Annotated in this window: 102 protein-coding genes, 2 pseudogenes and 1 other annotated feature (2 of these 105 running past the window's edge); of the genes and pseudogenes, 45 read left to right on the top strand and 59 right to left on the bottom strand. The window is 48.5% G+C overall.

All coding sequences use genetic code 11. The features are described 5' to 3' along the window. Positions 1-481, bottom strand: the 5' portion of a protein-coding gene (locus A9B99_RS00995) for a LysR family transcriptional regulator (RefSeq protein WP_064593790.1). Its footprint begins 467 nt before the window's first position; 481 of the gene's 948 nt are visible here — the first part of the coding sequence; its start codon is at positions 479-481; the stop codon falls past the left edge of the window. Positions 482-576: 95 nt separating this feature from the next. Here A9B99_RS00995 and A9B99_RS01000 point away from each other — a divergent pair, with 95 nt between their 5' ends. Continuing rightward, positions 577-1,437 carry an oxidoreductase gene (locus tag A9B99_RS01000; protein WP_064593793.1) on the top strand — a complete coding sequence of 287 codons (861 nt, stop codon included), beginning with the start codon at positions 577-579 and terminating at the stop codon, positions 1,435-1,437. Here the strand turns inward: A9B99_RS01000 and hglS are convergent. Then, positions 1,434-2,804 carry a 2-oxoadipate dioxygenase/decarboxylase HglS gene (hglS, locus tag A9B99_RS01005; RefSeq protein ID WP_064593795.1) on the bottom strand — a complete coding sequence of 457 codons (1,371 nt, stop codon included), beginning with the start codon at positions 2,802-2,804 and terminating at the stop codon, positions 1,434-1,436. The genes A9B99_RS01000 and hglS overlap by 4 nt on opposite strands. Before the next feature lie 333 nt (positions 2,805-3,137). On the opposite strand from hglS, the gene A9B99_RS01010 reads away from it, so the two are divergent. Further along, positions 3,138-4,058, top strand: a complete 921-nt coding sequence (locus A9B99_RS01010) for a LysR substrate-binding domain-containing protein (protein WP_064593796.1) — start codon at positions 3,138-3,140, stop codon at positions 4,056-4,058. Between the two features lie 159 nt (positions 4,059-4,217). After that, entirely contained in the window at positions 4,218-6,512 is a 2,295-nt protein-coding gene (locus A9B99_RS01015; RefSeq protein ID WP_064593798.1) for an FdhF/YdeP family oxidoreductase, read from the top strand. A gap of 56 nt (positions 6,513-6,568) precedes the next feature. Here the strand turns inward: A9B99_RS01015 and A9B99_RS01020 are convergent, their stop codons facing one another. The 3 genes from A9B99_RS01020 to cybB all read right to left on the bottom strand — a co-directional run bounded on the left by A9B99_RS01020 (position 6,569) and on the right by cybB (position 10,889). After that, a complete protein-coding gene (locus tag A9B99_RS01020; protein ID WP_064593800.1) occupies positions 6,569-8,272 on the bottom strand; it encodes a methyl-accepting chemotaxis protein in 1,704 nt (567 codons plus the stop codon). A gap of 169 nt (positions 8,273-8,441) precedes the next feature. Beyond that, entirely contained in the window at positions 8,442-10,085 is a 1,644-nt protein-coding gene (locus tag A9B99_RS01025; protein ID WP_064593802.1) for a putative bifunctional diguanylate cyclase/phosphodiesterase, read from the bottom strand. A gap of 270 nt (positions 10,086-10,355) precedes the next feature. Continuing rightward, the gene (gene cybB / locus A9B99_RS01030) at positions 10,356-10,889 is read right to left on the bottom strand and encodes a cytochrome b561 (RefSeq protein WP_156518962.1); all 534 of its coding nucleotides are present in this window, start codon (positions 10,887-10,889) and stop codon (positions 10,356-10,358) included. Positions 10,890-11,074: 185 nt separating this feature from the next. Here cybB and A9B99_RS01035 point away from each other — a divergent pair, with 185 nt between their 5' ends. Continuing rightward, positions 11,075-11,986, top strand: coding sequence for an alpha/beta hydrolase (locus A9B99_RS01035; protein WP_064593806.1), 912 nt, complete (start codon positions 11,075-11,077; stop codon positions 11,984-11,986). Between the two features lie 2 nt (positions 11,987-11,988). Here the strand turns inward: A9B99_RS01035 and A9B99_RS01040 are convergent, their stop codons facing one another. After that, on the bottom strand, positions 11,989-12,801 hold the full coding sequence (locus A9B99_RS01040) for a YdcF family protein (RefSeq protein WP_197499243.1): 813 nt from the start codon (positions 12,799-12,801) through the stop codon (positions 11,989-11,991). Positions 12,802-13,119: 318 nt separating this feature from the next. Here A9B99_RS01040 and A9B99_RS01045 point away from each other — a divergent pair, with 318 nt between their 5' ends. Beyond that, on the top strand, positions 13,120-13,779 hold the full coding sequence (locus tag A9B99_RS01045) for an O-methyltransferase (protein WP_064593808.1): 660 nt from the start codon (positions 13,120-13,122) through the stop codon (positions 13,777-13,779). A 113-nt stretch (positions 13,780-13,892) separates the two neighbouring features. On the opposite strand, the gene hrpA is transcribed toward A9B99_RS01045, so the two are convergent. Further along, positions 13,893-17,786, bottom strand: a complete 3,894-nt coding sequence (hrpA, locus tag A9B99_RS01050) for an ATP-dependent RNA helicase HrpA (RefSeq protein ID WP_064593810.1) — start codon at positions 17,784-17,786, stop codon at positions 13,893-13,895. Between the two features lie 216 nt (positions 17,787-18,002). Between hrpA and A9B99_RS01055 the strand changes: the two genes are divergently transcribed. Then, positions 18,003-18,488 (top strand): Hcp family type VI secretion system effector, encoded by a 486-nt coding sequence (locus A9B99_RS01055; RefSeq protein ID WP_064593812.1) that lies wholly within the window; start codon positions 18,003-18,005, stop codon positions 18,486-18,488. Positions 18,489-18,523: 35 nt separating this feature from the next. On the opposite strand, the gene A9B99_RS01060 is transcribed toward A9B99_RS01055, so the two are convergent. Continuing rightward, complete coding sequence (locus tag A9B99_RS01060) at positions 18,524-18,781, bottom strand: hypothetical protein (RefSeq protein ID WP_064593814.1); 258 nt, start codon at positions 18,779-18,781, stop codon at positions 18,524-18,526. Then, positions 18,750-19,277, bottom strand: a complete 528-nt coding sequence (locus A9B99_RS01065) for a DUF2778 domain-containing protein (protein WP_064593816.1) — start codon at positions 19,275-19,277, stop codon at positions 18,750-18,752. The genes A9B99_RS01060 and A9B99_RS01065 overlap by 32 nt, the downstream gene beginning before the upstream one ends. Before the next feature lie 287 nt (positions 19,278-19,564). Between A9B99_RS01065 and A9B99_RS01070 the strand changes: the two are divergent. Both A9B99_RS01070 and A9B99_RS01075 read left to right on the top strand, forming a co-directional pair. Then, positions 19,565-19,842 (top strand): annotated as a pseudogene (locus A9B99_RS01070) (Tn3 family transposase); the annotation flags it as partial. A gap of 199 nt (positions 19,843-20,041) precedes the next feature. Then, entirely contained in the window at positions 20,042-20,641 is a 600-nt protein-coding gene (locus A9B99_RS01075; protein ID WP_064593818.1) for an FMN-dependent NADH-azoreductase, read from the top strand. 99 nt (positions 20,642-20,740) lie between these two features. Here A9B99_RS01075 and A9B99_RS01080 read toward each other — a convergent pair whose 3' ends face one another. From A9B99_RS01080 to A9B99_RS01090, 3 genes are read right to left on the bottom strand one after another with little or no spacing between them, the layout of a single operon-like run. Continuing rightward, complete coding sequence (locus tag A9B99_RS01080; RefSeq protein WP_064593820.1) at positions 20,741-21,037, bottom strand: YdbL family probable chaperone protein; 297 nt, start codon at positions 21,035-21,037, stop codon at positions 20,741-20,743. Between the two features lie 19 nt (positions 21,038-21,056). Beyond that, complete coding sequence (locus tag A9B99_RS01085; protein ID WP_064593822.1) at positions 21,057-21,245, bottom strand: YnbE family lipoprotein; 189 nt, start codon at positions 21,243-21,245, stop codon at positions 21,057-21,059. Beyond that, positions 21,242-23,875, bottom strand: coding sequence for a YdbH family protein (locus A9B99_RS01090; RefSeq protein WP_064593824.1), 2,634 nt, complete (start codon positions 23,873-23,875; stop codon positions 21,242-21,244). The genes A9B99_RS01085 and A9B99_RS01090 overlap by 4 nt, the downstream gene beginning before the upstream one ends. Positions 23,876-24,089: 214 nt before the next feature. Between A9B99_RS01090 and A9B99_RS01095 the strand changes: the two genes are divergently transcribed. Both A9B99_RS01095 and A9B99_RS01100 read left to right on the top strand, forming a co-directional pair. Next, a complete protein-coding gene (locus A9B99_RS01095) occupies positions 24,090-25,079 on the top strand; it encodes a 2-hydroxyacid dehydrogenase (RefSeq protein WP_064593826.1) in 990 nt (329 codons plus the stop codon). A gap of 132 nt (positions 25,080-25,211) precedes the next feature. Beyond that, complete coding sequence (locus A9B99_RS01100) at positions 25,212-25,634, top strand: META domain-containing protein (RefSeq protein ID WP_064593829.1); 423 nt, start codon at positions 25,212-25,214, stop codon at positions 25,632-25,634. On the opposite strand, the gene A9B99_RS01105 is transcribed toward A9B99_RS01100, so the two are convergent. Continuing rightward, entirely contained in the window at positions 25,635-25,910 is a 276-nt protein-coding gene (locus A9B99_RS01105; RefSeq protein ID WP_064593831.1) for a putative hemolysin, read from the bottom strand. It abuts the gene before it with no gap. A gap of 312 nt (positions 25,911-26,222) precedes the next feature. Between A9B99_RS01105 and nifJ the strand changes: the two genes are divergently transcribed. Both nifJ and ttcA read left to right on the top strand, forming a co-directional pair. Next, positions 26,223-29,756, top strand: a complete 3,534-nt coding sequence (gene nifJ, locus A9B99_RS01110) for a pyruvate:ferredoxin (flavodoxin) oxidoreductase (protein ID WP_064593833.1) — start codon at positions 26,223-26,225, stop codon at positions 29,754-29,756. Between the two features lie 353 nt (positions 29,757-30,109). Beyond that, entirely contained in the window at positions 30,110-31,036 is a 927-nt protein-coding gene (ttcA, locus tag A9B99_RS01115; protein ID WP_064593836.1) for a tRNA 2-thiocytidine(32) synthetase TtcA, read from the top strand. 495 nt (positions 31,037-31,531) lie between these two features. Here the strand turns inward: ttcA and zntB are convergent, their stop codons facing one another. After that, complete coding sequence (gene zntB, locus A9B99_RS01120; protein WP_064593838.1) at positions 31,532-32,515, bottom strand: zinc transporter ZntB; 984 nt, start codon at positions 32,513-32,515, stop codon at positions 31,532-31,534. Positions 32,516-32,678: 163 nt separating this feature from the next. On the opposite strand from zntB, the gene A9B99_RS01125 reads away from it, so the two are divergent. Together A9B99_RS01125 and A9B99_RS01130 are read left to right on the top strand one after the other, a co-directional pair. Beyond that, positions 32,679-33,860, top strand: coding sequence for a GGDEF domain-containing protein (locus A9B99_RS01125; protein ID WP_064593840.1), 1,182 nt, complete (start codon positions 32,679-32,681; stop codon positions 33,858-33,860). Positions 33,861-33,981: 121 nt separating this feature from the next. Continuing rightward, positions 33,982-34,326 carry a hypothetical protein gene (locus A9B99_RS01130; protein WP_064593842.1) on the top strand — a complete coding sequence of 115 codons (345 nt, stop codon included), beginning with the start codon at positions 33,982-33,984 and terminating at the stop codon, positions 34,324-34,326. Between the two features lie 5 nt (positions 34,327-34,331). On the opposite strand, the gene A9B99_RS01135 is transcribed toward A9B99_RS01130, so the two are convergent. Next, the gene (locus tag A9B99_RS01135) at positions 34,332-35,585 is read right to left on the bottom strand and encodes a mechanosensitive ion channel family protein (protein ID WP_064593844.1); all 1,254 of its coding nucleotides are present in this window, start codon (positions 35,583-35,585) and stop codon (positions 34,332-34,334) included. Positions 35,586-35,884: 299 nt separating this feature from the next. Continuing rightward, on the bottom strand, positions 35,885-37,486 hold the full coding sequence (locus A9B99_RS01140; RefSeq protein ID WP_231889155.1) for a peptide ABC transporter substrate-binding protein: 1,602 nt from the start codon (positions 37,484-37,486) through the stop codon (positions 35,885-35,887). Positions 37,487-37,696: 210 nt separating this feature from the next. Between A9B99_RS01140 and mpaA the strand changes: the two genes are divergently transcribed. After that, complete coding sequence (gene mpaA / locus A9B99_RS01145) at positions 37,697-38,404, top strand: murein tripeptide amidase MpaA (protein WP_064593848.1); 708 nt, start codon at positions 37,697-37,699, stop codon at positions 38,402-38,404. Here mpaA and ycjG read toward each other — a convergent pair. Next, the gene (gene ycjG / locus A9B99_RS01150) at positions 38,401-39,369 is read right to left on the bottom strand and encodes an L-Ala-D/L-Glu epimerase (protein ID WP_064593850.1); all 969 of its coding nucleotides are present in this window, start codon (positions 39,367-39,369) and stop codon (positions 38,401-38,403) included. The genes mpaA and ycjG overlap by 4 nt on opposite strands. Before the next feature lie 220 nt (positions 39,370-39,589). On the opposite strand from ycjG, the gene tpx reads away from it, so the two are divergent. Beyond that, complete coding sequence (tpx, locus tag A9B99_RS01155) at positions 39,590-40,096, top strand: thiol peroxidase (protein WP_064593852.1); 507 nt, start codon at positions 39,590-39,592, stop codon at positions 40,094-40,096. Positions 40,097-40,149: 53 nt separating this feature from the next. On the opposite strand, the gene tyrR is transcribed toward tpx, so the two are convergent. From tyrR to pspA, 7 genes are all read right to left on the bottom strand, one after another. Beyond that, on the bottom strand, positions 40,150-41,715 hold the full coding sequence (gene tyrR, locus A9B99_RS01160; RefSeq protein ID WP_064593853.1) for a transcriptional regulator TyrR: 1,566 nt from the start codon (positions 41,713-41,715) through the stop codon (positions 40,150-40,152). A gap of 194 nt (positions 41,716-41,909) precedes the next feature. Beyond that, the gene (locus tag A9B99_RS01165) at positions 41,910-42,974 is read right to left on the bottom strand and encodes a YcjF family protein (RefSeq protein WP_064593855.1); all 1,065 of its coding nucleotides are present in this window, start codon (positions 42,972-42,974) and stop codon (positions 41,910-41,912) included. Beyond that, positions 42,971-44,368: a YcjX family GTP-binding protein gene (locus tag A9B99_RS01170; RefSeq protein WP_064595438.1), complete on the bottom strand. Its 1,398-nt coding sequence runs from the start codon at positions 44,366-44,368 to the stop codon at positions 42,971-42,973. Before A9B99_RS01170 ends, A9B99_RS01165 begins: the two co-directional genes overlap by 4 nt. Positions 44,369-44,568: 200 nt before the next feature. After that, positions 44,569-44,799, bottom strand: a complete 231-nt coding sequence (locus tag A9B99_RS01175; protein ID WP_064593857.1) for a phage shock protein PspD — start codon at positions 44,797-44,799, stop codon at positions 44,569-44,571. After that, a complete protein-coding gene (gene pspC / locus A9B99_RS01180; RefSeq protein ID WP_064593859.1) occupies positions 44,796-45,155 on the bottom strand; it encodes an envelope stress response membrane protein PspC in 360 nt (119 codons plus the stop codon). Before pspC ends, A9B99_RS01175 begins: the two co-directional genes overlap by 4 nt. Continuing rightward, a complete protein-coding gene (gene pspB / locus A9B99_RS01185) occupies positions 45,155-45,382 on the bottom strand; it encodes an envelope stress response membrane protein PspB (RefSeq protein ID WP_064593861.1) in 228 nt (75 codons plus the stop codon). Before pspB ends, pspC begins: the two co-directional genes overlap by 1 nt. A 50-nt stretch (positions 45,383-45,432) precedes the next feature. After that, positions 45,433-46,104 (bottom strand): phage shock protein PspA, encoded by a 672-nt coding sequence (gene pspA / locus A9B99_RS01190; protein WP_064593863.1) that lies wholly within the window; start codon positions 46,102-46,104, stop codon positions 45,433-45,435. A 250-nt stretch (positions 46,105-46,354) separates the two neighbouring features. Here pspA and pspF point away from each other — a divergent pair, with 250 nt between their 5' ends. From pspF to pdeR, 9 genes are all read left to right on the top strand, one after another. Continuing rightward, positions 46,355-47,344: a phage shock protein operon transcriptional activator gene (gene pspF / locus A9B99_RS01195; RefSeq protein ID WP_064593866.1), complete on the top strand. Its 990-nt coding sequence runs from the start codon at positions 46,355-46,357 to the stop codon at positions 47,342-47,344. Positions 47,345-47,442: 98 nt separating this feature from the next. Then, the gene (sapA, locus tag A9B99_RS01200; protein WP_064595440.1) at positions 47,443-49,080 is read left to right on the top strand and encodes an ABC transporter substrate-binding protein SapA; all 1,638 of its coding nucleotides are present in this window, start codon (positions 47,443-47,445) and stop codon (positions 49,078-49,080) included. Continuing rightward, positions 49,077-50,042 (top strand): putrescine export ABC transporter permease SapB, encoded by a 966-nt coding sequence (gene sapB, locus A9B99_RS01205; RefSeq protein ID WP_064593868.1) that lies wholly within the window; start codon positions 49,077-49,079, stop codon positions 50,040-50,042. Before sapA ends, sapB begins: the two co-directional genes overlap by 4 nt. Beyond that, positions 50,029-50,919 carry a putrescine export ABC transporter permease SapC gene (sapC, locus tag A9B99_RS01210; RefSeq protein ID WP_064593870.1) on the top strand — a complete coding sequence of 297 codons (891 nt, stop codon included), beginning with the start codon at positions 50,029-50,031 and terminating at the stop codon, positions 50,917-50,919. The genes sapB and sapC overlap by 14 nt, the downstream gene beginning before the upstream one ends. Further along, positions 50,919-51,911: a putrescine export ABC transporter ATP-binding protein SapD gene (sapD, locus tag A9B99_RS01215; protein ID WP_064593872.1), complete on the top strand. Its 993-nt coding sequence runs from the start codon at positions 50,919-50,921 to the stop codon at positions 51,909-51,911. The genes sapC and sapD overlap by 1 nt, the downstream gene beginning before the upstream one ends. 2 nt (positions 51,912-51,913) lie before the next feature. Next, positions 51,914-52,723: a putrescine export ABC transporter ATP-binding protein SapF gene (sapF, locus tag A9B99_RS01220; RefSeq protein ID WP_064593875.1), complete on the top strand. Its 810-nt coding sequence runs from the start codon at positions 51,914-51,916 to the stop codon at positions 52,721-52,723. 222 nt (positions 52,724-52,945) lie between these two features. After that, positions 52,946-53,734, top strand: a complete 789-nt coding sequence (gene fabI / locus A9B99_RS01225; protein WP_064593877.1) for an enoyl-ACP reductase FabI — start codon at positions 52,946-52,948, stop codon at positions 53,732-53,734. 316 nt (positions 53,735-54,050) lie between these two features. Then, a complete protein-coding gene (locus A9B99_RS01230) occupies positions 54,051-55,982 on the top strand; it encodes an exoribonuclease II (protein WP_064593880.1) in 1,932 nt (643 codons plus the stop codon). Positions 55,983-56,364: 382 nt separating this feature from the next. Continuing rightward, positions 56,365-58,356 carry a cyclic di-GMP phosphodiesterase gene (gene pdeR, locus A9B99_RS01235; protein WP_064593882.1) on the top strand — a complete coding sequence of 664 codons (1,992 nt, stop codon included), beginning with the start codon at positions 56,365-56,367 and terminating at the stop codon, positions 58,354-58,356. Here the strand turns inward: pdeR and A9B99_RS01240 are convergent. Then, a complete protein-coding gene (locus A9B99_RS01240) occupies positions 58,353-59,222 on the bottom strand; it encodes a crotonase/enoyl-CoA hydratase family protein (protein ID WP_064593884.1) in 870 nt (289 codons plus the stop codon). The genes pdeR and A9B99_RS01240 overlap by 4 nt on opposite strands. 525 nt (positions 59,223-59,747) lie before the next feature. On the opposite strand from A9B99_RS01240, the gene yciZ reads away from it, so the two are divergent. Both yciZ and osmB read left to right on the top strand, forming a co-directional pair. Next, positions 59,748-59,927, top strand: a complete 180-nt coding sequence (yciZ, locus tag A9B99_RS01245) for a protein YciZ/DeoL (RefSeq protein WP_064593885.1) — start codon at positions 59,748-59,750, stop codon at positions 59,925-59,927. Between the two features lie 297 nt (positions 59,928-60,224). Then, positions 60,225-60,443 carry an osmotically-inducible lipoprotein OsmB gene (osmB, locus tag A9B99_RS01250; protein WP_064593887.1) on the top strand — a complete coding sequence of 73 codons (219 nt, stop codon included), beginning with the start codon at positions 60,225-60,227 and terminating at the stop codon, positions 60,441-60,443. A 68-nt stretch (positions 60,444-60,511) separates the two neighbouring features. Here osmB and yciH read toward each other — a convergent pair whose 3' ends face one another. The 5 genes from yciH to pgpB all read right to left on the bottom strand — a co-directional run bounded on the left by yciH (position 60,512) and on the right by pgpB (position 64,086). Then, complete coding sequence (gene yciH / locus A9B99_RS01255) at positions 60,512-60,838, bottom strand: stress response translation initiation inhibitor YciH (RefSeq protein ID WP_064593888.1); 327 nt, start codon at positions 60,836-60,838, stop codon at positions 60,512-60,514. Then, a complete protein-coding gene (gene pyrF / locus A9B99_RS01260; protein ID WP_156518964.1) occupies positions 60,839-61,573 on the bottom strand; it encodes an orotidine-5'-phosphate decarboxylase in 735 nt (244 codons plus the stop codon). 163 nt (positions 61,574-61,736) lie between these two features. After that, positions 61,737-62,906: a lipopolysaccharide assembly protein LapB gene (lapB, locus tag A9B99_RS01265; protein ID WP_064593892.1), complete on the bottom strand. Its 1,170-nt coding sequence runs from the start codon at positions 62,904-62,906 to the stop codon at positions 61,737-61,739. Between the two features lie 3 nt (positions 62,907-62,909). After that, positions 62,910-63,209, bottom strand: coding sequence for a LapA family protein (locus A9B99_RS01270; protein WP_064593894.1), 300 nt, complete (start codon positions 63,207-63,209; stop codon positions 62,910-62,912). A gap of 139 nt (positions 63,210-63,348) precedes the next feature. Next, on the bottom strand, positions 63,349-64,086 hold the full coding sequence (gene pgpB, locus A9B99_RS01275) for a phosphatidylglycerophosphatase B (RefSeq protein ID WP_064593896.1): 738 nt from the start codon (positions 64,084-64,086) through the stop codon (positions 63,349-63,351). Between the two features lie 202 nt (positions 64,087-64,288). Between pgpB and ribA the strand changes: the two genes are divergently transcribed. Further along, entirely contained in the window at positions 64,289-64,879 is a 591-nt protein-coding gene (gene ribA, locus A9B99_RS01280) for a GTP cyclohydrolase II (RefSeq protein ID WP_064593897.1), read from the top strand. Between the two features lie 45 nt (positions 64,880-64,924). On the opposite strand, the gene acnA is transcribed toward ribA, so the two are convergent. The 6 genes from acnA to A9B99_RS23700 all read right to left on the bottom strand — a co-directional run bounded on the left by acnA (position 64,925) and on the right by A9B99_RS23700 (position 72,688). Then, positions 64,925-67,609, bottom strand: a complete 2,685-nt coding sequence (acnA, locus tag A9B99_RS01285) for an aconitate hydratase AcnA (RefSeq protein WP_064593898.1) — start codon at positions 67,607-67,609, stop codon at positions 64,925-64,927. 429 nt (positions 67,610-68,038) lie between these two features. Further along, positions 68,039-68,209: a hypothetical protein gene (locus A9B99_RS22995; protein WP_156518965.1), complete on the bottom strand. Its 171-nt coding sequence runs from the start codon at positions 68,207-68,209 to the stop codon at positions 68,039-68,041. A gap of 8 nt (positions 68,210-68,217) precedes the next feature. Then, positions 68,218-68,382, bottom strand: a complete 165-nt coding sequence (locus A9B99_RS23000; protein ID WP_331710024.1) for a YmiA family putative membrane protein — start codon at positions 68,380-68,382, stop codon at positions 68,218-68,220. Positions 68,383-68,690: 308 nt separating this feature from the next. Then, the gene (gene cysB, locus A9B99_RS01290) at positions 68,691-69,665 is read right to left on the bottom strand and encodes an HTH-type transcriptional regulator CysB (protein ID WP_064593900.1); all 975 of its coding nucleotides are present in this window, start codon (positions 69,663-69,665) and stop codon (positions 68,691-68,693) included. A gap of 241 nt (positions 69,666-69,906) precedes the next feature. Beyond that, entirely contained in the window at positions 69,907-72,504 is a 2,598-nt protein-coding gene (gene topA / locus A9B99_RS01295; protein ID WP_064593902.1) for a type I DNA topoisomerase, read from the bottom strand. Further along, complete coding sequence (locus A9B99_RS23700; protein ID WP_156518966.1) at positions 72,479-72,688, bottom strand: hypothetical protein; 210 nt, start codon at positions 72,686-72,688, stop codon at positions 72,479-72,481. Before A9B99_RS23700 ends, topA begins: the two co-directional genes overlap by 26 nt. A 214-nt stretch (positions 72,689-72,902) precedes the next feature. Here A9B99_RS23700 and A9B99_RS01300 point away from each other — a divergent pair, with 214 nt between their 5' ends. Continuing rightward, on the top strand, positions 72,903-73,154 hold the full coding sequence (locus tag A9B99_RS01300) for a YciN family protein (protein WP_064593904.1): 252 nt from the start codon (positions 72,903-72,905) through the stop codon (positions 73,152-73,154). 35 nt (positions 73,155-73,189) lie between these two features. Here A9B99_RS01300 and sohB read toward each other — a convergent pair whose 3' ends face one another. Continuing rightward, complete coding sequence (gene sohB, locus A9B99_RS01305; protein ID WP_064595442.1) at positions 73,190-74,239, bottom strand: protease SohB; 1,050 nt, start codon at positions 74,237-74,239, stop codon at positions 73,190-73,192. Between the two features lie 232 nt (positions 74,240-74,471). Between sohB and A9B99_RS01310 the strand changes: the two genes are divergently transcribed. Together A9B99_RS01310 and cobO are read left to right on the top strand one after the other, a co-directional pair. Then, a complete protein-coding gene (locus A9B99_RS01310; protein WP_064593906.1) occupies positions 74,472-75,233 on the top strand; it encodes a YciK family oxidoreductase in 762 nt (253 codons plus the stop codon). After that, entirely contained in the window at positions 75,230-75,820 is a 591-nt protein-coding gene (cobO, locus tag A9B99_RS01315; RefSeq protein ID WP_064593909.1) for a cob(I)yrinic acid a,c-diamide adenosyltransferase, read from the top strand. Before A9B99_RS01310 ends, cobO begins: the two co-directional genes overlap by 4 nt. A gap of 394 nt (positions 75,821-76,214) precedes the next feature. On the opposite strand, the gene rluB is transcribed toward cobO, so the two are convergent. From rluB to rnm, 3 genes are all read right to left on the bottom strand, one after another. Further along, positions 76,215-77,078, bottom strand: coding sequence for a 23S rRNA pseudouridine(2605) synthase RluB (gene rluB / locus A9B99_RS01320; RefSeq protein ID WP_064593911.1), 864 nt, complete (start codon positions 77,076-77,078; stop codon positions 76,215-76,217). A 237-nt stretch (positions 77,079-77,315) separates the two neighbouring features. Continuing rightward, a complete protein-coding gene (locus tag A9B99_RS01325) occupies positions 77,316-77,936 on the bottom strand; it encodes an L-threonylcarbamoyladenylate synthase (RefSeq protein ID WP_064593913.1) in 621 nt (206 codons plus the stop codon). Then, positions 77,933-78,811 carry an RNase RNM gene (rnm, locus tag A9B99_RS01330; RefSeq protein WP_064593915.1) on the bottom strand — a complete coding sequence of 293 codons (879 nt, stop codon included), beginning with the start codon at positions 78,809-78,811 and terminating at the stop codon, positions 77,933-77,935. Before rnm ends, A9B99_RS01325 begins: the two co-directional genes overlap by 4 nt. A gap of 159 nt (positions 78,812-78,970) precedes the next feature. After that, positions 78,971-79,066: a sequence feature (Trp leader region), on the top strand. Positions 79,067-79,089: 23 nt separating this feature from the next. Here rnm and A9B99_RS01340 point away from each other — a divergent pair. From A9B99_RS01340 to trpA, 5 genes and pseudogenes are all read left to right on the top strand, one after another. Beyond that, entirely contained in the window at positions 79,090-80,652 is a 1,563-nt protein-coding gene (locus A9B99_RS01340) for an anthranilate synthase component 1 (protein ID WP_064593920.1), read from the top strand. Next, positions 80,652-82,243: pseudogene (gene trpD, locus A9B99_RS24100) on the top strand (bifunctional anthranilate synthase glutamate amidotransferase component TrpG/anthranilate phosphoribosyltransferase TrpD). Before A9B99_RS01340 ends, trpD begins: the two are co-directional and overlap by 1 nt. A gap of 3 nt (positions 82,244-82,246) precedes the next feature. Then, positions 82,247-83,605, top strand: coding sequence for a bifunctional indole-3-glycerol-phosphate synthase TrpC/phosphoribosylanthranilate isomerase TrpF (trpCF, locus tag A9B99_RS01355; protein WP_064593926.1), 1,359 nt, complete (start codon positions 82,247-82,249; stop codon positions 83,603-83,605). A gap of 61 nt (positions 83,606-83,666) precedes the next feature. Further along, positions 83,667-84,860, top strand: a complete 1,194-nt coding sequence (trpB, locus tag A9B99_RS01360; protein WP_064593928.1) for a tryptophan synthase subunit beta — start codon at positions 83,667-83,669, stop codon at positions 84,858-84,860. Beyond that, a complete protein-coding gene (trpA, locus tag A9B99_RS01365; protein ID WP_064593930.1) occupies positions 84,860-85,666 on the top strand; it encodes a tryptophan synthase subunit alpha in 807 nt (268 codons plus the stop codon). Before trpB ends, trpA begins: the two co-directional genes overlap by 1 nt. Before the next feature lie 198 nt (positions 85,667-85,864). Here the strand turns inward: trpA and ompW are convergent, their stop codons facing one another. Then, positions 85,865-86,497 carry an outer membrane protein OmpW gene (gene ompW / locus A9B99_RS01370; protein ID WP_064593932.1) on the bottom strand — a complete coding sequence of 211 codons (633 nt, stop codon included), beginning with the start codon at positions 86,495-86,497 and terminating at the stop codon, positions 85,865-85,867. A gap of 372 nt (positions 86,498-86,869) precedes the next feature. Between ompW and A9B99_RS01375 the strand changes: the two genes are divergently transcribed. Both A9B99_RS01375 and A9B99_RS01380 read left to right on the top strand, forming a co-directional pair. After that, complete coding sequence (locus A9B99_RS01375; RefSeq protein WP_064593933.1) at positions 86,870-87,613, top strand: YciC family protein; 744 nt, start codon at positions 86,870-86,872, stop codon at positions 87,611-87,613. Positions 87,614-87,665: 52 nt separating this feature from the next. After that, entirely contained in the window at positions 87,666-88,202 is a 537-nt protein-coding gene (locus A9B99_RS01380; RefSeq protein ID WP_064593934.1) for a septation protein A, read from the top strand. 266 nt (positions 88,203-88,468) lie between these two features. Here the strand turns inward: A9B99_RS01380 and A9B99_RS01385 are convergent, their stop codons facing one another. Continuing rightward, entirely contained in the window at positions 88,469-88,657 is a 189-nt protein-coding gene (locus A9B99_RS01385; RefSeq protein ID WP_036105367.1) for a YdiH family protein, read from the bottom strand. Between the two features lie 262 nt (positions 88,658-88,919). On the opposite strand from A9B99_RS01385, the gene A9B99_RS01390 reads away from it, so the two are divergent. Then, positions 88,920-89,300, top strand: a complete 381-nt coding sequence (locus tag A9B99_RS01390; protein ID WP_064593936.1) for a hypothetical protein — start codon at positions 88,920-88,922, stop codon at positions 89,298-89,300. 143 nt (positions 89,301-89,443) lie between these two features. Next, entirely contained in the window at positions 89,444-89,836 is a 393-nt protein-coding gene (gene yciA, locus A9B99_RS01395) for an acyl-CoA thioester hydrolase YciA (RefSeq protein WP_036105361.1), read from the top strand. A gap of 19 nt (positions 89,837-89,855) precedes the next feature. On the opposite strand, the gene A9B99_RS01400 is transcribed toward yciA, so the two are convergent. After that, positions 89,856-90,581 carry an energy transducer TonB gene (locus tag A9B99_RS01400; RefSeq protein WP_064593938.1) on the bottom strand — a complete coding sequence of 242 codons (726 nt, stop codon included), beginning with the start codon at positions 90,579-90,581 and terminating at the stop codon, positions 89,856-89,858. After that, positions 90,571-90,726, bottom strand: a complete 156-nt coding sequence (locus tag A9B99_RS23710) for a hypothetical protein (RefSeq protein WP_156518967.1) — start codon at positions 90,724-90,726, stop codon at positions 90,571-90,573. Before A9B99_RS23710 ends, A9B99_RS01400 begins: the two co-directional genes overlap by 11 nt. A gap of 68 nt (positions 90,727-90,794) precedes the next feature. On the opposite strand from A9B99_RS23710, the gene A9B99_RS01405 reads away from it, so the two are divergent. Further along, complete coding sequence (locus tag A9B99_RS01405; protein WP_064593940.1) at positions 90,795-91,091, top strand: YciI family protein; 297 nt, start codon at positions 90,795-90,797, stop codon at positions 91,089-91,091. 86 nt (positions 91,092-91,177) lie between these two features. Here the strand turns inward: A9B99_RS01405 and A9B99_RS01410 are convergent, their stop codons facing one another. The 3 genes from A9B99_RS01410 to A9B99_RS01420 form a co-directional block, all read right to left on the bottom strand. After that, on the bottom strand, positions 91,178-92,755 hold the full coding sequence (locus A9B99_RS01410; protein WP_064593942.1) for a methyl-accepting chemotaxis protein: 1,578 nt from the start codon (positions 92,753-92,755) through the stop codon (positions 91,178-91,180). Between the two features lie 260 nt (positions 92,756-93,015). Then, the gene (locus A9B99_RS01415; protein ID WP_064593944.1) at positions 93,016-94,611 is read right to left on the bottom strand and encodes an EAL domain-containing protein; all 1,596 of its coding nucleotides are present in this window, start codon (positions 94,609-94,611) and stop codon (positions 93,016-93,018) included. Between the two features lie 231 nt (positions 94,612-94,842). Then, positions 94,843-95,016, bottom strand: a complete 174-nt coding sequence (locus A9B99_RS01420; RefSeq protein ID WP_156518968.1) for a YciY family protein — start codon at positions 95,014-95,016, stop codon at positions 94,843-94,845. 146 nt (positions 95,017-95,162) lie between these two features. Between A9B99_RS01420 and cls the strand changes: the two genes are divergently transcribed. Further along, the gene (cls, locus tag A9B99_RS01425) at positions 95,163-96,623 is read left to right on the top strand and encodes a cardiolipin synthase (RefSeq protein ID WP_064593946.1); all 1,461 of its coding nucleotides are present in this window, start codon (positions 95,163-95,165) and stop codon (positions 96,621-96,623) included. 37 nt (positions 96,624-96,660) lie between these two features. Beyond that, a complete protein-coding gene (locus A9B99_RS01430) occupies positions 96,661-96,990 on the top strand; it encodes an HI1450 family dsDNA-mimic protein (RefSeq protein WP_064593948.1) in 330 nt (109 codons plus the stop codon). A 98-nt stretch (positions 96,991-97,088) separates the two neighbouring features. On the opposite strand, the gene oppF is transcribed toward A9B99_RS01430, so the two are convergent. From oppF to A9B99_RS01460, 6 genes are all read right to left on the bottom strand, one after another. Continuing rightward, on the bottom strand, positions 97,089-98,093 hold the full coding sequence (oppF, locus tag A9B99_RS01435; protein ID WP_064593950.1) for a murein tripeptide/oligopeptide ABC transporter ATP binding protein OppF: 1,005 nt from the start codon (positions 98,091-98,093) through the stop codon (positions 97,089-97,091). Next, positions 98,090-99,103 (bottom strand): ABC transporter ATP-binding protein, encoded by a 1,014-nt coding sequence (gene oppD, locus A9B99_RS01440; RefSeq protein ID WP_064593952.1) that lies wholly within the window; start codon positions 99,101-99,103, stop codon positions 98,090-98,092. Before oppD ends, oppF begins: the two co-directional genes overlap by 4 nt. A gap of 9 nt (positions 99,104-99,112) precedes the next feature. After that, positions 99,113-100,018 (bottom strand): oligopeptide ABC transporter permease OppC, encoded by a 906-nt coding sequence (gene oppC / locus A9B99_RS01445; RefSeq protein ID WP_064593954.1) that lies wholly within the window; start codon positions 100,016-100,018, stop codon positions 99,113-99,115. 16 nt (positions 100,019-100,034) lie between these two features. Next, a complete protein-coding gene (gene oppB / locus A9B99_RS01450) occupies positions 100,035-100,955 on the bottom strand; it encodes an oligopeptide ABC transporter permease OppB (protein WP_064593956.1) in 921 nt (306 codons plus the stop codon). Positions 100,956-101,042: 87 nt separating this feature from the next. Further along, the gene (oppA, locus tag A9B99_RS01455) at positions 101,043-102,674 is read right to left on the bottom strand and encodes an oligopeptide ABC transporter substrate-binding protein OppA (RefSeq protein WP_064593958.1); all 1,632 of its coding nucleotides are present in this window, start codon (positions 102,672-102,674) and stop codon (positions 101,043-101,045) included. Between the two features lie 765 nt (positions 102,675-103,439). Further along, positions 103,440-104,087 (bottom strand): YchE family NAAT transporter, encoded by a 648-nt coding sequence (locus tag A9B99_RS01460; RefSeq protein WP_064593960.1) that lies wholly within the window; start codon positions 104,085-104,087, stop codon positions 103,440-103,442. A 477-nt stretch (positions 104,088-104,564) separates the two neighbouring features. On the opposite strand from A9B99_RS01460, the gene adhE reads away from it, so the two are divergent. Further along, positions 104,565-107,243: a bifunctional acetaldehyde-CoA/alcohol dehydrogenase gene (adhE, locus tag A9B99_RS01465; RefSeq protein ID WP_064593962.1), complete on the top strand. Its 2,679-nt coding sequence runs from the start codon at positions 104,565-104,567 to the stop codon at positions 107,241-107,243. 985 nt (positions 107,244-108,228) lie between these two features. On the opposite strand, the gene tdk is transcribed toward adhE, so the two are convergent. Beyond that, complete coding sequence (gene tdk / locus A9B99_RS01470) at positions 108,229-108,846, bottom strand: thymidine kinase (RefSeq protein WP_064593963.1); 618 nt, start codon at positions 108,844-108,846, stop codon at positions 108,229-108,231. 614 nt (positions 108,847-109,460) lie between these two features. On the opposite strand from tdk, the gene hns reads away from it, so the two are divergent. Next, positions 109,461-109,874, top strand: coding sequence for a histone-like nucleoid-structuring protein H-NS (hns, locus tag A9B99_RS01475; protein WP_036105313.1), 414 nt, complete (start codon positions 109,461-109,463; stop codon positions 109,872-109,874). A gap of 170 nt (positions 109,875-110,044) precedes the next feature. On the opposite strand, the gene A9B99_RS01480 is transcribed toward hns, so the two are convergent. The 5 genes from A9B99_RS01480 to rssA all read right to left on the bottom strand — a co-directional run. Beyond that, positions 110,045-111,052 carry an NAD-dependent epimerase gene (locus A9B99_RS01480; RefSeq protein ID WP_064593965.1) on the bottom strand — a complete coding sequence of 336 codons (1,008 nt, stop codon included), beginning with the start codon at positions 111,050-111,052 and terminating at the stop codon, positions 110,045-110,047. 10 nt (positions 111,053-111,062) lie between these two features. After that, positions 111,063-112,406 carry a UDP-glucose dehydrogenase family protein gene (locus A9B99_RS01485; protein WP_064593967.1) on the bottom strand — a complete coding sequence of 448 codons (1,344 nt, stop codon included), beginning with the start codon at positions 112,404-112,406 and terminating at the stop codon, positions 111,063-111,065. Between the two features lie 24 nt (positions 112,407-112,430). Continuing rightward, on the bottom strand, positions 112,431-113,339 hold the full coding sequence (gene galU / locus A9B99_RS01490) for a UTP--glucose-1-phosphate uridylyltransferase GalU (protein WP_064593969.1): 909 nt from the start codon (positions 113,337-113,339) through the stop codon (positions 112,431-112,433). A gap of 199 nt (positions 113,340-113,538) precedes the next feature. Beyond that, the gene (rssB, locus tag A9B99_RS01495; RefSeq protein WP_064593971.1) at positions 113,539-114,552 is read right to left on the bottom strand and encodes a two-component system response regulator RssB; all 1,014 of its coding nucleotides are present in this window, start codon (positions 114,550-114,552) and stop codon (positions 113,539-113,541) included. Positions 114,553-114,642: 90 nt separating this feature from the next. Further along, positions 114,643-115,343: the 3' portion of a patatin-like phospholipase RssA gene (gene rssA / locus A9B99_RS01500; protein ID WP_064593973.1), read on the bottom strand. The gene runs 193 nt beyond the window's last position; only the last 701 of its 894 coding nucleotides appear in the window; its start codon lies beyond the right edge, outside the window; the stop codon is at positions 114,643-114,645.

Genomic DNA, 115,343 nt, shown 5'->3' on the forward strand with positions numbered 1-115,343 from the left:
GCCCAAAGGGAACGGCAATCATATCCTGTGCCAGGCTCTCTTCGTAACGGATCCCGGCATCGCAACCCGCGCTGAAAATATCAACCAGGTTACTTTCAGCAATGATGTCGACATCAATCTCCGGGTAACGGGCGAGAAATGCCGGAATAATATCAGGCAGAATCAGCCGGGCGGCACTCACCGGTACGTTCAGGCGCAATGTACCACGCGGGGTATGACGAAAACCGTTGATTTTATCCAGCGCAGTTTCGACTTCATCCAGCGCCGGGCGTAAGTTTTCCACCAAAGCCCGCCCCGCTTCTGTCAGGGCGACGGTGCGAGTGGTTCGGTTGAACAAGCGCACACCCAGTTGTTGTTCTGCTCGCCGTACTGCATCACTGAGCCGCGACGGATTACTGTTGAGATTACGGGCAGCTTCACGAAAACCGCCCGCCCGTGCAACAGCAACCACCGCCTGCAGGTCGTTCAAATCATATGGCATTGTGCGGATTCCCGTACATCGTGTCGTGATTGACTGGAATAGTCGCACAAGACTGGCTTGTCTACAATTCAGAGTACACTAACAGGAGGTATCCAATGACAACCGTTCAACTGGCAGGCACCCGGCAATTAGGCGACAAGCAAGTATTCAGAATGGGTTACGGCGCAATGCAACTCGCCGGTCCTGGTGTTTTTGGCCCCCCGGATAACCCGGAACAGGCAATTGAAGTCCTGCGTCTGGCTATCGAACAAGGTATTAATCACATTGATACCTCAGATTTTTATGGCCCGCATATTACGAACCAACTCATCAGACAGGCATTGCACCCCTATAAAAAAGAGTTATGTCTGGTGACAAAAGTCAGCGCAAGGCGTGATGATAAAGGTAACTGGATACCGGCGATGTCGGAAAGTGAACTGACCCGGGCAGTGGAAGAAAATCTGGAAAACCTGGGCCTGGATCAACTGGATGTGGTCAACCTGAGAAGCATGTATGATGTGCATAAACCTGCAGAAGGTAGCCTCGAAGGCCCGTTAACGACATTGCTTAACCTGCAGTCACGGGGGTTAATTCGCCATATTGGGCTCAGCAATGTTACACCAACGCAAATCAAAGAGGCGCTGGCATTAACCCCTGTCGCCTGCGTACAAAACTACTATAACCTGGCCGAGCGCAGTGATGATGCGTTGATTGACTGGCTCGAACAACGCAACATCCCATACGTACCCTATTTCCCGCTCGGTGGGTTTACGCCGCTACAATCAGACGAACTCAGCGCTGTTGCCAGTGAACTCTCGGCCTCCCCCATGCAAGTTGCGCTGGCCTGGTTATTACAGCGGTCGCCCAATATTTTGTTGATTCCTGGCACCAGTAAGCCAGCGCATTTGCTGGCAAATATTGATGCAGCTAAGTTACAACTGCCTCAAGCGTACATCGAACGTCTGAATGCGCTTTAGTCGGTATCCGTTAGTCTGTTAACCGTAGCCAGACCGCACTGGCGACGGCTGCGGTTTTCAGTTTCCTGATACAGGACAAACGGATCTTTAACTGCACAGCCCAGAGCTGCTTCAAAGGCCTGCTGACTGGCATGCCCCTGTTCCCTGACCTGTGTTTCAGCCCCAAGGTTTGACTGAAAAATCCCGGCGGCACTTACTGGCAGGAAATCTTCATAAGTGACCGGGGACGCGGCGATCCAGCCTCGTTCAATGAGTGCTTGTGGGCTGTCGTCCGGTTTAATCGCCTGACGGTTTGCGTCTCCGGCAGGTAATAACCGGTATCGGTACCAGGCGAGCCCGGACTGACGCAGTGTTGTTTCGTCATCGGGGAAACGAGCAAAGGCATTACGTAACCGGTTTTGGTGCGCAAAATTATCCGCGGCGACACCGGCTTCTGCTAACAAGGTATCGTATAAACGCCGCCCTTTTGGTGTCAGTGCCACTCCTCGCTGTTCTATTTCGCCAAATCGTGCGGTATGCGCTCCCTGTGCCCCTTCGGCAAATACCACCTTTTCTTCCAGTGCCCGGAAGCTGGTCTGGCGCAGAAGAATGGGGTGCAGACGACGGGGTGGGCCTTCAATCACGTTTTTGGGCGTAACGCCATATTCAGGCATCAGTGCCTGTACCCGGTCAATGTCCAGTGTACGTGGTGTCAGATGGTTAATATGGCATCCAGGGAAACTGACGATATCGGCCACCAGACGGTGTGCGTTATGGAGGGCCTGGTATGTTTGCGCGTCCACGCAAGCCTGCTGGCGCCAGCGAAAGGTTTCCAGTGCTTCACGCACAAAACTCTGGGCCTGGGGGGCGGTTAGACCACCTTGTTGCGCGTGGATATCGACCAGCTCACGGCAGACTGGCGTAAAAATAGAACGCTTCGCCAGTATCTGCAGTGCCTGTTTACGCAAGGGGATATCTTCAATCAGTTCCGGGCGCAGTAAGGACGTAAAAACACGAAACGGGTTGCGGGCCAGTGCGGCATCTTCTGTAGGGCGAAACGCGGTTGAATGCACTGGTATACCGGCAACAGACAAATCATAGTACCCCACGGGATACATGCCCATGATGGCAAAAATCTTGCGCAATCCCGCCAGTTCTTCTGGCGTACCAACGCGAATGGCTCCATGCCGCTCAATATTCAGCCGGCCAATTTCTCCATCGTTTGTCAGTTGTTCAAGCAACATGGGGTGTTTTTCCAGCACGCCAATATTAACGTCGGCGACCAGATCCAACAATGTGCCGTATTGTGGAACTTCCTGCTGATACATCAGAGACATCGCCTGTGCGAACATTTCCCGAATTTCATCTGCGCTGACATACTCTGCCATATTGTTTTCCTCAGGCCTTTTCCCAAAGGGTAGATAACACCTCTGCGCCACACTGAAATTATTCAGCTTTTGTGATCATGGCAACGGGTAATATTTGGCGGTGATACCCCCTGCGTTCTCCATTTCTATAACCGGAGCATATGGCTGGCTGACGCGCAAAAATAGCTGGTACTGATTTGCCTCGATTCAGCCGGGGTACCCAATACAGTAGCGTAACTGGAATATTTAGTTTGTTTAAAATTTGCGATGTTTGTTAATGTAATTTTGCAATGAGGTTAGCAAAATACAGCTAAGTCACTTGAAAATAGCCAAAAACTGGTTTTAACATTCGTTATGGAAAATTATGGTCACTTCATGCAGCGCATTCGTTTGCGCCATTTACACACTTTCGTTGCCGTCGCTCAACAGGGAACTCTTGGGCGCGCGGCGCAAACGCTTAACCTCAGCCAACCGGCATTGTCCAAAACATTAAATGAGCTGGAAAACTTAATAGGAGCCCGGCTGCTTGAACGTGGGCGAATGGGGGCACATCTTACTCCAACGGGTGAGCAATTTTTGACCCATGCCCTGCGCATTCTTGACGCGCTTCAGGCCGCCGGACACTCGCTGCATTCAGCGACTCAGGGAGATCCTCAGGTGGTACGCCTTGGCGCGTTGCCAACGGCATTACTGGGGTTATTGCCTTCTGTAATCGGTCAGTTCCATCGACATCAGATTGGTGTCAGCCTGCAAGTGGCAGCCATGAATAACACCATGATTTTATCCGGGTTAAAAAGTGGTGAACTGGACTTTGGAATCGGCCGCATGTCTGACCCGGAATTAATGGGTGGATTAAGCTACGAATTGCTGTTTCTGGAATCACTGCGCCTGGTGGTTCACCCGGGGCACCCGCTACTTAATGAAACGCTGACATTTCGCCGTATTCTTGACTGGCCAGCCGTTGTGCTGCCTGAAGGCACGCCGCCTCGCGACAGAACTGAAGCATTACTCAAAGAGCAAGGGTGCAAGCTGTCACCCTGCCATGTTGAGACCTTGTCGGCTTCACTTTCCCGGCAACTCGCCATTGATTACGACTACGTTTGGTTCGTGCCTTCAGGCGCGGTAAAAGAAGATCTTAAAACAGGGGTGCTGGTCTCACTACCTGTAGCCATACCGGGAAATGGTGAACCAGTGGGTATTCTGACCCGCGTCGATACCCCACTTTCTGTTCATGCAGTGACATTAATTAATACCATTCGCCAAACAATTGCCTGATTATATTGTGTTGCGCAAATCGCATAATAAGTAACACTGCCAGAACGTTCAGGAAACAATAATCGCACATTGTTGCGCGAATGTTGGAAATTTGCGGCGTATACTGCATGTATTGATTACGCGAACTATTGCGTAAATTTCCAGTATGGACGTCACATTATGAAATTTAAAACAGCGATTAAACCTTATCACGCGGCTGCAGGCGGCTGGGGATCACTGGAAGCGACCACACGGTTTGTATTTGACAGCAAACGCGCAATTAAGAATTTGCGCAACCTGATGCGTATGAACAAAGCTAAAGGCTTTGACTGCCCCGGTTGTGCCTGGGGCGATGATAATAAAAGCACATTCAGTTTTTGCGAGAATGGCGCTAAAGCCGTCACATGGGAGGCCACCCGCCGCCATATCACCGCAGAATTTTTTGCCCGGCACACTGTCAGCGCGTTACGCAAACAAAGTGACTATTTTCTGGAGTACCAGGGCCGTCTGACTGAACCTTTATGTTACAACCCTGAAACCGATCATTACGAAGCCATCACCTGGCAGGATGCTTTTGCCCTGGTCGCCAGCCATATTCGGGCAATGGACAACCCAAACCAACTGGAACTTTACACTTCCGGGCGGGCAAGTAATGAAGCGTCTTATCTGTACCAGGTATTCGGGCGTATGCTCGGTACGAATAATTTTCCTGACTGTTCGAATATGTGCCATGAAGCCAGCGGTAGTGGGCTGAAACGCAGTATTGGCGTTGGCAAAGGTACTATTCGCCTCGATGATTTTGACAAAGCTAACGCTATTTTTGTGTTTGGCCAAAACCCAGGCACTAATCACCCTCGTATGCTTCACAGCCTGCGTCATGCGGCTGAAAACGGCGCCCGTATTGTGACTTTCAATACTCTGCGTGAACGTGGACTTGAGCGGTTTGCTGATCCACAAAAACCGCTTGAGGTAGTCACTCCTTTAGCGGGTAACATCAGCTCTATGTATTATCAGCCGAATTTGGGTGGGGATATGGCGGCAGTGCGCGGTATGGCAAAAGCCCTGTTAGAAACCCACCGGCAGCACCTGAAAGACGGTTTACCTGGCATTTTTGATGACGCTTTTATTCGTAAACATACCCTGGGAATTGAACAGTGGTTTGCTGAAATCGATAACACCAGTTGGGACTTCATCACTAGCCAGTCTGGCCTGAGTGAGCAGCAACTACGTGAAGCAGCCAGCATCTGGCAAGATTCGGAGCGGGTTATCTGCACCTGGGCTATGGGTATTACCCAGCATAAACATTCGCTGGATAGCGTGCGAGAGATAGTCAACCTGCAATTACTGGGCGGACACCTGGGCAAACCGGGGGCAGGATTATGCCCGGTACGTGGGCACAGCAATGTTCAGGGTAACCGTACTATGGGGATTGATGAAAAACCCCCTGCCGCCTTACTCGACAGTCTGGCAAAGCATTTCGACTTCACTCCACCTCGTGAACCTGGCCATAACACAGTTGAAGCTATTGAAGCCATGCTGCGTGATGAGGTTCGGGTTCTGATAACCCTTGGTGGCAACCTTGCCGCCGCAGCGCCTGATAGCGAGCGTACTGCCGAAGCATTATCCCGGTGTGGACTGACCGTACATATCAGCACCAAAATGAACCGTAGCCACCTTTATCCTGGCATTAATGCACTGATCCTGCCTACTCTTGGGCGCACTGAAGAAGACATTCAGGAAAGTGGCCGCCAGTTTATTACTGTCGAGGATTCTTTCAGTATGGTGCATGCATCAGAAGGCATCGGCAAACCACTGGCCGCCACGCAACGGTCTGAAACAGCCATTGTCGCCGGAATCGCCGCTGCAACACTTGGTTGTGAAAAGCTTGACTGGCTTGCCCTGAGTGCTGATTACAACCTGATTCGTGACCATATTGCTGCCACTATACCAGGATTTACTGATTTCAATGAAAAATGCGAAGAACCTGGTGGGTTCTGGTTGGGCAATGCGGCGGCAAGCTATCGTTTTGCCACCCCGAGTGGTAAAGCGGAGTTCAGCGCGGCGCCATTGCCGCAATCTGTCACCCCAGTTGACGCCCCATTTATATTGCAAACACTACGTTCTCATGACCAGTACAACACTACAATTTATGGTCTGGATGACCGTTATCGGGGTGTTTACGGCCAGCGCGAAGTGTTATTTATGAATCCGGATGATATTGCAGCGCTTGGGCTGAAACCTGGTGATGACGTGGATATCGAAACCCACTGGAATGACGGTATTGAACGAAAAGTCACAGGCTTCAAACTGGTCAGTTATGCTATTCCGCGCGGCAACCTGGCAGCTTACTATCCGGAAACGAACCCGTTGATCCCACTGTCCAGCTTTGGTGATGGTACAGGTACGCCCACCTCCAAATCTGTACCTGTGAGTATTACCGCTTCACAGCCGCATCCGGGTTTACGCCTGGTATAAATGAAGCAACCCACAAGCATTGCTTGTGGGTTGAATTTGACCAATGTCCTGTCGCGTTAAAAAGTTTCCCAGTTTTCATGGCTGGCAGATGCTGTCTGAGGCAACGCAGCCTGCGGTTTTCTCGCGGTACTGGACGGTGTACTAACAACCTTCGTATCACCATATAACCGGAAGATCCCTACAGCCTGAGACAGTATTGCCGCCTGCTCCTCAAGAGAACGTGCAGCAGCTGAAGCCTCCTGAACCAGTGCCGAGTTTTGCTGTGTGGCATTATCCATTTCAGTTATGGCCTGGCCTACCTGTTCTATGCCACGGCTTTGCTCATCGGATGCAGAAGCAATTTCCTGCATAATACCGGTTACGCTTTTCACCGATTCCACAATATCGGTCATTGTACTGCCAGCTTCCCGGGCTTCTCCTGACCCCTGCTCAATAAGTGAAACTGATTCATTAATCAAACTCTCAATTTCTTTGGCTGCCTGGGCACTGCGTTGTGCCAGTGTGCGAACCTCACTGGCAACCACAGAGAATCCCCGCCCCTGCTCACCTGCCCGTGCGGCTTCAACTGCGGCATTGAGCGCCAGAATGTTAGTCTGAAACGCAATACTGTTAATAACAGACGTAATTTCCGATATTTTCCGCGAGCTGGCAGAAATGTTGTTCATGGTAGAAACCACGCCGGTGACAATACGCCCACCATGAGTGGCTTTATTTGATGCTTCACTTGCCAGTTTGCTCGCGTGGTGTGCGTTTTCAGCGTTTTGCTTCACTGTCGCAGTCAGTTGCTCCATGCTGGCGGCCGTTTGTTCAATCGCTGCAGCCTGTTGCTCGGTTCGTGAAGCTAAATCGACGTTGCCAGCCGAGATATCACTGGTTCCCTGATAAATACCACTGGCACCATCACGCACTGTGGTGACAGTACGAGCCAGAGATTGCTGCATGTGTTGCAAGTGCTTGTTGAGCATGCCAATCTCACTGCGGCTGGTTAATTCTTCTGGTTGTGTGAGGTCGCCAGCGTCAATAGCCTCAATTCGCTTAACAGCACGTTGCAAGGGTTGTATCACTATTTTTCGCAACATGACGAAGGTCATAGCTGTCATAAATAAAGCCAGCACAAAAGCGCCCCCCATCACCATCAGACCAATACTTGTATCATGATGCGCCATAGCGTTAAGGTGATTAGAGCGCGCTGTCCGAATGGCAATTGCTTTCAGCAAAACTTCATTATAGGCATCGTCCAGTTTGCGTAATTGCTCATTTTCCTGATTAATAATGGCCTCAAACATGCCGTTTTTCGCATATTTGAGCATCGGTTTCATGCCTTTTTCGATATAGTCATTAAAACGGGTTGTCAGCTCACCATCCAGTGCGATGTCTTCTGGTGTTTTTGAACGGCGAGCCATGTAAACCGCAAATCCTTCCTTAGCCTTTTTTATGCGGGCTTCTGCATCAGCGATGTCTTTGCTCATGACGTCCATATCCGCGACACGCCCTGCCGCACCAGCATGAATTAATAAAATGCGAGCGGTACGCAGGTGGTTGGAACTGTTGGAGATCCCCATGCGAACCTGTATTTCATCGGTGACATCACTGAGCGCGTTATTGCCCTGAACCAGAAAATAGCCAGCAAGCCCGATACATAACGCAAAAAGCAGTAACACACCGCCCAGGATGGCGGAAAAGAGGGGAACCAAACGGACGTGATGCCAAAAATGAACCGGCCCGGTAGTGATTGGTGCAGATGTCGTTGCCCTTTCCATAATAACTCTCTTTAAATTTATAAGGTGTACAAAGAAAGCAATACCAATGACATCGGCATTTGTAGCCGTTTTATTACGCCTTAAAGGCAATTTTGTGCAGTGTTAACAAGATTATGCCGGGAAGATCACACTTTCCCGGCTGGAGGGAAACAGAAAAACGCAAAACGCGTTATAAGTGGTCTATATCCGTCGGTTTACCAAACAGGAAGCCCTGAATCTCACTACATCCTTCTTCTTCCAGAATGCGTAATTGCTCCACAGTTTCCACCCCTTCAGCTATCAATGGTGTGTGAATGGAATTACCCAGTGAAATAATAGCCCGCACAAAAGAGCGTGCTTCATAGCTTTTCTCGACATTATTGAGAAAGCTTTTATCCAGTTTAATCACGTCAAACTGAAATTCTCTGAGGGTACTCAAAGAAGAGTAGCCGGTTCCGAAGTCATCCAGAGCAATACTTATTCCCATTTTTTGAAACTGATGTAATACATTGAATGTCAGCTGTTTATTAATAATAAACGCAGTTTCTGTCACTTCAAATTCCAGCAAACTCATTGGATAAGTTGAACGTTGCAACAACGTGCGTACTCGCTCAATAAAATTAGGGTGGCGTAATTGTACCGGGGAGATGTTAATCGATATTTTTTTATTTATTCCTTTCTCCATTGCCTCCTGACATACGGTACTAATTACCCAGTAACCTAAGGGTACAATGGCCCCGCTTTCTTCGGCAATAGGGATAAAAATATCGGGTGAAATTGACCCCAGCCGGGGATGATTCCAGCGTAGTAACGCTTCATAACCCGAAATTTCTTTATCCTTAATAGCGCGTTTTTCCTGGTAATGCAGAAAAAATTGACCCTCTTTGATGCCCTTGCGGATATCCCCGGCCAGCATATTGCGATAGCGGGTTTCCTCATCCATGTCTTTTTCGTACCAGCAAATCTTAACGTCCGTAGCCTGCTTGGCCCGGTACATAGCTAAATCTGAGTTACTGAGTAGTTTCTTAATATCTGTAGCATCATCAGGGTAAACAGCCACTCCCATGCTGGCCGACACGGTAAATTCGGTTGTAGCGAATTTTTGCAGCCCGGAGAAACAGGCATATAGCCGGGAAGTGAACGCACGGGCTTCCAGGCGGCTGTTGTAGCCTTTCACAGCAACGAATTCATCGCCCCCAAAGCGGGCAACCATTTCATCTTTACCCAGTATTTTGAGCGTTTGTGCTGCAACGCGCTGTAATAGTTGGTCGCCGACATGGTGACCCTCAATATCATTAATATCTTTGAATTTATCAAGGTCGATAGTGCAAACGGCAATACGCTGATACTCGCTGTTATTAAGCAACTGTTCAACAAACGAGAAAAACTCAACCCGGTTTGGCAGGCCAGTTAATGCATCATAACGCGCCATCCAGGATATTTTGTCATTGATTTCTTTTTGCTCACTGATGTCGCGGGTGATTTTAGCAAAACCCAGATGAATTCCCTCATCATCGTAAATTGGATCGACAACCACATGAGCCCAGAAACGGGAACCATCTTTGCGATAGCGCCAGCCTTCCCCTTCATACTGTCCATGGTCTAAAGCCAGTTGAAGGTTGCGTAAGGGCAAACCAGCGTTTCGGTCCTGCTCACTGTAGAAAATACCGTAATGCTGACCGACGATTTCATCGCTACTGTAACCTTTTGCCCGGTGTGCGCCTTCGTTCCAACTGGCCACCGTTCCGTCAGGATTCAACATGTAAATAGCGTAATCCTTTACTTGTTCAATAAAATGGCGATAAACAAAATCACTCAGTCGCTTGTGGCTCATGTAAGATGGACCCTGTTCCAGGTATTGTAATTAGTAAAATAGAAACTTTTTCTCACAAGCATTATCGCCTGTCATCTATTTTTCTTTATGTGTTGCGTATGGATAGATTAAATAGCATATGAGTTATCTGTAGTGCAGTTCATCCTTGATGGGTATTGTTTGCAAGCCGCGCATTGGGCACAAGAAGGTTCCCTGCCCGGGTTGCAGAACCTGAACAAGTGTGTTGCAGGAAAATCTGCCACCGGCCAGGCAGTGGCAGATTTCAGGTGATTAACTGGATTTTTTACGCGGCATCATGCGTAACAATGTATTGTCTTTCCAAAAATAATGGTGTGCCAGCGCAGCCGCGGCATGAAGACCGATAACATAGTACCCAACGGTTGCCACCAGCTCATGGATTTCTTTAACCTGCCAGGCGAAATCTTCACGAGGCGTAGCTGCGACAGGCATAGGCAAACCAAAGATAGCCCAATCAGTCCCGCTGTAATAACGATAGACTATCCCCAATATTGGCAGGGCAATAAACATCAGGTACAGCACCAGATGCGCCAGGTGAGATAACCCTGTCACCATAGGTGATGGTTTAGGTTCAATTGGCGGTGTTGGCCAGATGGCCCGCCCGGCCAGGCGCGCGAACATCAGCACCATAATAAGAATCCCGGAACCATAGTGCAGGCTGCTAAGTACGGGGCGGAAACTCCGTGGGAAAAACCCCCGCAACTCCATGGAGCAGTAAACGATAATCACCAGTAAGAAAACCAGCCAGTGCAGCGTTATCTGAACCGAACTGTACTTTCCACGCATAACGACATCCTCAATATTCAGTGAAGTGTTCAACATACTGATTGCGCATTAAGAATTCATTAATTTTCCTTTGTGTTCAGTGCAAAAAACAGCTTTTGCATAAGTGACACCTGTTTCAGGGTTAGTGGTAAGCTGTTTGTTGTTTACCTGTTGAGTGAACCCGTTCTGTTTTAAGAAGGATACTTATGAACCCTGATTACCACACCATACCACGCAAGGAGCCTGATGAAACATTTACCATTTGGTCTGCGGGTGAAGCACCTGGCGCACATACCAGTCCGGCTCACTATGTTCTTACGGAACGTAGTGAACTGGCCTGGTTGCCTGACCGTGCAGCCAGTGGAATAAAAGCTCCGTTTATCAGTATCTGGCGGCCAGAAGTATCTAATGGGATTGCCCTTTTGGTGATCCCTGGCGGCGGTTATAACCGCGTCGTTATTGATAAAGAAGGTAGCGACCTTGCCACACGTTTCACTGCACAAGGGTATTCGCTGTTTGTCATGACCTACCGCATGCCCGATGGCGGCCACAGTGAAGCCAGCCTGGCCCCCCTTGCAGATGTTCAACGCGCCATCCGGGTTATGCGCGCCCGTGCCCAAGAATGGGGATTGAATACACAGCGTATTGGTGTTCTGGGTTTTTCTGCCGGGGGGCACCTTGCCGGTAGCCTTGCAACACACTTTGACTACCCGGCTTACGCGGCAACGGAAGAAGCCGACCACCTCAGTGCCCGCCCGGATTTCGCCGCGCTGATGTACCCGGTTATCACGATGGATGCAGCGTTAACTCACCCCGGTTCAGCCCGTGCGTTACTGGGCGCAACCCCTGAGCCACACTGGCGACAACACCATTCACTGGAATTACAGGTCCGTGATGATATGCCCCCGGTATTTCTTGCGCATGCTGCCGATGATCCGTCGGTGCCTGTCGCAAACAGTTTGTTAATGTTTCAGGCATTACTTGCTCACAAGGTTCCTGCTGAAATGCATATTTTTCAACAAGGGCAGCATGGTTTTGGTCTTCGCGGCTGTCTTGATTTACCTGCCCGAAGCTGGCCTGAATTGCTGATGAACTGGATTGAGGCGCAATGTCAGTAGCGTTATGCAAGTTTGCGCGCAGCAAGCATACCACGCAGAGGCTCACAGGCAGATAAACGTCGCCATGCCAGCCTGATCTCTTCCGGTAGTGGCACATGGGCAATAAAGCCTTTCCCTGCGGGGCCATAGCCATTGTTGTCATCGTACAAACGAGGCAGTTCCCCCATCACCAGTTCGATAAAACGGTTAACCGGCCATAAGCCTGTTTCTTCATTTTCAAATACTATATCTTCGCCATGGCTGGTTAACCTGGGTACAAACCCCGGAGATGACACGCAGTCTGGCAGGATGGAAACCTGGTTTTGCAGGCGGGCAAACGTTGCCATTGTGCGCCGCTGCATGGTGGGGTCCTGAACGACAACCAGTTGCTCTGGCTCCAGCCCGCGCAATTGCATTAAACGCCATGAAAAATCAACATTTTCACCGCAGTTCGTCGCCTCGCATTCGAGTAATATTTGCTCGGGCGCCAGACCAGCAACGGTGGCGGCCATTTCACCAATCACTGATGCTTCTGTACGCCCACCAGTATGAATGTGCTGGTAACGAACGCTTTGCTGTACCGCCTGATATAACCACCCCGTAGAATGGCCGATACCACCGGTTATTAGCAAGAGTGCCTGTAATTCACGGGCCTGATGAAAAGCATGTTCAATAACTGGCAATACAGCATTGCCAGCCAGTACAACTATTGAAGAGCGTGCTGTATCAATATCAGTATCACGTTGGGCAAGCCAGTCACTAACCAGATTAAGGTCTTCAAGCATATTGTCGTTTTTGCCATGTACTGGCATAGCACTGTCTGAGGATGTTTCCAATGGTTCTCTCCTGCGCTGTTTGTTCCGGTAATGAGGCAAGTGAATTATTCGGTTGAACCGATCACGCCACCTCACGGCCATGCTTTTGCCATCTTATTCTTTTAACGAGTAAAAAGGCCAGAAACATTCCAGGGTCGCCTGGTATTGTTGATGCCGGAGCATTGTCGCTGGTTGCAGAATCAGTATGCATGGTGATGGGCAGTTGCCTGGCAGTTCTGGGGTGAAGTGTGAACAGTAATCACGGTGTCACCGCTATTCATTATTTTTATGTATAGTAGTTGTTGAATTTTTGTTGGGTCAACGCCTGCGAGGTGAACAATGCAAGAACAGTGGTCGGCTGTAGATAACTGGTTAATGTCAGCGTTGCTGCCGCAAGATGAGATACTGGAACGAGTGTTGAAAAATAACCAACAGGCAGGCTTGCCTGCCATTGACGTTTCCCCTACTCAGGGACAGTTTCTGGCGATGCTGATTACCATTTCTGGTGCACAACGCATCCTGGAAATCGGCACACTGGGTGGCTACAGTGCTATCTGGATGGCAAGAGCATTACCTGAAGGTGGTAAAATTGTCAGCCTCGAATTTGACCCGCACCATGGGCGCATTGCGCAACAGAATATTGATTTAGCAGGTGTTACTGGCAAAGCAGAAATAATCATTGGCCCTGCGCTGAAATCACTACCGGGGCTTGTGCAGCAACCGCCATTTGATTTTATTTTTATAGATGCAGACAAACGCAACAACCCGGCCTACTTAGACTGGGCACTGCGCCTGTCGCGCCCTGGCACACTGATTTTTGGCGACAATGTGGTGCGCAACGGCGCAATTACCGATGCGCAACACCCCGATCCCCATGTACAGGGTATACAGGCATTTTTACAGGATGCAGGGCAATCGGGAAGATTAACCGCCACTGCGCTGCAAACCACAGGAATCAAGGGATGGGATGGTTTTATGCTGGCGCGGGTTAACGAGTAAGCAGGCTGAGTATTGCAGGGCTACTGAAACGTTCAGTAGCCCTGTAGTGAGGCATCTGTGTATTAGATACCAAAGTAGTTAGATATCAGAGTAGCCAGACGCCAGGAGCCTGGTTATTCCGTTATGGCATCCATCGCCTGAATAATACGTTTATCGGAGACTGGAAAAGGTGTACCGAGTTGCTGGGCAAAATAACTCACCCGTAACTCTTCAATCATCCAGCGAATTGCCAGCACATCTTCGTCTTCCCGGCGGTTGGCGGGCAATTTGTTGAGCCATTTCACCCACGCTTGCTGAACCTGGTCCACTTTCAGCATTTGCGCCCGGTCGCGATGCGGATCCACAGCCAGCTTTTCAAGGCGCTTGTCGATGGCCTGTAAATAGCGCAGTGTATCGCCCAGTCGGTTATAGCCGTTTTGTGTAACAAAACCCCGGTAAACCAGCCCGGACAGCTGTGATTTCACGTCGGACAGAGCCAATGCCATGGTCATGTCCACTCGCCCTTTCAGGCGCTTGTTAATAGCGAAAACGGCCGACAGAATCTGCTCTACCTGGCTTGCGATATCCACGACCTGGTCATTCAACTCCGCACGCACTTTTTCATGCAGCGCCTGGAACCCCGCTTCATCCCAAACGGGCCCTCCGGCATCGGCAACCAGCTTGTCAACACCACAGGCAATACAGTCATCGATTAAATCCAGCACCTTACCATAGGGGTTAAAATAGAGACCAAGTTTGGCTTTATTGGGCAATTTTTCATGCAGGTATTTAATGGGCGATGGAATGTTGAGCAGCAGCAAACGCCTGAGCCCAGTGCGCATAGCCTGTTGTTGTTCATGAGGGTTATCAAACAAACGGATAGCGACGCTGTCTTTGTCATCCACCAGTGCCGGCCATGCTTTTACCCGGTAGTTACCGCGTTTTTGCTCATAACTTTCAGGTAAAGCGCCAAAGCTCCAGACATGCAGACCACTTTGTTCAATACCATCATCGGCAACCGCGGACAGCGTTTCCTGCACTTTTGCTTTCAGGCTTTCTTTAAGTGCTTCTAAATCCCGGCCTTCACGCAGTTTCTGGTTTTTTTCATCAACCACGCGAAAAGTCATTTTCAGGTGATCGGGCACCTGTTCCCAGTGCCAGGATTCGCGGTCAACAGTGACACCAGTCATTTTGCGTAATTCACGCTCCAGGCTGTCGAGTAACGGTTGTTGGCCATCTGTCCGGCCCAGAAATGCCTCGGCATAGTTTGGTGCAGGAACAAAATGACGGCGCACTGGCTTAGGCAAGGATTTAATCAATGCAATGACCAGTTCACGCCGCAACCCGGGAATTTGCCACTCGAACCCGGCTGGCGAAACCTGGTTAAGCAGTGGTAACGGGATATGCACTGTCACACCATCGGCATCATTACCTGGTTCAAACTGGTAACTCAGGCGCAGTTTAAGTGCCCCCTGATGCCAGAAGTTCGGGTAATCAAGCTTGCTGACCTGGCCGGCCCCCTCTTTTATCAGCATCCCTTTTTCGAAGCTGAGCAAATCCGGTGATGCTTTGCTGGCTTGTTTCCACCAGGTGTCAAAGTGGCGTGCAGAGATAGCTTCGTGGCTGATACGCTGGTCGTAGAAATCAAACAGTGTGTCGTCGTCTACCAGGATGTCACGGCGGCGGGATTTATGCTCCAGTTCTTCCACCTCGGCCCGCAGTTTCTGGTTTTCACGGAAGAAACTGTGCCTGGTTTGCCAGTCGCCTTCCACTAACGCGTGGCGGATAAACAACTCGCGGCATAAGACCGGGTCAATCTGGCTGTAATTAACCTGCCGGGCAGCAACAATAGGTAAGCCAAACAGAGTGACTTTTTCTGTTGCCATAACGGCACCTTGCGCCCGTGACCAGTGTGGTTCACTCCAGCTGCGTTTAATCAGATGCTGCGCCAGTGGTTCTACCCACTCTGGCTCAATTTTTGCCGCAATTCTGCCCCATAAGCGGCTGGTTTCAACCAGTTCGGCCACCATGACCCAGCGCGGCGGTTTTTTAAATAACCCTGAGCCAGGGAAAATAGCAAAGCGGGCGTTACGTGCGCCAGTAAACTCCTGCTTTTCGGCATCCTTCATGCCAAGGTGGGACAACAGTCCTGTGAGTAAAGCGGTATGTATGGCGCGGTAATCGCCAGGTTCGCTGTTGACCGGTAAGCGGAAAGTTTTAACGACCTGGCGTAACTGGGTATAGATATCCTGCCACTCTCTTACCCGCAGGTAATTGAGGTATTCAGCGCGGCACAGGCGGCGGAACTGGCTGGATGAAAGTGCCCGTTGCTGCTCGCCCAGGTAATTCCACAGATTTACCCAGGCCATAAAATCCGACTCTTTATCCTGAAAACGGCGATGTTTTTCATCTGCCGCCTGCTGTTTCTCCACCGGGCGTTCGCGGGGATCCTGAATAGACAGGGCCGAAGTGATTATCATCATTTCGCGCACACAGCCTTGCTTCGCCCCTTCCAGAACCATACGCGCCAGACGCGGATCGACAGGCAACTGTGCAAGTTGGCGGCCTTCAGCCGTCAGCTGCCAGCCATCGCCTTGCTTATTGTGAGTAATAGCGCTGAGTTCTTCCAGTAAACGCACGCCGTCCTGAATGTTACGTTTGTCCGGTGCCTCAACAAAGGGAAAGGCTGCAATGTCTCCAAGCCCCAGAGAAGTCATCTGCAAAATGACTGAGGCAAGATTGGTGCGCAGAATTTCCGGGTCGGTAAATTCAGGGCGCGAGAGAAAATCGTCTTCACTGTAAAGACGGATACAGATCCCTTCAGAAACGCGCCCACAACGGCCTTTACGCTGGTTAGCTGAAGCCTGAGAGATGGGTTCAATTGGCAGGCGCTGAACTTTGGTTCGGTAACTGTAGCGGCTGATACGGGCAGTACCCGGATCAATCACATATTTAATGCCTGGCACAGTCAGTGACGTTTCTGCCACGTTGGTTGCCAGCACTATGCGCCGCCCGGTATGAGACTGAAATACCCGGTTTTGTTCGTTGTTTGACAAACGGGCATACAACGGCAGTACTTCTGTGTGCGGCAAGTCCAGTTTATTGAGACCGTCTGCAGTATCGCGGATTTCCCGTTCACCGCTCATAAAAATCAGGATGTCACCCGGGCTCTCATGGCTCAGTTCATCCACCGCATCAAAAATTGCCTGCAACTGGTCGCGTTCGGTATCGTCTTCTGTATCCACAATCGGGCGGTAACGCACTTCGACCGGGTACGTTCGCCCGGAAACCTCAATAATGGGCGCATTATTGAAATGGCGGGAAAAGCGTTCCGGGTCAATGGTTGCCGAAGTGATAATAACTTTTAAGTCCGGGCGGCGAGGCAGTAACTCTTTTAAATAACCCAACAAGAAATCGATGTTCAGGCTGCGTTCGTGGGCTTCATCAATAATTAATGTGTCGTACTGCATCAGCATACGGTCTTGCTGAATCTCTGCCAGCAGAATACCGTCAGTCATCAGTTTGACATGCGTCTGTTCGCTCACCTGGTCTGTAAAGCGCACTTTGTACCCAACGCACCCACCGGGTTCAGTGTTGAGTTCTTCGGCAATACGGTTGGCGACGGTGCGTGCTGCCAGGCGCCGTGGCTGAGTATGACCAATCAGGCCTTTCACACCCCGGCCTAACTCCATACAGATCTTCGGTAACTGGGTTGTCTTCCCGGAACCAGTTTCCCCGGCCACGATGACCACCTGGTTATCGCGCACGGCTTCAAAAATAGCCGCTTTCTTTTGGCTGACTGGCAGGTCTTCCGGGTAGGTTATCACCGGGCGGTTTGCCAGACGTTGTAAAACACGCTCCTGAGCCTGATTCATCTCTTCAGCGAGCGTGGTCAGAATGGCTTCGCGGGATTCCGGACGGGTCTTTTTAACCCCATGCAAACGGCGAGAGAACGCCTGGCGGTCGCGCAGTAGTAAGTTATCGAGCTGCGCATATAACGCATTCAAAGTTATAGTTTTATTGTCCATATATTCTGTATCGACGCGGCCCGTTGCAGGTTTGCCGGGCCTAATAAGGGGTTTGAGGGCCAATTGTGTAAAAAAACACGCTAAGAACATAAGTAATTGTAATTATATATCTCTTAAAAAACCTCAAAAATACTTTTGAATACAAACTCTTCACTCAAACCGTTTAATACCCTATAATTAACAATGTCTTACATGGATTAGTTAAAGGAAAAATTTATGCCAATTCCCGCTTATCTTTGGCTCAAAGATGATGGTGGTGCCGACATTCGTGGTACCGTTGATCTACAGGACCGTGAGGGAAGCATTGAAATACTCGGTTTTTCACACGGGGTGAACCTTCCGGTTGATACAGCTACGGGTAAAATTACCGGCAAACGCTCCCACGCCCCAATCTCCTTTGAAAAAGAATTCGATTCATCAAGCCCCTACCTTTATAAAGCTGTATCAAAGGGGCAGACACTCAAATCAGCTGAATTCAAATGGTATCGAATTAATCATGCTGGTCAGGAAGAAGAATATTTCAATATGCTACTGGAAGGCGTAAAAGTAGTGTCAGTTAATCCTGGTATGCCAAATGCTAAAATGGCAGGAATGTCAGCGATAAACCACATGGAGTCGGTATCTTTCATGTATGAAAAGATCACCTGGAAATATTGCGACGGGAACATTCTGTTCTCTGACAGTTGGGAAGACCGCGCCTAAAGAACTTACCGGGCGTAGCCCGGTTTAGTTTATCGTTATTTGTTCAACATTTTTTCGATTAGGCGAACTGCAACTTGATAGCCTACTGTAGTAACAATAGTGCATACTACAAGCAACGCAATACCAACAAAACCTTCTACATCACGTTCTCCTAATAAACCAGCAGCTTTTTTCCAGAAATCGATCTGGCCTTGAGTTGCAGGATCAGATGGCCGCATGAGAAGGAACGTCAGAACAAAAATTGCTAAACCTGTAAAGATTCTAATCCCCGCCGGGACACGTCGCGCTGCCATTTAGAATTACCTCAATTGTGCCGTAGGACATTAGACCGTTGACCAGTTTCACTTGCTGCGTTGAAAGCAATGCCTGGCGTATCGCCAGGAAGTCAGTTCTGTGTTGCAGCGTAATACAACCGAGAGATATTCCTAATGGGCCGGGCGGATGTAAACGAAAATTACCTCTTTCGACGCCATTTACCCATGTATGGTCATCAATTTTTCCATCATCACGATATAAAGCAAACCACTCATATTTAATCACTGGCGTCGAAGTGGGCCAGGAATAAAAATCATGAAGATCAGTACGAATTACGCCCTTCCAACCACCGGTTGGTCTCTTAACTATATAGTAACGACCACCAGGGATTGGTCCATTATCTGGTACGCCAACACATCCAGCACGGTTACGATATTGATCATTTCCAGAATAGGCCAGAAATGTGCCAACACCATAGAACATTAGTGGACTAAAATCGGCATCGTTCACAACGAATTTTCCTTGCAGAGCCATAAATAATTAGTTCCTTCTCGTTAACTCCATAAACGATAAAGCGATTTTAGCACGCATTAGTCTTAATTTTTATGTGGTTTAGCTAAACATAGCAGGAACTGGCTGCAAAGTTACAGGTTCAATCAGAACGCTTTTTCAAACGGAAATACGTGGCGCGGGATATGCCCGTTTTCTCTGCCACTATTTTAAATGACAGCCCCTACCGGATGAGTGCGAGGGCTGATACTGTGGAGCTATGTGGTTTTCTGCCGAACTTCACACCAGACGCCATTGCAGCGGCCCGTCTTTTACAGAAGCGCTACCGTGAAGGGCAGGAAGACAGTTGGGTGCGCTCGGGGCCTGGTCACTAACGCGGGAGTACTGTGGAATTCTCTTTAATATGCGGGAGGCGCTTTCACACCTTCGCTCAACAGGCGAAACGCCAGAAGATAAGCATATTGCCTGGCTTTCGCCACTGATGCACGGTCATATCTACATGCTGGGGCACTATACGTTTACTCTGCCGGAAGATATTTTAAAGGGAGAACTGAGGTCATTACATTTAAACAATGAATTATCTGCTTAGCGTGGTTTTTTACACGCTTGAACCTCAGGGCCTAATAACAAGCTTGCCATCAGGGTAACACATTCAGCGGCAATACGCCTTGTTCAAAAAATTCGAACATACAGTTCGATTAATTGCACTATCACTGTCTGCCATTTGTAAATAGAGTGAAGCGATTCTGCGCGTTTTCGCGCCCACTCGTATCAAAAAGGAAGTATGAATGAGCAAAGTGCTTGTTTTGAAGAATAGTATTCTGGCAGGTTTTTCCCAATCCAACCTGTTGATTGACCACCTGACCACACAATGGCAGGAAAAACACAGTGCCGATACCATTACAGTGCGCGACCTCGCGGCTGATACGGTTCCGGTACTTGATGGTGAGTTAGTCAGCGCGTTACGCCCCAGCGAAGCTCCTCTCACGCCGCGCCAGCAGGATGCCCTGAACCTGTCTGATACGCTTATCAACGAACTTAAAGCGCATGATGTAATTGTTATTGCGGCACCGATGTATAACTTCAACATCACCACTCAGCTCAAAAACTACATCGATTTTATTGCTCGTGCGGGTGTGACTTTCCGCTATACCGAAAACGGCCCGGAAGGCTTACTGACGGGTAAACGCGCAATTGTCGTGACTACGCGTGGCGGTATCCACAAAGATTCCCCGAGCGACCTTATCACCCCTTATCTGAAATTGTTCCTCGGGTTTATTGGCATTACTGAAGTTGATTTTATTTACGAAGAAGGTGTGGGTTACGGCCCGGAAGTTCTGGCTAAAGCTCAGGCTGAAGCGAAAGCCGCAATTGATGCCCTGGTGTAATATTTATACCGTTCATAAATAAGATTCATAACTGCTTAAAGGGAAAAGACTTCTTTTCCCTTTTTTATCTTCTCTGCATGGCTTCAGGCCTGTTATGTATCAGTGCTTTTGTACCCACAGGCCATTTACGCCCCGCACATACTCACCCGATTTAGCCCGTTCAACCAGTTTGCTGCCAGCCAGGCGGGCAACATCCTCCTGCGGGACATTGTTTTGCGCAGCCAACTGCCGGTAGCTCTCTGCCCGTGCCTGGTTAATTTTTGCTACCAGCGCAGCTGTTTCACTGTCATTGCTGCGCGCAGCAATGTACCCACTAAAGGTTTCGCCCACTTTACCTTGTTCGCGTGCCTGTTGCAGTGTCAGTGCCATCACCGGTGTGCTCAACATTAACAGCATCAACCCCGGTAAGGCTCGCTTAAAACAGGTCGCTGCGGTTTTTAAGAAGTGTTTCCACGTCCTTGTCCACTTTGATATGGATCTCATGTTCAATTTTCACGTTCATGTTGATAGTAATTGGCGCCTGCGGGGCCGCCAGTTCAATTCTTGGGGTACAGCCAGCCAGCATCACTGCCAGAACAGGCAACCAGAAAGCCTGTTGATTCATTGTTTCTCCTTACATTGACGGCTGCCTGTGCAGCGCTGTTCAGTCAATTGTGCATTTTGCTCCAGCCATGACTCAAGGTTGTCAGCAAAACGCAAACTACGCCACAGCGTAAAAATATTCTCTTCATGGTGGTAATTCAGGTTAACTTTCGCTGATTTACCTTCACTATAGCTGGTACCCTGAACCTGAGTCGATAACCGCAGTACACCCAGGTTATCGACGTTGATATTGCTCCATGAATGGTTAATTTCCATGTAGCGCAGCCAGTTTATCGCAGAGCCAGCCGTTACGTTGTCACGAACAATGGCATCGGCCATATCTTTATCGAGCCGGAAAGTCAGTGGTCCGGGGTTCGTCAGCCAGCCATCTTTAACAATCCACTGAGGGTTATTCAGCCATAACGGTAACCCACCGCTGATTCTCCCCGATACTGCTAACTGTTTGGCATGCACCGCAGTGAGAAGTTCACTGGAAGACAGATTATCAAGGCGCAACAAAGCAGCATCATGTTGCGGCAGGCGTAACTGGCGCATCTCAATTTTACCGTCGAGTATTTCCATACTGACATTGCTCAATTGCAGCGGATGGCTGTCACTCCATGGAACCCAGCCCTGTAAATCCGCATTTAAGTTTGTTGCGGTAACCTGGCTGCTGACCTTGCCAATCCGCAAACGCACCGGGCCACGGGTGCCCAGGTGCCATACCCCTTGCGAAAAACGAAAAGGTAATGTGAAGTTAACATTGCTGATTTCGTTATCAGGCAGTTGGGCTGCGCCTTTGCGAATAACACCATGCCCACCGGCTTCAAAACCCTGAACGGCAGCAGCAGAAAACGCCACCTGAGCGGCCAGTTCACCATGAGTAAGGTGTAACTTTATGTCGGGGGGAATAAGTGACTGGAAATGAGACAATCCCTGTACTGGCCACCAGGCTTTACCACGCAAACGCGTACCATCCCAGCGAGAATAAACAGTAACTGGCCCCAGCTTTCCTGCTACCAGTTCACCTCGCAGATTAAAGGCATCAGGATTCCGCCCTGTGAGCTGGAAGGTGAAACTTGCCGGGTCAAGATAGCTTCCATTACTAAAAGACGTTCTCCCCGTTTCGAGTGCCAGTTTTCCAGTAAAGTCTGGTCGTTGTGGGTTACGTTGCCAGCTCAGGGGCTCACGGAGTGTAAGCCGGGGTTTGGATACCAGCATACTGCCATAGCGTAACTGGTCGAATCCTGTTGAAAGAGTGTTAAGTGTAATCAGGCTGTCATGCCATTCACCTTCGCCCTGCACATCCCAGTGCGCCTGCATGGGGTTAAACACCCCTTTTCCCCAGTAACGCCAGCGCCAGCGACCGTTGTCAGGCAGAAAATTTTCCGCCACACCATCAAGGTGAATCACAAATGCACCCAACTGGTTTTCATGGGCCTTAAGAATAGCCTGTAACCTGCCAGCAACACCATGGCGGGTAAGTTTTACGCCAGCAAGCGGCAGGCGCACATCGTCAATATCCAGGGAATCCACCAGCCGCCCATGGGAGCGCAGCAGCGCACCGGGCAAGAAATGCAAAACAGATGATTGTAATGGGCCACTCAGTATAACTGGCAGGCCCACATAGAAAATCATATTGTCTTGTTTTATTTCGCCTGTGAGGCGTGCGGGTAGTGCACTGTCAACCAGGCTAAGTTTACCGGGGCCCAAAGTCATCACCAGATTACCTTTCCCGGCATCACCCTGCGTCAGGGCATTAAGGCGCCCGGATACCACCGCCTGCTCAGGGCCGCCAGACCAGTTGTCTATAGTGAGATTGACCTGGCCTTTTGCCTCACGGTTACCTTCACTCCACTGCCACCGGCCCTCTTCAATGCGTACTTGTTGAGGTGTCACTTTCCACGGCAGTACCAATAACGGTTGTTTATCCGGCACTGATGCCCGTATTTCCCCCTGGTTTCCCTGCCAGTTAAATTCGGCCAGCACAGGTGCAGACAAGTCCGGCACAACAATGTGCGCATACAATTTCCCTTGTTCCGGCAAACCAGTTGGCACCAGATTAAGTGAAACAGCGCCCTGTAAAGTCACCGGCTTGTCCTGGCCGGGAACAACTACCGCCATATCACTGATAGTTAACGACTGCCCCGCAAGACGGGCATGTAATTTGAGTTTGTCGCCCTGCCATGACAACAGTTGCCGCTCTGAAGAAACAGAAAGGTGTACCTGCCCACCGTACTGCTGCCAGGGCACGACTTTGACATGTTCTATCCACAGATCACCTTTGGGCAACAGTTGTTGTATCTGGGTTAGTGTTTGTGATGATGCACTATCTGGTTGCACGGGTAAACTGGCGGCACACTGGGGATCAACCGTCAAAGTGCTGGCTGAAAGCCGCCAGTATTGGGGGTGTGAAAGTTGTAACTGGCTGACATCAACCAGGGTACAACCTTCCACTTTAAGCTGGAGCCCGGGCAAGGTTAGCTGGCGTAACGTGATTTTCGGTTCAGCGGTTAAAACCAGGTGTATACCTGCTGGTAACCACAAACGGGCAAGCGCAGGGAGCCACATTTGTACGCTCGCAAACAGCACAAATGGCAGCAAGGCAACCAACAAAGCCAGTGTAATAATTATCTTATAGGAACCCTTCATGGGTAGCTGCCGTCCTTCTTCGCCAGGTTAGTCAGTCGCCAGTCGGTGCAAATGTTATTTTTACATGATTGGGTTGTGCATTAAACCCTCTTGCAGACCTGTGGCTTATTGACCAGTCTTAATATGGAAACTTCTGAATTAAACCATTTTTAACTATTTGTTTAACTTATTAAATGATGACAGAATTTATATAAACTTCGATTGGAGAAACCCTATGAAACTTGCGGTCTACAGTACCAAACAGTATGACAAAAAATACATAGAGCATGTGAACAAGGATTTCGGCTTCGGGCTGGAATTCTATGATTTTCTCCTGACCGAAAAAACAGCAAAAACCGCAGTTGGGTGTGATGGTGTGTGCATCTTCGTTAATGATGATGGCAGCCGCCCGGTTTTGGAAGAGCTGAAAAGTCTGGGTGTCAAATTTATCGCCTTGCGTTGTGCAGGCTTTAATAATGTTGACCTTGATGCCGCAAAAGAGCTGGGCCTTGCTGTTGTACGTGTGCCGGCTTATTCGCCGGAAGCTGTTGCTGAGCATGCCATTGGCCTGATGATGAGCCTTAATCGCCGTATCCACCGTGCGTATCAGCGTACCCGCGATGCCAATTTCTCTCTGGAAGGGCTCACCGGTACCACTTTGTTTGGCAAAACAGCGGGAGTGATTGGTACCGGGAAAATCGGCGTTGCGATGCTGCGTATTTTGAAAGGCTTTGGTATGCGTTTGCTGGCGTTTGACCCTTACCCTAATGCGGCGGCACTGGATATGGGAGTGGAATACGTGGATTTGCAAACACTGTATTCCCAGTCCGATGTGATTTCACTGCATTGCCCACTCACGCCTGAAAACTACCATTTATTAAACCACAGTGCTTTCGACCAAATGAAAGATGGTGTGATGATAATTAACACCAGCCGTGGTGGGTTAATTGACTCTCAAGCTGCGATCGATGCACTGAAGACTCAGAAAATTGGCGCGCTGGGCATGGATGTTTATGAGAATGAACGCGATCTGTTCTTTGAAGATAAATCCAATGATGTTATCCAGGATGATGTCTTCCGCCGTCTTTCCGCCTGTCACAATGTTTTGTTCACCGGGCACCAGGCGTTTTTGACCGCTGAAGCATTAATCAGCATTGCGGAAACAACCTTGAATAATCTTAAACAGCTGGAAGCGGGCGAATCCTGCACCAATCAGATTGCCTGATTTGCTACACTCATGCTGTTGCCGGATAGTTATAGTTAGCTGGTGCTGGCAACGTAACGGCAGTACGTTTGCGTTACCAGCATACTTTATCCTGTGAATAACGGACATGGACACTCTCAGGGAGTAATAAAGATGAAGAAAGTGATACCCGCATTACTGGCTATGATGGCCCTGGCAGGTTGCGCTCAGGAAGGCTCAGCCCCAGGAGCTGCACAACTGGCTGACCAGTCGTTTGTACTGAAAACATTCAATGGCAAACCATTGACAGATAACTCGCGCCCGGCAAGCCTGCACTTTAGCAATACGTTGCAAGTATCAGGCAATATGTGTAACCGCTTTACGGGACAGGGTAGCCTGTCGGGGAATACCCTGACGGTTGCAGGAATGGCAGGCACCAAAATGCTGTGCGTTGATGCGCAAATGAACCAACTGGATAACGTTATCGGCAAGATGTTAACCCAGGGTGCGGCAGTAACATTAACTGCAGATACGCTTACCCTGAAAGCCAATGACGATACTCTGGTTTACCAGCGTATGGCAGGTACCGGAAAATAATCAGTACGTTCCACAATTACCCGCGGCAAGTGCGTTCTCGTTACAGCGTTTGCCGTTGGGTAATGCACATGTGCCAATCATGGAGCCATCGAGTTGGCGTGCAGCAAGTACCATTCCACCTATCATCGCGCAATTTGCCTGGCCTTGTCCGGACATAACTGATTCAAGTGGGCTACGAGTGTGTGCCGCAGTTGCTTGCTGTACCGGTTCATTACTACTGCATGCTGTGAGAAAAAAAAGCGCCGCCCCTGCCGCCACAATAAAACCTGCCTTCATGCGTTTTCTCCTGTCCACCAGGTTGTGTCTGAATAGTCTTTTTTGACAAAACTTTTGCATCATAGGCCACACGTTTCACTACGTCGACCCTGAAACCCACGAGTTTTCAGGGTTTTTGCTATTTTTTTTGTTCCGGAGCACATTTTTTTGCATACATTCAGTGACAGTGTCACTAATTATTCTGTAATGAACAACCAAAACCCCAGGACACAGGGGGAAAAATTGCCTCGCTTCAGGTTTGCTAGACTCAAAACATAATGACAAAAAGCCTGCGCGATGCAGGCCTTATGAATGCAATGTTGAGGAATTTTTATGATAACCACTGATGGCAATGGCGCTGTTGCGTCCGTCGCGTATCGTTTAAATGAAGTTATCGCCATTTACCCCATAACCCCAAGTTCTGTGATGGCAGAACAGGCAGATGCCTGGTCTGAAAATGGGGTGAAAAATGTCTGGGGTGATGTCCCCAGAGTTGTCGAGATGCAATCTGAAGGTGGTGCAATAGCGACCGTTCATGGTGCGTTGCAGACCGGTTCCCTGGCCACCTCTTTCACCTCGTCTCAGGGGTTGTTGTTGATGATCCCGACACTGTATAAACTTGCCGGGCAACTCATGCCCTTTGTGTTGCATGTAGCGGCAAGAACCGTAGCAACGCACGCGTTATCCATTTTTGGTGACCATTCTGATGTCATGGCAGTCCGCCAGACTGGGTGTGCGCTGTTATGTTCGTCCAGCGTACAGGAAGCACAGGACTTTGCTCTGATTTCAACCATGGCGACACTTGAAAGCCGGGTGCCTTTTGTGCACTTCTTTGATGGTTTCCGTACTTCCCATGAGATCAATAAAATCTCACCACTGAGCGATGATACATTGCTCAAATTAATACCCGAATCAGCTATCCTGGCTCACCGTGAACGGGCACTGGACCCGGAGCACCCGGTTATTCGTGGCACATCAGCTAATCCGGATACCTGGTTTCAGGCCCGGGAAGCAACAAATCCGTGGTATGACAGGCTCAGTGGCGTGGTTGAGCAGGCCATGAAGGCATTTGGCGAGCAAACCGGGCGTCACTATCACCCCTTCGATTATTACGGGCATCCACAAGCTGAACGTGTGGTGATTATCATGGGTTCAGCCATCGGTTGTTGTGAGGAAGTTGTTGATTACCTGGCCGCCAACGGTGAGAAAGTCGGATTGCTCAAAGTCCGGCTATTCCGGCCTTTCAGTGCACACCATTTTCTATCTGCGCTACCCGACAGCGTTACTGATATTGCGGTAATGGATCGCACAAAAGAACCGGGAGCTGTTGCTGAACCGCTTTACCTTGATGTCATGACAACGCTGGCACAGGCCTGGCAACAGCGCCAACGGGCGACACTGCCCCGGGTTATCGGTGGCCGCTATGGGTTATCATCAAAAGAGTTTGACCCGCGTTGTGCGCTGGCTATTTTTAATGTGCTTAACCAGGCCGAGCCCCCCACCCGTTTTACTGTGGGGATATTTGATGATATTACCCATCTTTCGTTACCGTTACCTGCACAATCCCTGCCATCTTCCTCCCGCCTTGAAGCCCTGTTTTATGGCCTGGGCAGCGATGGTTCTGTTTCAGCAACTAAAAATAACATCAAAATTATTGGCAACAGCACGCCCTGGTATTCGCAAGGTTACTTCGTTTATGACTCCAAGAAAGCGGGAGGGCTGACAGTTTCGCACCTGCGTATTGCGGATACTCCGGTACGCTCCACCTGGCTGGTAGAAGAAGCCGACTTCATTGGCTGCCACCAGTGGCAATTTATTGATAAATATTCAATGGCGGATAAGCTGAAACCAGGCGGCATTTTCCTGGTGAATTCGCCTTACCCGGAAGATGAAGTATGGCAACGGCTCCCGCAGGAAGTGCAGGCGGTGTTGCGCCATAAACAAGCCCGGCTGTGGGTTATCAATGCAGCAAAAATCGCCCGCGAGTGCCAGTTAGGTGCGCGGATAAATACGGTAATGCAAATGGCCTTTTTCCATTTAACGCAGTTATTACCGGGTAGCCAGGCGCTGGATGCATTAAGGGGCGCCATTGCGAAGAGTTACCAGAGTAAAGGCCAGGAGCTGGTAGAGCGCAACTGGCAAGCTTTAGCGCTGACCGAGTCATCGCTTCATGAAGTGCCAACAGGTGATGTGAACAATAACAGCCACCATATGCCGCCGGTTGTTACGCACACCGCACCGGACTTTGTGAAAACCGTCACCAGCGCCATGATTGCCGGGCTTGGAGACAAACTCCCGGTTTCAGCCTTTCCGCCGGATGGAACCTGGCCCGTTGGCACTACGCGCTGGGAAAAACGCAATATTGCTGAAGCTATTCCCATCTGGAATCCGGGAATTTGTACCCAGTGTAATCACTGTGTTGCCGCCTGCCCACACTCTGCAATACGGGCAAAAGTTGTCGAACCAGAAGCCCTTGATGCAGCACCGGAAACATTGCAGTCACTCGATGTTAAATCACGGGATATGCGGGGCCAGAAGTACGTATTGCAGGTAGCGCCTGAAGACTGCACCGGTTGTGACCTGTGTGTTGAGGTTTGCCCGGCCAAAGACCGCGAGAACCCGGATATTAAAGCGATTAATATGCAGCCAAGGCTTGAGCATGTTGAGCAGGAAAAACAGCATTATGATTTCTTCCTTTCACTGCCAGACCGCGATCGCAGCACACTTGAGCGGATTGATATCCGCACATCACAACTGCTTACGCCATTGTTTGAGTATTCCGGAGCCTGCTCTGGCTGTGGTGAAACGCCTTATATCAAGTTGCTGACGCAGCTGTTTGGCGACCGTTTGTTAGTAGCCAATGCCACAGGTTGTTCTTCCATCTATGGTGGTAACCTGCCAACTACGCCGTGGACAACAGATGCCAATGGTCGTGGCCCGGCATGGGCAAACTCGCTGTTTGAAGATAACGCTGAATTTGGTCTGGGTTTTCGGTTATCCCAGACACAGCATCGCAAGCGGGCTGAACGCCTGTTGGCAACACTGGGTGACGCGCTACCTGATACATTACGCAGCGCGTTAAGTGAACCGGCAAGTATTGAGGAACGCCGCCAGCAAATCAGCCAGTTACGCGCGCTTCTCACTGATATTGCCTCGCCTGCAGCCGTCGAGTTATTGCATGTGGCGGATTACCTGGTAGAACGTTCTGTCTGGCTGGTTGGTGGCGATGGCTGGGCTTATGATATAGGTTATGGCGGGTTGGATCATGTGATGAGCCTGACCGAGAACGTCAATGTACTGGTGCTGGATACCCAGTGTTATTCGAATACGGGTGGGCAGGCGTCAAAGGCAACCCCATTGGGCGCAGTAACCAAGTTTGGCGAGAGTGGCAAACGCAAGGCTCGTAAAGATTTGGGCGTGAGCGTGATGATGTATGGGCATGTGTATGTTGCGCAGATTTCTCTGGGTGCTCAGTTAAACCAGACGGTCAAAGCCATTCAGGAAGCGGAAGCCTGGCCCGGGCCTTCGTTGATAATTGCTTATAGCCCGTGTGAAGAGCATGGCTACGACCTGGCCCTGAGCCACGACCAGATGCGCCAACTCACCACCAGTGGTTTTTGGCCGCTATACCGGTTCGACCCGCAACGGGCAGAACAAGGGAAAGCCCCTTTACAACTCGATTCAAGACCACCCTCTGATGCGCTACGGGAAGCATTACTCAATGAGCAACGCTTCAGGCGGCTGAACAATCAGCAGCCTGAGGTGGCTGAACAATTGTGGCAAGATGCAGCACATTGTCTGCAAAAACGCTACGATTTTCTGGCGATGCTGGCCGGTAAAAGCGTGTCGGGTCAGCCCACTGAATAAGCGTAAGCCCCCGGGTGCTACCCCGGGGTAACTCAGCATGCAATACACAAACCTGAGGTACCCACACGCCCTCTTCCGGTATGCTGCTTCAGCATAAGTCACATGTGCATAAGGTTTTTAATTTGCCTGGTATTTACTCTTTACAGTCATTACACCTACTTTCAGAAATCAGGCTAAGTGATGAAAACATGCTGGCTTTCGCCGTGGTAATCCGTACCATACGCAGCATACTTTTTACTGTGCCTTAACCTGTTCGGCCACCCTGTTGAAAACGGAAAGCATCAGCATATATCTGTGTAGCCTTTGCTGCGCATCAGTGAACTGCTTTTTCGTTACTGCCCGAGAGTTTTAGAATGCAAGATAATCAAGACGTTACCAAGAAAGAACAATACAATCTCAATAAACTGCAAAAGCGTCTGCGGCGCAATGTGGGTGAAGCTATCGCTGATTTTAATATGATAGAAGAAGGCGATCGCATTATGGTTTGCCTTTCAGGCGGGAAAGACAGTTACACCATGCTCGAAATACTGCGTAACCTGCAACAAAGCGCGCCAGTCAATTTTACTCTGATTGCCGTAAACCTCGACCAGAAACAACCGGGTTTCCCCGAGCATATTCTGCCTGAATACCTTGATACTATCGGCGTTGAGTACAAAATTGTTGAAGAAAATACTTACGCTATCGTCAAGGACAAAATTCCGGAAGGCAAAACAACCTGTTCACTTTGTTCACGTTTACGGCGTGGTATTTTGTATCGTACAGCGACAGAAATTGGCGCAACCAAGATTGCGCTTGGCCACCATCGTGATGACATTCTGCAAACCCTGTTTCTCAATATGTTTTATGGCGGTAAGCTTAAAGGCATGCCACCTAAACTGATGAGCGATGATGGCAAACATATTGTTATTCGCCCCCTTGCCTATTGCAGAGAAAAAGATATTGAGCGGTTCTCCACGGCAAAAGCGTTTCCAATTATTCCGTGTAACCTGTGTGGTTCACAGCCGAATTTGCAGCGCCAGGTCATTGCCGACATGCTGCGTGACTGGGATAAACGCTACCCAGGTCGTATTGAGACCATGTTTCGCGCCATGCAGGATGTAGTACCTTCTCACTTGTGTGACACCGAATTATTCGATTTCAAAGGGATTCATCACGGCAGTGAGGTCATTGATGGTGGCGATCTGGCTTTTGACCGCCAGGAGATCCCGTTAACTCCGGTTGGCTGGGAAGAAGACAGTGAATCGAAAAGCCAGCGCCTGGATATCCTGGAAGTAAAATAATTGATAAATATAAAACGGGCCGTCAGGCCCGTTTTATATCTCTGCACCCGATCCTTCTGTGTTAATTCTCCTGGTTTCAGCCTGTCTGCGGCTGCGCTGGTTACATTGTGTTATACCAACAGCTAATGCACTAAAGGGTGCGGGTCAGGATCCGGTACGGGCTCATGAGGTACAGGGTCAGGCCGCGGGTGTGGTTTGGTCACAGGAACAGGCTCTGCGGGAAAAGGGTCACATTTCATATCACCTCCTTTTGCTTCCTGCATAAGCTTAGAACGCCCCAGAAAACAGGCAAAAAAAAGCCGACAAAATTTGTCGGCGTCGTACGAATTAATCTTGCTATGCAGTAATTCAAAAAAGGAAGTAAGACAATATGGAGCGCAACGCCCATCGCTTGACGTTGCATTCACCTGCGAAATTGATATTGCCTTTTTCATCTGGAAAATTTATTGATGTGGCTCAATATAATTGTCTCTTTAGTTCGATAATTCTCGTTATTTACAGCCAGTTACTACGTTTTAACCACACAATAACAGCGACAACAAGAATTACCAACATAAGGCAGAAAAATGCAAAACCAAACCCCCAACTACCACCTGGGATACCACCGAGATTAACGCCAAATAAACCAGTCAGGAATGTGCTGGGAAGAAATACCATAGCCATAAGCGACATGGTATAAGAGCGGCGTGATAATGATTCCTGCATCATCTGTGATATTTCATCAGCCATTATGGCAGTGCGCGCGATGCAGGCATCAATTTCATCCAGCCCGCGTCCCAAACGGTCTGCTATATCCTGCATCCGTCTCCTTTCGTCGTCATCCATCCATGCCAGACGCTCACTGGCAAGACGCGCAAACACATCACGTTGCGGTGCCATATAGCGGCGCATGACTATCAGTTGCTTGCGTAATAATGCAAGTTGACCACGCTGAGGGACTTGCTGGTCCAGTAAATCATCTTCCAGATCGATAATCTGATCATGGAGTTGTTCAATAAACTCACTCGCATGATCAGTTAACGCATCACATACATCAACCAACCATCCGCCGACATCCTTCGCTCCGGTCCCGGATTTCAGGTCATTAATCACATCATCCAGCGCCAAAACCTGGCGCTGGCGTGATGTAATTATCATGTTTTCATTGATATACATGCGCATGGCAACCAGTTGGTCCGGTCGCTCATCTGTACTGCCATTTATGCAACGCAGTGTAATAAAGGTACCTTCTCCCATGCGGGTAACGCGCGGGCGCAGGCTTTCTCCCGCCAGCAAGTCTCTTGCGACATCGGGTAACAGTGGGGAGTTTGCCAGCCAGTCGGCACTTTGTGGATGGGTATAATTAAGATGCAACCAGCATGGATGTTGCTTATCAACACTATCTGATTGTTCCAGAGGAACAATGCCACCCATACCATCAAAACGCCAGGTATAAACGGCGTCAGAAACGAAAAAATCACGCCCGGTTAACCCACTCAAAACTACCCCCTGCTCACGCTCTGTGTTCCATCATAGTGTTACGTTGATGCAGCTATGACCCGGTTTTTACAGTCAATTTAGCAAAATTTCACATCTTATATAACATTCTACTAAAATCCTTTGTAGCATTGGTATGTAACACTTTACCCAAAAGGAACCAGATTTGTTCAGACGGAAAGTATGTAAGGCATTTGACTTACGTTACGAGCAGACACGCCAGCACGCAATAATTATGAGCGCTAACTGGTTTCTGTGGGTTAACCTTTTGTTCAGTATTGTCATTTTAGTTCGTTACTATTTTCACCCCAGAGAAAGTCTTTCTATTCCTGCCGGGCGGATGGATTTCTCGCATTTACCACTATTTGCAGTCATGGTGATAAGTGCTGCAGTGCTGTATATCCTTAAATACTCACCGGACAGACTCTCGCGTAATATTTGGACTATGCTGCGCGTGACAATGCTTATACTCAGCCTGAACTGGTGCCTGGTGCTATTTTTGCTGTTTTCCAGCGGCGGGCGCCCTGTTATTTTCGCGCTGGCTTCTATTTTATTGCTTACCGGGCTGATAGCGCTTTATGTTGATGCTCTGGCGTGGTTTTTGTTCAGTGTACCACTTCAGGCTGCCATTATTATTACCAGCCTGGTGTTTACCAGCTATATCACTGTAGTCAATGTGCTGGCATATATTTCACTCGCTTTATTGGTCGAGTCCGCGCGGCGCATGCTCAATACCTGGTTTGTTCTCGCCATACACCGGGAACAAGAAAATAACGATTTGATTCAGCGCCTGGAGATTCAGGCAAATTGTGATCCTCTTACTGGGTTGGCTAATCGCAGGGCTTTCCAGGTGATGTTAGATAAAACCGTCCAGCGCGCCTCGTTTCAACAGGGCGATAGCGTCTTTTCAATGCTTATGCTCGATGTCGATAAATTCAAAAACTACAATGACTTCTATGGCCACCAGGCAGGCGATTCATGCCTGATCCAGGTCGCTGAATCCATTGAAAGCGCGGTGCGGGCTAACCTGGATTTGGTTGGGCGATTTGGCGGTGAAGAGTTTATTGTATTATTACCTCAGGCATCAGCAACGGACGCTGCCGATATCGCAAAGCGTATACAAAGTGCACTCAGCATGCGAAGTATTGAACATATGGCTTCAGATGTTACCAATAAAGTTACACTGAGTATCGGCATCGCCGAATGGTCAGTGGGAATGAGCGCGAGCCAGCTCATTTCCCGGGCAGACAGCGCGCTTTATTACGCAAAAAATAGTGGCCGGAACCAATACCAAATATTCTACCCGGCCAATGACCAGCAGACAGAACCAACAGCAAAACAGGCATAGCACTGAAAATGTAGATTGCTTTATATGCGTTCTGCTGTTGGTTTGTGGTTATGTCAGGCGTAATGAAGTGGGGAAAACGATATACTGTGAGGTATTATAAATTACATCGCAATGGTACCCAATGACTGATAACTGGACACATAACCCCCGAGTCAACCTGCGACTCTCCCGCTCTGTTAGTGCTGCCATTCTCGGAGATATCAAAGCATTGCTACCCAATGAAGGGATTCAGATTTTTATTAATGAGCTTGATGATGAAAATTATGCCACGCTGGAATGCCAGCAAAATGACGCAATAGCGGCGTTACTGGTGCCCATTATAGTGGTATGGCGCCAACTGGGTTATATCGGACAAATTGTGTGGCAAAGCGGGCAAATCACGCGTGATGTTACCACTGCCACACAATTCCAACTACTTAGTTTAATGAAGACACCGCTGGCATTATTTATTATCCGCCAGGTGTGATACTGCTACGAGCCAGCCCGCAAGGATGACGCAAGGCTGCGCATATCATTGCCCGTTGGCGACTGATGCACACGTAAACCAAATTCACCAATCACAGCATAAATATGATCAAAAATATCCGCCTGGATAGCTTCATACTCAAGCCAGGCGACAGTATTGGTGAATGCGTAAATTTCAAGCGGTAAGCCATCCACTCCAGGAGATAACTGGCGAACCATGGTTGTCATGTTATGGTGAATACGCGGGTGCTGGTTCAGGTATGCGGTCAAATAGGCCCGGAATGTCCCTACATTTGTCAGTTGCCGCACATTGAGTACTGAGCCTGACTCGTGGTCATTTTCCCGGTTCCAGGCTGATAATTCGTTGCATTTCTGTGCTAAATAAGGCGTCAAAATACGCGACTGCTGCAAGTGCGCCAGTTCATCATCAGAGAGAAAATGGATGCTGGTGGTATCAATATTGATGCTACGTTTAATGCGCCGCCCGCCAGACTCAGACATTCCCTGCCAGTTCTTAAAAGCATCAGAAACCAGTGCATAAGTTGGGATAGTAGTAATCGTGTTATCCCAGTTTCTGACTTTAACCGTTGTCAGCCCAATATCGGTAACAGCACCATCAGCGCCATACTTGGGCATTTCCAGCCAGTCTCCCTGGTTTAACATGCGGTTAGCGGAAAGCTGAATCCCCGCCACCAGGCCAAGAATGGGGTCTTTGAACACCAACATGAGTACCGCAGCCATGGCACCCAAACCACTAATCAAAATCGCCGGTGATTTACCAATTAATACCGAGATAATCATGATGCCAATCACAATAGCACTGAGTAGTTTTATGCTCTGGACAATTCCTTTCAGCGGCAGATTCGCGGCGAATGGCAGTTGACGGGAGATAACAAACGAGACATCCATCAGGGAGAAAAAGGCCAGTAACCCATACAACATCACCCATAACTGCGCGGCAGTAAGCAGAAACAAACTGGCGTCACTACCTGCTTCCAGCCACAGTAAAGACTGAATGTGCACAATAATGCCCTGAAGCACAAAGGCCAGGCGGCGAAACAGGTGATGCTGGGTAATAACCTGAAGCCAGAGTGTATTACTACTTCGTGCGCGTTTTTCAAAAGCGCGTAACACAAGGCGATGTAACACGAGGTGAACGACGACAGCCGTAAAAAAAATGATCGCCAGGACACAAGCCAGCGCCATTGAGTTAGTTAAATTAATGCCGTAACGTCCGGCAAAATGCATGAGTTCCTGCATATAATCTCCTTTTTATTCAGGCACTATCTTGCCTTCACACAATCCATGGTGCAATGTTTGTAACGAACAGATCAACAGGCCTGAATGGCAGGGTCTGGTTAAAAGGTAATGAAAAGAGGAATATCAGAGACAGGCAAGAGAGATTTGCCCCTCCGGCGCTTATCTCCGGCACTCACAAATGTGGTGTTAGCTCTTTAGGGGCAATTCAATAATAAGATATCAGATAAATCCGATCAATGCGCCGGTGAGCAAAAATTGCCCCGCATCACAAATTGAGGCCCAGCCCTTGTACAGCCTGATTAATGCTTAATGATATACATTGTCCGACTGTAGGCGACATCTTCGGGGTTATCTATTGGGTAGCCTTTGACCCAGGGTTTAATCAAACGCCCATTGGTATACTGATATATTGGCGCTATCGGTGCCTGCTCTGCGAGGATTTTCTCGGCCTCATTATAATCCTTATTACGGGCCTTTTCGTCCGTTTCACTGGTTGCCTGAGCAATAACCTTGTCATATGCGCTTGAGCTGAAACGCGCGATATTACCACTGTTCGTTGACGTCATGAGCGACAGAAAGGTTGATGCTTCATTATAATCACCTATCCATGAAGCACGGATAACATCAAAATCACCGCTTCGGCGGCTGTCCAGGTAGGTTTTCCATTCCTGATTTTTCAGTGTCACTTCTGCACCGAGCGCTTTTCGCCACATTGAAGCAATGGCAATGGCGATTTTTTGATGGTTTTCTGATGTATTGTAAAGCAGAGATAACTTAAGCGGCTTTTCTGGCCCGAAGCCTGCCGCTGCCAGCAACATTTTTGCCTGCAGGTTGCGCTCTTCCTGAGTCATATCCTGGAACAGGGCGGGTTGAGGCATGAATCCATGTGTTACATCCGGTGTAAAATGCCAGGCGGGTTTTTCCCCGGTACCAAGAACCTTATGAGCAATAATGTCGCGGTTAATGGTCAGGCTTAATGCCAGCCGTACACGCGGATCCGCAGTTGGCCCTTTTTGGGTATTAAATGCGTAGTAGTATGTGCCCAGCTGAGGTGGTGTATAGACTTGTCCGGGAAGCGTCTCCAGCAGTTTGTGATACATGTTCTTCGGGAAGGATTCCGTAATGTCAATGCCACCGGACAGATAACGTTTGGTCGCCGCTGATTCCTGGTTAATTGGGATAAATGTCACCCTGGTGAGTACTGTTTTGGCATTATCCCAATACTGCCTGTTAGGTGTGACTACGAGTTTCTCGTTAACAACTCTGGAAGCCAGTACAAAGGCGCCGTTTCCCACCAGGTTCTCTGGGCGTGTCCAGTTGTTACCATATTTTTCTACCGTTGCCTGTTTTACCGGGAAAAGTGCAAAGCTTGCCGTTAGCAGTGGGAAAAAAGGCACGTTTTTATCGAGTTGTACCTGCAGCGTTCGGCTGTCGAGCGCACTGACACCCAGTTTGTCCGGAGCCACTTTGCCTTCGGTAATAGCCTGCGCATTTTCTATTCCGGCCAGTGCCGCAAATGACGCAAAAGGCGAGCTTGTCTTTGGGTCCACCAGGCGGCGCCAGCTATAAACAAAATCTTCTGCGGTTACCGGTGAGCCGTCAGACCAGCGGGCATCGGACCTCAGAGTAAACGTCCAGATACGGTTGTTATTAGTTTGCCACTTTGTTGCCACGCCAGGAATCAGTGCGCCTGTCGCATCCTGATTAGTAAGCCCTTCAAACAAATCACGAATTACCTGAATTTCAGGTAACCCGACAGCTTTAGCGGGATCCAGTGATGCAGGTTCATCTTTGATATGGCGATTTAATTCCTGCTTTGCTGCAAGCTGTGTCCCTGGCGGTACATCGGCGGCAAATGTGGCCGTTGTGGCACCGCCAACGATAATTGCACTGCAAAGCATTCGGGTAACGAGTTTCATGTGGCTTCCCTGGTTAGAGTTTATCTTTTCCGCACTGGTCGGCACTTTTGATAATTATTTGTTTTGACAGGAGCAATTGCAAACATTCTGTAATACTTTGTTGTAGCTTTTACGACGAACTGTAATCACGCCTGCCATACAGCAGTTCAACATGATTCGTCCTGGTAAACATTTCTGACAACAAGGTGATTTATGACGCTTTCACGAGCGAGACAATTACGCGGTAATTTCCAGACGTCCGCGCAACAATATGGCACCAGCGTTGGTGGGGCTCAGCTTCTCTGGTTTCCGGCCACTGAAATGCAGCCTTCTGCAGGATTGATTATGGCCGGGACCCATGGTGATGAAACTGCAAGTATTATCACCCTGTCCTGCGCGCTGCGGACGCTGGAAGAAACACACCGCCGCCATCATGTCATTCTTTGTGTTAACCCGGACGGCTGCCAGAGTGGTTTGCGGGCAAATTTACGCGGTGTGGATTTGAACCGGAATTTCCCGGCAGCCAACTGGAAACCGGGCGAGACCGTTTATCGCTGGAACACGCAGGCAGCGGTTCGTGATGTAAAACTCTCATCTGGTGAATTTGCCGGCTCTGAGCCAGAAACCCAGGCATTGTGCCAGTTAATCACCCGGATAAAACCTGCCTGGACTGTTTCGTTTCATGAGCCATTAGCCTGCGTTGAAGACCCATACCGCACAGCGCTTGGGGAATGGCTGGCGAAAATGCTGATGTTACCTCTGGTCACCAGCGTGGGCTACGCCACGCCGGGCTCATTTGGCAGTTGGTGTAAAGATAACAGTCTGCCATGTATTACAGCAGAATTACCGCCGGTATCTGCAGACCTCGCTTGTGAGCGTTTCCTGGATGGATTTATCAGCCTGCTTACTTACGAGGGTTAAAGATGTAACATGCCCGGTGTAAAGTTAAGCCCGGGCTCAACATCCACTGCCAGCCACGTTGGGCCATCCAGGTCCAAAAAACGCGCAGAAGGCACCAACGGTAATGCGGCAGTAATCGCACGTGAGGTACACAGCATACAACCTAACATAACCTCAAAACCTGCAGCTATTGCCGCCTGTTGTAATAACAATGCTTCTGTCAGCCCACCCGTTTTATCAAGCTTAATATTGACCATGTCATAATAGCCGGCCAGCGCATCCAGGTGTGAGCGCGTATGGCAGGATTCATCCGCACACACAGGCAAAGGGTGAATAAAATTCGCCAGTGCAGCATCGTCACCCGCTGGCAAGGGTTGCTCCAGCATGGCCACATTGAGGTCTGCAAGTAGCTGGCAACGGGCTGCCAGCCCTTCCACATGCCATGATTCATTAGCATCAACAATCAACGTTGCATCCGGCACAGCTGTACGAATAGCAACCATGCGCTCCGTTATCAGACGGTCGTCGAGCTTCACTTTTAATAAATGTGCGCCATTCAACCAGAGCCTTTGTGCTGCCTGAGCCATTCTTTCCGGGGTATCGATGACCACGGTTTGTGCCATTACCACACTTTCGGGCAAGGGAGTTTTCAGGTATTGCGGTAGCGTAAGCCCTGCGAGGCGAGACTCAAGATCCCATAATGCGCAGTCTACCGCGTTGCGGGCGGCCCCGGCAGGTAGTGCATCCTGGAGATCACTACGGTTCATTCCCAGTTCCAGGGCCGGTATGATACTTGCCACCTGAGCCAACACAGAAGCAGCTGTTTCCCCGTAACGCAGATAAGGTGTGCACTCCCCTACACCTTTTACTCCTGACTCATCAATAATTTCGACCACCACAACAATGGCCTGTTCGCGTGTTCCGCGGGCAATCGTAAAGGGTGTATTAAGTGGCCATGACTCCTCGTAGACACTGACATTTCTCATCACGGTTTATCCCTTTTGTGTTTAATGCAGTATATACCGTTGCACCCAATTATCTTCACGGACATCGGTTTAGTATTCTGGTGCAAATACTTCGCCACGGCTCTCTGTTAACAGTTTTGGCGCTACAATTGCCGGGATGTAAATAATTTTTTATATTCATTCGCTATGAGTTGGCTTACACTAGCTCAAGCGTTAACAATATGAGAACAGGAAAATAACTATGTCACAACTCGTTCATTTTCAGGGTAACCCGGTTGCCGTTAAAGGTCAGATCCCTCAGGCTGGTAGTGTTGCTGCGGCATTCACTCTGGTCGCAAAAGACCTTGCAGATATCTCCCTGAGCCACTATGCGGGTAAACGTAAAGTTCTGAATATTTTCCCAAGCATTGACACTGGTGTTTGCGCAGCATCTGTTCGCAAATTCAACCAACTGGCTACCGAAATGGATAACACTGTTGTGTTGTGCATTTCGGCTGACCTGCCATTTGCCCAGTCTCGCTTCTGCGGTGCTGAAGGCCTTAGCAATGTCGTGACACTTTCTACTCTGCGCCACCCTGAATTCCAGGATACTTATGGGGTGGGGATTGATGATGGTGCACTGAAAGGCCTGACCGCCCGTGCTGTTGTCGTGATCAACGAGAAAGATGAAGTGATTTTCAGCCAACTGGTTAATGAAATCACTGAAGAGCCGGATTACAGCGCCGCACTGGCCGCACTGAAAGGCTGATTGTTCGTTCTTTGATAAAAAGCCGGTTGGATTACAACCGGCTTTTTGTTTACTCACTCTTCCGTTTTACGCCCGCTCAGGCCATATTCCCTTAGCTTGTTCGCAATAGCGGTATGCGACACTCCGAGCCGCCTTGCCAGTTTACGTGTGCTGGGGTAATTACGGTAAAGCTGTGTGAGCACCGCACGTTCAAAGCGGCGCGTGATATCATCTAATGAGCCTTCCATAACGTCATCACCCACCGGCATCACGCTGGCATCCACATCCGGTAATAACACATCCTGAGAACGCAGTTCATAACCTTCAAGCTGAGTCAGAGCCCGGTAAATCGCATTTTTTAACTGCCGGACATTGCCCGGCCAGCTATAACGAGAAAGCACTGAATTTAATTCCGAGGATAACTTAGGCCGCGGCACACCTTGCTCATCAGCAAAGCGGGCAACGAACAACTCAGTAAGCGGCATGATATCCTGCGGGCAGTCACGCAATGGTGGAAGGTTTAATGTCAGGACATTCAGCCGATAATAAAGATCTTCACGGAATGCGCCTTTTTGCACCAGTTCGACAAGGTTTTTCTGGGTAGCGCAGATAACCCTTACATCAACATGCACTTCATGTTCATCGCCTACGCGGCGGAAGGTACCATCGTTGAGAAAACGCAACAGTTTTGCCTGCATGCGCGGCGACATTTCGCCAATTTCATCTAATAAGACGGACCCGCCATTCGCCTGCTCGAAAAACCCTTTTTTCCCTTCTGTAGCATTAGCATAAGCACCTGCAGCATGGCCGAATAATTCACTTTCGACGGCATCTTCCGGGATTGAAGCACAATTAAGCGCCAGGTAAGGTTTTTCTGCCCGGGGGCTCGCCATATGGCAGGCACGGGCAAACAAGTCTTTACCTGTACCTGTTTCACCGACAATAAGTAATGGGGCATTGAGCCCGGCCACTTTGCGCGCCAGTTCGACAACATGGCGCATTGCGCCACTCACCGCGACAACCTGGCTGAAAGCCTCCACATTTTGGTGATTCAGGTTCTGCAACTGCCTGCCCATACGAATGGTCGACTGGAGCATTACAACTGCACCACCAGGCACCGTTTCACCGCTTTCTTCAGCTTCAACCTGTACCGGGGTAATTTCCATCAGAAAATTTTGCCCGTTAATCACCACATGTTCGGTATGTGATGCAACCGGGCGGCTTTCCAGCCAACGGACAAAATTAAAACCGGGAATCAGGCTGGCCGCATTATGGTTACGTAGTTTATCAGCGTCTTGCCCAAACAATGCACAGCACGCCGGGTTTGCCATCTCCACTTTGCTTTTCATATCCAGCGATAATACGGGTTCAGGCAGTGCTTCCAGCAATGCACTTAACGCACGGTGCTCCCGCTCTGTAGGCATCCAGGGTACTGTGCGCACATCAGAGACACCAGGGATACGGCGAATTTCTGCCATCAGGCTGCTGAAGGTATCAAACGCCTGAGTGGAAAAATTGAGATAAATGCGCCCAATGGGATCAATTTCAATGCCCCGTAAATCGATACCACGCAGCACCAGTAAATCGAGTAGCTCACGCGTGAGCCCAAGGCGGTCTTCACAAAACACTTCAAGGCGCATGGCAGGAACCTATATAACAATCAAAAGGACAGTTTGTGATGATACTGCACTTCTGTGCTATCCAGAAGCTATCTGTCAACAAATATTGACAGCCATAAGTTATCAATCAGGGCATAGCGCGTTACAGGTAACAACGTGAAAGGTATCAACAAAGCAATAGCAGCACCGCACTTCTCTTCAGTGCGGTGTTTGGCTTAAGCGGAAGGTGTATTGGTCTGTTTACTGCGTTGCAATGTTGCACGAACCTCACTTATCAGTTCGCGGCGGAAATCGCCCAGTTTCGGTTTATCGCCTGTCCACGGGAGTGGGCGGCATAACTCCATGGTTTTTATTCCCAACCGGGCGGTCAACAGGCCAACGCCAATGCCCTGGGCAGCCCGGGCAGAAAGGCGTGCTGCCAGGTCCTGAGACATCCAGTCCATCCCCACTTCACGTACCAGTTCACTTGCTCCGGCGAAGGCAATATTCAGCAATACCATGCGAAACAGGCGGATACGGCTGAAGTACCCCAGTTCGATACCGTACAACCCCGCAATGTGGTTAATCAGCCGGATATTGCGCCAGGCCACAAACGCCATATCAACCAGTGCAAGTGGGCTGACTGCAATCATCAGCGAAGACTGCGCCGCTGAACGGCTGATGGCTTTACGCGCCTGGTTATCCAGAACCGGCTGTACCATTTGCCCGTACAGTGTGATGACTTCTTTGTCATTATGGGTTTCATGTAACGCCGAATACCAACGCTGCATGGCTGGATGGCGCTGATCAATCCCGGCCTTACCGGCAAGTTTTTCACAAAACACCCGTGCCTTGCCCGAAGCATAGCTGGTTAACATTTCGGCCGCTTCATGGCGTTCTTCGACTCGCTGGCGTAACTTCCATAACCTCCGCCATTCAGTTACCAGTGAACCGGCTCCCGCAACAACAATCAGCCCTCCCGCAGCGCAACCCCCCAGGCTTATCCAGTCCTGTGTGACCCAGGCATTGTGTGCCCATGTCACTCCCTGCGCCACCACGCTCACGCCGAAAATAGCCAGACCAAGCCCGACCAGACGCCGCCATACGCTTTTTTTCGGTTGCAGTGCGCGGGAAACCAGTGCTTCGGCCTGCTGGGCTTCTTCGTTTTCCGGTTCATTTACTTGCACAGGTTCAAAGTTTTCAGCCACATCAAATACTTTGGCCGGGCGCACCGTTGCTTCTGCCTTCTGCACTGGTTTTTCCTGGGAAAAATCAATGCGCGGTTTTATTGGTTCACTCATCGCAGCTTGTCTCCTATCAGGAACTCCATCGCAGCATCCAGCCGAATATGCGGTAAAGGGTTGTCAATATCCATGGGTAGCGGGCGAAATTGCTCAAAAGAGAACCCCTGCTGTTCCCAGAAAGCATTACCAGGCAAACGTGACGGCACTTCTCCTGGGAAGAATGTCAACGGTGTACCATCAGATAACCGGTGACCCTGTAACGCTGGAACTTTTTCGCCCTGATAATCCACCAACCCGGCAGTAGTTGCCTGAACAGATGCCAGCCCCATGCACTCCATTTTAATGCCTTCAAACGCAGCATTCTGCCAGGCATCCTGCACCAGTTGCTGGAGCAGGCTGACCAGGTTGGCATGCTGGTCATGGGTGACATGGTCTGCCTTGGTTGCCGCAAATAACAGCTTATCAATGACTGGTGAAAATAATCGCCGGTACAGTGTGCGCTGCCCGTAATGAAAGCTCTGCATTAATTGCGTTAGTGCGAGGCGCATGTCGTTAAACGCCTGCGGCCCGCTATTAAGTGGCTGCAGGCAATCAACCAGCACAATTTGCCGGTCAAACCGGATAAAGTGTTCCCGGTAAAAACCGCGAACTACATGCTGGCAATAATAGTCGTAGCGGGCCCGCAACATGCCTGCATTGGTTTGTTTCCCTGCCTGAGCAATGACATGGTCACCCAGGTTATCTACATCAGGCCAGGGGAAAAACTGCAATGCGGGAGCACCAGACATTTCGCCAGGCAGGACAAAACGCCCGGGCTGAATAAAGTGCAGGCCAGCCTGTTTACAGGCATGCAGATAATCAGTCCAGGCTGTGGCTATTTCTGCAAGGTGTTTTTCATCCGCCGGCGCGTTCGGGTCCAGGTCTTGCGACAAGGCCTGCCACTTTGCCGCCATCTCACCTCTGGCTCCTTTCAGCAGCCCTGTCATTTGGCGCGACCAGGCAGCATAGTCCAGCCCCAACATGGGAAGATCCAGTAACCATTCCCCCGGGTAATCCACGATATCGAGATACAGTGTGGCATTTTCTTTAAAATGCCGCATAACGCTGGTAGCTGAACGAAAACGAAGTGCAAGACGGATTTCGCTGACACCACGGGTTGGTGTGGGCCAGGCTGGAGGGCTGCCATAAAGCTGTGCAATCCCTTCATCATAGGTAAAGCGTGGAATACCCAAATTTTGCTGTGGTACCCGGCGGGCACCATACAGGCGCCCTTCCCGCGCAGCATTAAGCAAAGGCAGACGCGCGCCGGTTTGAATATTAAGTAATTGGTTAACGAAGGCAGTAATAAAAGCGGTTTTACCGCTACGGCTTAGCCCTGTGACAGCAAGGCGCAGGTGCCGGTCTGCTCCCCGGTTGACCAGAGCCTGAAACTCATTTTTTATTCGCTTCATAACATTCCTGTTATTTGCCAGTACACCCTTTGCCTGCTGCAAAGGCACCTGCATCTCATTGATTTAGATGGCGACCATTGACGACCAGGAGAAATAATAATCATACTGCTAATGACAAACACCAAACAAAATCAAGGTACTGACCACAGTATATACATGAACACCAGCCACTACACTGCCGGGGATTTACCCACCGGAGTTTATACATCAGGGTTATTATGCCAGCGTTGGGTGAATTTTTTCGCGCAAGTGCGTAACACAGGCTCCAGGGCAACGCCCAACAACAGCCGCAAGGGTTTGTGGGCCACCCGGCTAATCACCAGAGTGGCAACTCCGGCAGGCACAAAACGTAACGCGACCGTCGTGGCTAACATGGCCAGAGGTGCCAGGCGGCGATAGCCTGGCTCTGGTGTGCTGTTTACGGTTTTCATAGCTGACGAAACCGACTACGCAAAGTAAAGGAATCCGAGGTAATATAACGCTCCATTGCCTGTAGCCGCCTTTCACTTTCGCCAAGTAATTGATCAGCCTGTGCCAGCAGATGATGGTTGTCAGGTACCGGCTCCTGTTCGTCCTGCAAGCCTTCAGGTCGCGGGTCTAATGCAAATGTTAACGCGATATAGGCCACCACGACAAAAAAGAACAGACCAAAAAACAGCGACAATACCGTTATTGCCCGCACCAGCTTTACTGGTACGTCAAGGTATTCAGCAATCCCGGCACAGACCCCTTTAATCATCCCTTGTTGTGGGTTGCGCCAGAGTTTGCGTTTATGAAATGCGGCCATTAACGTTCCCTCCATCCAGGATGTTCAGCATCCAGTATTTGTTCCAGTGCCTGTATCCGGTCCTGCATACGCCTTGCCTCTCCCGTAAGTTGTTGCAAGCGTTGTTGCTCATTATTTGATAAAACACTTTCGCCTTTGTCACGGTTGCTGTAGTGCAGCCACAGCCAAACGGGGGCGACAAACAACATAAAAATGGTTAACGGAATAGCCAGAAAAAGCGCGCTCATTGGTTCTCCTTACTATATGAATGACGCTCACACAGGGTATCTGCGTGCAATCAGGCATTGTTGTCTTTGTTCATTTTGGCTTTCAGTGCCGCGATTTGTGCGCTGATTTCATCATCGGCTTTTAATTCTGCAAATTCCTGATCAAGGCTTTTACTTTTGCCAAACCGGTGGCTTTCCGCTTCTGCCTCCATCTGATCGATGCGGCGTTCAAACGCATCAAAACGCGCCATTGCTTCATCCAGTTTTCCGGTATCAAGCTGACGACGAACATCACGTGAGGAAGCCGCTGCCTGATGGCGCAAAGCCAGGGCTTGCTGGCGGGCCCGGGTTTCAGTCAGCTTATTTTCAAGCTCACCAATTTCTGTTTTCATGCGTAGCAAGGTTTCATCAATGTGCTCAACTTCGTTATTGAGGCTGGTAATAAGATCAGTGAGTTTCTGTTTTTCAATCAATGCCGCACGGGCCAGATCTTCTTTTTCTTTTCTCAGCGCCAGCTCGGCTTTTTCCTGCCACTCCAGTTGGCGAGCCTGTGCCTGGTCAATACGGCGCGTCAGCTGTTTTTTCTCTGCCAGTGCGCGGGCAGATGTTGAACGTACTTCGACCAGCGTATCTTCCATTTCCTGAATCATCAGCCGTACTAATTTTTGTGGATCTTCTGCTTTTTCCAGTAAGGAGTTGATGTTGGCATTAATGATGTCAGTAAAGCGCGAAAAAATTCCCATTTAAATCTCCTTAACCTGCCAGACTGAACATAGACAGGTTTCTGTGTTGTGCCAGAACAGGCTGGCATGCCTTTGACTGAGCTCTGGTATTCGCTATACCACCGCGATTACTCTTCTGCTGTACCCTGTGGGTATTACAAATTGCGTGCCAACATATCAACACATTGAAATAAAACATTTTTAATTATTTTACCTGCCAGGCAGAACTGGCTATAGTGGTTAAATACACCACCAAGTAGTGAATTTGACCATGACAGATGAGAAGGATAACCTGGTTGGCGAGTCCAATAACTTTCTTGAGGTGCTGGAGCATGCCTCACGCCTGGCTCAATTGAACAAACCCGTTTTGGTAGTTGGTGAACGGGGAACCGGTAAGGAGTTAGTTGCTCACCGGATTCATTACTTATCACCGCGCTGGCAAGGGCCATTTGTTTCACTCAACTGTTCGGCCCTTAATGAAAATTTACTGGATTCAGAGCTTTTTGGTCATGAGGCAGGTGCATTTACTGGGGCGCAAAAACGCCATCCCGGCAGGTTTGAACGCGCCGAAGGTGGAACGCTTTTTCTCGACGAATTAGCGACGGCTCCCATGCAGGTTCAGGAAAAACTGTTGCGGGTTATTGAGTACGGAGAGCTGGAACGTGTCGGTGGAACCCAGCCGCTCAAGGTTGATGTCAGACTGGTTTGTGCCACAAATGCCGACTTACCCGCGATGGCACACAGCGGACAGTTCAGAGCCGACCTGCTCGACCGTCTGGCATTTGATGTTGTTACTCTGCCCCCTTTACGCCAGCGTCAGTCCGATATTTTATTGCTGGCTCAACACTTTGCCATCCAAATGTGCCGGGAAATGGGCTTACCATTATTTGCCGGCTTTAGCGAACAGGCCGAGTCACAGTTACTGGCCTGGCCCTGGCCGGGTAATATTCGTGAATTGAAGAATGTTGTTGAACGCTCGGTTTACCGTCATGGTTCAAACCCCGAAGAGCTCGATAATATTGTCTTCAACCCTTTTTCAGGTTCCGGTTCGCAGTTAGCCGGGGAAGAGCCTGCCATATCACCAGCGCTTTCAGTACCGGTGTTACCCATAGATTTACGGGCCTTTCAGTTGCAACAAGAAAAAAGTCTGGTGCTAACAAGCCTGCAACAAACCCGTTTTAACCAGAAAATGGCGGCGGAAAAGTTGGGGTTAACCTACCACCAATTACGTGCTTTGCTCAAAAAACATCAAATCCACTAGCCCGTTGGCGATATTTACAGCAAACATTCCGACATTTTTTGGGATGGCGTTAAGAGTGCGATACACTTAAGTTCTTAGTTATCGTGACCCAAAAAAATATGCGCTCATTTCTCGTTTCATTGCTGGCCCTGCTGGGTTCTCTTAGCAGTACAGCTTATGCTACGTCACAGGACTCACCGCCAGACATTCACCAGAGCGGTTTTGTCTATTGTGCCAATGGCCAGGTTAATACCTTCAATCCGCAAAAAGTCAGTGAAGGTCTAACGGTGGATACCCTTGCGGCTCAACTTTATGACCGGTTACTTGATGTGGACCCTTACACTTACCGACTGGTGCCAGAACTCGCACAAAGTTGGGAAGTGCTGGATAATGGTGCCACCTTCCGCTTTCATTTACGCCATGATGTGGCTTTCCAGACTACTGCATGGTTTACGCCAACCCGCAATTTGAATGCGGATGATGTTGTGTTCAGTTTTAAACGCATCTTCGACAAGAACGACCCCTGGCATAGTGTCAATGGCGATAACTACCCCTATTTCGACAGCCTTCAGTTTGCTGATACCATTGAAAGTATTCGTAAGCTTGATAATTACACCGTTGAGTTTCGTCTTAAGCGCCCGGATGCTTCATTTTTATGGCACCTTGCCACGCACTATGCATCAGTAATGTCTGCGGAATATGCTCACAAGCTGGAAAATGCAGGTAAACAGGAGTTAATTGACCGCCTGCCGGTGGGGACCGGGCCGTTTAAACTCACTGAGTATCGCGCTGGGCAATTTATCCGCCTGGCACGGCATGAACATTACTGGCGCGGCGAGCCTAAAATGCCCCAGGTGGTGATTGATATGGGCTCTGGTGGTACCGGGCGTATGTCCCGTCTGCTCACTGGGGAATGCGATGTCCTTGCCTGGCCTGCTGCCAGCCAGTTGACCATTTTGCGTGATGACCCGCGTCTGCGCCTGACCTTACGCCCCGGGATGAATATTGCATTCCTGGCGTTCAATACCAACAAACCACCACTAAATAACCCGGCAGTTCGGCATGCTCTGTCGCTATCGATTAATAACCAACGCCTGATGCAGTCAATTTATTATGGTACGGCAGAAACAGCAGCCTCCATTCTGCCGCGTGCATCCTGGGCGTATGACAGTAGTTCCAAAATTACGGAATACAACCCGGAAAAATCACGTCAGCAACTGGAAGCACTGGGTATCAAAAATCTGACATTACAGCTTTGGGTACCAACCACTTCCCAACCCTGGAACCCCAGCCCACTTAAAACGGCTGAACTGATTCAGGCAGATATGGCACAAGTTGGCGTGAAGGTGATTATTCGTGCGGTTGAAGGTCGTTTCCAGGAAGCCCGGTTAATGGATATGAGCCACGACCTGACATTAACCGGTTGGGCAACGGACAGTAATGATCCGGACAGTTTCTTCCGACCGTTACTAAGTTGTGCCGCAAGCCGTTCACAAACCAATTTTTCTCACTGGTGTAACCGGGATTTTGATGCTGTGTTACAGCAGGCTCTGGACTCCTCCCAGCTTTCATCGCGCATTGAAGCCTACCGTCAGGCTCAGCAGATTCTGGCACAGGAGCTTCCGGTTTTACCGCTGGCTTCTTCACTGCGTTTACAGGCCTATCGGTATGATATGAAAGGACTGGTGCTAAGCCCCTTTGGCAGTGCTTCATTTGCCGGAGTCTGGCGTGAAACCCCTGAGGTGAAAAAACCATGATTATTTTCACATTGCGCCGCTTGTTATTACTGATAGTGACCTTGTTTTTACTTTCATTTGTGGGGTTCAGCCTGAGTTATTTCACTCCCCATGCGCCACTACAGGGAGCCTCGGTGTGGAATGCCTGGCTATTTTGGTTCAACAGTTTAATCCACTGGGATTTTGGTGTTTCCAGTATTAATGGTCAGTCAATTAATGAACAACTTGCCGAAGTTTTTCCGGCGACCCTTGAATTATGCATTTTGTCATTCGGTCTGGCACTGGTAGTCGGTATCCCGTTGGGTATGCTCGCTGGTGTCACTCGTTATAAATGGCAGGACAACCTTATTTCAACTTTGGCGCTTATAGGATTCTCCATTCCGGTGTTCTGGCTTGCGCTATTGCTGACTTTATTTTTCTCACTTACGTTAGGCTGGTTACCTGTCTCGGGACGAATAGATTTGCTCTATCAGGTCAAAGATGTAACAGGTTTTGCATTAATTGATGCCTGGCTTTCAGATTCACCTTATCGCACTCAGATGATTATGAGTGTGCTACGTCATATGGTGCTGCCAGTTGCCACATTGACTCTCGCGCCTATGACTGAAGTGGTGCGCTTAATGCGCATCAGCACTATTGAGGTTTTCGATACCAATTACATTAAAGCGGCGGCCACCCGCGGTGTGTCACGGTTTACCGTTCTGCACCGGCATGTACTGCATAATGCCCTTCCCCCGGTGATTCCCCGTTTGGGTTTGCAATTCTCCACTATGCTCACGCTCGCGATGATAACTGAAGTGGTCTTTAGCTGGCCGGGTCTGGGCCGCTGGTTGGTTAATGCCATTCGCCAACAAGATTATGCCGCCATTTCTGCGGGGGTAATGGTCATTGGCTCATTAGTTATTATTGTCAATGTTGTTTCAGATATTCTGGGTGCGCTTGCCAACCCATTGAAGCATAAGGAATGGTATGCCCTACGATAATGTTTACAGCGAAAAGCGTCCACCAGGGCCGTTGCTGATTACCTGGCGAAAATTTTATGGTGATACGCCAGCAATGATTGGCCTGTATGGGTGTGGGGCATTATTGCTTTTGTGCCTGTTCGGCCGTGTTTTTGCCCCTTATGGTATTGACCAACAGTTTTTGGGCTATCAATTATTGCCGCCGTCCTGGTCACGTTATGGTGATGTGTCTTTCTTTCTCGGCACTGATGATTTAGGGCGTGATGTGTTGAGCCGGCTGCTCAGTGGCGCATTGCCCACTGTGGGGGGCGCGTTTGTAGTTACCCTGGCGGCAGCATTTTGCGGGCTGATCATGGGCGTGTTTGCCGGTTCAACTCATGGTCTGCGTTCTGCCGCGCTTAACCATATTCTGGACGCACTGCTGTCGATTCCGTCACTGTTACTGGCGATTATAGTTGTTGCTTTCGCCGGGCCACACTTGTTTCATGCCATGTTTGCAGTCTGGCTTGCCTTGTTACCACGTATGGTACGTTCCGTTTATCTGTTGGTGCATGATGAACTGGAAAAAGAGTATGTCATTGCTACACGGCTTGATGGTGCTTCCACACTGAATATTCTGGTTTACTCAGTTATGCCAAATATTGCCGCCGGGTTGGTGGGGGAAGTCACCCGCGCTTTTTCTATTGCAATCCTGGATATTGCAGCGCTCGGTTTTCTCGACCTTGGCGCACAACTTCCTTCTCCAGAATGGGGAGCGATGCTGGGTGATGCACTTGAGTTGATCTACGTTGCCCCCTGGACCGTGATGTTGCCAGGCGCTGCTATCATGATAAGTGTCCTGTTGATTAACCTGCTGGGTGATGGTATTCGCCGCGCAATCATTTCAGGGGTGGAATAATGCCATTATTGGATATACGCAATCTCACCATTGAATTGAAAACCAGCGAAGGCTGGGTTAAAGCGGTTGACCGGGTCAGCCTGACACTCAATGAAGGTGATGTCCGGGGTCTGGTTGGTGAGTCTGGCTCAGGTAAAAGTCTGATAGCCAAAGCATTGTGTGGTGTCACGAAAGATAACTGGCGAGTTACAGCTGACCGTATGCGTTTTGACGATATCGATTTGATGCGCCTGTCATCAAGGGAACGTCGCAAACTTATCGGGCACAATGTTTCAATGATTTTTCAGGAGCCACAATCCTGTCTTGACCCTTCGGAATCAATTGGCCGTCAGTTAATGCAAAATATTCCGGGGTGGACCTGGAAAGGCCGTTGGTGGAAACGGTTTGGCTGGCGTAAGCGCCGGGCTATCGAGTTGCTTCACCGCGTGGGAATTAAAGATCATAAAGATGCCATGCGCAGCTTTCCGTATGAATTAACGGAAGGTGAATGCCAGAAAGTGATGATTGCCATTGCCCTTGCTAACCAACCAAGACTTTTGATTGCGGATGAGCCAACTAATGCGATGGAACCCACCACACAGGCGCAAATTTTCCGGTTACTCAGCCGGCTAAACCAGAACAACAATACGACAATTTTGTTGATAAGCCATGACTTGCAAATGTTGAGCCAGTGGACAGACCGGATCATAGTAATGTATTGCGGGCAGACCGTGGAATCAGCACCCAGTGATGAACTGATTTCAATGCCTTACCATCCGTATACCCAGGCGCTGATTCGTGCTATTCCAGATTTCGGCAGTGCAATGCCGCATAAAAGCCGGCTGAACACCCTGCCGGGCGCCATTCCGCTACTGGAACATTTGCCTATTGGCTGTCGGCTTGGTCCACGCTGCCCTTACGCCCAGCGTGAATGTATTGAAACTCCACGCCTGACTGGAGCACGTAGCCGGCAATACGCATGCCACTTCCCGTTAAATATGGAGAGCCAGTAATTATGGTGGAAACATTACTCGAAGTCAGAAACCTGAGTAAAACTTTCCGCTACCGCACAGGAATGTTTCACCGGCAACTGGTTGAAGCGGTTAAACCACTGAGTTTTATGCTCAGGGAGCGGCAAACGCTGGCTATTATTGGCGAGAATGGTTCGGGAAAATCAACCCTGGCAAAAATGCTGGCGGGGATGGTGGAACCAACCGCCGGTGAAGTGGTGATTAATGACCACCTATTGCATTATGGCGATTATGCCTGGCGCTGCCAGCAAATACGCATGATCTTTCAGGATCCGTCCACCTCGCTCAATCCGCGCCAACGGGTTTCCCAAATACTGGATTTCCCCTTACGCCTGAATACGGAGTTAGAGCCAGAGGCGCGCCGTAAACAGATAGTGGAAACACTACGTATGGTTGGATTGTTACCGGATCACGCCAGCTACTACCCGCATATGCTTGCTCCCGGGCAAAAACAGCGCCTGGGTCTGGCCCGTGCGTTAATTCTCCGGCCAAAAGTGATTATTGCTGATGAAGCACTGGCATCTCTGGATATGTCTATGCGTTCTCAGTTGATTAACCTCATGCTGGAATTGCAAGAGAAACAAGGTATTTCATATATTTATGTTACTCAGCATATAGGCATGATGAAACACATTAGTGATCAGGTAATGGTGATGCAGCATGGCGAAGTCGTTGAGCGTGGCAGTACCGCAGATGTGCTTGCATCGCCATTGCATGAGCTGACCCGCAGGCTTATCGCCAGCCATTTTGGGGAAGCACTGACTGCAGATGCCTGGCGTAAAGACAAAAAATAGCTCAGCAAGGTTTATATACGCGCTGGTTGGATGAGGCGCTATGCTATTGAGTGATATACTGCGCCAGCGTTATGCGGCCTGCTCCGCGTGCCCGCCAAATAGTTAGATAGTTATGTTGTGATTGGTGCGCTATAACTTCGGGCTGATTTCGAATAATTGAAAAAATTGCTTTTAATAAATTGAATTTAAAGCAAATAAGTACTGACAATAAGGATTAAAACTATGGGTTTTCTTTCCGGTAAGCGCATTCTGGTCACTGGTCTCGCCAGCAACCGCTCCATCGCCTACGGTATTGCTCAGGCTATGCACCGTGAAGGTGCTGAGCTTGCTTTCACTTACCAGACGGACAAACTGAAAAGCCGCGTGGAAGAGTTTGCCGCCAGTTTTGGCTCCAGCATTGTACTGCAATGCGATGTTGCTGAAGACGCCAGTATCGACGGTATGTTTGTTGAGCTGGCAAAAAGCTGGCCAACGTTCGATGGTTTTGTACATTCTATTGGTTTTGCTCCAGCCGACCAGTTAGATGGTGATTACGTCAATGCCGTCACTCGTGAAGGTTTCAAAATTGCCCATGACATCAGTGCCTACAGCTTTGTCGCAATGGCTAAATCCTGCCGCCAAATGCTGAATCCTGGCGCAGCATTGCTGACACTGTCTTACCTGGGGGCTGAGCGTGCTATCCCTAACTACAACGTAATGGGGCTGGCGAAAGCATCTCTGGAAGCCAATGTTCGTTATATGGCGAATGCGATGGGGCCGGAAGGCGTGCGAGTGAACGCCATTTCGGCTGGCCCGATTCGTACCCTGGCAGCCTCCGGCATTAAAGATTTCCGTAAAATGCTGGCTCACTGTGAAGCGGTAACACCCATTCGCCGTACCGTGACTATCGAAGACGTCGGTAATACAGCTGCATTCCTGTGCGCTGACCTTTCTGCCGGGATCTCCGGTGAAGTGGTCCATGTGGATGGCGGCTTCAGCATTGCCGCAATGAACGAGCTTGAACTGAAATAATTCGTCAAGGCGTTTTCTGTTAAACCAGAAAAGAGCAGTGATTCACTGCTCTTTTTTTATACCCTTAACAGTTTAAAGCATGCCAGATAAGCAGCCTGTTACAGATTGCCGGTACCGGGTCTCAGGAAATTTTCCCTTACTCAATGGGCAAACAGAACTGATAAAGCGTATTTAACCGGACAACCTGCTTGTAATCAGGTTGCGTCAAGGGGAATAATTGCACAGACAAGTGGGAACACAGGCAAACTTCGCTTGCCGCCATACGCGTATTCGCGTAAAACTGTCTGCCGCTCTTTAGGCTACCGATACCAATATTATGTTTCAGGATAACCCGCTGCTTGCGCAGCTAAAACAGCAACTTCATTCTCAAACCCCGCGAGCAGAAGGCGTGGTCAAAGCAACTGAAAAAGGATTTGGTTTCCTTGAGGTTGACGCGCAGAAAAGCTATTTCATTCCCCCCCCACAAATGAAGAAAGTGATGCATGGCGACCGCATTATCGCCGTCATTCACACAGACAAGGATCGTGAATCGGCTGAACCCGAAGAGCTGGTTGAACCTTTCCTGTCTCGCTTTGTAGGCCGGGTACAAAAAAAAGACGATAAACTGTCTATTATTCCGGACCATCCATTACTGCGTGATGCCATTCCTTGCCGCCCTGCCCGCCAGGTAAATCATGAGTTCCAGCAAGGTGACTGGGCTGTCGCAGAAATGCGCCGTCACCCATTAAAAGGCGATCGCACTTTTTATGCCGAGCTGACTCAGTTTATTACTTTCGGCGATGACCATTTCGTTCCCTGGTGGGTGACTCTTGCACGCCATAATCTGGAGCGTGAAGCACCTGATGGTGTTGCCACTGAACAGCTGGATGAGCACCTTAATCGTGAAGATTTAACCCAACTGGAGTTTGTCACCATTGACAGCGCCAGTACGGAAGATATGGATGATGCGTTGTTTGTTCAGGCTACAGAAGGTGATGTACTGCAACTGACCGTTGCTATTGCAGATCCAACAGCCTGGATTGCTGAAAACAGCAAACTGGATAAGATTGCGCAGGTTCGCGCCTTTACCAACTACCTGCCTGGCTTCAACATTCCGATGCTGCCGCGTGAACTGTCTGATGACCTGTGTTCATTGCGTCCGAATATGCCACGTCCGGTACTGGCTTGCCGCATGGATATTCTCGCTGATGGCGCCATTGCAAACATCCATTTCTTTGCCGCGACCATCGAATCTAAAGCTAAGCTGGCTTATGACAATGTTTCTGATTATCTTGAGAAACAAGGCGAGTGGCAGCCTGACTCTGAAGCTGTAGCACAACAAATTGGTCTGCTGGCTCAAATTTGCCAGCGCCGCAGTCAATGGCGTGAAACCCATGCTCTGGTGTTTAAAGACCGCCCGGATTACCGCTTCATTCTGGGTGAAAAAGGTGAAGTGCTGGATATCGTTGCTGAGCCGCGTCGGATTGCCAACCGCATTGTTGAGGAGTCCATGATTGCAGCCAACCTTTGTGCTGCACAGGTATTGAAAGAAAAACTGGGCTTTGGCATTTACAACATTCATGCCGGTTTTGACCCGTCTTCTGTTGAACAACTCGCGGCCTTGCTCAAAAACCACGGTATTGAAGCAGATGCTCAGGCTTTACTTACCCTGCCGGGTTTCTGTACCCTGCGCCGTGAGCTTGACAGCCAGCCTTCCTCTTTCCTGGACAGCCGTACCCGTCGTTTCCAGTCTTTTGCTGAAATCAGCACTGAACCGGGGGCTCACTTTGGGCTGGGTTTTGAAGCCTACGCAACCTGGACATCACCAATTCGTAAATATGGTGACATGGTAAACCACCGTTTGCTGAAAGCGATTATCAAAGGTGAGACGGTTGCTCGTCCTGCAGATGAATTAACCATTCAAATGGCTGAGCGTCGTCGTCTTAACCGTATGGCTGAACGTGATGTTGGTGACTGGCTGTATGCACGGTTTCTGAATGACAAAGCAGGTACAGATACTCAGTTTAATGCTGAGATAATTGATGTTTCGCGCGGGGGGATGCGTGTACGCCTGGTTGATAATGGCGCAGTTGCCTTTATCCCTGCGCCGTTTATTCATGCTGTTCGTGATGAACTGGTTTGTAGCCAGGAACTGGGAACCGTGCAGATCAAAGGTGAAACTTGTTACAAAGTCACTGATGTTATTCGGGTTACCATTGCAGAAGTCCGTATGGAAACACGCAATATCATTGCACGTATCGCCGGGTGACAGCTCTGTTGAGTACTTATCACTCTGGCTGTACCGGGAGAAATGGTTTGGTTGCCTGCTCTTTTTATAGTTAAGAATAAACAAGAGAATCAGCACATTACTTCTGGTTTTTCGCGTAATCAAAGCCTCCAATTGGAGGCTTTTTTTATCGTTTATCCACAGAACTCGCTTAACTCAAATGCGTTAATGTATAGCATGGGGAGTGCTGATTATTTTTAAGATAAATCCATGCGGGTGTTGTGAGATGTATCTAATTTGTTCATTCGGTGGTGGTCACATCACTTGTAAAAACAATCAGTTTTGTAATTTTCGCCCTACTATATTAAGGTTGATTAGTTAACCACACTTATTAATGTGCAACATTGTGGGTTCAGGAGAAACCATGAAAGACGATCTGGAGCAGAACCTCCTTTTTCGTTATTCAGGCAGCTACAGTCCTTTCTGGCGCTTACCTGCTGACAGTAATGCGCTTCAGTTATCCGCAGCAGAACACGCGGAAACGTCGCAAGTGGTTGCTCTTACCCAGGAGCAGGCGGACCGTATCCGCGAAATGACGGTTATTACCTCAAGTCAGACAATTATGGTGTCTTTGTTCGGTACTGATGTCACGCTACACCTCGTGGGCCGTAAGCTTTCACGTCAGGAATGGGGAGGCTCTGTCTCCTGCTGGAACGATACGCCGTCTACAACCCGCGATTTAATCCGCGGTTTATCTTTTGCTGAACAGGTTGTAGCCGAAGCCAATTCCGTTATTGTTGTGCTGGACAAGCACGGGAATATCCAGCGCTTTAACCGTTTGAGTGAAGAGTACACCGGCCTTAAAGAACATGAGGTTGTGGGTAAAAACGTTTTCAAACTTTTCATGACGCCGACAGAAGCAGCAGCTTCAAGGCGCAATGTCAGTGCTTTTTTTCACAATGGTAATGCCTATGAAGTCGAACGTTGGGTAAAAACGCTGAAAGGCCAGCGTCTTTTTTTGTTTCGTAATAAATTTGTACATAATGGCAGCGGTAAAAATGAAATATTCCTTATTTGCTCCGGTACAGATATTACTGAAGAACGCCGTGCCCAGGAACGCTTGCGCGTTCTTGCTAACACCGATGCTATTACTGGATTACCTAACCGTAACGCCATTAATGATCTGATTGCAGATGCCATTGATAAACGCGGCGATACCCAGGTTGGCGTCGTCTATCTTGATCTGGATAATTTTAAGAAAGTAAATGATGCCTACGGGCATATGTTTGGCGACCAGTTATTGCAGGCTGTTTCCCTCGCTATTCTCGGCTGTCTGGATGGAGAACAAACCCTGGCGCGTCTGGGGGGTGATGAATTCATTATTCTGGCAACCGACACGACTCAGGTAGCCCTGGAAGCCATGTCATCACGGATTATTTCACGCCTGCGACAGGCCTTTCGTATTGGGCTTATTGAGATCTACACTGGCTGCTCTCTGGGCATAGCCATCGCTCCCCAACATGGCACTGATCGTGAAAGTGTTATTCGTAACGCAGACACCGCCATGTATACAGCCAAAGAAAATGGCCGTGGTAAATTTTGTGTTTTCTCTCCAGAAATGAACCAGCGGGTTTTTGAATATTTATGGCTGGACACCAACTTACGCAAAGCGCTTGATAATCAGCAACTGGTTATTCATTATCAGCCCAAAGTAACCTGGCGCGGCGAAGTGAGAAGTGTTGAAGCATTAGTTCGCTGGCAATCGCCGGAACGTGGGTTGATAGCACCAACGGATTTTATCAGTTATGCCGAAGAATCCGGGCTAATTGTACCTTTGGGGCGCTGGGTCATGCTTGATGTCATTCAGCAAGTTGCAAAGTGGCGCAAAAAAGGGATTAATTTGCGGGTTGCAGTAAATATTTCCGCCAGACAACTGTCTGACCAGACCATATTCAGTGATTTGAAACAGGCACTGACCGACCTCAACTTTGAATATTGCCCGGTTGATGTTGAGCTTACAGAGAGTTGTCTGATTGAAAATGAAGACCTGGCGCTCTCCGTGATTCAGCAATTCAGCCGGTTGGGTGCGCAAATACACCTGGATGATTTCGGAACGGGGTATTCTTCCTTATCGCAACTGGCGCGTTTTCCCATTGATGCAATCAAACTTGACCAAAGTTTTGTGAAAGAGGTTTATAAACATCCGGTGTCACAGTCGTTAGTCCGCGCGATTGTTGCTGTCGCTCAGGCGCTTAACCTGCAAGTCATTGCCGAAGGTGTGGAAAATAAAAAAGAAGACGCCTTTCTTATTAAGAACGGCGTCAACGAACGGCAAGGCTTTTTGTTTGCTAAACCCATGCCCGCAGCCTCTTTCGAGCGATGGTATAAACGTTATCAGGCAAGAACAGGTTTTTAACCTGCTTTACGGATCGCCGTGGCAACATGGCGATCCTGTAACATCACCAGCCTTTCCATATAACTAATATCTCTGGATTCAAGTGCAAAGGCACTCTCCACCCAGTCCTCCGTAATATCCATCAGTTCCGAGCGTGGTAACGTCAGCACCCGGGATCTTGCCCGCAGCATCGCCCTGATGCCATTAAGTTTAGTGCGAAAGGTATCAATTAAAGTTCGGGTTGCTATATACCCTTTTCCTGGCTCAAATAACTGGTCAACCAGACCATGGTTTTGATACCACTCCGCAGTATGAGACTCACCTTTGTATATAAGCTCCTCGGCGAGTTTCATTCCTGAGCGGCGGGCAACCAGGGAATAAGCGCCCATTCCGGGGAAAAGGTTAAATGCGATTTCCGGGAATCCCATTCGGGCATCATGTTGTGCCAGCACAAAGTGGTGTGCTAACGCGGCCTCAAAACCGCCCCCAAGTGCGCTACCTTCAACCATAGCCATACTGATTGCTCCGGTATCAAAACCGCGTGCAGCGGCATGTACACAGTCCACACAGGCCCTTGCGTAGGCGCGTAATGCCTCACGTTTACCGTTGCGTATGCAATCAATAAAGAAGTTAAGATCTCCGCCAGTATTAAACATATCGGGTACCAGAGAACCGGTAACCCAGAAATCCACTGTCATACCTAATTTTTTCACCAGATAACTCAAGTTCATGATTTCCTCTATTAATTGGTGATTAAAACATGGGCGGGGCCGAGAACTCAGCATCATCCAGACAGTTTTCCGTTCCTCTTCGTAATATCCGACAAGTTGCGTAAAACGCTCGGTATCAGTAAAGCGTTCACAGCCAGGTTGGTTGTTCAATGTCATAGTCGTATCCTGCCAAATTCGTCATAAAAACAGATCTAATCTCATTAGATCCCCTTGCTGAACAAAGGATTGCCTGATTCAGGCTTTCTCTCGGCAGCAACTGAGAGTTTGCGGCAAAATGGACACATGTTCATTGCCAGATAATAGTTCCGCATCTGACTGACGGCGAAAACAGCAATATTGTTCAAAATACCTGAGGTTATCAGAGGGAAACTCAGTGCAATTAACAACCACCAGCTGACAGATTCGTCTCAACTGCGATTATTTGAAAGATGGCTATAACTGAAAACGCATAAATAAGCGCTAAAACGTCTTTATAACTATAGATTTGTGCTTCTCGCGCCCTGCGGATTAAGGCACTATAAACAACATACAGCTATGGGGAACACGGTGAAGTAGTATATGGGTTAAGGCAACCAGGGTTATAAAAGATATTGTGCTGGCAATTTACCTGTAGCAACCGTGGTAACTTCATGCTGATATGCTGATATGCTGATGTATAAAAGTGATTCATAAGGAGGCTCCATGGCAGAATTTGACCCCCGCGAACTGGCCGCACGAATTGATACTGTGCTGAATATTCTTGTTGCTGGTGATTACGTATCAGCCATCAATAACCTGGAAATACTTAAGCAAGAACTGGAGTCAAAATTTAGCCAGTTACCAGACAACCAAGGCACTCCCCCTTCGCCATGGGAGATTTAACTGATATCCGGTGCCTTGTGCATCGGATTACACTTCAAAAGTGACATATCCTGTCACTACCTGCTTTGGTAGCTAAATTGCGCAACCATCTCACTTAATAACACTGACCAGGCGGTGATTATCTGGTATTCAGGATTATTCCTGGCAGCCATTAAGACTATTTACCTGTTTAAACCATCAGGGGAATTTACAATGAAATAAACCGCAATGTTGGTAACGCACCACTTCGCGGTTGGTAGATTCATAGCGGCAGAAATCAGTCGACGCCGTTATGAAGTAATTACTCTGGAGAATGTTATGTCAGTATATAGCAAAAAATTTGCCGCAGCGGCGTTAGCTTTAACTCTTGCGATGTCGTTATCCGCCTGCTCAAACTGGTCCCATCGAGACCGTAATACAGCAATTGGTGCAGGTGCCGGCGCTCTGGGTGGGGCAATTCTTACTGATGGCAGCACACTGGGTACTCTTGGTGGGGCTGCGGTCGGCGGCATTATCGGCCACCAGGTCGGGAAATAAAGAAACCATAATTTAGTCATAGCTGGCATGGAAAGCCAGCTATTCCCCTTAAAACCAGCCCGGTGACATTAACCGCCAGCGAGTTTAACCCTGAACCCCTGAGCTTCGAGTGTGCTCTTCAGCAAGTCACGCTTATCACCCTGAATTTCAATAACGCCATCTTTGACTGATCCGCCGCAACCGCATTTTTTCTTAAGATCCGCTGCGATTTTGGCAATAGTAACGTCATCAGCATCAATCCCGGTAATAACACAGACTCCTTTGCCTTTCCTTCCACTGGTCTGGCGCTGGATACGGACGATTCCATCCCCGGCCGGCCGCGATACCGGAGTTTGGGGTTGTTTAATACGCCCGGTTTCTGTCGAATAAACAAGACGGCTGTCTTTATTACTCATTTATAACCCCTGTAATGACGCGAGTATTGATTTAAGCGCATGTGCCGGGTCGGCTGCACGCGTCACGGGACGGCCTATTACCATATAGTCTACTCCCGCTGCCTGAGCTGCTACCGGGGTCATAATACGACGCTGGTCGCCTGCATCACTCCCTTCAGGGCGAATCCCCGGGGTTACAAGGCGAAACTCCTTACCAATGACCTGTTTAAAACGTGCCGCTTCTTGTGCAGAACAAACCACTCCATCAAGCCCGCACCGGTTGGTTAACTGAGCCAGTCGTTCGGCATATTGTGCTGGCGAAACAGTAATACCAAGATCTGCGAGGTCAGAGGCTTCCATGCTGGTAAGCACAGTAACGGCAATCAATAGTGGCGCATCTGCTCCAAAAGGCACTAAAGCCTCTTTCGCCGCACTCATCATTCGTGCACCACCGCTGGCATGCACATTGACCATCCACACACCTAAATCCGCTGCCGCAGCAACAGCCCGGGCAGTTGTGTTAGGGATATCATGGAATTTAAGGTCGAGGAAAACATCAAAACCACGCTGATGAAGTTCACGAACAAAATCTGGCCCAAAGCGGGTGAACATTTCCTTCCCAACTTTCAACCGGCAGTCACTGGCATCAATACGGTCGACAAAGGCAAGCGCCTCATCTCGTTTGTCATAATCAAGCGCGACAACAATCGGTGAGTTCGTCGTGTATCGGGGAGAAGATGAAGCAGATAGCGTCATAGTCGGATCCTGTTCTGGTAGCGGAAGCAAACAAACGGCAAGCATTCTACCTGCCATCATTTAAAAATGACAGGTGCTTTGACCTGCAAAGCTTGTATGCGATGCCGGGGTAAGTCTGCTTTATAGACAACAAGTATGTTGTAACTAATGAATGACAAAAAAATTATTGCCCATCCAGCCCGCGAATTGGTTTTACTGAAGACCATGCTCTGCATGACGGGCAATGCCAGTACAGTGTATACGCAGTAAAACCACACTTTTGGCAACGATAACGCGGTTTACTACGTAGTTGCTCTCCCACCATATCGCGCAGTACCACCAGACTTTCCCGCGCCCGCCCTTCTTCTGCATCACTCAGGTGGTAGTCCATAAGCTGGTGAAACACACGCATAGTGGGATGCTGTTGTAGCTGATGTGTAATATAAACTTGCGCAGCTTCATGCCCTTCATGCTCAGCAATGATCTCTGCCAGCATAAGCTCCGCGGTGGCCCCTGTGTTTTCCTCAACGCAGCGACGTAAAAACGCCACCCATTCTCCCTCCCGGCCAGCCTGCTGGTAACAGGTTCGCAGCATATCCAGGATTTCAGGAACCAGTTCTTTATCTTGTTCCGGTACACGAAGTAACTGTTCGATGGCTTTGCGGAAATCTCCCTGGTTCATATAAATACGCCCCAGCATAATGGAGATTCGGGCACTGTTTTTGTCCGCCGCATCCCCCTTCTTCAGGAAAGTGAGTGCTTTATCGGTATCATCACTGCCCAATGCCTGCAGCGCCAACTCACAATAAAAATGGGCGATTTCCATGCGTTGGCGATCTTTTCCCAGTTTAACCAGCCGTTCTGCGGTATCAATCGCTTTTTGCCAGTCACTGGTTAACTGGTAAATTTGTAATAACTGTTGTAAGGCTCCAACCCGAAAATCAGTTTCATCTGTAAGCTGGAGAAGCATACTTTCGGCCCGGTCGTACAGCCCGGCAGCCATATAATCACGCCCCAGTTGCTGAATAGCCAGCAGACGTTGCTCGTAGGACAGCGAAGCGCTTTCCATCAATGACTGGTGGATACGAATAGCACGGTCAACCTCGCCTCGCGAGCGAAACAGGTTTCCCAGTGTCAGGTGGGCTTCGACTGTTCCTGTGTCTTCCTTAAGCATTTCGAGGAACAAATCGACCGCTTTATCCTGTTGGTTACTCAGGAGGAAGTTAACCCCGGCAACGTATTCACGAGACAGCCGGTTTGCTTCCTGTTGCTTGTCCTGCTGAGCGCTACGACGCCCCATATACCAACCATATGCAGCTGCCACGGGTAAGAGCAGGAACAACAATTCGAGCATAAATTAACCCCGGGAGTCCGACACAGTTGCCTCATTTGAAGCCGGAGAAATTTGCTGTTCAAGTCGTTTGATTCTGCGTTGCGCACGCCCTAAAGATAACCGTGTCTTCAGCCAGAACAGCCCGCAAATCACCCAGCCGATGATAAATCCGAGGCCAAACAACGAAGCCATAAGCGTTGAAATGCGGTATTCGCCCTGAGCTATCAGGAAATTGAAAGTGACTTGCTGATCATTTTGCGCCCCCAGAGTAATTGAGATAACAAAGATAACCAGCACGACTAAGAAGATAAGAATATATTTCACACGACTTCCCGTAATGTGGAGTAGCGCAGCAAGTTATGCCGCCTGAATGCCTTATTCTGCACTATAAATTATCATTTACCTGTGCTCACGAAAATACTAAATAAGGCATTTCCTTTAGATGGTGACGAAAGTAGCCAAATCAAGTCTCGCTCTGATCGGGGGGCACAGCCAGCCCTGAACACCACCGCTGTGCCAGCCAACAGGCAATCAATGCAATAGCCGTAGAAATACCCGTTGCCATGAGTAAATCCTGCGGCCAGTGCATTCCCAGAGCCAGGCGGCTGGCCATAACGCCCACAGCCCATCCCGTAATCAGTATAACGCTTGTTCGATGCCCGCGAGGCCAAAGCAACCCAATAGCCAGTAGAGCCCAACTTGCCGCAAACATTGTGTGCCCGGAGGGGAAAGCAAACCCCGTTTCTTTTTCCCAGTGATTACGTAACCACGGAGGTAATGCCATGCTGCTTAATTGTTGGTCAACCAGTGCAGCTCGCTGGCGCCGGGGCAGGTTATAAAATTGTTCTACAGAAACCTGGTGTTGTTGCTCAAGCCAGACAACATAAGGCCTGGGTTCCTGCACCCGCTCTTTAATGACCGATTTTATCCCCTGCCCGGCCAGTATAGCGCTGCCCAGCAGAAACAGCAGCAACATAGCCGGTTTTAACCGGCACCGCAGGTGCCATAAGAACCAGCCGCACAGTATACAATGTGTCAGGATCCCAAAGGGTTGTGTCACCGTTTCAGTGAGCCAGAATAAAGGTAACAACCAGGCAGGATAGCTATTGGGTTGCCAGTGCCAGTTACTCAACATAACTGCCACTGGTAACAATATAAGCAGTAACATACCCGCCAAAATTCGTCTGGCTTGCGCTGGCATCCCGTCTCCACTGTTCTGTAAGCCCCAGGCAGAATACCTGAATTGTGCACGCAAGGGTAAACATATCCAAATACAACAGAGTAAAAATAGCCGCACAAAAGCCAATGAAGCGAATTGCCGCTGGTTATGGCAAAATACGGGATAATAAAAGTAAGGCCAGCTATCTGGCCGAAATAACTTGTGCTGTAAACTGGAGATTCACATGCAGCTTAAACGTGTGGCAGAAGCCAAACTGCCTACCCCATGGGGCGATTTCCTGATGGTGGGTTTTGAAGAACTGGCAACGGGCCAGGACCATGTTGCGCTGGTCTACGGTGATATCAGTGGTAATAAGCCTGTACTTGCCCGCGTGCATTCTGAATGCCTGACAGGTGATGCATTGTTCAGTCTGCGTTGCGACTGCGGTTTTCAACTTGAAGCAGCCCTGGCTCACATTGCCGAAGAAGGCCGAGGGATATTGCTGTATCACCGCCAGGAAGGCCGTAATATTGGTCTGTTGAATAAAATTCGTGCCTATGCGTTGCAGGACCAGGGCTATGACACCGTCGAGGCGAATCACCAGTTAGGTTTTGCTGCCGATGAACGCGATTTCACTTTATGTGCCGACATGTTCAAATTACTGGGCGTTGAAGCTGTCCGTCTGCTGACCAACAACCCCAAAAAGGTAGAAATTCTGACTGAAGCCGGTATTAATATTGTCGAGCGCGTCCCCCTGATTGTGGGCCGCAATCCTAACAACGAACGTTATCTGGCAACCAAAGCGGCTAAAATGGGCCATTTATTGTCAGAATAATCATTTCTCATCCCCGGCGAGCCCTTGCCAGCCGGGGAGTTCAAATTATACGTCCAGTGCCATGTTGCGAATCACGTAATGAAGTATGCCGCCATTACGGTAGTACTCGTGCTCATTACTGGTATCAATACGACACCGGCAGGCTACTACCTGTTGTTTTCCATCACGGGCAAAAGTTACGTTAACTGTACTGCCGGGGGCTATCTGACTTGCGTCTTCAATTGAGATTAACTCTTCCCCGGTAATCGCCAGGCTGGTACGCGTTTCACCCTCGGGAAATTCCAGTGGCAGAACCCCCATCCCAATCAAATTGGAACGGTGAATACGCTCAAATGACTCTGCAATGACCACTTTGACACCCAACAGCATCGGCCCTTTTGCCGCCCAGTCACGGCTGGATCCAGACCCATATTCTTTACCTGCAACCACCACCAGCGGAATCCCCTCCGCCTGGTAAGCCATTGCTGCATCATAGATAGGCAGAGTCTTATTGTCTGGTAAATGTCGTGTTATTCCCCCTTCTGTACCCGGGACCATTTCATTGCGAATACGAATATTCGCAAACGTACCACGCATCATGACTTCATGATTACCCCGGCGCGAACCATAGGAATTGAATTCCTCAGGCTGAACGCCATGCTGTTGCAGGTAAAGCCCGGCCGGGCTGTCTGGTTTTATATTTCCTGCGGGCGAGATATGGTCAGTCGTTACTGAATCGCCCAACACCGCAAGGATCCGGGCATTGACAACAGGTTCAGAGGGAGCTGGCGCCTTTTGCATGTTATCAAAAAAAGGTGGGCGCCTTATGTAGGTGGAATCTGCCTGCCATGGGTAGGTTTCACTACCAGCAACAGTAATGGCACGCCATGCGTCTGTACCGGTAAACACTTCTGCATATTCCTGTCTGAACAGGTGACTGGTAACCGCTGACACTGCCGCGGTAATTTGTTCACTACTGGGCCAAATGTCTTTCAGGTATACCGGTTTGCCATCTTGCCCATAACCCAATGGGTCATGATGCAGGTTGCAGTTCATATTCCCGGCAAGTGCGTAGGCTACCACCAGCGGTGGTGAAGCCAGCCAGTTAGTTCTGACCAGCGGGTGAATTCTCCCTTCAAAGTTACGGTTGCCTGAAAGCACTGCGCCTACGGTCAGGTCGCTGGCTTTAATTCCTTCTTCAATGGGTTGCGGGAGCGGCCCGGAGTTACCTATACAGGTTGTACAACCATAACCAACAAGATTAAACCCAAGCTTTTCAAGCCAGGGCATAAGCCCGGCAGACTGCAGATAATCTGTCACCACTTTAGAGCCTGGAGCCAAAGAGGCCTTAACCCAGGGAGCACGTTGCAACCCTTTCTCAACGGCATTTTTCGCCAATAATCCGGCTGCTACCATAACACTGGGGTTTGATGTGTTAGTACAGGACGTGATTGCAGCAATCACAACGGCCCCATCTTCCAGTGTGAACGTGTCACCATTAAATGTGACCTCGGGAAGTGTATCAGTAGAAGTACTCTGGTTGACCGAAAGCTCACAAGCTTGTTTGAACACATCAGGCACGTCCTTCAGAGCAACACGGTCCTGTGGACGTTTAGGGCCGGCAAGGCTGGGTTCAACATCAGACAAATTAAGATGCAAAGTGGAGGTAAAGCGTGGTTCATCGCCTGCTTCCCGCCACAAACCCTGTGCCTTTGTATACTGCTCAACTAAAGCCACCTGCTCCTCATCACGCCCGGTAAGACGCAGGTAGTCAAGCGTGACATCATCCACCGGGAAATAACCACAAGTGGCACCATATTCAGGTGCCATATTGGCAATAGTCGCACGGTCAGCCAGGGGAAGTTCACTCAGACCATCACCGTAAAACTCGACAAATTTACCCACCACACCATGTTTACGCAGCATCTGCGTCACAGTTAAAACCAGGTCTGTCGCGGTAATACCTTCGGATAATTGCCCCTGCAATTCGAAACCAACTACATCCGGAATCAGCATGGATACGGGTTGACCCAGCATCGCCGCTTCAGCCTCAATACCACCCACTCCCCAGCCCAGGATCCCAAGGCCATTTATCATTGTGGTATGGGAGTCTGTCCCAACCAGAGAGTCCGGGAATGCATACCATTCCCCGTCATCATTCTGTTCAGACCAAACCGTTTTGCCAAGATACTCCAGGTTCACCTGGTGGCAGATACCGGTACCGGGAGGCACCACCCGGAAATGGTCAAATGCCTGCTGCCCCCAGCGTAGAAATGTGTAGCGCTCATGATTACGGGTCATTTCAAGCGCTACATTCTGTTCAAATGCGTGATTGTCGCCAAAATGGTCAACCATTACCGAGTGGTCAATCACCAGGTCAACATTCGACAAAGGGTTAACCTGGCGGGCCTGCCCACCTAACCGCGACACCGTTTCGCGCATCACTGCGAGATCCACCACAGCAGGCACACCCGTAAAATCCTGCATCAGAACACGCGTTGGCCGCCAGGCTATTTCACGCCCTGCATGCCCCCCAGAAAGCCAACTGACTAACGCGTTGATATCATTCTGCGTTACTGTTTTTTCATCATGAAAACGTAACAGGCTTTCCAACAGAATTTTTAGCGATTTTGGCAGCAAGGACAACTCCGTCCCAAGGTGACGAGCAGCCTCTGGAAGGCTGTAGTAGGTGTAACGACGGTGATTCAGGTCAAGTGTTGCTTTACAGGCTGCTCCTGTTATTAACGACATAGCGCCTCCTTAACGAACAAGTCCGGCATTCCCCTTTCAGCGTGGGGGATTTACCATTAAAGATAACACAAAATAATGGCAACATTTTTGCAACAGCACAAACAGGCACATAAAGCGCTAAGACTGGCAGCAAGATTAATGCAGAAAATATTGCAGATAGAGATAGAGGCGAGTTATAGATGAAAAAGATGAGTCTTCAATTCAGACAATTACAAATGTGATTAACATCTCGCTAATAAAAATACATACATTAATTTTATCCAGGTCGATCACATATAATCGTGGTTTTTTCTTAAAATAACCTTAAGCGAAAAGAGTAATTGACATACTACTAAGAGAGTATTGCTGTGTGTAGAGTGAATAAATAATCAATAAGAAACGTATATTACTTGTTTTTATGCAACCAGTGTTACGTGATGTGTAACAAGGTTAAAGACTGTCATCTTCATTAAGAAAACTATCAATAAATGCTTTTTGCTGCTGGCTCAATTCCCAGGATTCAGGGATTTCGCCTAACTCTTGTGTCCTGGCTTTAGCGGTTTTATCAATATGCGAGCCCGCAATGACCTCTTGAGAGGATGTGTTTTGTTGCATGCACATATTAATTATCACCAATATTTCAGGACTAAAAGGATTACCGCCACCCAGAACACAGCAGATACTGCAAAAGCTGCAAGCCACGCTTTACGCTTCGCAGAGACCGGACTACGTGGAGACTGTTTTCCTGATGACATTGCCGTCCTGATTACTTCTGTATCGCTAATCATTTTCATTTGGAACTACCGTAAATGCCGTGGATAACTAGGAGTAATCCTAAAGAATATTGGGCTTAATTTCCAGCAAATTTACCTTTATCTTCCAGTGAATAATTTAATCTTTTGACGTGAAATAAATAATTGAAGTCGGACTAATGCAAAAGTTTTAGTTTTTTTCTGATCGGTGTCGCATATTGGCGACATAACCCTTAGGTTGATTATGGTTTTTCTATTTATTATAAAATTTAGCGCGTTATTATTTTTATTTGACTTAAAGGGAGATAATGTCGGCACTTAAACTAAATTATTCATGCCGACAATAAAGATTATTTGGAAGGCAGTCTGATGTCTTTAAACATAGCTTCTATATCTTCATTTGAGCGTAATGCAACAGCGGTATCCACTACATCTCTCGTCAAATGAGGCGCGAAACGCTGAATAAAATCATACATATAACTACGTAAGAATGTACTGCGACGAAAGCCAATTTTAGTCGTACTGTGGCTGAAAATGCTGTTGGCTTCCAGTTTAACCAGGTCTGGATCAGAGACTGGATCTACTGCCATGCTGGCTATCACGCCAACACCAAGCCCCAGACGAACATAAGTTTTGATGACATCCGCATCTGTTGCCGTAAACACAATACGTGGTGTGAGCCCTGCCCGGTTAAATGCTGTATCCAGTTCAGACCTCCCGGTGAAACCGAAAGTATAAGTTACCAGCGGATATTGTGATAATTCTTCAATCGTTATCTCCTTCTTCCCGGCCAGAGGATGATCCGGTGTGACGACAACCGAGCGATTCCAGTGATAACAAGGCAGCATCACCAGGTCTTCATAGAGGTGAAGGGCCTCAGTGGCAATAGCAAAGTCTGCATTACCTTTAGAAACCGCCTCTGCAATCTGTGTGGGCGACCCCTGATGCATATGTAATGACACACGGGGATAACGCTCAATAAAACCTTTGATGACCTCCGGAAGCGCATAGCGTGCCTGTGTATGGGTTGTGGCAACATAAAGCGAGCCTTTATCAGGCCAGGTATGCTCACCGGCAACCGATTTAATGGCGTCCACTTTGGATAAAACTTCACGGGCGATGCGGATAATTTCCTGACCTGCCGGTGTTACCTGAGTCAGATGTTTACCGCTGCGGGAAAAGATCTGGACACCCAGTTCATCTTCCAGCATGCGAACTTGCTTACTGATGCCCGGCTGGGAGGTATAAAGCCCTTCAGCAGTGGAAGAGACGTTCAAATTATGATTTACGACTTCGACGATATAGCGCAATTGTTGTAATTTCATGTATCACTTCACTTCCCACGTATATGAGTTAGCAACCCACTCTCAACAGCTTATGGTCGCCGGGCTTAGCCAACTATATCACTTATACCCTGATTGTATAGATTTCAATGATTAATTACTTTCTGGTTATATCAGTGAGAAAGAAAACAATTCAGGCGGGTTGCTACTGAGCAGGAGTATTCACATGCATTATCCATGAAAAAACCGGGACAAGCCCGGTTTTGTGTTCATGCAAACAACATTATTTTTTAGCTTCCGCCCATTTTCCGTCAACATAAAACGCAGACCAGCCAGTCGCTTTTCCGTCTTTTTCAGAAGCGACATACTGCTGTTTCGTTTTACGACTGAAGCGAACAATGGTTGGATTCCCTTCAGCATCCTGTTGCGGTGCATCGGCAAGGTAGCGCAGTTTTTCCGGCAAACGGTCACGGAAACGATACAACTCAGCAACCTGAGGCGCTCGTGTCTCACGAGATTTAGGAAACGTATTCGCCGCAAGGAAAACCCCTGCTGCGCCGTCACGCAATACAAAGTATGCGTCGGATTTTTCACAAGGCAATTCCGGCAATGGTACCGGGTCTTCTTTTGGCGGAGCCACTTCGCCGTTGCGCAGAATCTTACGTGTATTCTTACATTCATCGTTGGTGCAGGCCATGTATTTACCAAAACGCCCCATTCTCAGATGCATTTCAGAGCCACATTTTTCACACTCAACAATCGGCCCATCATAACCCTTAATCCGGAACTCACCCTCTTCGATTTCGTAGCCATCGCAGCCCGGATTATTACCGCAGACATGCAGTTTCCGTTTAGGATCGATAAGGTAGCTGTCCATCGCTGTGCCACATTTTGGGCAACGGCGTTTGGCACGCAACGCATTGGTTTCGGCATCATCGCCTTCCAGTACGTTCAGCACTTCATTTTCCGGGACCAGGTTAATGGTTGTTTTACAACGCTCTTTCGGCGGCAGTGCATAACCGGAGCAACCGAGAAACACACCCGTGCTGGCGGTACGAATACCCATCTTACGACCACATGTTGGACAGTCGATACTGGTCAGAACCATCTGGTTCGGTAGCATCCCGCCATCGTCGGGATCTTTCTCAGCCTGTTCCAGTTGACGGGCAAAGTCGTCAAAAAAACTGTCCAGAACGCTGCGCCACTCTTTCTCATGGCTGGCAACCGCATCAAGCGAATCTTCCATTTGAGCAGTGAAATCATAGTTCATCAGCTCACGGAAGTTTTCTTCAAGACGATCTGTGACAATCTCACCCATTTTTTCCGCATAGAAACGGCGGTTCTCAACACGTACATAGCCACGATCCTGAATCGTAGAAATGATAGAGGCATAAGTAGACGGGCGGCCAATACCACGCTTTTCCAGCTCTTTTACCAGTGAGGCTTCACTGAAACGTGCCGGTGGTTTGGTGAAATGCTGCTCTGGCAGCAATTCAACAAGGCTAAGTTCTTCACCGGTTTCCACCGCAGGCAACGTCCGGTCTTCATCACCTTTGCGCAGTGCTGGCATAACTTTAGTCCAGCCATCAAAACGCAAAATACGCCCACGCGCTTTAAGACGGAAGTCACCCGCACTCACGGTTAACGTTGTTGAATCATATTTCGCCGGTGTCATCTGACAGGCCACAAACTGTCGCCAGATAAGCTGGTACAGACGTTGGGCATCCGATTCCATATCCTTAAGCGATTCAGAAACCACGTTTACATCGGAAGGTCGAATTGCTTCATGCGCTTCCTGAGAATTCTCTTTGCTCGCATACTGATTAGGACTTCCAGGGAGATACTGAGAACCGAAGTTATCACCAATATAGCCACGCACCATGTTAACGGCATCCTGGCTGAGATTGGTAGAATCAGTACGCATATAGGTGATATGCCCGGCTTCGTAGAGGCGCTGGGCAAGCATCATCGTCTTCTTCACACCAAAGCCCAGACGAGTGCTGGCAGCCTGTTGCAACGTTGACGTGATATACGGCGCGCCCGGCTTACTGCTGGTCGGTTTATCTTCGCGTTCAGTGACAGTGTAACGTGCTTTTTCAAGCAAACTGACCGCAGCCATAGTTTGCTCACGGTTGACCGGCCTGAATGGCTTATCACCCTGGTGAGACACCTGTACCGGTAAACTTTCACCCTGAGCTGTCGTCAGCGAAGCACCCACTTCCCAGTACTCTTCAGGGACAAACGCTTTGATTTCACGCTCGCGTTCAACGACAAGACGTACCGCCACCGACTGAACCCGCCCGGCGGAAAGGCCTCGGGCAATTTTTTTCCACAGCAGTGGTGAAACCATATAACCTACAACACGGTCCATAAAACGCCGTGCCTGTTGCGCGTTTACCCGGTCGATGTTCAGCTCACCCGGCTTTTCAAATGCCTGGCGAATAGCATTCTTGGTGATTTCATTGAAAACCACCCGGCTGTAACGTTTGTCATCACCACCAATTACTTCCCGCAGGTGCCAGGCAATGGCTTCCCCTTCGCGGTCAAGGTCGGTTGCAAGATAGATATGATCAGCTTTTTCGGCCAGCGATTTCAGTTCAGAAACCACCTTCTCTTTGCCAGGCAGTACTTCATATTGCGCAGCCCAGTTATGCCAGGGGTCAACACCCATTCGATTAACCAGCGCACTCCGCTCATCTTTCTTCACCTTTTTCTTTGCAGGTGTCGCGGACGCAGCGTCAGCACTCTTTTTTGTTGAACCACTGGTCGGCAAATCACGGATATGGCCTACGCTGGATTTAACCACGTAGTTACTGCCAAGATATTTGTTTATCGTTTTGGCTTTTGCCGGGGACTCAACGATAACGAGAGCTTTGCCCATATTCACCTTTACCTTTTTGATTCTTCCAGGAATACGTCGCACCCTGATGCACCATCCACTGGCGACGAGCCTGTTGTATATTGCGGCTGTCTTCAGGGAGATCAACCCATTTCTTAACAACTGGCCGGTTTTTACCCGGCCACAGGTTGCTCTGACGCGTTTTTATGCAAAACGGCTGGTGCAACAGCATCCTGGCTGAATGTCAAGCAATTCCATTGCCAGATATGCGAAAGCGTCACACTCTACCTGATAAAATTCGTTACGCAACTTTAATTAGCATGCAAAATTAAATATTGCCAGTCACAACAAAAACTAACCAGATACCTGCCATGTTAACGAAATTTGCGCACAAGCCCTGTGCGGGCGTAGAATACCTGCAGTTTGTAAGGAGAAAAGTCATGCAAGGCAATACCCAACCTATCGACCGTGAAACCCTCTTACTTGAAGCCAATAAGCTTATCCGTGAACATGATGATTTCATCGCAGGAATAGAGGCCACAAACGTGGTGCAAAAAGGAAGCGTTCTGGTATTTCAGGGGGAGTATTATCTTGATGAACAAGGTCTGCCCACGCCTAAAACAACGGCAGTGTTCAATATGTTCAAATACCTCGCACACGTACTTTCAGAAAAATACCACCTGCAAAATTAACAGGTGAGGCCCGCAGGCCTCACTCAGTGAGTGCATCACGGCAGCGGGCTGCCACCGCGTTGCCACCAACGTAATAGCAGGCGGTCCGCACTTTCAGCAGCGGCTCCGGTCAGGCGCTGAACCATTTTCTTACGTTCAACATAGTGTAAGTTGATGACTTCGTAGTCTTTCATACGTTCCAGCAAAGCATCATCACTGGTTCCGATTTCATCAACCAGGCCTTTTTCTAACGCCTGAATACCAAACCAGTGCTCCCCGGTCGCCACAGCATCAACGTCCAGCGAAGGTCGCATGGAGTGCACAAAATCTTTGAATAATTTATGTGTTTCGTTCAGGTCTTCACGGAATTTTTGGCGCCCTTCTTCGGTATTTTCCCCCAGAACGGTCAGCGTGCGCTTGTACTGACCCGCTGTATGTAATTCCACATCAATATCATTGCGTTTGAGTAAACGGTTGATGTTCGGTATTTGTGCCACAACACCAATTGAGCCAATGATAGAAAACGGCGCAGCAATAATTCTGTCTGCCACACAGGCCATCATGTAACCACCGCTTGCCGCTACTTTATCTACCGCCACAGTCAGTGGAATTTTATGGGCACGCAGGCGTTGCAGTTGTGAAGCAGCCAGGCCATAACCATGCACCACACCGCCCGGGCTTTCCAGGCGCAACAACACCTCGTCTTTCGGTTTGGCAACCGACAGTACGGCGGTGATTTCCTCACGTAACGATGAAACTTCCTGTGCATCCATACTGCCTTTAAAATCCATAACCCACAGAACAGGCTTACCTGACGCGTCGAATTCACCTTGTTTCGCGCGCGCTTTTGCGGCTTTTGCCTCTTGTTTATGTTTCTTCTTCTGGGCTTTGTGCCACTGTTTTTGCTGATGCGAATCCATCATGGCCGCCGCCACTTCTTCTTTCATGTCATCGTATTGCTCCGACAACCGCGTCATGCGCAACTCACCGCGTTGCTGCCTTTTCCGCTGTGACAGATTAACGATAACAGTCACTACAACCACTATCGCGAGAACAATGGTCACAACTCTGGCCAAGAACAACCCATAGTTAGAGAGTAAATCCACTTCATCCGCCTTGATAATCAGTAATAAAGACAAGCAGGGCAACAGAAAACAGCCGCCTCTGCCTGTGCAACTATAAACGCAACCAGTGGAATATCCGAAATAATTTGCATGCCCCCGGTTACCCTTAAATAACTAAACTCTCTTTATGGCTGATTGAATTCGCCCGTTGTTTCAGGCATAAAGCCCGTTAGGTTTTTGAATACCTGAACCAACAAGTGGCACAGGAGTGTTTATGCATCATCAACCACAGCGCGATTTGTTACTTGGTCGAACCATTCTGGTGACTGGCGCAACTGATGGTATTGGCCGTGAAGCGGCACTCACTTACACCCGGTTCAGCGCAAAAGTTGTGTTGACCGGGCGCGACAGTGAAAAGCTACGCCAGACAGAAGCCGCTATCATCGCGGAAGGCGGCCAGGTCAGTGGCAGTTTTTTATTTGACCTCACCAGTGCCACCCCTGAACGTTGTCTGGAATTTGCCCGTCAGATAGAGCAGGTAACACCGTTACTCGATGGTGTTCTCCATAATGCTGGTGTGCTGGGCGATGTTGCACCAATGGTTGAACAAACAGCACAAACCTGGCAGCACGTCATGGATATAAATGTGAATGCCACCTTTTTCCTGACCCAGGCACTCCTCCCCTTATTACTCCGGTCAGATGCCGGCTCACTGGTTTTCACCAGTTCAAGTGTCGGGAGGCAGGGTCGGGCAAACTGGGGCGCTTACGCCGTATCAAAATTCGCCACAGAAGGCATGATGCAGGTGCTGGCCGATGAATATAAACACACCAGCCTGCGGGTGAACTGTATTAATCCAGGCGGTACACGCACCAAAATGCGGGCCAGTGCGTTCCCCCAGGAAGATCCAAATAAATTGAAAACCCCAGCAGACCTGATGCCTTTGTATCTTTGGCTGATGGGGGATGACAGCCGCCGTAAAACAGGCATGAGTTTTGATGCACAACCAAATCGCAAACCGGGGATTGCAGAATGAGTGATTCACGTTACCAGGAACGCCAACAACGCGTTAAAGAAAAAGTGGATGCCCGTGTTGCAGCCGCACAGTCAGTTCGGGGTATTGTTATGGTTTTCACTGGCAATGGTAAAGGGAAAACAACTGCCGCATTCGGTACAGCAACACGGGCTGTCGGGCATGGCAAAAAAGTGGGCGTTATTCAGTTTATTAAGGGACAGTGGCCGAACGGTGAGCGCAATCTCCTGGAGCCACACGGTGTAGAATTTCAGGTAATGGCAACAGGGTTTACCTGGGAAACACAGAATAAGGAAACGGATACACAAGCCTGCCTGGAAGTCTGGGTGCATGCTGAACGAATGCTGGCAGATGCGGCACTGGACCTCGTCGTACTGGATGAACTGACCTATATGGTGGCTTACGACTATTTACCTCTTGAGCGCGTGATGCAGGCTTTACAACAACGCCCTGAGCACCAAAGTGTTATCATTACAGGCCGGGGTTGCCACCGGGATATTCTGGAATATGCTGACACGGTTAGTGAGTTACGCCCGGTGAAACATGCATTTGATGCCGGGATTAAGGCACAACTGGGGATTGATTACTAAGCCCGGAGTTACACCTTTATACCTGGTGATCACAGGCAGTGCCATATGCACTACCTGTGGTTTGTGGTATCTGCACGACCAGGCCAACACGGGCTTCAACTGTATGCGGAGACAGCCTTTTCTCTGCCCTGCCATCTCTGTGCATGTCTGGTATCTTCCTAATTCACGGAAGTTTTTACACCACATGCCTGTTAGCTCCGCAACGACTATAAATACCTGAACAAAGTTATTCGGTAATTAACACCCAAACTCAAGATGCAATAACAAAGATAATTCCGTACAAAGTGCCCGGCGGTTTATTAACAACATAAATGCAAATATTTAGTTTGATATAACTGTGCAACAAAAAACGCGCCCCTGTAACCCAGCGGCGCGCCTTGAGAACAACCAGCGATTAACGGGAGGTATTGTTACGGCGACCGCCAGTCTGGCTGTGGCGCTTAACAGCGCGACGAATCTGGTTAGCTTTAGTGCGCCGGCGGTCTTTTTCCACCGCCACCCTGGTTTCCGTTTCAGCGGGTAATTCCACTAGCTGGCGCAAATAGTTAGTTTGCTTCAGATCCAGTTCAACCCAGCCCCCACGCGGCAACTGTTTCGGCAATGGAATATCGCCGTAACGCACACGAATCAGGCGGCTGACCTGCACCCCCACGGCTTCCCACAAGCGGCGCACTTCACGGTTACGCCCTTCAGTCAGCGTTACATTGTACCACTGGTTCATGCCTTCACCGCCGGTGAAACGCAGGGTTTTAAAGGCTGCCGGGCCATCTTCCAGTTGAACACCGCGTTGTAAATCGCGTAACTTGCTGTCGTCTACCTGCCCAAATACCCTGACAGCATATTCACGCTCAACTTCACGGCTGGGGTGCATCAAACGGTTTGCCAGTTCACCATCTGTTGTGAACAACAACAAACCACAAGTATTCACATCCAGACGCCCTACCGCAATCCAGCGCGCACCACGTAACTTTGGCAACCGGTCAAAAACAGTAGGACGGCCTTCAGGGTCACTGCGAGTACACAGTTCGCCTTCCGGTTTGTAATACGCCAGAACCCGGCAAATTTGTTGTGCGGATTCACGCAAAGAAACAAGATGCCCGTCGATGCGGACTTTCAATGCCAGGCTTACTTCAACACGGTCGCCCAGCGTGGCGATTTTACCGTCCACACTGACACGTCCTGCGGCAATCATGCCTTCAATTTCACGACGTGAGCCATGGCCCGCGTTCGCCAAAACTTTTTGTAACTTTTCGCTCATGGAGCTTCCTCGGGTGTCGCCTTCCCAGGCGTCTTTGATACCTGCAAACGCCTTACGCTATTTAATTGAGCTTAACGTAAGGCTGTTAAATTTGTCTGGAATATGTTTTGGCAATAAAAAAGCCACACATTCACCATTGTGGCCGCACATAGTACACGAAATTGTTGCCAAAAGCTTATGCCATAATACCCATGTTGTATAAGCGGTTATGTCTGTGCATATCAGGTTAAGCCGGGTTTATTGAAACGGGCGAACATCTCCGACCCCTTCCCGGATAACAACCGGAGTATCATCAGTGAGATCAATCACAGTGGTCGGATGCTGGCCGAGATAACCGCCATGAATAATCAAATCTACCTGTTTTTCCAGTCTGTCTTTAATTTCATCGGGGTCTGACTCAGTAAATTCACTGCCAGGCAGCATCAGCGAGGTAGACAGCATAGGTTCATTCAGTGCACCCAGTAACTCAATAGCAATAGGGTTGGATGGCACCCTCAGGCCAATGGTTTTGCGTTTTTCTTGCAACAAACGCCGGGGTACATCTTTGGTGCCTTTAAGAATGAATGTGTAGTTGCCCGGAGTATTGTTTTTTATCAACCGAAAAGCCACGTTATCGACAAACGCGTATGTAGATAATTCCGACAGGTCCCGGCACATCAGGGTGAAGTTATGCCCTGAAGGTAACTGACGAATCCGGCAAATTCGTTCCATGGCATTTTTATCTTCCAACTGGCAACCCAAAGCATAACCAGAGTCTGTGGGATAAACGATAACACCGCCCTTTCTGATAATCTCGACGGCCTGATTGATTAACCGCAATTGCGGGTTTTCCGGATGGATATAGAAAAACTGACTCATACCTCATTTACTCCTTCATTGGCACCACTCCAGCCTGCCCAAACCGGCGTTACACCTGCGGGCAGCCACAGTTTCCGCCCTAACTCTATCCATGCACAAGGTTGATGAAAGTCGGAGCCTTGTGAGGCGAGTAAATCAAACTGGATAGCCAGTTCGGCCAGTTGCTTGCGTTCCTGTGGAGCCTGTTGGCATTGTGCCACTTCCATCCCGTCGCCACCTGCAGCGTGAAATTGCGCCAGTAAACGCTTCAACCACTTCATAGATAGCCGGTAGCGGCCTGGATGGGCTAATACCGCCTGCCCGCCAGAATGGTGAATCACATCAATAGCTTGTTCTATTGTACACCACTGTGGTGGGACATACCCGGTTTTCCCGCGTGCAAGATACTTTTTAAACACATCATTATGAGTACGGGCGACCCCACTTTCGACGAGAAAACGTGCAAAGTGGCCACGGGTCACTGCGCCGTCTCCAGCCAGGCGTCGGGCGCCAGCCAAAGCACCAGGAATATGATTTTTCTCAAGACGCCCGGCAATCATTTCTGCCCGCTGGTTGCGCCGTTCACTTTGTTGAGCAAGAAATGCCATTAACTCTGGTGACTGGATATCAATACCCAGCCCCACAATATGGATCTCGTGGTTTTCCCACACCGTTGATATCTCTACACCAGCAATAAGCTGTAGATCCAAACCGGCATTGGCAATCGCCTGGCGTGCAACCGGGATCCCATTAATCGTGTCATGATCGGTTATTGCCAGCGTTCCTACGCGCATTTCGCTTGCCCGTAATACCAGCTCAGCCGGTGTTAATAATCCATCTGAAGCCGTGGTATGGCTGTGGAGATCATAAATATTGGCGTAGTTTGATTCTTGCAAGTGTGCTCCCTGTCCCCAGTCGTGCTTGTATGTCGGGCATCATACCGATTTCCTGACAATAATAAAAAATGATGCTTGACTTTCTCCTGATGAACCAGTTAACTAGTACGCAAGTTCACTGATGAGGTATCTGCGATGACACAGCTCATTTCCAACAACAGCAAATGGTGGCGCACTTCCTGATAACGGGCGGTGTAATACAGTTTGCTTCTGGCAAAACAGATACCACAGCCCGCACTAAGCGGGTTTTTTTTTGAACAAAATAATGAGAACGCACCATGCAAACAACCAAACCAGCTTTAACACTTCTCGCTCAGGAAGGACCATATCGTGATAACCCGACCGCACTGTTTCACCAAATCTGCGGCGCCCGGCCTTCTTCTCTGTTACTTGAATCGGCAGATATTGCCAGCAAGAACGATTTAAAAAGCCTGCTGCTTGTCGACAGTGCCTTGCGCATCACTGCCTTCGAAAACGTGGTGACCATTAAAGCGTTATCAGCCAATGGCTGTGCATTATTACCCTTACTGGATAAAGCGTTACCAGCGGAAGTAGAGTCGGTAGCGCACCCTGACGGGCGTGAATTGCGTTTTCCTGAAGTCACCGCTGTGATGGATGAAGATGCCCGTCTGAAAGCATTATCTGTATTTGATGCGTTGCGCCTGATGCTGACACTGGTAAGTGTCCCACAAGATGAGCGCGAAGCCATGTTCTTTGGTGGTTTGTTTGCTTATGACCTGGTTGCCGGATTCGAAAATCTTCCGCATCTGCGCCAGGACCAACGCTGCCCCGACTACTGTTTTTACCTGGCGGAAACACTTCTGGTTATCGATCACCAAAAGAAATCAACGCGTATTCAGGCGAGCCTGTTTACTGACTCTGCGGCTGAACACCAACGGCTCACTCAACGCATCAGCCAGTTACAAAAACAGATGCAGGAAGCGCCACCTGCCGTACCGGTACAAAAAATCGAGTCCATGGAATTGAGTTGTAACCAGAGTGACGAAGCCTATGGTGCGGTAGTGAGCCAAATGCAGCAGGCGATTCGGGCTGGGGAAATCTTCCAGGTTGTTCCCTCGCGCCGCTTCACACTGCCTTGCCCTTCTTCACTGGCGGCATATCAGACACTGAAGAAAAGTAACCCCAGCCCTTATATGTTCTTTATGCAGGATGAGGATTTCACACTGTTTGGTGCCTCACCTGAAAGCTCCCTCAAATACGACGCGACTGACCGTCAGATTGAAATCTACCCCATTGCTGGTACCCGCCCCAGAGGGCGCAAAGCCGATGGCTCGCTGGATAATGATCTGGACAGCCGTATTGAGCTGGAAATGCGCACTGATCATAAAGAGCTGTCCGAGCACCTGATGCTGGTTGACCTTGCCCGTAACGATCTGGCCCGGATTTGTACTCCAGGGTCTCGCTATGTGGCTGACCTGACAAAAGTTGACCGCTATTCCTTTGTTATGCATCTGGTTTCCCGAGTCGTTGGCGAGTTGCGAGAAGATTTAGATGTGCTGCATGCCTATCGCGCCTGTATGAATATGGGGACACTGAGTGGCGCCCCAAAAGTACGCGCGATGCAATTAATTGCCGATGCCGAAGGCACCCGCCGAGGCAGCTATGGTGGTGCAGTTGGGTATTTCACCGCACACGGCGATCTTGATACCTGTATTGTGATTCGTTCCGCCTGGGTCGAAGACGGAATTGCTACCGTGCAGGCTGGTGCTGGTGTGGTGCTTGATTCCATTCCGCAATCTGAAGCCGATGAAACTCGTAATAAGGCACGCGCGGTGTTGCGCGCCATTGCTGCCGCACACCAGGCGAAGGAGATGTTCTGATGGCCGATATCTTACTACTTGATAACGTTGATTCATTTACCTACAACCTGGTTGACCAGTTGCGTGCCAACGGCCATCACGTTGTGATTTACCGTAACCAGGTACCCGCTGACACGATTATCGCCCGGCTGGCTGAACTCACTAATCCGATATTAATGCTTTCACCAGGACCTGGCGCACCATCTGAAGCAGGCTGTATGCCAGAGCTGTTGCAACGGATGCGTGGTGAATTACCTATTATTGGTATCTGCCTTGGGCACCAGGCCATTGTCGAAGCTTATGGCGGCTATGTAGGCCAGGCGGGAGAAATTCTCCACGGTAAAGCCTCATCCATAGAACATGATGGTATGGCCATGTTTCATGACCTGCCAAATCCATTGCCGGTTGCCCGTTATCACTCACTGGTCGGTAGCAAAATACCCGCTACATTGACTGTCAGCGCCAGCTATGCAGGGATGGTCATGGCGGTGCGCCACGATACAGACCGTGTGTGCGGTTTCCAGTTTCATCCTGAATCTATTCTGACAACACAGGGCGCACGTCTGCTGGAACAGACGCTGGCCTGGGCGCTCAGCAAATAAAGGAGCCTGACATGCAAACGATTCTTGAAAAACTTTTCCAGGCTCAGGTACTCAGCCAACAGGAAAGTCAGCAGTTATTCAGTGCGATTGTGCGCGGCGAACTGGAGCAAAGCCAACTGGCCGCCGCCCTGATAAGTATGAAAGTTCGTGGTGAGCACCCTGATGAAATCGCGGGTGCAGCCAATGCACTGCTGGATAATGCACAGCCATTTCCTCGCCCTGATTACCCCTTCGCAGATATCGTTGGGACAGGTGGTGATGGCAGTAACAGCATCAACATATCCACGGCCAGTGCATTTGTCGCTGCAGCTTGTGGGCTGAAGGTTGCTAAACATGGCAACCGGAGCGTATCGAGCCGTTCAGGTTCTTCTGATTTGCTGGCGGCTTTTGGTATTAAACTGGACATGACGGCTGAGGCATCACGCCAGTCACTGGATGAATTGGGCGTCTGTTTCCTGTTCGCGCCGCTTTACCACACAGGATTTCGCCATGCCATGCCAGTACGCCAGCAACTGAAAACACGCACACTGTTCAACGTGTTGGGGCCACTGATCAACCCGGCGCACCCACCACTGGCGCTGATTGGCGTGTACAGCCCTGAACTGGTTCTGCCTATTGCGGAAACTCTCAAAGTGCTGGGTTATCAACGTGCGGCAGTGGTACACAGCGGCGGAATGGATGAAGTGTCATTACATGCCGCAGTCCAGGTGGCTGAGCTGAAAGACGGTAAAGTAAGCAGTTATACACTACAGGCAAGTGACTTTGGGTTAACCCCTTATGCCAAAGAAGAACTGTCCGGTGGCACACCAGAAGAAAACCGTGACATTCTGGCGCGTCTGTTACAAGGTAAAGGTACGGCTGCTCAAGAAGCGGCTGTTGCTGCCAATGTCGCACTTTTGATGCGGCTGTTTGGCGAAGAAGACCTCCGTGTTAACGCCAGTAAAGCACTGGCTGTATTGCGCAGTGGCGAGGCTTATCAGCGCGTTACTGCACTGGCTGCAAGAGGGTAAGAGATGGAAACCGTATTAGCAAAAATCGTCGCAGATAAGGCGATTTGGGTAGAACAACGCAAACAACAACAACCACTGACTTCATTCCAGAATGATATACAACCGAGTACGCGTGATTTTTACCATGCCCTTGCTGGCGCGAAAACTGCATTTATTCTGGAGTGTAAAAAGGCATCTCCATCAAAAGGACTGATTCGCGAAGATTTTGACCCTGTGGCTATCGCGGGCGTCTATAAGCATTATGCTTCAGCTATTTCAGTTCTGACTGATGAAAAATATTTCCAGGGTAACTTCGATTTTTTACCCCAGGTCAGCAGTGCCGTTACACAGCCAGTTCTGTGTAAAGATTTTATCATCGACCCATATCAGATTTATCTGGCTCGTTTTTATCAGGCTGATGCCTGCCTGTTAATGCTGTCTGTCCTCAATGACGAACAGTATCGTAGCCTGGCCGCAGTCGCGCACAGCTTAAATATGGGCGTTCTGACCGAAGTGAGTAATGAAGAGGAACTGGCGCGCGCCATTCATCTTGAGGCTCGGGTGGTGGGCATTAATAATCGCGACTTGCGTGACCTGTCCATTGACCTGAACCGTACAAGAACTCTCGCCCCACAACTGGGTAGTGGAGTGACAGTTATCAGCGAATCCGGCATTCATACCTATGCCCACATTCGCGAACTGAGCCATTATGCCAACGGTTTCCTGATTGGCTCCGCGCTGATGGGTGAAACAGACCTGAACACTGCTGTACGCCGGGTGTTACTGGGCGAAAATAAAGTATGTGGACTGACTCGTCCAGAGGATGCATCGGCGGCATACCGCGCGGGCGCTGTCTATGGCGGGTTGATTTTTGTATCAGGTTCGCCGCGTGCTGTCACCGCTGAACAGGCACGACTTGTCATGTCTGGCGCCCCTCTACGCTATGTCGGGGTGTTTCGCGACGAACCTGTAGATAAGCTCAGTACGCTGGCTGCACAACTGAAACTTTCTGCTGTTCAGCTTCATGGTAACGAAAACCAGCAATATATTGATGCATTGCATCAGGCCTTACCTGCTGACATTGCTATCTGGAAAGCATTGAGCGTTGGTGATTCGCTCCCGAAACGCCAGTTTGACCACATCACACGCTATGTTTTCGATAATGGTCAGGGTGGAACGGGGCACTCTTTTGACTGGTCACTGTTACAAGGCCAGGACCTGAGTAACGTGATGCTGGCCGGTGGGCTAAGTGCAGACAACTGCGTTGAAGCAGCCAAAGCAGGTTGTGTCGGTCTTGATTTTAACTCAGGGGTTGAATCTCAACCGGGCGTTAAAGATCACGAGAAGATTGCCGCTGCATTTCGCACCTTACGCGCCTACTAACGCCAGTGTTGCCCGAATGCATTCACCGGGAAGAGCCCGGTAGTTAAGGAATACAACAAACATGACAACTTTATTAAACCCGTATTTTGGTGAATTCGGCGGAATGTACGTTCCGCAAATACTGATGCCAGCATTACGCCAGCTTGAAGAAGCGTTTGTCAGTGCGCAAAGTGACCCTGAGTTCCAGGCGCAGTTTACTGATTTGCTGAAAAATTATGCCGGGCGCCCCACTGCCCTTACCCGCTGTCGTAATCTGACTGCGGGAACCAAAACCACTCTGTACCTTAAACGTGAAGATTTGCTGCATGGCGGCGCACATAAAACAAACCAGGTTCTGGGCCAGGCTCTGCTCGCCAAACGCATGGGCAAAACCGAAATCATTGCTGAGACAGGTGCCGGGCAACACGGTGTGGCATCCGCGCTCGCCAGTGCACTGCTTGGTCTGAAATGCCGAATCTATATGGGTGCAAAGGACGTTGAGCGCCAGGCTCCGAATGTTTTTCGTATGCGTTTAATGGGTGCTGAAGTTATCCCTGTCCATTCCGGGTCATCAACCCTCAAAGATGCCTGTAACGAAGCACTGCGTGACTGGTCTGGTAGTTATGAAACCGCGCACTATATGCTGGGTACTGCCGCGGGCCCTCATCCTTATCCAACTATTGTCCGCGAATACCAGCGCATGATTGGCGAAGAAACCCGGGCGCAAATTCTTGAAAAAGAAGGTCGCCTGCCAGATGCCGTTATCGCCTGTGTAGGTGGTGGTTCCAACGCCATTGGTATGTTTGCAGATTTTATTGACGAAACCAGTGTCAGCCTGATTGGTGTTGAGCCTGCCGGCCATGGTATCGAAACAGGTGAACATGGTGCGCCACTCAAACACGGGCGAGTGGGCATCTATTTCGGTATGAAATCACCGATGATGCAAACGGATGAAGGGCAAATTGAAGAGTCATACTCTATTTCTGCCGGGCTGGACTTCCCGTCAGTTGGGCCGCAGCATGCATTTCTTAACAGCACTGGCCGCGCAGATTATGTCTCTATTACTGACGATGAAGCGCTGGACGCGTTTAAAGAGCTGAGCCGTCATGAAGGCATTATCCCGGCACTGGAATCGTCACATGCACTGGCATGGGCGCTCAAAATGGTCAAGCAAAACCCGGATAAAGAACAATTACTGGTTGTTAACTTGTCAGGCCGCGGGGATAAAGACATTTTCACGGTTCACGATATTCTGAAATCCCGGGGGGAAATTTGATGGAACGCTATGATACGCTTTTTTCAACATTGAAATCCCGCAACGAAGGCGCATTTGTTCCCTTTGTTACCCTGGGAGACCCGGGTGTTGAGCAGTCACTCAAGATTATCGACACACTGGTTGAAGCGGGTGCTGATGCACTTGAGTTAGGTATTCCTTTTTCTGATCCTCTGGCCGATGGCCCCACGATTCAGGGTGCGGCTTTGCGCGCATTTGCGGCCAACGTCACCCCTGCGCAGTGTTTTGAAATGCTGGCAATGATTCGCCAGAAGCACCCGGATATTCCAATTGGGCTACTGATGTATGCTAACCTGATCTACAGCCCTGGTATTGATAATTTCTACGCTCGATGCAAAGAAGTGGGAGTTGATTCGGTTCTGGTTGCTGATGTTCCTGTTGAAGAGTCCGCGCCATTTCGTCAGGCGGCATTGCGCCACAATATCGCGCCTATTTTTATCTGTCCCCCCAATGCTGATGATGACCTGCTACGCCAGATAGCCTCCTACGGGCGTGGTTATACCTATCTTTTGTCCCGCGCAGGTGTTACAGGAGCGGAACAACGTGCCAGCCTGCCTGTACATCATTTGGTGGAAAAACTGGCTGAATACCATGCCGTACCACCTCTGCAAGGCTTTGGTATTTCCGAACCGTCTCAGGTGACAGATGCCATCAAGGCAGGTGCTGCTGGCGCTATTTCCGGGTCTGCTGTGGTGAAGATAATTGAAAAACACCTGGATAAACCTGTGGAAATGCTCAAGGCGCTGAGTGAGTTTGTTACAGTGATGAAAGCCGCAACGCGCAGTTAATCCATTCACTACGCCCATTCGAGTGCGTTCAGCATGATGTAAAAAGGTTCAAGAGAATAAAACACCAGCCTGGAAGGTATCAGGCTGGTGTTTTTGTTTGGTACCTTGATAAAAACAGCATGCCGTGAACACTTGCTGCATACTATTTTTGTAATGTGGAGGGAACGCCCTTCCACAAAGTCAGCCAGCGGTGTGCTGTCAGAAACGGTAGCCCGCAGAGAACATAAATACCCACGGGTCAATACGTGTTTTAATGCTTTCTTGCTGGTCACCTGCTTTAAATTTCACAGTGGTGTCAATATCCATATACCAAACAGACATATTCACCAACCAGTTTTTGTTAATCAGGTAATCCACCCCTGCCTGCCCTGCAAGGCCCCAGGAATCTTTCAGGCTCAGGTCAGATAACCCGTCATCCTTACCTGTTTGGTTAAATTTATTATTGAAGAACGTGGTGTAGTTCACCCCGGCACCAAGATAAGGGCGCAGCTTGCTTTGCCTGTCACCGAAGTACCATTGAGCCATCAATGTAGGTGGCAGTTGGTGTACGGTTGCTATAGTGCCTGTCGGCGCAAGACCAACTTTGTGGCGAAAAGGCGTCGCGGCAAGCAATTCAATCCCCACGTTGTCAGTCGCCATATAGGTAAATGTCATACCCAGTTGCGTGTTGTTACTGACATTAAAGCCACCCAACCCGAGTACGTTATCTGACCCTGAGGTTGGACGAACAGTGGCGCTACCAGCTCGGACGAAGAATTCGCCCGCTTCATGTGCGCTCACCATTCCGGAAAAACAACTCAATGCCAGTAGTGCCACTGTTAACTTTTTCATACCCATATCCTTTGTAAGTTTTTATCAGCGGCCTGACTATACCTTCACATTTTCCTTTTTTGATCCAACATTGGTCACACTTTGTCAGATATTTCGACATTCATTGATCCATGTTAATTTGCATCTATTTCGTTAAAAACAATGAATTTGTTTTGGATCAATTTTCATATGATTCAGGCAAACTACTGTGTAACCCGCTTGTTACCAGCGGGTTTATACAGTAATTATGAAGTCAGGACAGGATAAACAGACGCCAACTTACCCACAAAATGTTCCGACAACATTCCTTTACAGGGGATGTGACTGACATCCCACCTTGAGCGGTGTACAATCGCCAGCATTTTCATCCTGACACCAACTCAAGGAGAGTGCATGACAATCACGGCAGGTTCTGTTTACCGTGACACAGGTAATTTTTTCCGTAATCAGTTTGTCTCCATCCTTCTGATTGCCCTGCTTTGCGCATTTGTTGCTGTAGCATTAGGGCATGCGTTTTACCCTAATGAAGACCAGATGGCGGCAATGTTACAGGGTGATAATCTTAAGGGTAGCCAGGGGTTTTTCGAGCTGATTCAGAATATGACACCTGAGCAGCAACAAACGCTGTTAAAAGCATCTGCAGCAACGACGTTTTCAGGTCTGATTGCTAATGCCATTCTTGCCGCCAGTTTGCTGACTCTGGTGAAACTGGTTTCAGCCGGGCAGCGCGTCAGTGCCTTGCATGCAATTGGCCTTTCTGCTCCTTTAATGCCACGGATGCTCGTGTTGATTTTTATCACCACATTCGCTGTGCAGATTGGGATTATGGCGATTATTGTTCCGGGTGTTATTCTCGCGATTGTTCTGTCTATGGCTCCGGTACACCTGGTTGAGGATAAAACAGGTATCTTTGCGGCATTACGTTCCAGTAGCCGTCTGTGCTGGGCAAATATGCGCCTGGTTGCCCCCGCGATTATTGGCTGGCTGGTTGCCAAAACAGCACTGTTGCTGTTTTCCAGCACGTTTGCAGCCTTGACGCCAACCGGTGGTGCTATTACCGTCAATACTATCAGTAATCTGCTGTCGGCATTGTTGCTTATTTACCTGTACCGCCTGTACATGCTGATCCGTCAGTAAGTCTTCAACCGGCCTGCCATGTGGCAGGTCATTTTCGATTACGGAAGCCTTTATGAAGCAGTTCCTTGATTTTCTTCCCCTGATTGTCTTTTTTGCTTTTTATAAGCTGTATGACATTTATGTCGCATCAGGTGCATTGATTGCCGCAACAGCACTCGCTCTGGTTTACAGTTGGTATAAGTTTCGCAAGCTTGAGAAAATGACACTGGTCACCTTCATCCTGGTTGCCGTGTTTGGTGGGTTAACTATCGCTTTTCACAACGTTGAGTTTATCAAGTGGAAAGTAACCGTTATTTATGTACTGTTTGCCGGGGCGCTTCTGGTCAGCCAGTGGGTAATGAACAGACCACTGATCCAGAGCATGTTAGGTAAAGAGCTGACGTTGCCTCAGGTGGTTTGGAAACGGCTTAATTATGCCTGGGCGTTGTTTTTCATCCTGTGCGGGTTGGCGAATATTTATATCGCCTTTTGGTTACCTGAAAATGTCTGGGTTAACTTTAAAGTATTTGGTCTGACCGCACTGACTCTGGTATTCACATTATTAAGTGGCCTGTATATTTACCGCCATATGCCACACGAAGAGAATTAGTACCGCTGGCGCCAGCATGGCGCCATCAACAAATCAACAAATCAACAAATCAACTACAAGGCCAGGCCCCGCTGCGCTTTTGCTGGATGTAAAGACTTCAAATACAAAAAACCACCGCATTGCAGTGGTTTCAGTAGCAGGCAACATGGATGAATCACTAAACAGTGCGTTGTCTGTAGCAACTCTTCCCCCTTTGCCTTGTGTGATAAGCCCTTCTCGCTTAACTACAGCATGTATAACACTACAGCAAAGCGCGAACTGGAAAATTAGTGAATACCCAACCGGTGAGCAAATACAATTTCTTCCTGCAATTCGATGTAAGAAAGCTCCATCAGGTCAGCAAACTCAAGTTGCAGTTGTTTAAAACGTTTAAGAAATTGTGCAGGAGTTAAATTTTCTTTTTCCCGACGAAGATATTCAAAAGCCAGAACGGTGGGGCTTAGCTCGTTTTCCATATAAACCTCAGTAAATGTGACAACCGGTAAATAATATCACAAAGAGCACAAAAAACAACCAATCAGAATGGTGGAATATTCTGGATAACCGAGTCAAAAAAATGATAACAGCATGATTATTATATTATTTTAATAACATTAGCCAGACTACATTGTCAATTAACAGGTACACAGCTCACACAAATACATTTTGTTCCCACCAGCAGCTTATGGTTTTCTCCCCTGCGCCGATAATTATCCTGATAACCCAGGAAACATAACTATGAATGCGGATATTTTCAAAGACCAGTTACCCAATTCAGACAGAGCTGAGCAATATCAGTGGGTTGACGGCAACAAAGAAACTAATGCTCTGATTGCTATCGCCGCAGAATTTATCGCTGAAGAACTCACAGTAGCATGGTTTCGCATCCGTCTGGTATGCCATCGGGAGTGTGACAATGAAGGTAAAAACATGTTCTCTGCATCATTGACTTACATGGCCACAGAACAGGACGATTATCATACATGGTGCGGTCTCGATTGCCTTAATGCAATGCGTTGCATTACTGAAGTTCTGAAAGGGAAAAACTGGAATGAGGCAGTGTTGTTTATTACCCAGCATAAAGGTATCTCATTTTACTGGCGAAGCCCGGTAGCATAAGGTGACAAATCCAGAAGCAATCCTTCTGGGTTGTTTCCCGGTTTTCACGCTACAATGTCCTGCACACCCTGAACTGCCTCAGGGACATGTTTTTGGTGTTGCATCACAGATAACAATGAAAATGCGTGATCAAGGAATAACAAATGACCACACAAAGTGATGCCCCTCAGGGCGATTTAGTTTTACGCACCCTGGCAATGCCAGCAGATACGAATGCTAACGGCGATATTTTCGGCGGCTGGTTAATGTCACAAATGGATATGGGGGGCGCGATACTTGCCAAAGAAATTGGCCAGGGACGCGTGGTAACTGTGCGTGTGGAAGGGATGACATTCCTGCGTCCTGTCGCGGTGGGCGATGTTGTCTGTTGCTATGCTCGCTGTGTGAAACGTGGAACGACTTCTATCAGTATCAATGTTGAAGTGTGGGTGAAAAAAGTTTCATCAGAGCCGATTGGCCAACGCTACCGGGCCACAGAAGCACTGTTTATTTATGTCGCAGTAGATAACCAGGGGAAACCACGCCCATTACCTTGAGCGTGATACAACTGGCGCATCACTCCATAGATGCGCCGCCATTAATCCTGAAAATAATGTTCACTACCAGGTCTTTCCCTGGGCGACCACTTTCATAACGCCAGTGGCGCATGGCCTGACGCACATCACGCTCAAACATATTGGCAGGTTTGGCGGATAAAATTCGAATATTCTCCACACTCCCATCAGCAGCTACATCAAATTTAACCCGAACATTACCTTCAATGCGCAGTGCAAAAGCGCGTGACGGGTATTGAGGCTGGGTGCGTGATAAAGCTTTAGGGCCACGAGGCGCTGTGTTTGGCGGGGCCGTATTTGCCGTCGAGTTCTGTACAGAAGATGCGCGTGGAGCAACATTACCTGTAAAAGGGTTGTCCTGAGGAGGCGCTTTCTGCTCAACCGGTTTTTCGACCGTTTTAACCGGCTCTTTGCGGTGCTCTACCTTTTTAGCTGGTTTCGGTTTGGGTTTTGGCTTTGGCTTATGAATAACAACCGGGGCCTCTTTCGGCGCTTCAGGCACCGGCTCAACAACTGGCTCCGACTCTGGCTGGACAACTTGTGGGGCTGGGGCAGGTGCCGCTAAATCTGCCGGGTTTACCATGGTAACAGAAATGGGCTGTGCCGGTGAAGGCAGCTCAGTGACCTGATGCATTGAAGTATACAGAATACCTGCCAGTACAGCGCCATGTATCACTACCGAAAGCAATGCGGGCCATGGGAAACGGCGAGGAAAGTCAAGTGTCATCGAGCTCATCAGTTATCCGGTTAATAGCGCTAAAAGCCAATTTTAAATGCAAATAGCAATCATATTCAACAAGCAGGTACCAGACAGGCGTAATTTCCCCGGTGTTGAGCAAAATATCGGCTTTATAACCGAATATGTATGACATTTTCGTTGCACCTGCGGAATGATTCACTTACCGTAGTTTTACTTTCGTCTCTGATAAGGAGCCTTGCTGTGCTTTACGTGATTTATGCTGAGGATGTAGCCAACTCACTGGATAAACGGATGTCGGTGCGCCCTGCCCACCTGGCGCGTTTGCAGTTGTTGCGTGATGAAGGCCGTTTAGTTACCGCCGGACCTATGCCTGCTGTTGACAGTAATGACCCGGGTCAGGCTGGTTTCACTGGTTCCACAGTCATTGCGGAGTTTTCATCGCTGGAAGAAGCACAGGCCTGGGCAAATGACGACCCTTATGTTGCGGCAGGTGTTTATCAGAAAGTGGACGTTAAACCTTATAAGCAAGTATTTTAGGCAGGGCTGAAATGAAACGGGCCCACAAAGTATGGAGGCCCGTTTTGCGACTCGTTTTATTAGCGTACAACGTGTCGGCGCTGAGGCTAAGCCAGTGCGATTAATCGTGCAGAGGGTACCTGTTCACTGACCACAAAGACATCGACATCGGCCAGTAACTCACCAGCCTGCCCTCGCAGTGAATTAGCTGCAGCAGCCATTTGCTCTACCATTGCAGCATTCTGTTGCAGTACGCCTTCCATCTGGTTAACCGCGATATTTACCTGGCTTATGCCATGGCTTTGCTCTGTCGAAGAGTGTGAGACCTGGTTTATCAAATCTTTGGTTTCACTGACCGCGCTGGTCGCTTCTGTCATTTTATCAGCCACCTGCTGGGTATATTTCACACCGAGGGTCACTTTCTGCAAAGCTGCATCTATCAGCACTTTGATATCGCGCGCTGCACCGGAAGAACGTTGTGATAAAGTGCGAACTTCTCCAGCAACAACCGCAAAGCCCTTGCCATGCTCACCTGCCCGCGCAGCCTCTACTGCAGCATTTAAAGCCAGAATATTGGTCTGAAAGGCAATCCCTTCAATAATTGCCGTGATTTCGGATATTTTTGCCGAAGAAACAGCAATGTCATCGATAGTTTCTTTAAGCCCGCCTAATTCATTACTCGTGTTATGCACTAATTTATGTACCTGGTGCATCAGTTGGTCAGCATTACGCGTAGTTTCCACATTGCTTTGTACTGTCGCTGACAACTGATTCATACTGGCGGCGGTTTCTTCCAGAGAAGCGGCCTGTGCTTCAGTACGGGATGACAGATCATCATTACTGGCCGCAATTTCGTGCGCCGCGGTATCCACCAGGCGCGAGGAAGATTTTACCTGGCTTAATACCTGAGCCATTTTCTCGACCAGCGCATTGAAACTTAACGCCGCCAGGCCAATTTCATCACGCCGGCGGACAGTGACAGATTGGGTCAAATCCAGTTCATGACTGATAGTACTGATTTTGTCACTGAACGAACGTAAAGAAACGGCGATATAACGCAGTACGAAAAAGGACAATATTGTACTGACAGCAACAGATAACACGATAAAGACTGCCAGCATGATAATCGTTGTATTAAATTTTTCATGATTAGCAACACTGAATGCTTCGGCATGCTGGTAATTATATTGGATCTGCTGATTAAGCCCACGGGTTAATTCATCGGACATTTTCGCCATGTCACCACCGCTTTTCAACATCGACACAGCGGCAGCCTGGCCAACCGACTCATTGGCAGTGAATAAGTCATTAAGCACTTGCATATAACTCGCCATAATGGCGAGGTTTTTATCTGACATTTGCTTATCTTTATTATCTGAGACTCTCGCATTGCGATACTTTTTGAGTGTTGCAATACTCTGGTTCATTGCATCAAGTGCATCGTGTTTATGCTGGCTCATCAGTGCATCATCATGGCTTAGCAAGTACAAATAAATTTCACGACGCGCTTTTTCACGAAAATCAATGGTGATTTGCAGCTGTTTGATACGTGGGAGGCTATTCGTAGTAATGTAGTCAAAGCTGGTTATCGAACTTTTATATACAGACAACGACCAGACACCTACAACAATGACGGAAATAATAGAAATTGCAAATGCAATAAGAAGCTTGTGTACGATACGCATAGTTTTTCCTGATTGTCCATTTCCATAATTCCGATTTATCGGCACTGTGCCTTTGTTTGTTAGAGCATAAAATGATCAGTGACACAACAAAAAGGTATTCACGGGGAATATATTCAGTGAAATCCGTGGCATATCTGCGTGGTTTTTTTAGTTTCAAAAGTAAGCAGTATTATAAACATACTAAATTATATGTTTATCTTATGTATTACTTTCTTATTTTTAACAAAAAATAAACAGTAAATACGAGAATAAAAAACAAGTTACTCCCCTGCAGATTCCTGACACTCTTTGCGCGCATTATGGTAGATCTTGATAAATTCATTGACAGGCACTGCTCGGGAATAGTACCAGCCCTGACCAATGGCAGTTGCATAGGCTGACAGAACAATCTCTTTTTCTTCACGGGTTTCAATACCCTCGAAAACTATAGTTTTATTCAACGGGACAATAATGCTCAGCAATGCATCCAGCATCGTTTTTTTAAAGTCATCCCCCAATCCCCGGACAAAATATTTATCGAGCTTAATTTCATCAAAAGTAATTTCTGTAAGCCAGTGAATATTGGCCACACCTGTCCCAAAATCATCTAACGACACCAAATACCCCAGTTGCTGAAGCTCACGCGCAGACTCAGCAATAATTTTATAATTAACATCTGTTTTTTCTGTTATTTCCATTTTAATCTGTTGACGCAAACAGCCTGAATTGTCAGCCATAGCATTAAGATAGGGTAAGAACGTTGCGTCTGTAATATCGTGCTTGCCTACATTAATACTCAGGGTGAAATCAGGATGCTCCGCCATTAACCCGGACATATCCATCAGTGACTGCTCTATAACAAACCGGGTAATCTGGCGATAAATACCCAGGCGCTCAGCGAGTTTGATAAAAAATTCTGGGGAAACATTACCATAGACATCATCTTTCCAGCGCACCAACACTTCTGCGCCAACAACAGACTCATCAGACAGGCGATACTGCGGTTGGTACTCCAGGTGAAGAAGATGATAGAAAACTGCTTTTTTCAGGCGTGCATCGATAGAATTAATCCGTCCTGCCCACACCATTAATGCAAATCCGGCTAAATAACCAGCACCTGCCCCCAGAACGACAAGCACCAGCAATACACCTGAAGGTAAAGCAGTCAACGCGTTGTTTTGTGTTGTCGTTTCAACACACAAGTCAAATTGTTTACTACAGATACGTTGTTGTGAGCGCTGAGTAAATAGTGACAACCAGTTATGGCTATCAGACTGAGAAGGCGTAGAAAATGTATCAAATACATAAGCGCCATTGCGGGTAACCAAATGCCAGTCCAGCATTAAATCACTCATATACTGCATTTTAATATTTACTGGTGAGGTAAATATTACTGTATTGCCTTTAACAATCAGATTGTTGGTTTTCTTTACTGGCAGCATATCTGCAACATGGCGGTAAAAAGTACGCCCTTCTATATGCGAGTAATACCCTGTATCAGGCAATACTGTCGCATGCTTCAAAATACCCCATCCCGCTGTACAAATTATTTTTCCTTGCCATACCCGGCCAATATCCTGTACTAACTCATATTCCAGCGTTAAACGTCTCAACAAGTTAATATCATCGACTGTACATTCGGGATAAGGGCTGTTACTGGCAACCTGCTGTGCTGTATCTAACTCACTTGCCACGCGTTCTGCCTGTGACAAAATATGAGCTGATATCCCTGTCTGGTTTTCAAATCTCAACATTGTGCTGACCAGTTGTGTCAGGAGAACTGTAGCAATAATACTGATAATCGCCATCAGTACAGGAATAAGGCGTTTTCCGGTTAACAAGTGCGCCTTAAAATTTGGCGTATTCTGATTTACCACGCGCTATCCATCTCCATGAGTTATCACCAGTAAGGTACCAGACTGCCCTTTAATCGCTCTAACGGTAATATCGGCAAACGTGACAAGCTTCTTTACCCCTATTGTGGGATAGCGTTATATGACAGGCGAACATAATCCAACAGAAACAACAAGGTGTGCATCGATAATGACAATCGCTGATTTCTTAAAAAAGATAACTTTTAAAATCGGGCACATAACGTGCCCGGCAGGCTAAATATCGTAGACTGAAAACAGCAAAGAATTGCGCTGACGATTAACGATACATTTGCGGATTGCGTGAATACGCATGTTCCGGCGGGATTGCGCTTCCAGCCAGCGGGTTTTTCTCCGCTGGGACTGGCGTAACATCCGCCAACGCCCAACCTCTGTACGACTGTGTCTCATTTCATATTGGCTCACAATACAACAAGTAAGGGTATTATACGCCCAGGTAATTGCCCGAAAAGCTGTTTTCACCCGTTTTTTTCTTTGAGAAGCACAATCTTGTGCGTACACTCAAAAGTATACGGAAGATAAAGGATTTTTTACCTATGGCGACGCTCTATACGCTGGCAAACTGGCTGGTGATTTTGGGCTACTGGCTTCTGATTGCCAGTGTAACATTGCGTATTTTGATGAAACGCCGCGCTGTACCTTCTGCAATGGCCTGGCTGCTCGTTATTTATATTCTCCCACTGGTTGGTGTCATCGCTTACCTGTCATTTGGTGAACTGCACTTAGGGAAACGTCGTGCTGAACGGGCTCGTGACATGTGGCCTTCCACGGCTAACTGGTTAAAAGCCTTAAAAGAGAGTAAACATATCTTTGCCGATGAAAACAGCACAGTGGCGGAATCATTATTCCAGTTGTGCGAACGTCGCCAGGGTGTGGGCGGCGTTAAAGGTAACCAGCTTCAGTTGCTGACAGAGACAGATGATGTCATGCATGCTCTGATCCGAGATATCCAGTTATCCCGGCATAATATCGAGATGGTTTTCTATATTTGGAATCCAGGTGGCCTTGCTGATGAAGTGGCCGAATCGTTGATGGCTGCCGCACGTCGTGGTGTACATTGCCGCCTGATGCTTGATTCTGCGGGAAGTCTGGCATTCTTTCGCAGCCCCTGGCCCGCCATGATGCGCAATGCCGGTATTGATGTAGTCGAGTCACTTAAAGTAAACCTGATGCGTGTTTTCCTGCGGCGTATGGACTTACGCCAGCACCGGAAAATGGTCATGATTGATAATTATATTGCTTACACGGGCAGTATGAACCTGGTTGATCCGCGCTACTTCAAACAGGATGCAGGCGTAGGCCAGTGGGTGGATTTGATGGCTCGCATGGAAGGGCCTATCGCTACAACAATGGGCATTGTTTACTCCTGCGACTGGGAAATCGAAACCGGAAAGCGGCTTCTGCCTCCCCCACCGGATGCGAATATCATGCCCTTTGAAGAAGCCAGTGGTCACACAATACAGACTATTGCATCAGGCCCCGGCTTCCCGGAAGACTTGATACATCAGGCCTTGTTAACAGCCGTCTACGCCGCCCGCGAGAATCTGGTGCTCACCACCCCTTATTTTGTTCCTAGTGACGATCTTTTACATGCGATTTGCACAGCTGCCCTGCGTGGGGTGAATGTCAGCCTGATTTTACCTAAGAAAAATGATTCGCTGCTGGTTGGCTGGGCCAGCCGGGCTTTTTTTGCTGAATTACTGGCTGCTGGCGTCAGGATCTATCAGTTTGAAGGCGGTCTTCTGCATACGAAAAGTGTACTGGTTGATGACGAACTCAGCCTTGTTGGCACCGTTAATCTGGATATGCGTAGTTTATGGCTGAATTTTGAAATTACTCTGGTGATAGATGACCAGGGGTTTGGCAACGATTTGGCGGCTGTTCAGGATGACTATATCTCGCGCTCTACCTTGCTTAATGCCAGAGACTGGGTTAAACGGCCACTGTGGCAACGAATAACTGAGCGAGTATTTTACTTCTTTAGCCCATTGTTGTAAAAAGGCCCCCAAAGCCTATGACTGCGGATGTATAAAAATGGATATGGACCTGAATAACCGCCTTACTGAAGATGAAACTCTTGAGCAGGCCTATGATATTTTTCTGGAGCTGGCGGGCGATAATCTGGACCCTGCAGACATCATTTTATTTAATCTCCAGTTTGAGGAACGTGGCGGCGCTGAGCTCTTTGACCCATCAGAAGAATGGTCGGAGCATGTCGATTTCGATCTGAATCCAGACTTCTTCTCAGAGGTTGTTATTGGCCTCGCAGAAGAAGATGGCGGCGAACTGAACGATGTGTTTGCACGTATTCTTCTGTGCCGCGAGAAAAACCATAAACTGTGCCATATTCTGTGGCGTGAATAATTGCTCTGGTTATAACGGCTCAGCCTGAAAAAAAACCTGAATGCGTTAAACATTCAGGTTTTTTATTCGCACTAGACAGCCGCACAGGCCGGGTCTTTTTACAGCGGGTCAACCTTCAGGCAGGAAACCGCATGGCGGAAACTTCCTTCGAGAACAGGCCGTGTTTTGGCACATTCGGGGCCAGCCATAGGGCAACGGGTACGGAACACACAACCTGAAGGCGGATTGATTGGTGACGGCAATTCTCCTTCCAGCAGTTGTATAGTTTTGTTCCGCTCCTGATCAGGGTCTGGCACCGGCACGGCTGACATCAACGCTCTGGTGTACGGGTGCAAAGGATTGTTATAGACCTCATCGTAAGTCCCCAACTCTACGGCATGCCCCAGATACATAACCAGTACCCGGTCGGAGATATGTTTTACCACTGCCAGGTCGTGGGCAATAAAAATCAAAGACAACCCCATTTCCCGCTGCAGTTGCTGCAACAGGTTAACGACCTGTGCCTGAATAGAAACATCAAGGGCTGAAACCGGCTCATCACAAATGATAAGTTTGGGTTCAAGGATAAGTGCCCTGGCAATACCAATGCGCTGGCACTGTCCACCTGAAAACTCATGCGGGTAACGGTTTACCAGGTTTGGTAACAGCCCCACTTTCATCATCATCGCTTTCACCCGGTCTCTTACTTCCTGGCGAGGCATCTTCGGGTGATACGTCCGTAACGGTTCAGCAATGATATCGCCAATTGTCATTCGTGGGTTAAGGGAAGCCAGCGGGTCCTGGAAGATCATCTGAATATCGCTGCGCACTTCACGCCACTGTTCCTGGTTCATGCCAGTCAGGTTTTTACCCAACCAGGCAACGTGCCCTTCAGTGGCTTTCACCAGTCCGATAATTGCGCGGGCAAAGGTGGATTTACCACACCCGGATTCGCCTACCACACCGAGTGTTTCACCTTCATACAGCCGCAGGGTCACCCCATCCACCGCTTTCAGGGTTTTAGCGGGTTGCCAAAACCACTGTTTGCTGTCACGGATATCGAAATGGACTTTCAGGTCACTAATTTCGAGCAGTACTTTTTTTTCTTCTGTCAGCGCGTTCATACCAACTCCTCCACTGACCTAAAGCAGGCACGTAACCGACCTTCACCAAAAGATTCCAGCGGCGGCGTATTCTCACAACCTTCCGAGGCATATGGGCAACGCGGCTGGAACGGACAACCTTTAGGTAGTCTCAACAGGTTTGGCGGGTTACCGGGGATGGTATCCAGTGCAGCACCTTCTTTATCAAGACGCGGTACAGCACTCAGCAACCCCAAAGAATAAGGATGTGACGGGTGGTAGAATACATCTCTGGCACTGCCATATTCCATGGTGCGCCCGGCATACATCACCAGCACTTTGTCACAGATACCCGCAACAACACCGAGGTCATGAGTGATCATGATAATAGCGGTATTAAATTCATGTTTCAGTTCATTCAATAAGGTCATTATTTGCGCCTGGACAGTTACATCCAGTGCTGTGGTGGGTTCATCAGCAATCAGCAGTTTTGGCCGGCATAACAATGCCATGGCTATCATTACGCGCTGGCGCATTCCGCCTGAGAATTCATGAGGATACATTCTCATGCGCTTACGCGCCTCAGGCATTTTGACCGCATCAAGCATACGCACTGATTCTTCGTACGCCTCCGTTTTGCTCATCTTTTTATGCAACATGAGCACTTCCATCAATTGCTCACCCACACGCATATAAGGGTTAAGGGACGTCATTGGATCCTGAAAAATCATGGAGATCTGTTCCGCACGCAAGCGGTTCAGTTCATGCTCCGGCAGGTTAAGAATTTCTCGCCCCCCAAATGTGGCAGAACCATCAATGCGCCCGTTTGAAGCCAGTAAGCCCATCAAAGCAAATGCTGTTTGTGATTTACCCGAACCAGACTCACCCACAATCCCCAGCGTTTCACCGGCATTCAGGGTAAAGTTCAAATCATTAACCGCAGTAACATCGCCATCCGGTGTACCAAACGTTACCCGCAGGTCTTTTACATTTAATAAGGACTCACCCGCTAACGGGGATGCACCCACTACAGAATTAATAAGTAAAGCCATGGGTACTCCTTAACGGTCTTTCGGGTCGAGGGCATCACGCAGGCCATCGCCAATGAAGTTAAAACAAAACAGCGTCACTACCAGGAAACCCGCCGGGAATAACAATAACCACGGTGAAACCTCCATTGAGTTCGCGCCATCGCTCAACAAAGCGCCCCAACTGCTTAACGGTTCCTGCGTACCTAACCCAAGGAAACTAAGGAAGGATTCAAACAGGATCATGCTGGGAACCAGCAACGAGGCATAAACCACCACCACACCCAGAACGTTTGGCACAATGTGGCGGATGACGATATTACCGGTAGATACACCACCAACCTGAGCGGCTTCAATAAACTCTTTGCGTTTGAGGCTCAGAGTCTGCCCACGGACAATACGCGCCATATCCAGCCAGGAAACCATGCCGATTGCCACAAAAATCAGCAGGATGTTTTGCCCAAAGAAGGTAACCAGCAAAATGACGAAGAACATGAACGGGAAGGAGTTAAGGATCTCCAGCAGACGCATCATTACCGAGTCAACTTTCCCCCCCAGATAGCCTGAGAGTGAACCATACAACGTGCCCAGTATCACGGCGACCAGTGCAGCAGACACCCCAACCATCAGGGAAATTCGCCCACCAATCGCCACACGCACCAGCAGGTCACGGCCTGATGAGTCAGTACCGAAATAGTGGCCAGAAGCGAAATCTGGCCCGCTGGACATCATGTTCCAGTCAGTATCAAAATAAGTAAAAGATGACAACATTGGGGCAAAGGTAACAAAGAGTGCTATGAGTACCAGTACCACCAGACTTGCCACTGCAGCACGGTTATGAATAAAACGCCGCCGCGCATCCTGCCATAAGCTACGCCCTTCCACTTCAAGCTTCTCGCTGAAGTTTTCCAGGGCCTCACTGTTTTTCTTGCTCAACATTTGGCTCACTCCAGCATCAATAACGAATTTTTGGGTCGATAACCGCATAAAGCACATCGACAATAGCGTTAAAAACAATCGTCAGGGCACCGACTAAAATCGTCAGGCTTAGTACCAGTGAGTAGTCGCGGTTCAGTGCACCGTTAACAAACAACTGACCAATCCCCGGTAAACCGTAAATTGTCTCAATCACCATCGAACCCGTGATAATCCCCACAAATGCTGGCCCCATATAAGAGAGCACAGGTAATAAAGCAGGCTTCAGTGCATGGCGCATCACAATGCGGCGCATGGGCAGACCTTTAGCACGCGCGGTACGAATGAAGTTAGAGTGCAACACTTCAATCATTGAGCCACGCGTAATACGCGCGATACTGGAAATATAGGACAGCGAAAGTGCCACCATTGGCAGCAACATATATTTGAATTCGCCTCCATTCCAGCCACCGCCTGGCAGCCACCGCAATGTAATAGCAAAGATCATGACCAGCAGTGGCGCGACAACAAAACTGGGAATAACCACACCTGTCATGGCAAAACTCATGACGATGTAATCCCATTTACTGTTCTGTTTGAGTGCGGCAATCACCCCAGCGGTAACACCCAGCACAATAGCCAACAAGAAAGCAGCCGCACCCAGTTTTGCTGAAACCGGGAATGATGCAGCGACCAAATCATTGACACTGTAATCTTTATATTTGAACGAAGGACCAAAATCGCCATGAGCCAGTTGTTTCAAATAATGAAAATACTGAGTCATCATTGGATCATTGAGATGATACTTCGCTTCGATGTTCGCCATCACTTCTGGCGGCAGGTTGCGCTCCCCGGTAAATGGACTTCCCGGAGCCAGGCGCATCATAAAGAAGGAAATAGTAATAAGAATAAAAAGTGTCGGAATTGCTTCCAGACAGCGACGTAAAATAAATTTCAACATTGCCCGTACCTTCTGGCGTGTGCCTTTGCACTGCGATGAAATAAGACACAGTGAGGCAGAGCAAACGCTCCGCCTCACAAACGGCCATTAATGTTTGATAATGTACAAATCTTTCACATACACATTATCAAGAGGGTCTTTACCGGTATAACCACCAACCCAGGGTTTCACCAGGCGCGCGTTAACATAGTAATAGACCGGGACAATGACGGAATCTTTGTCCAGCTGTTGCTCTGCTTTGTTATACAACTCAGCACGTTCTTCTTCTGTTTTCACTTTCAGCGTATCAGCCATTATCTTGTCAAAGGCTGCACTCTTATAGTGTGCTGTGTTGTTAGAGCTGTCGGACAGCATGGTGTTCAGGAAGGAGCTCGGTTCATTATAATCCGCACACCAGCCTGCACGAGCGACAGAAAAGTTCCCCTGATGACGGCTGTCGAGGAATGTTTTCCATTCCTGGTTATCCAGCCTGACATTGGCACCGATGTTTTTCTTCCAGATAGAAGAAACCGCGATAGCCAGTTTTTTATGCAGATCAGACGTATTGTAAAGCAGGTCGAAAGACAGCGGCTTATCTTTAGTAAAGCCTGCTTCTGCCAACAATTTACGCGCTTCCTCATTACGTTTCGCCTGGCTCCAGCCAAACCATGCAGGTTGAGTCAGCTTCGCACCATCAGTATACGGCGGTGTATAACCATACGCAGGCAGATCGCCCTGGTTTTTCACTTTATTGACAATGATATCGCGATCCAGGCTCAGCTTCAGCGCGGTACGAACGCGCACATCATTGAACGGCGGTTTTTGGTTGTTGATTTCGTAGTAATAAGTGCACAGATACGGGTCAACATGGACCTGATTGGGGATTTCTTTCTTCAGTTTCTGGAACAGCTCAATCGGTAACTGGTTGTAGGTCATGTCAATTTCACCGCTGCGATAGCGGTTAACATCAGTAACTTCTGAAGAAATTGGCAGGTAGGTTACCTGGTTAATTACCGTTTTGGCATTATTCCAGTATTGCGGGTTACGCACCAGATCGATACGTTCGTTCACAACCCAGTCTTTCAGGGTGTAAGCACCGTTAGTGACGATGTTACCCGGCTGAGTCCACTTTTCACCGTATTTTTCAATTGCGGCTTTTGGTACCGGAGACAACGATGCGTGAACTAACAATTTATAGAAATAAGGCACCGGCTCACTCAGTGTGACTTCCAGTGTATGGTCATCCAGTGCTTTAACGCCCAGGGTATCTGGCGCTTTTTTCCCGGCAATAATATCGTCAATATTGGCTACGTGGCCATATTGCAGGTAGCTCTCATAAGGAGATGCTGTTTTCGGGTCAGCCAGGCGTTCCCAGCTGTAAACAAAATCTTGTGCGGTAACCGGCTCACCATTAGACCATTTTGCGTCTTTACGCAGGTGGAAAGTCCAGACTTTAAAATCTTTATTTTCCCATTTTTCTGCAACACCCGGGATGGCGTGCCCTTGCAAGTCAGTAATCAGCAGGCCTTCAAACAGATCGCGGCTGACGTTAGCTTCCGGTACACCTTCAATTTTATGCGGATCCAGAGACTGGATTTCGGCCCCATTATTGCGAACCAGTGTTTGTTTTTCTGCAAGTTGAACACCTGCTGGCACATTCGCAGCCATTGCGACATTACCAGCAAATAGCGCAGTAAAAATCCCTGCAGCTACCAGATTTTTTTTCGTGATGACGGACATTGTGTTGATACTCCACTCATTATAATTACTGACTTTTACAGCCAGACTGTTTTCCCCTTTGGGGACCTGTACAGCGCAGGAGCTTTCGCGTCTGCCAGGTTATTGTTGTTTTACTGCTATCACCGACTTCATTTATTACCGGCCGTACCTGTAAGTACCGCCTGTGTCGATTCTTTCCCACCTCACCTTTCCTGTCATAAAGGCGGGGGGACTTATGTTCAGGTGCATCAGTCTGGTTGATACGATGCCCTGACAACTTTTCTGGCGGAAAGTAACAAACCCACTCGTACCAGGCTAATACTATTTGCAGATTTGTTAACCAGGGAGGCATTCATTACAAGAACGCGTTCACAATTCCCTTCCGCAAAACACACTAAAAGGAAGAACAATCCTTGTAATTACAGAGAGTTAAAAAATACGGGATGAGCCATGTGCATTTGTAAAAATTGTAACACCACCCATTTTCCACAAAAAACTTAACAACTGCTTATTTTTAGTGCATTCGTCTGCGCGAAGGTGAGTTTTACTAATATCATTTCAGGAAAGTCCCAGCAAGAGCCAATTTGTTGTGTCATTAAAATAACAAACTGGACGCCTGATTATTAATCAGCATTGCTACTAATTAACGTGTTTTCAAAAGTTTCACTTATAGTAAGCAGACTGTTTTATACGTGGTGAGTGCAATGAAAGACAAGGTGATGTACGCCACAGGAAGTAAAAAGCGGAATATGTTTTTCCGCTTTTGTGATCAAGGCTGTAAAAATTTTATCCGAGAAGGCCGGGGAAAAGCGCACGCACCCCGGTGACAATAAACTCAATACCCAGTGACATCAGTAACAGTCCCATGATACGGGTGATAACGTTGATACCCGTTTGCCCTAAAAAACGGACCAGCCAGGGAGCAAGACGGAAAATTAACCAGCAGCACACAGCAAAGAGGGCAATCGACAAAGAAAAACCCAGCATATAAGTCCATGTGTGGTAGCGCGTTCCCCAAACAATAGTAGAACTAATAGCACCCGGCCCAGCCATTAACGGTAACGCCAGCGGAACTACACCCACGCTTTCACGGATGGCCGTTTCTGATTTTTCTTGTTTATTCTGCTTGTCTTCGCCCAGTTTCCCGCTGATCATCGACATCGCAATAGTGACAACCAGAATGCCCCCGGCAATACGGAACGAATCAATCGATATACCAAACAATTGCAGAATGCCATCGCCAAGGAACAGCGAGGTCCACAAAATAATCGCTACCGACAGATTAGCTGTCAGGTTAGTTTTATTTCTTGCCGCCGCAGTCTGGTAGCTGGTCATACTAATAAATACAGGAATGATACCAACCGGGTTGACCAGAGCGAACAGGCCAATAAAGAACTTAAAAAAAGTCGATAAATCGAACAGTGATTGTGTCACGCAGAGCTCCCTTCACGCGCCAAATATAGCTGCGCTACTCTAAATGAAAAACCTTCAACAGACTATGGGATTTACTGTTCTCATCCAATTACCTTAGAAAAAGTTACATTTTAGCCGCATTCATGTTACCTACATGTTTCATATATGATAGTGTGAAATAATTGTTTTGTAAGTAAATTAACCACCATTAACACATATGTTCGTTTCCTGTGCTGAAAGGAGTCAGCTTCAATAGAAATTGACTTGGATCATGAAATACCCCCTGATATGTGAGTAATCTCTATTTGCCGCCAGGGAAAAAAACAGTGACCCAATCAGGTAATGTTGAAGGTAAGGCTCTTTTAGTAAATCAGCAGAAAGTTAAAGAAAACTGAACATAGTTGGTAGTGATGGTTTCTTGATGCAACTGGCGCTGTCTATACTGACTCTCGGGCAGCTGGTTTACTAAAAGAGTTTAACATTTATCAGGAGAGCATTATGGCTGTTACTAATGTCGCTGAACTTAACGCACTCGTAGAGCGTGTGAAAAAAGCCCAGCGTGAATATGCCAACTTTACTCAAGAGCAAGTAGATAAAATCTTCCGCGCCGCCGCTCTGGCTGCTGCAGATGCTCGTATCCCACTCGCTAAAATGGCCGTTGCTGAATCCGGCATGGGCATTGTTGAAGATAAAGTGATTAAAAACCACTTTGCTTCTGAATATATCTATAACGCCTATAAAGATGAGAAGACCTGTGGTGTTCTGTCTGTAGACGACACTTTCGGTACCATGACCATTGCTGAGCCTATCGGCATTATCTGTGGCATCGTCCCAACTACTAACCCAACGTCTACGGCTATCTTTAAGTCCCTGATAAGCCTTAAAACCCGTAACGCAATTATTTTCTCTCCGCACCCTCGGGCAAAAGACGCCACCAATAAAGCTGCAGATGTTGTGCTGCAGGCTGCTATCGCAGCTGGTGCGCCAAAAGATTTGATTGGCTGGATAGACCAACCTTCTGTTGAACTGTCTAACGCATTAATGCATCACCCGGATATTAACCTGATTCTCGCCACGGGTGGCCCGGGTATGGTTAAAGCGGCTTACAGTTCAGGTAAACCTGCAATTGGTGTAGGTGCAGGTAACACCCCAGTGGTTATCGATGAAACCGCAGATGTCAAACGCGCTGTCGCATCTGTACTGATGTCAAAAACATTCGATAACGGCGTAATTTGTGCTTCTGAACAGTCAGTGGTTGTTGTTGATTCTGTATATGATGCAGTGCGTGAGCGTTTTGCCAGCCATGGCGGTTACATGCTGCAAGGTAAAGAACTTAAGGCCGTTCAGGACATTATCCTGAAAAATGGCGCACTGAATGCCGCCATTGTTGGTCAACCAGCGGTGAAAATTGCTGAACTTGCTGGTTTCACTGTGCCAGAAACCACTAAAATTTTGATTGGTGAAGTGTCCGTCGTTGATGACAGCGAGCCCTTTGCACACGAAAAATTGTCCCCTACTCTGGCAATGTACCGTGCGAAAGACTTTGAAGATGCTGTTGAGAAAGCAGAAAAATTGGTTGCGATGGGTGGTATCGGTCACACATCCTGCCTGTACACCGACCAGGACAACCAGCCAGAACGTGTCGCTTTCTTCGGTCAAATGATGAAAACTGCACGTATTCTGATCAACACCCCGGCTTCACAGGGTGGTATTGGTGACCTGTACAACTTCAAACTCGCACCTTCCCTGACACTGGGTTGTGGTTCCTGGGGTGGTAACTCCATCTCTGAAAACGTTGGTCCTAAACACCTGATCAACAAGAAAACGGTTGCTAAGCGAGCTGAAAACATGTTGTGGCATAAACTTCCGAAATCTATCTACTTCCGCCGTGGTTCACTGCCCGTCGCGTTAGATGAAGTGATTACTGATGGTCACAAACGTGCTCTGATCGTGACCGACCGGTTCTTGTTCAATAATGGTTATGCTGACCAGATTACTTCTGTACTGAAAGCTGCTGGTGTTGAAACTGAAGTCTTCTTTGAAGTTGAAGCAGACCCCACACTGACAGTTGTTCGTAAAGGTGCTGAGCTGGCGAATTCCTTCAAACCGGACGTTATCATCGCCCTGGGTGGTGGTTCTCCGATGGATGCGGCTAAAATCATGTGGGTTATGTACGAGCACCCGGAAACTCACTTCGAAGAACTGGCTCTGCGTTTCATGGATATCCGTAAACGTATCTATAAATTCCCGAAAATGGGTGTGAAAGCGAAAATGATCGCGGTCACCACCACTTCCGGTACCGGTTCTGAAGTTACTCCGTTTGCTGTAGTGACCGATGACGCTACTGGTCAGAAATATCCGTTAGCCGATTACGCACTGACTCCTGACATGGCCATTGTCGATGCTAACCTGGTTATGGATATGCCGAAGTCTTTGTGCGCATTTGGCGGGCTTGATGCAGTTACCCACGCACTGGAAGCCTATGTTTCTGTGCTGGCATCTGAGTTCTCTGATGGTCAGGCTTTGCAGGCTCTGAAACTGCTGAAAGAAAACCTGCCAGCTTCTTACCACGAAGGTTCTAAAAATCCGGTAGCGCGTGAACGTGTTCACAGTGCAGCAACCATCGCGGGTATCGCGTTTGCGAACGCATTCCTGGGTGTTTGCCACTCTATGGCTCACAAACTGGGTTCACAGTTCCATATTCCTCACGGTCTGGCTAATGCTCTGTTAATCGCTAACGTTATCCGTTATAACGCGAACGATAACCCAACCAAACAGACTGCTTTCAGCCAGTATGACCGTCCGCAGGCACGCCGTCGTTATGCAGAAATTGCTGACCATCTGGGGCTGAGCGCACCTGGTGACCGCACTGCTGCGAAAATCGAGAAACTGCTTGCATGGCTGGAAAGCATCAAGGCTGAACTGGGTATTCCTAAGTCAATCCGCGAAGCGGGCGTTCAGGAAGCGGACTTCCTTGCTCATGTTGATAAACTGTCTGAAGATGCATTTGATGACCAGTGTACTGGCGCTAACCCGCGTTACCCACTGATTTCCGAACTGAAACAGATTCTCCTGGATACTTTCTATGGACGTGAATACGTTGAAGGTAAACCAGCAGAAAAAGCAGTTGCACCTAAAGCAGAAAAAACTGATAAAAAAGCCAAGAAAACCGCTTAATATCGGTTAAAACGACATGGATTTTGAACCCGCTTCGGCGGGTTCTTTTTTATTCGTCACACCGAGTAATGCTCTCTCTCTCAGCGCTTGCAGCGCGCCAAAATCACGTTCTCAGAATGTGTGCCCATTGCATTCACTGTAGTGGTTGTCTCTAATCCACAATGCCTCTGGCGCAATGATTACTTATATCTGGCATTCTTTAGCGCTATTCCCCAACCAGTTAATTTATAGCTTCACAGCGAACGCCCTGCGCACTGACGGGCACATTTACAACACACTGTGTGGCGTTACGGTTTTATGGGCAGATTTTGCCAGTAGCGGGCTATCTACCTGCATTATCTGGTAAATATGGTTTGGGGTTGCACCGCTATTTTTTCTGGTTCAGGCCCGGCTGAGAAACACGCTTGCCTGATGGCAGACGTTCATTGCCCATTAGATGGATATCTGGTGGATTAGAGGAGAAAGGTGAAGCATCGTCTTTACTACAACGCACTCCTGTTTTGCAACCCTGATTAAGGTTCTAACAGTAAATACAGTTCACTTTGGCTAATATGCGCTGGCAGCAACAGTATGCACAGTATCAATTTATCCCCCGATGCTCTTTCAAGTGAATCCTTAAGGATTCAGTATCCATAGTTCGGCCTCCTGGTATTTACTCAGGCAGTTTTTTCCCAGCAAATTGCCCTCACAGAAACTAACCATATCATCACCAGTGATAACAACACCCCGCCTGCGAAAGTCCATTAGCTATTTATAAGATGACTGGGCTAATACCATTCGGCAATCAAGTAAATAACGTGCGCCAGACGCTGCCACTCAGCATGGGGGGCACTGTATGTCACTTGGCTGACAAATCTGACACATGTCTGGTGCCCGGCTCACGTACCAGCACACTATTCAGACAATTGGCATATCAAACCGCCATTCTGGCCAAAATGTATAGCACTGGTAAATTTAATTAACACTGATTAAGCAAGGCAACTTATTAGATTTTGTTAAGCTTTTTCTGAATATCAGGCAACGAGCCAAGGGCTATGGCATCTTTATAGTGTTTCCTGCACACGGATACATAACGCTCATTACCGCCGATAACGACTTGCTGGCCTTCATTATATGGGCGTCCGGATTGATCCAGCCGTAAAACCATACTGGCCTTGCGACCACAAAAACAAATAGTTTTCAGCTCAACCAGTTTATCTGACCATGCGAGCAAATATTGACTCCCGCTAAATAATTCCCCACGAAAATCAGTCCGTAATCCATAACACAGTACAGGAATATCCAGGTTATCAACCACGTCAGACAATTGACGAACTTGCTCACGCGTCAAAAATTGACTTTCATCAACCAGTACACAGTGTAATGGTGACAGCGCGGCAGAATCACGAATTTCAGTGAATAGATCCGTAGTATTATTATACAGCTGAGCGGGCGAAGACAGACCTATACGCGAGCTCACTTTACCAGCACCAAAGCGATCATCAATTTCTGCTGTATATACCAGACTACGCATACCACGTTCGTGGTAATTGTAAGCAGATTGCAGCAATGCCGTTGATTTCCCGGCATTCATTGCAGAATAGTAAAAATAGAGCTGAGCCATGAATGAATAAACCTTTCAACACACGATACGCGCGTAGTTTACCATACTCCTGTCACTGTGGCGTTTTTTCCTCGTCCATACAATGGGGATTGGGGCGTAACATTTATTTTATATTCACTGGAGAAAATTTGCCTGTCATCACTCGTTTCTGCAGACACATCTGTAATGTGATTACTCTCCATACAGCCTCCTTTTTGTAAGCAGCGCAAAGAATCCATTACGGCGAATCAGCGTGAGACAAAGAGAAACCACCCGCGATGGTGAATTTATGCACCGTATTGATGCTACTAACTGAATGGAAAAGTAATTTTCCATAATGAAAGTCTTAACAATCTAAGTGGCTAAATCTATAGATAATACAAAAGAGTGATATTGAAGAAGCTAAATTCTATTACAAAACGTGTTTTGTATTAGCCATAATGGGAAAAGGGATGTTGCTGATAGTCCCTGCGCATGGGTTTTTATAACGGTCATTTCTTTAAGTTATTAGTTAAAAAATGGATGCATATCGCGTTATTTTGATTTCCTTACATTCACACCTATTGCACTGTATAAATTAAGGCTCTATTATTAGCCCAACAAGCCACCCCCAATATAAGTTTGAGATTACTACAATGAGCGAAGCACTTAAAATTCTGAACAACATCCGTACTCTTCGTGCGCAGGCCAGAGAATGTACTCTGGAAACTCTGGAAGAGATGCTGGAAAAATTAGAAGTTGTCGTAAATGAACGCCGCGAAGAAGAAAGCGCAGCAGCAGCTGAAATTGAAGAACGTACTCGTAAGCTGCAGCAATATCGCGAAATGCTGATTGCTGATGGTATTGATCCGAATGAACTGCTGAACTCAATGAGCAGCGGTAAAACCACCGGCAAAGCTAAACGTGCTGCACGTCCTGCTAAATATAGCTATGTTGATGAAAACGGCGAAACCAAAACCTGGACAGGTCAGGGTCGTACACCAGCTGTTATCAAAAAAGCAATGGATGAACAAGGCAAAAGCCTGGATGATTTCCTGATTAAAGAATAATCAAATTATCTCTTGCTGTACTGATAAAAAAAGAACCGCATGGCGGTTCTTTTTTTGTTGCTGATGTAAACAGCAGATATATTTAATACTTCAGCTTATGGTGCAAATTCACATCTGTTGTTCATATTCTGCAATGTATGCCCCTCAAAACGTGAAAGGCATACTGAGACTTACTGATGATAAAACGCGCGGTACCAGTCGACGAAATGTTTTACACCCTCTTCCACTGACATCTGTGGCTTAAAACCGATTGTGTTGTAAAGATCATGTGTATCAGCACTGGTCTCTAACACATCACCCGCCTGCATCGGCAGCATATTCTTTCTGGCAGTTTTACCCAGAGCTTTCTCCAGCGCAGAAATATAATCCATCAACGCTACAGATGAGCTGTTACCAATATTGTATACCCGGTATGGCGCTGAACTTTCGGCAGGGCTACCAGACTCCACGGTCCACTCAGGATTAGGCTTAGGCACAATATCCTGTAAACGGAAGATAGCCTCTACGATGTCATCAATGTAAGTAAAGTCACGGCGCATTTTGCCGTGGTTATATACATCAATTGCTTTATCTTCCAGTATGGCTTTAGTGAATTTGAACAATGCCATATCGGGCCGTCCCCAGGGACCATATACCGTAAAAAAACGCAGACCGGTAACAGGAATGCCATATAAATGAGCATAACTGTGAGACATCAGTTCATTTGCTTTCTTTGTAGCTGCATAGAGTGATACCGGATGATCAACGGCATCATTCACAGAGAACGGTAATTTTCGGTTAAGACCATAAACTGAGCTGGAGGATGCATATAAAAGATGTTTAACCTGGTTATGACGGCATCCTTCAAGGATATTCAAATGACCAGCCAGATTTGCATCTGCGTAAGCATGTGGGTTTTCCAGGGAATAACGTACCCCAGCTTGTGCTGCAAGATGGATTACCCGTTCGAAATTTCCCTCAGCAAAGAATGTTGCTATCGACTGCCTGTCTGCGAGGTCTATTTTTTCAAACTGGAATGCTGTGTGCGGTGTCAGTAAATCGATGCGAGCCTGTTTGAGACTGACATCATAATAGTCATTCAGGTTATCGAGACCGATAACCTGGTGACCGGCCGCCAGGAGTCGCTTACAGACATGGAACCCAATAAATCCCGCTGCACCGGTTACCAGAAATTTCATACAACCCTCGTTATTTTTTCAGATTAATTGATTCTCCGCGACCAATCGCATAATAAACGAAGCCACGCTTATTCAATCTCTCTGGATCATACAGGTTACGACCATCAAAGATAACTGGGTGTTTGAGTGTATTTTTTAATAAATCGAAGTCCGGCGCCCTAAAATTCTGCCATTCAGTACAAATAATAAGCGCATCTGCATTGTGCAACGCCGCTTCTTTGGTACCCATTAATGACAAATCATCCCGGTGACCATAGATACGCTGAGCTTCATCCATTGCTTCCGGGTCAAACGCCTGCACTTTGGCACCTTTTGACCACAGCGTTTCCAGTAAAACACGGCTGGATGCTTCACGCATATCATCGGTGTTAGGCTTGAATGATAACCCCCACACAGCAAAGGTTTTACCTTTCAAGTCTTCACCGAAATGGCGAACAACAAAAGTGGGCAGCTTTTTCTTCTGCTCATTGTTTACAGTTTCGACAGCCTGCAACAAACGCGGCGTGTAACCAATCTGCTCAGAAGTACGAATCAATGCCTGCACATCTTTCGGGAAGCAGGAACCACCATATCCGCAACCGGGATAAATAAAGTGATATCCAATACGGGAATCAGACCCAATTCCCTGACGCACTTTTTCTATATCCGCACCTAATTGCTCAGCAAGGTTGGCAATTTCATTCATAAAACTGATTTTCGTAGCCAACATGCAATTCGCGGCATACTTCGTCAGTTCTGCGCTACGGATATCCATCAAAATCATACGATCATGGTTACGGTTGAAAGGTTCATACAGTTCACGCAGTATGTTCACCACTTCATCATTGTCCGTACCAATTACAATACGCTCAGGACGCATACAGTCTGCTACCGCTGCCCCTTCTTTGAGAAACTCAGGGTTAGAGACAACATCGAACGGGTATTCAACACCACGCTCATTCAGCACTGCCTGCATCGCGTCACGGACTTTTTCCGCAGTACCTACTGGCACCGTGGATTTGTCCAGCACTACTTTGTGTGCAGTCATATGTTGCGCGATAGTGCGTGCAACAGCCGTGACATACTTAAGGTCTGCCGAGCCGTCTTCGTCAGGAGGTGTACCAACCGCAATAAACTGAATCACACCATGACTCACCCCAGCCTGCGCATCGGTACTGAATTGCAGGCGACCTTCCTCATAGTTTTTCATGACTAATGGAGTCAGGCCAGGCTCATAAATTGGGATAACTCCTTTTTTCAGATTTTCTACTTTGGTTTCATCCACATCGATACACATAACATCGTGACCAACTTCAGCAAGTACAGCCGCCTGAACAAGACCAACATACCCAATCCCAAAAACGGTAACTTTCATTGCATTATCCTGGGTTGAAAAAAATTACTTTTTGCCGCCTACAGTCGCATCAAGCCAGGCTTTAAAATCAGGCCCTAACACTTTGTGACGCAAACCATACTCAACAAACGCCTGCATATAACCAAGTTTGTTACCACAGTCATGGCTTTTACCTTTCATGTGGTAAGCCTCTACGGTTTCTTTAGCAATAAGCATGTCAATGGAGTCGGTCAGCTGAATTTCATCACCGGCACCTGGAGGTGTTTTAGACAGTAATGGCCAAATGTCTGCGCTTAATACATACCGGCCAACAACGGCGAGGTTTGATGGAGCAACGTCTGCTTTCGGTTTTTCAACTACACCAACCATTGGCACACTGTCACCAGGTTTGAGTGTGGCGCCCTGGCAGTCCACCACACCATATGCCGTTACATCTTCAACAGGTTCAACCATAATCTGGCTGTGCCCTGTTTCGTCGAAACGGCCAATCATTTCGGCAAGGTTATCGCGGGAGAGGTCTGATTCGTATTCATCAAGAATCACATCTGGCAGAATAACCGCAACAGGCTCATCACCCACAACCGGATGAGCACAAAGCACAGCATGCCCCAGGCCTTTGGCCAGCCCCTGGCGAACCTGCATAATTGTCACATGTGGGGGGCAAATTGACTGAACCTCTTCCAGTAGCTGGCGTTTTACACGTTTTTCCAGCATAGCTTCCAGTTCAAAACTGGTATCAAAGTGGTTTTCAATGGAGTTTTTTGATGAGTGAGTGACCAGTACAATTTCGGTAATGCCGGCTGCAATACATTCATTAACCACATATTGGATAAGTGGTTTATCCACCAGCGGCAGCATTTCTTTCGGGATTGCTTTTGTTGCTGGCAGCATGCGGGTGCCAAGACCGGCAACCGGGATTACTGCTTTCCTTACTTTCGATTTAATAGCAGCCATTAAAATATCTCCTGGACTGTTCAAGTTTTAAACTTGCTCGTCAATATAAACGCGATTGAGTATATCAGCTTGAATTAAAAATCCTCGGCTTAATACTCGTTGCACCGGTAATTTAAGACAAATACGAAGAAGCTATTGCAGATATTACCACCGGGAACAGATAGCGGGAAAAGCTATCTGTAATGAAACTTTATTTTGCTCACTCCGTGCGCAACATTAAGCGCAGATGACCACCAGCTCCCCAGACACGACACTGCCATGCATCGCAACGGTGGCTTAATTGGTTAAGATAAGCACTGCCCAGTGTCCCCAAAGGAACACCATTACTTAACTGAATTTGATGGTCACCTGATTTCAACTGTGCGTTAAGCCCGGCGGAAACTAGAATTAAATTTTTGAGCGCGGAGTGGTAATAACCTACCATCAAGGGGAATTGTCCGGAAAGATTCGCTTTACGTAATAACTGGTTAACTTTTTTTAATAACGCCCCTAATTCCGGTAAACGCTGCCCTTGCCGGGATAACTGTTCCTGCAACAGACTATTAAACAGCGAGCGCAGAAGCAGCGCCGCAAGCACGCCATTATCTCCTGCTCGCGTAACATCAAGACAATAAAAGGCCAGGTCCTGCGCAGATAAAGCGGCCACATCCAGTACCAGCCCGGGTTTATCTGCCAACACCAGTTGGTGATACGACAACTCACATCCAGAGATATGTTGCCGCAGTGGAGGCTGAAGTTCTTTTAACAGCTTGGCCGCAGCGCCTGGGTTGCGCACCAGTGCGTCCCAGTCATCAAACAATTGTTCTTCTTCTTCTACCCGAGAATTGAACATAGCAGGATAGAGGCAGGCATAGACCGTTTCTTTTAAGTTCGAGAAATTTTTTATGGGCTTTAGTAATACGTCCTGCACTCCGAGCCTCAGAGCGCTTGCGATATCTGACATATTATCGGTTGCAGAGATAATCAGCACGGGCGTCTGATCCCCACGGTTGCGAATACGCTCAATAAACTCAAGCCCGTTCATTCTGGGCATAGCCAAATCGCAAATTAGCAAATCAGGTGGTTGCAGGGATATTTTCTCAAGAGCATCAATGCCATCCTCTGCTAACAGTGTATTGGCTCCCAACGAAGCTAACCATCCATCCAGCATTGCGCGGAAAACAGGCTCGTCTTCAACTATCAAAATCAGTTTTCCGTGCAGCGGTTGAGTCATGCTCCCTCCCATGCCCGATGATACGATAATAGTGGCATGGGATGCAGGGTTGCGCCTCTCAGAATGAACTGAAGAAATGTAAATATGTTGTTAATCATTATTGGTTACCAAAGGTAGCAATTCATCCATATGCTTTTCAACGGCAAGTCTGCCTGCATCAATGGCTTCTTTTGCCCGATGGAAATCCAGCGTTGATATTTGCGGGCAATAAGGTTGCAACGTTACATCGGGTGGATCCCCTGCCATACGACTCAATTTCAGACGATTTTCCAGCACCTGTATTGATGTTGTCATAATTTCCAACGCGCCAGGGGGCTGCTGATGGTGTGGCGGAGACACAAAACCAAGCCGGGTTAGCACTTTATCTTTCCAGCGCACCGGCACATGTTCCTCGGGCTGACGAGAGGTTAACAGTTTTTGCTGAATCAGATGTGCGTCGTGTTGCAGATCAACCGCGATCACAATATCAGCCCCTAATGCCCTCGCCAGTGAAACCGGTACAGGGTTCACCACGCCACCATCAACCAGCCAGTAGCCTTTGTGGCGCACAGGAGATAATAACCCCGGAATGCTGCAGGAAGCGCGTACCGCACCATGCAAATCTCCCTTGGTAAACCAGATTTCATGCCCCGTACTCAAGTTGGTTGCAACAGTCGCAAAACGAACTGGACACTCCTCAATATGCCGCGCAGAAATATGCTGCCTGACCTGCTTAAACACCCGCTCCCCACGCAACAATCCACCACGACGCCAGGAAACATCCATGAGTCTTAAAACATCCCAGTAACTGA

Source organism: Mangrovibacter phragmitis, assembly GCF_001655675.1.
GTDB classification, from domain to species: Bacteria; Pseudomonadota; Gammaproteobacteria; order Enterobacterales; family Enterobacteriaceae; genus Mangrovibacter; species Mangrovibacter phragmitis.

What these genes read in the sequence shown, in the direction of transcription:
- A9B99_RS01100 (WP_064593829.1), top strand. Translation starts at nt 25,212, where the DNA reads ATGAAGAAAGTGATACCCGCATTACTGGCTATGATGGCCCTGGCAGGT.
- hns (WP_036105313.1), top strand. Translation starts at nt 109,461, where the DNA reads ATGAGCGAAGCACTTAAAATTCTGAACAACATCCGTACTCTTCGTGCG.
- A9B99_RS01480 (WP_064593965.1), bottom strand. Translation starts at nt 111,052, where the DNA reads ATGAAATTTCTGGTAACCGGTGCAGCGGGATTTATTGGGTTCCATGTC.
- mpaA (WP_064593848.1), top strand. Translation starts at nt 37,697, where the DNA reads ATGACGCTTTCACGAGCGAGACAATTACGCGGTAATTTCCAGACGTCC.
- pspF (WP_064593866.1), top strand. Translation starts at nt 46,355, where the DNA reads ATGACAGATGAGAAGGATAACCTGGTTGGCGAGTCCAATAACTTTCTT.
- oppA (WP_064593958.1), bottom strand. Translation starts at nt 102,674, where the DNA reads ATGTCCGTCATCACGAAAAAAAATCTGGTAGCTGCAGGGATTTTTACT.
- ompW (WP_064593932.1), bottom strand. Translation starts at nt 86,497, where the DNA reads ATGAAAAAGTTAACAGTGGCACTACTGGCATTGAGTTGTTTTTCCGGA.
- hrpA (WP_064593810.1), bottom strand. Translation starts at nt 17,786, where the DNA reads ATGGACAATAAAACTATAACTTTGAATGCGTTATATGCGCAGCTCGAT.
- topA (WP_064593902.1), bottom strand. Translation starts at nt 72,504, where the DNA reads ATGGGCAAAGCTCTCGTTATCGTTGAGTCCCCGGCAAAAGCCAAAACG.
- A9B99_RS01065 (WP_064593816.1), bottom strand. Translation starts at nt 19,277, where the DNA reads ATGGCTCTGCAAGGAAAATTCGTTGTGAACGATGCCGATTTTAGTCCA.
- A9B99_RS01075 (WP_064593818.1), top strand. Translation starts at nt 20,042, where the DNA reads ATGAGCAAAGTGCTTGTTTTGAAGAATAGTATTCTGGCAGGTTTTTCC.
- A9B99_RS01095 (WP_064593826.1), top strand. Translation starts at nt 24,090, where the DNA reads ATGAAACTTGCGGTCTACAGTACCAAACAGTATGACAAAAAATACATA.
- A9B99_RS01025 (WP_064593802.1), bottom strand. Translation starts at nt 10,085, where the DNA reads ATGAGCCACAAGCGACTGAGTGATTTTGTTTATCGCCATTTTATTGAA.
- A9B99_RS01340 (WP_064593920.1), top strand. Translation starts at nt 79,090, where the DNA reads ATGCAAACAACCAAACCAGCTTTAACACTTCTCGCTCAGGAAGGACCA.
- A9B99_RS01090 (WP_064593824.1), bottom strand. Translation starts at nt 23,875, where the DNA reads ATGAAGGGTTCCTATAAGATAATTATTACACTGGCTTTGTTGGTTGCC.
- A9B99_RS01130 (WP_064593842.1), top strand. Translation starts at nt 33,982, where the DNA reads ATGACTGATAACTGGACACATAACCCCCGAGTCAACCTGCGACTCTCC.
- rluB (WP_064593911.1), bottom strand. Translation starts at nt 77,078, where the DNA reads ATGAGCGAAAAGTTACAAAAAGTTTTGGCGAACGCGGGCCATGGCTCA.
- A9B99_RS01485 (WP_064593967.1), bottom strand. Translation starts at nt 112,406, where the DNA reads ATGAAAGTTACCGTTTTTGGGATTGGGTATGTTGGTCTTGTTCAGGCG.
- ycjG (WP_064593850.1), bottom strand. Translation starts at nt 39,369, where the DNA reads ATGAGAAATGTCAGTGTCTACGAGGAGTCATGGCCACTTAATACACCC.
- trpCF (WP_064593926.1), top strand. Translation starts at nt 82,247, where the DNA reads ATGGAAACCGTATTAGCAAAAATCGTCGCAGATAAGGCGATTTGGGTA.
- galU (WP_064593969.1), bottom strand. Translation starts at nt 113,339, where the DNA reads ATGGCTGCTATTAAATCGAAAGTAAGGAAAGCAGTAATCCCGGTTGCC.
- cobO (WP_064593909.1), top strand. Translation starts at nt 75,230, where the DNA reads ATGAGTGATTCACGTTACCAGGAACGCCAACAACGCGTTAAAGAAAAA.
- oppF (WP_064593950.1), bottom strand. Translation starts at nt 98,093, where the DNA reads ATGAACGCGCTGACAGAAGAAAAAAAAGTACTGCTCGAAATTAGTGAC.
- sapA (WP_064595440.1), top strand. Translation starts at nt 47,443, where the DNA reads ATGCGCTCATTTCTCGTTTCATTGCTGGCCCTGCTGGGTTCTCTTAGC.
- pgpB (WP_064593896.1), bottom strand. Translation starts at nt 64,086, where the DNA reads ATGCCAGCGCAAGCCAGACGAATTTTGGCGGGTATGTTACTGCTTATA.
- cybB (WP_156518962.1), bottom strand. Translation starts at nt 10,889, where the DNA reads ATGCGTGGAAAGTACAGTTCGGTTCAGATAACGCTGCACTGGCTGGTT.
- A9B99_RS23710 (WP_156518967.1), bottom strand. Translation starts at nt 90,726, where the DNA reads ATGTCATACATATTCGGTTATAAAGCCGATATTTTGCTCAACACCGGG.
- osmB (WP_064593887.1), top strand. Translation starts at nt 60,225, where the DNA reads ATGTCAGTATATAGCAAAAAATTTGCCGCAGCGGCGTTAGCTTTAACT.
- A9B99_RS01385 (WP_036105367.1), bottom strand. Translation starts at nt 88,657, where the DNA reads ATGGAAAACGAGCTAAGCCCCACCGTTCTGGCTTTTGAATATCTTCGT.
- cls (WP_064593946.1), top strand. Translation starts at nt 95,163, where the DNA reads ATGGCGACGCTCTATACGCTGGCAAACTGGCTGGTGATTTTGGGCTAC.
- ribA (WP_064593897.1), top strand. Translation starts at nt 64,289, where the DNA reads ATGCAGCTTAAACGTGTGGCAGAAGCCAAACTGCCTACCCCATGGGGC.
- A9B99_RS01085 (WP_064593822.1), bottom strand. Translation starts at nt 21,245, where the DNA reads ATGAATCAACAGGCTTTCTGGTTGCCTGTTCTGGCAGTGATGCTGGCT.
- sapD (WP_064593872.1), top strand. Translation starts at nt 50,919, where the DNA reads ATGCCATTATTGGATATACGCAATCTCACCATTGAATTGAAAACCAGC.
- A9B99_RS01140 (WP_231889155.1), bottom strand. Translation starts at nt 37,486, where the DNA reads ATGCTTTGCAGTGCAATTATCGTTGGCGGTGCCACAACGGCCACATTT.
- A9B99_RS01020 (WP_064593800.1), bottom strand. Translation starts at nt 8,272, where the DNA reads ATGGAAAGGGCAACGACATCTGCACCAATCACTACCGGGCCGGTTCAT.
- tyrR (WP_064593853.1), bottom strand. Translation starts at nt 41,715, where the DNA reads ATGCGCCTTGAAGTGTTTTGTGAAGACCGCCTTGGGCTCACGCGTGAG.
- A9B99_RS01080 (WP_064593820.1), bottom strand. Translation starts at nt 21,037, where the DNA reads ATGCTGTTAATGTTGAGCACACCGGTGATGGCACTGACACTGCAACAG.
- A9B99_RS01230 (WP_064593880.1), top strand. Translation starts at nt 54,051, where the DNA reads ATGTTTCAGGATAACCCGCTGCTTGCGCAGCTAAAACAGCAACTTCAT.
- A9B99_RS01035 (WP_064593806.1), top strand. Translation starts at nt 11,075, where the DNA reads ATGAACCCTGATTACCACACCATACCACGCAAGGAGCCTGATGAAACA.
- acnA (WP_064593898.1), bottom strand. Translation starts at nt 67,609, where the DNA reads ATGTCGTTAATAACAGGAGCAGCCTGTAAAGCAACACTTGACCTGAAT.
- oppB (WP_064593956.1), bottom strand. Translation starts at nt 100,955, where the DNA reads ATGTTGAAATTTATTTTACGTCGCTGTCTGGAAGCAATTCCGACACTT.
- nifJ (WP_064593833.1), top strand. Translation starts at nt 26,223, where the DNA reads ATGATAACCACTGATGGCAATGGCGCTGTTGCGTCCGTCGCGTATCGT.
- A9B99_RS01380 (WP_064593934.1), top strand. Translation starts at nt 87,666, where the DNA reads ATGAAGCAGTTCCTTGATTTTCTTCCCCTGATTGTCTTTTTTGCTTTT.
- A9B99_RS01105 (WP_064593831.1), bottom strand. Translation starts at nt 25,910, where the DNA reads ATGAAGGCAGGTTTTATTGTGGCGGCAGGGGCGGCGCTTTTTTTTCTC.
- A9B99_RS01410 (WP_064593942.1), bottom strand. Translation starts at nt 92,755, where the DNA reads ATGCGTATCGTACACAAGCTTCTTATTGCATTTGCAATTTCTATTATT.
- A9B99_RS01010 (WP_064593796.1), top strand. Translation starts at nt 3,138, where the DNA reads ATGGAAAATTATGGTCACTTCATGCAGCGCATTCGTTTGCGCCATTTA.
- cysB (WP_064593900.1), bottom strand. Translation starts at nt 69,665, where the DNA reads ATGAAATTACAACAATTGCGCTATATCGTCGAAGTCGTAAATCATAAT.
- tdk (WP_064593963.1), bottom strand. Translation starts at nt 108,846, where the DNA reads ATGGCTCAGCTCTATTTTTACTATTCTGCAATGAATGCCGGGAAATCA.
- hglS (WP_064593795.1), bottom strand. Translation starts at nt 2,804, where the DNA reads ATGGCAGAGTATGTCAGCGCAGATGAAATTCGGGAAATGTTCGCACAG.
- lapB (WP_064593892.1), bottom strand. Translation starts at nt 62,906, where the DNA reads ATGCTCGAATTGTTGTTCCTGCTCTTACCCGTGGCAGCTGCATATGGT.
- sapB (WP_064593868.1), top strand. Translation starts at nt 49,077, where the DNA reads ATGATTATTTTCACATTGCGCCGCTTGTTATTACTGATAGTGACCTTG.
- A9B99_RS01045 (WP_064593808.1), top strand. Translation starts at nt 13,120, where the DNA reads ATGCAAGAACAGTGGTCGGCTGTAGATAACTGGTTAATGTCAGCGTTG.
- A9B99_RS22995 (WP_156518965.1), bottom strand. Translation starts at nt 68,209, where the DNA reads ATGTGCATGCAACAAAACACATCCTCTCAAGAGGTCATTGCGGGCTCG.
- yciA (WP_036105361.1), top strand. Translation starts at nt 89,444, where the DNA reads ATGACCACACAAAGTGATGCCCCTCAGGGCGATTTAGTTTTACGCACC.
- tpx (WP_064593852.1), top strand. Translation starts at nt 39,590, where the DNA reads ATGTCACAACTCGTTCATTTTCAGGGTAACCCGGTTGCCGTTAAAGGT.
- yciH (WP_064593888.1), bottom strand. Translation starts at nt 60,838, where the DNA reads ATGAGTAATAAAGACAGCCGTCTTGTTTATTCGACAGAAACCGGGCGT.
- A9B99_RS01375 (WP_064593933.1), top strand. Translation starts at nt 86,870, where the DNA reads ATGACAATCACGGCAGGTTCTGTTTACCGTGACACAGGTAATTTTTTC.
- A9B99_RS01390 (WP_064593936.1), top strand. Translation starts at nt 88,920, where the DNA reads ATGAATGCGGATATTTTCAAAGACCAGTTACCCAATTCAGACAGAGCT.
- sapC (WP_064593870.1), top strand. Translation starts at nt 50,029, where the DNA reads ATGCCCTACGATAATGTTTACAGCGAAAAGCGTCCACCAGGGCCGTTG.
- A9B99_RS01170 (WP_064595438.1), bottom strand. Translation starts at nt 44,368, where the DNA reads ATGAAGCGAATAAAAAATGAGTTTCAGGCTCTGGTCAACCGGGGAGCA.
- trpA (WP_064593930.1), top strand. Translation starts at nt 84,860, where the DNA reads ATGGAACGCTATGATACGCTTTTTTCAACATTGAAATCCCGCAACGAA.
- pspB (WP_064593861.1), bottom strand. Translation starts at nt 45,382, where the DNA reads ATGAGCGCGCTTTTTCTGGCTATTCCGTTAACCATTTTTATGTTGTTT.
- A9B99_RS01165 (WP_064593855.1), bottom strand. Translation starts at nt 42,974, where the DNA reads ATGAGTGAACCAATAAAACCGCGCATTGATTTTTCCCAGGAAAAACCA.
- adhE (WP_064593962.1), top strand. Translation starts at nt 104,565, where the DNA reads ATGGCTGTTACTAATGTCGCTGAACTTAACGCACTCGTAGAGCGTGTG.
- A9B99_RS01135 (WP_064593844.1), bottom strand. Translation starts at nt 35,585, where the DNA reads ATGCAGGAACTCATGCATTTTGCCGGACGTTACGGCATTAATTTAACT.
- A9B99_RS01310 (WP_064593906.1), top strand. Translation starts at nt 74,472, where the DNA reads ATGCATCATCAACCACAGCGCGATTTGTTACTTGGTCGAACCATTCTG.
- oppD (WP_064593952.1), bottom strand. Translation starts at nt 99,103, where the DNA reads ATGGCTTTACTTATTAATTCTGTAGTGGGTGCATCCCCGTTAGCGGGT.
- pspC (WP_064593859.1), bottom strand. Translation starts at nt 45,155, where the DNA reads ATGGCCGCATTTCATAAACGCAAACTCTGGCGCAACCCACAACAAGGG.
- pyrF (WP_156518964.1), bottom strand. Translation starts at nt 61,573, where the DNA reads ATGACGCTATCTGCTTCATCTTCTCCCCGATACACGACGAACTCACCG.
- A9B99_RS01325 (WP_064593913.1), bottom strand. Translation starts at nt 77,936, where the DNA reads ATGAGTCAGTTTTTCTATATCCATCCGGAAAACCCGCAATTGCGGTTA.
- oppC (WP_064593954.1), bottom strand. Translation starts at nt 100,018, where the DNA reads ATGTTGAGCAAGAAAAACAGTGAGGCCCTGGAAAACTTCAGCGAGAAG.
- ttcA (WP_064593836.1), top strand. Translation starts at nt 30,110, where the DNA reads ATGCAAGATAATCAAGACGTTACCAAGAAAGAACAATACAATCTCAAT.
- trpB (WP_064593928.1), top strand. Translation starts at nt 83,667, where the DNA reads ATGACAACTTTATTAAACCCGTATTTTGGTGAATTCGGCGGAATGTAC.
- A9B99_RS01400 (WP_064593938.1), bottom strand. Translation starts at nt 90,581, where the DNA reads ATGACACTTGACTTTCCTCGCCGTTTCCCATGGCCCGCATTGCTTTCG.
- pspA (WP_064593863.1), bottom strand. Translation starts at nt 46,104, where the DNA reads ATGGGAATTTTTTCGCGCTTTACTGACATCATTAATGCCAACATCAAC.
- A9B99_RS01055 (WP_064593812.1), top strand. Translation starts at nt 18,003, where the DNA reads ATGCCAATTCCCGCTTATCTTTGGCTCAAAGATGATGGTGGTGCCGAC.
- pdeR (WP_064593882.1), top strand. Translation starts at nt 56,365, where the DNA reads ATGAAAGACGATCTGGAGCAGAACCTCCTTTTTCGTTATTCAGGCAGC.
- A9B99_RS01060 (WP_064593814.1), bottom strand. Translation starts at nt 18,781, where the DNA reads ATGGCAGCGCGACGTGTCCCGGCGGGGATTAGAATCTTTACAGGTTTA.
- A9B99_RS01240 (WP_064593884.1), bottom strand. Translation starts at nt 59,222, where the DNA reads ATGACATTGAACAACCAACCTGGCTGTGAACGCTTTACTGATACCGAG.
- A9B99_RS23000 (WP_331710024.1), bottom strand. Translation starts at nt 68,382, where the DNA reads ATGAAAATGATTAGCGATACAGAAGTAATCAGGACGGCAATGTCATCA.
- rssB (WP_064593971.1), bottom strand. Translation starts at nt 114,552, where the DNA reads ATGACTCAACCGCTGCACGGAAAACTGATTTTGATAGTTGAAGACGAG.
- yciZ (WP_064593885.1), top strand. Translation starts at nt 59,748, where the DNA reads ATGGCAGAATTTGACCCCCGCGAACTGGCCGCACGAATTGATACTGTG.
- A9B99_RS01300 (WP_064593904.1), top strand. Translation starts at nt 72,903, where the DNA reads ATGCAAGGCAATACCCAACCTATCGACCGTGAAACCCTCTTACTTGAA.
- A9B99_RS01175 (WP_064593857.1), bottom strand. Translation starts at nt 44,799, where the DNA reads ATGAAAACCGTAAACAGCACACCAGAGCCAGGCTATCGCCGCCTGGCA.
- fabI (WP_064593877.1), top strand. Translation starts at nt 52,946, where the DNA reads ATGGGTTTTCTTTCCGGTAAGCGCATTCTGGTCACTGGTCTCGCCAGC.
- A9B99_RS01420 (WP_156518968.1), bottom strand. Translation starts at nt 95,016, where the DNA reads ATGAGACACAGTCGTACAGAGGTTGGGCGTTGGCGGATGTTACGCCAG.
- A9B99_RS01000 (WP_064593793.1), top strand. Translation starts at nt 577, where the DNA reads ATGACAACCGTTCAACTGGCAGGCACCCGGCAATTAGGCGACAAGCAA.
- A9B99_RS01430 (WP_064593948.1), top strand. Translation starts at nt 96,661, where the DNA reads ATGGATATGGACCTGAATAACCGCCTTACTGAAGATGAAACTCTTGAG.
- A9B99_RS01015 (WP_064593798.1), top strand. Translation starts at nt 4,218, where the DNA reads ATGAAATTTAAAACAGCGATTAAACCTTATCACGCGGCTGCAGGCGGC.
- sapF (WP_064593875.1), top strand. Translation starts at nt 51,914, where the DNA reads ATGGTGGAAACATTACTCGAAGTCAGAAACCTGAGTAAAACTTTCCGC.